This window comes from Paenibacillus sp. JT22N15 (assembly GCF_059383755.1).
The window spans coordinates 288356-403698 of the sequence record NZ_JBXENV010000006.1; the positions used below are offsets into that span (position 1 = coordinate 288356).

A 115343-nucleotide genomic window follows, 5' to 3' on the forward strand; every position below is an offset into this window, starting at 1 on the left:
CGGAACGGCAGATTTAGAAGGTAACTACGAAGCAGCGAGGAGAGTGAGCAGGATGATCAAGCTGAATGGCGTGGAGCTTGTGTTCAAAACGTTCCCCAACGGGGAAACGCTTGTCGATGGTGATGCGATTACGGCATTGATAGCCGAGCAGAATACGCTTGCTTTTAAATATGACAATGACAGCGACTTGATTAAGCTGATGTTCGTGAAGCAATATTTGGACAGCCGGAAGGTGCAGGCGGGCTTGACGATTGCTTATATGCCCTACAGCCGGATGGACCGGATTGAGGGAACCTCTGTTTTTACCTTGAAATACGTAAGCGGCCTGATCAACTCCTTGGCATTTGAGCATGTGACGGTGCTGGAGCCGCATTCCGATGTGACGCTAGCGCTGCTGAACAATTGCTCGGCACGGTATCCGACGATTGAGCTGCTGGACCTTGTCGTTGAGGCAACGGGCTTTGACCGTGCGTCCGACTATTTATTTTTCCCGGATGCGGGGGCGCAGAAGCGCTACAGCAAAGTTCGCGGCTATAACGAGCTGGTCGGCTTTAAGGCGCGGAATTTTCAGACGGGCGAAATAGAACGGCTTGATGTAGTTGGACAGGTGGCAAGCGTTGGCTTTAAGGCGATTATCGTCGATGATCTTTGCTCCTACGGGGGAACGTTTATGCGCAGTGCGGAGAAGCTTAAAGGCTTGGGCGCGGCGGAAATTTATTTGCTTGTAGGGCACTGCGAGCCTTCGATTCATAAGGGCAAGCTGCTCGAATCGCCGCTCGTCGATAAAGTGTTTACGACCAATACGATGCTAAATGAAGCGGGACATGAGAAAATAAAACTTTTTGAATGGGGAGAGGTTTAAAATGACGACGAAGACAGCTTACCCTGCGACACTGCTATGCGATTTTTATAAAATCAGCCACAAAAACCAGTATCCAAAAGGGACGGAACTCGTCTACTCGACCTGGACCGCCCGTACAAGTCGGCTGGAAGGCGTGGAGGAAGTGGTCGCCTTTGGTTTTCAAGCCTTCATTAAGGAATATTTGATCGACTATTTCAATGAGTATTTTTTCGCAAGAACGAAGGAAGACGTTGTGGAGGAGTATCGCAGAGTGCTGAAATTTGCGCTGGGCGATGCTGATCCGGATGCTTCGCACATCGCTGCGCTGCATGAACTCGGCTACTTGCCGATTCGCGTTAAGGCGATTGAGGAAGGCTTAATCGTTCCGGTTAAAGTGCCGATGCTGACGATTGAAAATACGCATCCTGACTTTTTCTGGGTAACCAATTATTTGGAGACGCTCATGTCGTGCCAGCTTTGGATGCCGACGACGAGTGCGACGATAGCTTTCGAGTACCGCAAAATATTGGAGCAATACGCTTTGCAGACGAACGGCGATACGTCGGGCGTGCCTTTTCAGGGGCATGATTTTTCGATGCGGGGCATGAGCTCGCTGGAAGCGGCGAAAGGCAGCGGCGCCGGGCATTTGCTGTCGTTCACAGGAACGGATACGGTTCCGGCGATTTTGTATTTGGAGCAATTTTATGGCGCGAATATGGAAAAAGAGCTGGTAGGCACCTCGATTCCAGCGACCGAGCACAGCGTGATGTGCGCCCATGGCACCGATGAAATGGCATCGTACCGCTATTTGATCAATGAGGTGTATCCGAATGGCTTCGTCTCGATCGTCTCGGATACATGGGATTTGTGGAGCGTGCTCGATGTGGTGGTCAGAGGGCTTAAAGAGGATATTCTAGCCCGTGACGGCAAGGTTGTCATTCGCCCGGACAGTGGAGATCCGGTCAAAATCATTTGCGGCGATCCCGATTCGCAGCATCCATTTGAGCGCAAAGGCGTTATTGAAATTTTGTGGGATATTTTCGGCGGCACAGTGACGGAGAAGGGCTTTAAGCAGCTCGACAGCCACATTGGCGCAATTTATGGAGATGCGATTACGATCAGCCGCTGCCGGGAAATTTGCGAGAAGCTGGCGGCGAAGGGTTTTGCTTCGACGAATATGGTGTTTGGCATCGGCTCGTTCACGTACCAGTACAATACGAGAGATACGTTCGGATTTGCGCTGAAATCGACGTTTACGATCATTAATGGCGAAGAGCGCAAAATTTTCAAAGACCCAGCAACCGACATCGGCAAAGTGAAAAAATCGCAAACCGGACTCGTGCTCGTAACCGAGCAGGACGGCGTGCTAACGCTCACTGACGATTTGAGCGTGCAGGAATATGAGGCAAGGAAGCACGAAGACGTGCTGAAGACGATTTTTGAAAATGGCAAGCTGGTGCGTGAGCAGGGGCTGGCGGAAATACGCGCGAATTTGCTGGGGAAGCTGTAGTATGCCTCGCCAATGAGTGAATGAAACGGAATGAAACGGAATGAAACTGAATGAAACTGAATGAAACTTATCATTCGAGGGCTTGAGTTCAAATATGAAACGATGCAAATGTTATTGGAAATGCGAGCAGACCGCCCGAAGGGGGCGGTCTGCTCATTTGGATATGGATTAGAGGTAAGGAGATCACCTTAACAAACCATTTCTCTCTATTCGAGCTATAGGGCAGCTTAATAATCCAGGAGGCGCCCATTATCATGCCATTGACCGTACATTTTATTTTCTTTCGTGTTGGCTATAAATTTGTCTAATCTGCTTTCAAATAAGGATGGCTGATTTTTATAGCTTTGTATCGTATCGATTCGAACTCTTTGATAAAGAGCTGGAAATGCGCTGAAATTTTCATATCCTTGCGGGTCTTCTTTCAGCCTTTGATCTATAACGCGATCTATTTTAAAGGAATGGGGCTCCATATCAGGAAGCACCTTTCTTCCTTCGTCGCTCATTAATCCCAGCTTTTCGAGGCGGCGGACGCGTTCTTTATTCAATTCAGTCCATGAGCTTTTTTTGCTTCTAGGAGATAGTCTCTGCGCCAGCTGGGATTCAGAAATTTTCTTTTTTACCCCATCAATCCATCCAAAGCACAAACATTCCTCGACTGCATCCAAATACAGCAACGAATCCGGGTTTGGCGCCATGCTTACGACTACCCAACAAAATTTTTCGGTCTGTCCGTTTTCCTGCAGCCAAATTCTCAAAGCTTCTCGCGATGTTATTGCCAATAAATTTTCAATTTCCATAGACAAAGTAAGTTCTCCTTTCTAGGTATGGAGAGTCATTATTATCATTATAATGCCTGTGACCCTAGTCGATGTTGAAGTAATAAGCAAGACGATGTAAGGATACTGGTCTCCATACTAGAAAAGGCGATTTATTTTTCGCAGAAATTATTTCATAGCTACAATAATTACACTAATAATCAAACCTGAAAGTAAAAAATAGCTTCCGCTAATTAGTCCGTATAACAGCGGGCGAGGCATATTTGGGTTGATCGCCGTATTGACGGTCGTTGAAGCCAACAATCCAACACCAACAATGCCGCCAAAGATTAGCGCATTAACCAAGGATTCGATATCGAAAGCATAGATCAAAATGGCCATAGTAACTGTAGTTGCTAAACCACAGACAAAGGGTCCCGCGATAAAAAGGGGAGCTGGTTTTTCAGTGGGTGTTCCTTCTTTTCCTAATGCTCGAGCATAAGCCTTCCCAAAAATAATAGTAAACCAAACGCCTCCCAAAATAGAGGTTGCTAATGCAGCTAGCAGAACGGCAATCCAATTAATCTCCTGTAAGACATTGAACATGATTATTTCTCCTATTCGAAAAATCGTTTTTTTTGTATAAGGGTGCGTGTTTGTAAAAGTAAGCGAGCCAGCTGCTGATCGATTGTAGCTTCTCGCGTATTCCTGCTACTGGCGGGAATGCTTCTCCACATGAATGTAAACCTACAGGACATACCGCAAGGCAGCTTCAAGCTTCGGGCTTCGGAATTTTCCGTATCAGGGGCTTGATCCCTGCACAAAGATAGATTTGGCGGACACAGCAGACGCTATTTTAAAATAACAATGGGTAAGGCACAAGTGGCGGACTCAGGAGCCGCTAATGCGCTGCCAAAAGCCATTTTGACAGGATAATGAGGGCAATAACGGATTTCCTGTCCGCGTACGGTCCGAAATCGGATCAAAAGCCAGAATAGCGGAATCTCAGTCCGTGAAAAAAGGAATGATCTTCCAGAGCTGCGGAGCAACTCTATTTTTCATACACATTTACTGATACCAAAAAGGGAGTAGTCGTTCATGGCAAATGCATAGTCGAGCAGACGCAGCATTGTAGAAATATTGCCCATGTGGTAGGTTCCGTCGTTGATCCTATACAGTACCATTTGCGATATGGGAGTTCCTTGATTCTCCCGAAAATAGTTTGATTGGCCATGTGTGATATTCAAACATTTGTACCGGATGTTTTGACATTCGTCACGTCTCCTTTTGACTTCTCATAAATTTTGATTTTGTTTCTGTTGTTATAATAAAAAAAGAAGTATGACAATAGTTCGTCATACTTCTTCATACAGTTGGAGTGTTTTTTGCAGCTGTATTTTTAAAATCCCTCGCAGTGCATAGGGCTCAAGGACTTCGGCGCCACTCCCAAAACCCAGCAGAATCGACCAAAGCCAACGGGCTTCTAATGGTTTATAAACAGGAATTCGCATCGTCAAGCTTCCATCGGCGTGAAATTGTTTATCAGCCTGGTGAAATTGATCCATCACTTCGGCCAAAGCCTCCGGCCCCACTCGAATTACCACATCTTGCAGCTGATCGTGCCATTCTTTAGTTGAGATAGCAGCTTCTTTAGGTGCCACTTGATGTGGCTGAAAGCTTTCCTCGGTCAAAAATAAATTCATCATCCGGGATAGTCGAAACTCCCGATAATCCCGCCGTGTTCGGCAGAATCCATAAACGTACCAATTGCTATATTTGAAATGCAGCCACATCGGCTCCATATCCCGGGTCGTACGTTCATTATTTGCATTGATATAGTCAAAGCGGACGCTTTTTCGCTTCGTAATGCCTGTGCGCAAATGGCGAAGTGCGTCAGGTTCCGTCCGGCGCGTTTCAAGATCGACAGATAGGCTCGGGGTCTGATGCTCGGGCCCGATTGTTTGCAGCCGTTCAATGGTTCCCTGCGCACGCTCATCGTCAAACACGGTGGCGAGGCTGCTGAGCACGGTGATCAGCGAATCGACATCGTAAGAACCGAGCAAGCTTTTATCCATTTTGTAACCATCCATTATGCCATATCCGCCATGCATTCCCTGATAGGATACGACCGGGAACCCCGCAGCACAAATCACATCGATATCCCGATAGATGGTTCTTTGGGAAACTTGAAACTCTTCAGCCAGCATCGAGGCAGACAAAACTTTGTTATTCAGCAGCTTGTAGATTATGGAGATCAATCGCTCCAATTTCATTTGCATCCCCGCCTGTTAATTCATTTCGTACTCATGTTCGTTATTATATCATAGGTGTTTTCATGATCGTTGTGGGAATGGCATACTGCTATTTAAGAAGTAGCCCTAACAACAGGTAGTGAAGTTTTTTCAAGATTTCTATATGGTTTGACGATTGATGAATAATTGCTCATATGTTAAGGTGAGTTGAGATTTCTTCTTTAAATTGGATGTAAAAGCTTTTGTACGAAGCGCTGCAATTTTATGAATAGTACAGGGGGCAGAAGCAGGATGAAAAAGAAAAATGTGAAATCAAGGACATTAGTTTGGTACACCTTAGTCATTGTCGTTGTTTTTATTGCGCTGTTCGCCATTAACGAGATTTCCAAAAGCCGGACGGGCATCGAGCAGGAAACAGCAGAGGCTCCGCCCATTTCCAGCCAACCTACATGGGGGGACAAGGCCGCCAAGGTTTCTATCGTAGAGTTCGGAGATTACAAGTGTCCGTCCTGCAAAGCATGGAGCTCGCAGATTTGGCCGCAATTAAAGAAAGATTATGTAGATACGAAACAAGCCTCGTTCTCGTATGTGAACGTTCTATTTCATGGGGCAGAATCAGCATTAGGCGCTTTGGCTGGGGAAGCGGTGCTTGAATCGAATCCGGACGATTTCTGGCATTTCCATGAAGCTTTGTTTGCGGAGCAGCCGGATGCAGACCATGACGGACTTTGGGTTACAGTAGAGAAGCTGATGCAGGTTGCAGAGGCGTCCGTTCCGGATTTGGACAAGGACCAGTTCAAAGCCCTGCTGAGCTCGGAAGAAATACAGGCACGGGTCGATCAAGATCAGCAGCTCGTGAAGGAATTTAACATTTTGCAGACTCCGACCATTATGATTAACAACAAGAGAATAGGGGATCCGTTCGATTACGAGGCCATCCAAGCTGTGATTGAACAGGAGTTGAACGAGGCGGCAACGGAATAAGATTAGTTGCTTTCGGGGGATATGGGGAACTAGTCGCGAGCTATACGATATGCGACAATGATGTATGGAAATATGGATTGGTGAAGGCTTGGTTCCATTCACGCACTCCTTACATGTGGAGTGCTGTGTGTCGGTTGTAAGGATGCACTATTTAAGTAGCTCATTTACCTGATTTATTATTAAGCTTAAGCAGAAAAAGTGCTTAAGCTTGTTCTAATTTTTGCAGCTCCACTGACTCCGCAGATGATAGCTGTGGGGGCATAGTGAATCAGCTTAACTGATTGTTGGGTTTTTACAAGTATGAATCGCTTGCGTTCAATCGGATAGGAGATGATACGTGCCGCTCTCAGGCTGCGAATCTGATTTTATTTAACCGGCTTACGAATGGGCAGGGAAATGTACCTCTATTTTTCGGGATGTATACACCTATCGTATCATGTACTCATTATTGTTTAAACTAAAATTAAACTTTATCATCGATGGCTACATTTTATAATAGAGAAAACGGATTATTAGGGGGAAAGAAGAAAATGGAGCTTATAAAAGATGAACGACGATGGTATGGAAAAAGCTGGTGTGCACTGGGTGATAGTATTACAGCAGCTAATGGCTATCAACCCTTGGTAGGTGCGGCATTAGGCTTCTCCGTTATTACGAATGCAGGACAAAACGGATGCCCGCTTACTGCAGGCGGTGACAAGGATTATGGTGCAACCGTGCATATAGGACGCAAGATGGAGCTTGGTTATGATTGTGTCACTATCTTTGCGGGTACCAATGATTTTCGATTGGACAAACCTATAGGACGGAAGGAAGATCGAAATATTCATACGTTCTATGGGGCATATATCGAATTAGTCGAGGATATTCTTGCGAAAAATCCCGCATGCCGTCTGAGCTTATGGACGCCTCTGCAGCGTGATAAGGACGGCTTTGACATACACTCCATCAACCAGGCTGGCCATCGACTGATTGATTATGTCGAGGTCATTCAGGAAATAGGCCTTGAATATGCTTTGCCTGTGCTGAACTTATATGCCGAGAGTGGGTTCAACCGCTTCACACTTTCCGTTCTCACTTCAGATCGTTTGCACCCTAATGAACAGGGCCATGCGCGTATTGCCTCGATGGCAAGCAGCTTTTTGGCGCGACTCTAAAAATCACTAAAATCTCAGAACCTACGCGGCGTTGTCTGGATTCAAGAATACAAGGGGAGAAAAAATAGTTGGGTCATAGATAGTAACAGAAAGGGACAGATACAAATATGTAATGAGGAAGCCTCCAAAACCTCAGTGAGAGTTGTGATGGAGGCTATATTTTCTTATGATTCGTATTCCATAGTGCAAAGATCAAAAAATGTCTCTACAATAAACGACATGAGGCAGGCTAAAAGATCCGATGGCTCCAGCCGTTAAGCTTGGCGAAGGCCTCCACAAAGTAGTAGTCTCCGTATATAAGCGATACATTGATGTTGGCGTTCTGAGGCTTATGCCCGGTGCCTTGGAGAAGAATCGCTTCATGGTCCGGATTGTCCCAGGTCGCATAATTCTCGCTAAGTGAATACAGGATTTTCTCGGCAGCCGCGTTATAGATCCTGCGTTCCGCGGATGGAACCAGCTCAGCAAGTTCGAGCAGACCTGATGCTGCGATTGCGGCAGCGGAAGTATCGCGCGGCTCGTTTTCTATGTTTTCTACGCGGAAATCCCAATACGGCACATAGTCTTCCGGCAGGGCAGCGACAAAGTAATGTGCTACCCGCTTCGCCGCGTGCAAATAACGCTCAAGTCCGGTACATCGGTAAGCAATCGCGAGGCCATAAAGGGCCCAGGCATTGCCTCGGCTCCACGCTGAGGAGCCGGAAAAGCCTTGACCGCCCAGCGGTTCTATAAACGCGCCCGTCTCCGGATCAAAAGATAAAATATGACATACCGAGCCGTCCTCGCGAATGGCGTAACGGAGGAAGGTGTCCGCGTGACGTATCGCGATATGCTTGTAACGCGGGTCGCCGGTCGTGCGGCTTGCCCAGAACAACAGGGGGATATTCATCATGCAATCAACAATGGCCCAGCCGAGCGCCTCTTGCTCGTTCCACGCACGAATAAACTCTCCATTCACGTTGAAGCGGCCCGCGAGGAAGTTTGCCGCCTCCAAGCCGTTTCGCAGACCTTCCTGATTGCCCGTTAATTCGTATTTAATGACAGCAGTCGGCAGAAACTGAAAGCCGACATCGTGATGCAATTGTACGGGATGCTCGCAGAAGCAGCGCTCCAGCTTAGCGTCCCATTCCCAAGCGGCTGCCTTGAATGACTCTTTCCCTGTTGCATCATGCATAACCCAAAGCAGGCCGGGCCAGAAGCCGGACGTCCACCAATTATCGTCTGTGCTGTCATAGATGCCGTTGGCTTTTGCCACATGAGGCGTTTTATCTCCAATTTGGTTTATCATGCGCTCTACCTTTTCGGTTAATTGCGCCAATGTTTTCTCTTTGTATGCCTGATTCATTTAGTAGTAAGCCCCCTCGTTACCCATTATTGTGGTTAAGCTGCTTGCTATCATTATAGTCTCTGACAAATGGACAAAGTTACGCTACAATGGTTAAAAATGTTGTTCTGTTGACTTGTTGAAATGAAGGGGTGCAGTCAATGAAGGGGACGCTGTTTCAGGAAATGGACTACGGGGGACTATCTTTTCTTTGGTCATACCGCAACTGGTCGCAGCAAGATTTCGAAGGGTATTATCATTGGCATCGGGGCTTCGAGGTGTTGGCTGTGCATCAGGGACACGGCTCGGTTACCGTCAATCAGAAGACGTACGAGCTTAAGCCGGGCATGCTGTTTTATTTTCAACCCTATCAGCTGCATAATGTCTATGCGGAAGTGGATGAAAGCCGGCCGTATGAACGCAGCGTTTTTCATTTCGACCCTATATTTATGAAGGGCTACTTAAAGCCGTTTCCGGCTCTTTATGACGTCTATAAACGAATGCTTCAAGGGCTTATCGCTTTGCAGGGCATAGATATGATCGATTGCAATGAAGAGTTGAATGCCGCTTGCTCCGCATTCCAGAATAGCCAGCTCGCTTCCTCCGCCAGCAGCAAGGATGAGCAGAGCGCGCTCTATTTGTTGAAGGTGCTGTCGTTAATTATACGAAAGGTTATTCCGGGGCCCAGGCAGGAGGAACATATGAAGCCGATTCGCCAATCGGAACGTGTTATGGCATGGATTGAAAATCATTACGGGGAGCCCTTTCAGCTGGAGCTGCTTGCGGACGAGCTCCACATGTCAAAATCTTATTTGTCCCGGCTGTTTCGGCAAGAGACGGGTAGCAATATTACGGGCTATTTGACAGCCCGCAGAATGCAGCAGGCTTGCAGTCTGCTTCAAACGACGAACAAATCCGTAGAAGTGATCGGCGAGCAGGTAGGGTTTACGAGCACCTCTTATTTTATTAGCCTGTTCAAACGGATTATGGGCGTGTCTCCGCATCAATACCGCCTGAGGCTGTAGCGGGGAGCAGCGGCAATATATAGCTGCTTCGTTCCAATTAAGGATTCTCTGCCTTGTGAAGCTGATTCCGAACACGGTATTTGCTGGGACTGGCGTGAAAATGAGCCCGGAAGGCGCGGCAGAAATAAGGATAGCTGCGAAACCCGGAGGCTTCGGCGATATCTTCCAGTTTCATGTCACTGTATAGAATTCTCTCTGAGGCAATAGACAGCCTGATCTCAATGACATAACGCATTGGAGATTGCCCGAACGCTTGCTTGAACAAGTGGGAGGCTGTCGATACGCTGATGCCATAACGTTCTGCGATATGGGTCAGCGTCAGCGGCTCGGTAGCATGCTTCTCCAAATACTGCTTCATTTTGTAAGGAATGTTGAGCTCCGGCCTGGAGGCCGTCGCCGTCTGCTTCCGTATTACATATCTCTCGATAGTTAGACATAAAACTTTGATTAAAGCGTCTAACATTTCCGCATTATCCCCATGAATATTCCGCTTCTCATAGATCAGTTTTCTCCACAATGCCAAGAAGTCTTCTGCCGTATCCAGATGAACCTTGCTTGGAAAATCGTTCCGGCTGCACCACTGCTGAACCCATGCTTGGCTGCAGGTTAAGTAGTAATCGGCGCTCTCAATTGGCTGAGAGGCGTCAGCGTCTTTATCGGCCTCAACCACTAGCCGGTAGTATTCCCCTGGCTTGCGGATGATCAGATCGCCGGGCTGCACAACATATGTCTCATCGTTAATCTCGACACGGCATGTTCCTTTTACCTGGAACCGCAGGAGCAAGCGATTGTCAGCTGTGCCCTTTTGCAAGGAGCCGGTGAATGGTGATGTATGATGAGAATAACCGGTCAACAGGCAATCGATCCACGATGAATCTATCATTTGCTGCCACCTCCAAGTGAGTAAATTATTACTACTATCATAAATGTTGCAAAATAAGTCAACAAGCAGAGAATCGGATATTCACATCTAAATCAATTGTCACTATACTGGGGATTAATTAAGTAAAGGAGATGGTAGTTTGTTAAAAGATAAGATTGCGGTTCAATTGTATACGCTTCGCGAGGAATGCCATGTGGATTTCCCTGGAGTTCTTCGTAAAATAAGTAAAATTGGCTATGGCGGTGTACAGTTTGCGGGCTTTCAAGGCTATGACCCGCAGGAACTCAAAGCGGTTTTGGACGAAGTTGGATTGAAGACCGCGGGCATGCATGTTGGTTTCCATGACATTGTTACGAACACAGGCAAAGTGGTCTCGCACGCCAGGCTGTTCGGCACGCGGGATATTATTTGCCCAAGTATTCCCGCTGAGCTGCGAAATGAAGGCGGATACAAACAACTGAAGAAAGATTTGAATGGTATTGCGAAGCATTTGAAGGGCGAAGGCTTCCGAATTAGCTATCACAATCATGCTTTTGAATTTGAAACGGTGATAGAGGGGCAGGACGCGCTTTCATACTTACTTGAGGCTGCTGTAGACAATGAAATCCTCGCAGAGTTGGATGTATATTGGCTTCAAAAGTGCGGTTTTGAGCCAGCATCATTCTTCAAACCATATGCGGGCAGGATGCCGATTGTCCATATGAAGGATATGACCGCAGACGGTGAGCAGGCATTTGCGGAAATCGGTACAGGATTGATTGAATTTGAACCGATTATTCGCTGGGGAGAGGAGAACGGAGTCGAGTGGTACGTAGTAGAACAGGATGTTTGCAGAACAACACCGATGGGCTGCGTGCAAACTAGCTTTAGCAATCTATATCAATTAATGTCCAATTTGCAACCGAATCAGTTCGGTGAAGACTGAGAACGCGACTGCCGAAAAGGCGAACCTCAGTGAGCTGCGAATCGAACAACCGGAACAGCTTTGCTTGCTTTTTTTGTAGAGAGAGCTCAGTTCTTCCGAACATCAAACCATCCGGCGCTTCTCAGCTGAAGCGCCGGATGGTTTGCCCGTTGTGGAAAGGGCCGGCAATGCGGATATGCTCATAGGGCTCGCCCTGGTTGGCGAGGCGCCACAGCATTTTCTCAGCCGCTTTATATCCGGTCTCCCTGATCAGAAGCTGGGGGCGGCTTAAATGCGGCAGCGCCGCCACCGGTCCATTGGCCAAGCCGACTAGGGAGATATCCTCCGGGATGCGATAGCCGAGGGAGGTAAGACTGTCGTACAGCCTTACGATATCTTCATCGATGGCGGCAATGATTGATGTTGGTTGGCTGCTGCGCAGCTTGTCAATCAGCATGCACTCGTCCCAAACGTCCGTTATATGCAGTTCTGCGTCATGATCCAACTGAAGCTCACCCATCATTTCCTCAAACGCCTGCCATCTTCTTGTATACCCTCGCTGGCTGTGAATATCTCCTACGTACATAATACGGGTATGGCCAAGCTGCGCGAGCCGGTCCACGGCCAAGCAGACGGCTTCGAACACATCCCAGATTACGCTGTCGATTCGGGAAAGCGGTCTCGGATAATTAATCAGCACCTTGGGTAAAGGCAGCTCGAACAGCATGCGCTCTGTGGAGTTCGAGAGCAGTCGGGGTGCGATGAACAGACCGTCGGCCGTCGGCAAATTGCGCTGCTCCATCCAGTCCGAGAATGCGTGATCCGGCACATCCTCATCCAGCACATAGCTTTCCAGTCGATGCTCCAATTGATCGAGCCTCTCTCTTATCCCCTCTGTCAACAATACGTTGTAATTCATAGATTGCCGAGACTGTATCAATACAAATCGAAATTGGAAGGTTGGATAGGGCGTGATGCCGCGGCTGACCATCGCACGTGCCTGAGATACAGTCAAATAGCCGCGTACGAAGGCTGTTCGGATAATGCGGCTTCGCGTTTCCTCTGACATGCCGGCTCGTCCGCTCAGCGCTTTGGATATGGTCTGAATCGAAATACCAAGTTCTTTGGAAAGATCGTGCAGAGTAATCGATTTACGAGTTCCCAATTTCAAAACCGCCTTCCTCTTTTCTCCGTGTGGTTAGGGGATGCGATCGTAAAGCCATTGTCCACGCTAACGCTTGACAGCTCTATTTTAAACTAAAGTTGAACTACTTTAGAAGTCCCCCGACTCCTATAATGAAAATACTTTCAGAGGAGGGGTTAAGTGTGAGAAAAATAGAGACGGATATTGTGGTATGCGGCGGAGGGCCGGCGGGGATTAATGCGGCGCTGGCAGCTGGAAGGAGCGGGGCGCGAACACTTCTAGTTGAACGATACGGTTTTCTTGGGGGCATGTCGACTACAGCTTTGGTCTATCCATGGATGACCTTTCACACGATGGATGGCAAGCAGGTCATTGCCGGAACGGCGCAGGAAATTGTAGACCGCTTGATGGTCGAGGGGGCTTCGCCCGGTCATGTTCGCGATACGGTAGGCTTTGTAAAGACGATCACCCCTTATGATCCTGAAGTGTATAAGGTGTTAATCATTGATATGCTGCGCGAGGCGGGTGTGAAGGTGCTGCTGCACAGCTTCATGGACGAAGTGCAGACCAGGGACGGCCTCATTGAAACGGTACGATTGGCTACCAAGTCCGGGAAGTACGAAATTTCGGCATCGCAGTTCATCGATGCGACAGGGGATGCCGATCTTGCCTATCTGTCAGGTGCGCCGTGCTTGCAGGGACGCGACAGCGACAATTTGACGCAGCCGATGACGATGAAGTTCCGAATGAGAGGCGTTGACCTGGCGAGAGTTAAACGGTATATGATCGACCATCCGGACGAGTTTTACAAGAAGACGCCTTTCGATGAGCTGGAGGAACTGCCATTGACCGGCGTATTGGGTTACTTCAAGCATTGGAAGGAGGCTGACCTGCCCATTAACAGAGACCAGGTCCTTTTCTTCACAGGTCCGGGACCGGACGAAGTGCTTGTCAATACGACTCGTGTTCAAGGGCTGGATGGAACTGAATTGGAGGATTTGACGGAAGGAGAGGTGCAGGGCAGGAAGCAGGTGCGCATGGTCGCGGATTTCATGACCCGCTGCTTGCCAGGCTTCGAGAACGCTTCCATCTCTTCGGTCGGAGCGCAAATCGGCATACGAGAGAGCCGCAGAATAGACGGCTGCTATTCACTCCAAGTACAGGATGTTGTAGATGGACGCGCGTTTGATGATTGCATTGCACGAAGCGGCTATCCCATCGACATTCACGATCCGTCCGGCAAGGGCGTACAGGCCGCATGGGTCAAGGGAGACGGGGCATACGATATTCCTTACCGCTGTTTGCTGCCAAAGCGGATTGACAATCTGCTCGTGGCAGGCCGCTGCATTTCGACGACGCATGAGGCGCTGGCAACGACGCGTCTGACACCTAGCTGCATGGCGACGGGACAGGCTGCCGGTACGGCGGCAGCAATTGGATGGGAGCAGGGTATATCACCGGGAAAAATCGACATTGGACAGCTGCAGGAGCGTCTAATTCAAAATGGCGCGCTGCTGCGCAGTGGGCAGACTGTATAGCTCGCATCCGCCAGCGAGATAACGGCCAAATTCAATTGAAGAAATAAATGGAACATGGTAGACTTTTTCATAAGGTCGCCTCGTATCGGAAGTTTGTTGGAAAACAAACATTCTACCGGATGAGCGGCCTTTTTTTTTACCGTGTGATAGTATATGTTTGCGCTTATAATCTGTCAGGAGGAGTCGGTGAAATGAAGCGGTATATTTCGATACGAGCCAAATTTATAACCATGTTCGTTCTGCTCATCACCATTCCATTCCTGATTAGCGGAATCAGCACTTACAATAACTTTGCGGAGGAAACCGAAAAAAACTCCAGAGCGTACTCCATGCAAATTATGAATCAAGTGAAAATTAATTTGGAAAATACGATAAAAGGTGCGGACAGAATAACGGTGGCTCCCTTGTATAACGAAGATGTGCTGCGTATTTTGGAGAAGCACAGTTATGAAGAACCAGGCGAGGAGAAGCTTATTCCGTCGGCGGAAATTACCAAAATGGCAAGAGTAGCAGCTTCGCTCACATTGGATCAGCCTGGAATTGAACGAATGATTTTTTTTACCCGCGACGGTATTATGTACAGCGTTCAAGAAAAACTGACACAGCGTTATTGGAACGAGAAAGGAAATGGCTGGATGCAGGAGGTGTTGGATGCTGAAGGAAGGCTTGTCATCATCGAACCTCACGAGACGACTTATTACAAACGATCGGAGCGGGTAATTTCCGCTGCCAGAGCATTAAATCACCCTGCAACGGGGCAAAGCATCGGGGTCGTCAAAATTGATTTTAACATGAAAGAGCTCGAAGCGTTATTGTCAGAAGTATGGCTCAGCGACAACAGCCAGTTTTACTTGACAAAGGATAACGGCGAGCTGTTATTTCCGGATGGACTGGTTAATTTCCCGGATACCGGTCCGGGGGACGGAACGATAGATTGGAATGACCAGACTTATATGTACACAACCATGCACTCCAAATCAACGAAAGTGAATATTCACGGACTTATCCCGATGGCCGATTTGCAACGGGGAGGCAAGGAAATCGTCGGATTTACGATCCTCATTTCAGTAATATCGCTTATCATTGCCTATTTGCTTGCGATCTTTACGTCAGAGCGGCTGGTCAGGCCGATTCGTTATCTTCAATCGCGCATGCGGCGGGTAAAGGACGGGGCTTTCAGCGAACGGGCAGATTTGAGCTTGATGAATCGCGATGAAATTGGGCAATTGGCCCAGGGTTTTAATCTGATGGTGACGGAAGTGGAGCGGCTGGTCAAGGAAGTATATGAAACGAAGCTGCGCGAACGCGAAGCCGAGCTGTCGGCTCTGCAAAGCCAGATTAATCCGCATTTTCTGTACAACACGTTGGAATTGGTAAGCATGCAGGCGCTGAAGGAGAGAAATCTCGAAATCAGCGACATTGTTGCCAGCTTGGGGAAAATGCTGAGATACACGGTTGACAAGCAGGAACGGCCGGTGCAATTGAAGGAGGAGATACGGTTCGTTCACGCCTATTTGCAAATTCAGTTATCCAGACATGGCGAGAAGCTGTGTTCGGAAATGTATGTGGATCCGTCCTTCGAATCTTGTCTTGTACCAAAGCTGCTGCTTCAGCCGCTGGTTGAGAATGCATTGGAGCACGGAATGGGGAATAGAGGATTAACGATAACGATTAGGGCATCCGTGCTGGATCAGGATTTGCTCCTGACTGTACAGGATAATGGGGTGGGGATGCCGACGCAACGTTTATTGGAGGTTCGCGAGCAGATGTTGTGCAAGCCGGAGCGGGACGGCAGCCGTCCAAAGTTTGGAGACACACTTAAAGGCTATGCCATCAAAAATATTCACCATCGCATTCAACTGCTTTATGGCGTGGAATACGGCTTAAGCGTGGAGAGCGATGAGGCTTCCGGAACACTATGGAGAATCCGGCTGCCATTACGTTGGGGGGAATTAGAATGTACAATGTGATGCTGGTAGAAGACGAGAAGAAAATTCAAGAAGGGTTAAAGATAATGATAGAGGAAGTGATCGGCAGTTACAGGGTAACCGCAGAAGCGGAGCACGGTTTCGCTGCGCTGGAGCTTCTCAGAATGCAGTCGGTGGATTTGCTGATCACGGATATCCGTATGCCCCAGATGAACGGAATCGAGTTATTGCGGCATGTCCGGGGGGGGTATCCCAACCTTCCTGTATTAATCATCAGCGGGCATGAAGATTTTACTTATGCCAAGGCGGCGATGCGTCACAATGCGTCGGATTACATCCTGAAGCCGGTGGACCGGATTGAGCTTTCCTATTTTCTATTGAATTTGAAAGCGCGGCTGGACCGCGAGCGGGCGGTAGAGATGCCTAACGCCGAAGCAGCCCATGAAGATCTGACGATTCGAAGAGTGAAGGAACTGGTCGCCTCTTGTCTGGATCAGGATGTTTCACTTCCATTCATCGCGGAGCAGGTGCATTTGAATCACCAATATTTATCCACATTGTTTAAAGTGAAAACCGGGCAAAACTATTCTGATTATGTGACGGCCTGCCGGATGAGTAAAGCCAAGGAGCTGCTGACCCATACACATCTGAAAATATACGAGGTCGCAAACCTTTGCGGCTATGCCAGCGCCAATCACTTTATGGCCGTGTTTCGGCAGCATTGCGGAGCGAAGCCTACCGAATATAGAAAAAGGCCGCTGAACTAAGGCTGGTTAGATCATTGAGCACAAAACAAAACAGATGCTATAAATATCGTAGCTTTTCTCGAAATTGCGTTGTTTTTCACTGACAGGCTGACTTGTATACTTGTTATTAAGCGCTTCCAATTGGTGCAGAGACTTCATGTATTGCGACAGAATGATTGCATTCGGATATTCGGGAGGTGTAAGAGGAAATCTGGTCTGGGTTTTATTGGAAGCGCTTACAGTGAGACTGCAAGAGAAGAGCAAATGAAATGACATGAAAGAAAGGATGTGGTGGATAATGACTATTCGTACAAAAAGATCTACAGCGTTATTATTAATCCTAAGTATGCTGTTCACGGGTTTAATGGGCTCGAGCCGTGTGCAGGCCGAAGCCGAGGCGGAGTCTGCTAACCGGATCGTATTCGAGGATTTCGAGAACGTCGCTCCGGACGATTACAATGTTGAGGCGGAACCGCCATTCGCTGTTCACGTCATGGAGACGACGAGCACAACTGTCAAGCTGCAGTGGAATCCGTTGCCAAGCTCTGATGTTAGCCAATATGTGATCTACAACGGCGACAGTCCTGCGGTTTCCGTAAGTTTTTCCACCTATGATGCGAATGGCGGTCTATATAGCGCGCTTGTGTTCAATCTGGAGCCTAGCACCGAATACGCCTTTACCATAAGAGCGCATACGACGACTGAGTTGACCTCTGTGCCGAGCAATGAGGTGATCGTATCCACACCGGCACTTAGCGGTGCTTCAGCAACCCCGCTGACGGTCGCGGGTTATCGGGCCAGCGGCAGTGATTCCAATATTCCGGAGTATGCCATTGACGGCGATATTCAGACAAGGTGGTCGGCGTATGATGACGGGCAATGGATCGAACTGGATCTGGGCTCGGAACAGCTGGTTTCTTATCTGGGAGTTGCTTTCTACCGGGGAGACAATCGCCGTAAGACCATTGATATTGAGGTTTCGAACGACCAGACCAACTGGACCCGCTTATACAGCGGCGACAGCAGCGGCACGACGACGCAGGTTGAAGCCTTTGGTTTTGAAGCCTCCACTGCCCGTTATGTGCGGGTTGTCGGGCGCGGAGCAAGCGAATGGACAAGCATAACGGAAATTCAGGTTTACCCTCCCCATGTGGACGGGGTTATATTAAGGGATGTGGAGATTCCACCAACAGGACCGGATCCGGATTCCCCAATTCCGACAAAAGCTGGTCTCTATTATGCGGATGGCACACCGCATGTGCCGCATGAGGCTCAGGCAGTGACTGGTTCTACGTATAATGTCTTGGACTTCGGCGCCGATCCTGCCGACAACGGAATTGATGACGCTCAAGCTATCCGGGCTGCACTGGCTGCAGCGACGCTTGGGGACGAAGTTTATCTTCCGAACGGACACTATCAATTAACGAGCACAGATATGGACGGAGTTACCCATTTCATTATGAAATCCGGCGTGCAGATGCGCGGCGAGAGTCAGGATGGCGTTCTGCTGGTCTCCGACCATGCTAATGAACAGGAAGAATATGCTACGGTTGAAGGCATCGTATTTCGCATGGCTGGACAAAACAATATTAAGATCAGCAACATGACAGTTACATCCAGCTGGGACTTGAATTATTCAACGAATACGTCGGTTGCGAATCCGGATCGGGGCGGACCTAAGCAGGTGATCATGATTACCGCCGCTTCCGGCAAACCGTCATATAACATTACGCTGGACAGTCTAACGATCGAGAAGTTTCAACGGATCGGCGTTGTCATTACGAACAGTCATGATGTCATTGTGGAAAATTCGCTTTTTCGCAACGCGACGAACTTAGCCGAGGGCGGAAATGGATATGGCGTGTCCATCGAAGGCAAGTCCAAGGAAAGTCGGCTCGGCAGAGAGGACGATTCTCGGTTCAATGTCGTTCGCAACAACGAGTTTATCGGTCCCTATCTGCGTCACGGAACGATGGCGCATTCTTACACGCATAACAATCTCATTGAAAACAACTACTACTTGAACTCGGCATTAGACGCTATTGATTTCCATGGAGAAGACGAGTATATGAATGAAGTAAGCGGCAACCATATCGTTGGCGGCGGCGAAGCGGCTGTCGGCGTTGGCAATCCGGGCGCTACACATGATGCCGCGGGACCAGGCAATTATATTCATAACAATTTAATCGAGAATGTGAAACGGTATGGGGTACAGGTGTATTTGGGATCTCCGGATACGATTATCGAGAATAATACCATTACCGGATTTACGAACGCGGGGAGCCAGGGAATACGTCTGAAAAATGCGCCCGGAACGATAGTGAAGGGCAATCAGATCGTGAACAATACGGCTCCCGACTTCTGGGGCATAATTGCCATGAAAGACGATGGCGATCCGACCAACGCCGGGAATGGCGCAGGAATACCCGAGAATATTGTCATTCAGGACAATCATGTTACGGGGAATACGAATGGCGTTATGATCTCGCACGGTACGAATATTCGTCTCTTTGGCAATGAGATCAGCGGAAATAATGGGACGGATTATGAGAATCAAGTGGCGGTTTCCGAGCTGCTGTCGGCAACCAAGGCGGCAAGTGTACAGAAAAATGCTCAGAACGCCCCGGTTACGGATCTCTTACAGATTAAGGGTGGAGAAGATAGCGAATCGGCGAGGAGCTATCTGCAATTCGATCTGAATCCCATTGAAGGCAAGCTGGCTACCGCCTGGCTCTATGTTTATGGACAGGCGCTGGAGAGCCCTGCTGGAGAGACGGGAGCTGCAACTTCTCTCTATGCAGTGGACAGCAATGACTGGGACAGCGATACAATGCAATGGAATTCGTACCAGTCTCCGCCAGAGCTGGGCGAGAAGCTCTCGACTGTGCAGCTGAATAATAACGGCGAGAATGTCTGGTATGTATTCGATGCGACTGTGCTCTTGCAAGAACGGCTGGATGGAGATCGGACGATATCGCTTGCTTTTGCCCAGGATGCCGATCAAATCGGTTACTTGACGCAGCTATATAATGGAACCGACTCCAGCTATAGGCCTTACCTGCGGGTTGAAACTTACCCTCCCGTCGAACTTGCGGCCGTAGCGGTAAAGGCGGATCGTTCGCAGCTGGTGCCGGGCATGACTACCCAACTGCATGTGACCGGCACATACAATACAGGATCGGAGGCTTCGTTGGAAAATGCGGACATATCTTTCATAAGTCTGACGCCGGATCTAGTGACTGTTGATCATACGGGCGTGGTTACCGCGCTTCAAGCTGGAGAAGCTACATTGCAGGCAGCTGTCGTCTTGGATGGCGTTGCTCGCACTGGAACGTTCGTTCTTAATGTAACCAATAATCTAGCGATTACTGCGCAGTTGTCGGTCGACTCCACGTTGGGTACAAATACAAAAGATAGAGTACTTGACGGAAGCTTGGAAACCCGCTGGATATCAAACGGCTCCCAAGCGCCTTATCTGATGCTGGACTGGACAACGGAGCAAACGATCAACCAAGTGAAGCTGTGGAGCGGACATGTGCCGGTTATAGGCTCGGCCAACTGGCATGTCAGAGATTTTGATCTGCAGTTCTTGGAAGACGGAGAATGGAAGACGATAGCCGAAGTCCGAGATAATGATCAGGACGCTTTTTGGGGTCAGTATACGATGTTGAATTTGGAAAATCCCATCGTGACGACTGCCGTGCGCTTCCATTTTGTCCGTCCGTCATGGGGCAATGGCAATTCGAATGATATGATGGCCAGAATCAATGAGGTGTTTGTCGGCTTCGTCAACGATTAGGAACCATCTCGGCCTAAGTCCTTGTCACGCGGGCTTAGGCCGAATTTCTGTTATATACCTGATTCTATTAAAGTACTCGAATTTACATAGTTTTTCTCGATTTCGTGTTATTTTTTCTGGGAGCCATCAAATTTATACTAGTAATAGAAAGCGATTACAAACATTGAGAGGGGCATAAAGATGAAGAAATACGGGTTAATCTTGCTGTCTGTTATATTGCTGCTCGGCTTGCTGAGCGCATGCGGAGTAAATGGAAAGAACAATAATGGCGCCGCAAAGGCAAACAAGGAAAATGCGAACAATACGCCGAGTGCGGAAGTGGCTGCTGAATCAAAAGATCCTGTGGAGCTTGAGATGTCCGTTTGGGGCAGCGATGCCCAGGTGGCATTGTATGACGAGCTTGCTGAGGAATACAATAAGCTCCATCCGAATGTGACAGTCAAAACTACCGTGATTCCGTGGGCGGACTACCAGCAGAAACTGGCGATCATGGCAGCGACCAAAACTTCGCCTGATATCGTATGGATCTCAGAGCGCATGATTCCGCAATTTATGAATGGGGGCCAGCTGCTGGATATTTCGTCCGTGAAAGAGGATGCGGCTTATGCGTTCGATGATATACTGCCATCCACGCTCACTGCATTTGAAAAGGAGGGCAAGCTCTACGGCATTCCATTTTCTACGCCGCCTCAGGTCGTTTTCTACAATAAAAAGCTGTTTGAAGCGAATGGATTGAAGTCGCCAATGCAGCTTTATGAAGAGGGCAACTGGACTTACGATGAGATGGTCAAAGCGTCCGAAGCGATATCCAAACCGCAAGAAGGGGTATACGGCGTGAAGTTCATACAAAGTTCCTCCAACTGGTCCGATAATCTGATTCCATTGATTTGGGCGATGGGCGGCGAAATCTTCAACGAAGACACAACGCAATTCGCTATGAACACGCCGGAGACGGCCAAAGCGATCAATCTCTTTAAAGGGCTGATCGATAAGAAAGCGCATCCAAGCATCGGCGAGCAGTTAACTTTCGATACAGGTAAGCTTGGTATGGCGTTTGAGAACGTTACCCGTACAAGCGCTTACCGTGACAAAGTCGATTTCGAGTGGGATATTGCTCCGCTTCCGAAAGGCGACCATGGCGTCACGGTGCCTATCGGCTTTGGAGGCTATTCGATCTTCAAAGATGCAGAGTATCCGGAAGAAGCATTGGAATATTTAAAATTTATTAGTAATAAGGAAAATGCAGCAAAAGTAGCCCAGTTTTTTGTGCCGCAGAGAAAGTCTGTCCTTTACTCCGATGAGTATCTTAACAAGTTCTCGTTCCCGACTGTTGAAACGATGAAAGTGGCTGCATACGATCGGTTGGCCGAAGGTGAAATCCGGCCTTCCCATCCGAACTGGGTCAAGATTGACGAGCAGGTGACATTAAACCTGGACGCGATTTTGCTCGGTTCCAAGACAACCGAGCAAGCGTTGAAAATTATGGAAGACAGCATTAATCCTCTATTGAAGTAACCCTCCTGAACGGTGGAGTATTGCGAGATCGCCATATGAACAATAGGGCGATCTCGTATATTAAAGAGAGGGTTTCGTCATATTCACAACAGGAGGTAGGCGCAAATGGCCGGAGGTAAGCCAGCAGGTTTAGCAACTATGAAATCAAAAGAAATGTGGGCGGGATATTTGTTTATACTGCCTATTGTGGCGGGATATTTAATCTTCCTGTTTGGCCCGATCGTTTACGCTTTCGTGATGAGCTTTACGAATTGGTCGTTATTTGGGAATAAGGCGTATATTGGTTTGGATAACTATATTTACGCCATGCGCGATGATCCCGTCTTTTGGGATACGGTCGTTAATACTATATATTTCTCTGCGGGTTTGGTCCCGCTGAACATTGTATTATCGCTTTTGCTGGCCATGCTGTTGAAACGGAAAATATGGGGCATTGGTTTGTTTCGGACTGCGATCTTTACGCCGGTAGTCGTTTCCCTCGTGGTTTGGGGGATCGTATGGAAGTTTATTTTCTCTACGGACGGCGGCTTAGTCAATCTGCTGATCCGAACGTTTGGCGGAACGGAGATTCCCTGGCTTTTCTCGGAAACTTGGACGATGCCTACCGTTATAGTGGTCAGTGCGCTTAAAGGTGTGGGCATGAACATGGTCATCTTCCTGGCCGCTTTGCACGATGTGCCAAAGGATTATTACGAGGCTTCCAAAATTGACGGCGCTTCGCGCTGGGAAACCTTTAAATCCATTACACTGCCAATGATTACGCCAGCCGTATTCATGGTAACGATAATTACCGTTATCGGTTCTCTTAAAGTGTTCGGACAAATCTATGTGATGACAGGCGGAGGTCCGGGAACAAGCACGTACGTGATGGTCTTCTACATTTTCAAACAAGCGTTCCGCGCCTACGAATTCGGTTATGCATCGGCACTGGCATTTATTTTGTTCAGCATTATCCTGATTCTGACTTTGATACAGTGGAAACTAAGAAAGAGATGGGTACATTATGAACAATAAAAAGATAACATCCAACCTTGCATCCTATCTGGTTCTAACAATCGTATCCCTCATCGTGTTGTTCCCTTTTTTTTGGATGGTCAGCACATCCTTGAAGACGGAATCAGAGGTGTTTCTATTTCCCCCCCAGTGGATACCCGCAGCTTGGGAGTGGATCAATTATATTCGCGTGTTTACGGAGATGCCGTTTCATCTCTACTTTTTTAATAGTATGTATATCGCGGTGCTCGTCACGGCAGGCACTTGTTTATTGTCCGCATTGGCAGGCTATGCGTTTGCCAGATTGCACTTTCCATTCAAAAACGCGATCTTTCTGTTCCTGCTCAGCGGGATGATGATTCCCACCGAAGTTACGGCCATTCCTTTATTCAGCTGGATGTCAAACCTCGGATTCATCGATACGCATATTCCTCTGATTTTTCCGCCAATGCTTGGATCGGGAGGGATGTTTGGAGTATTTCTCGTACGTCAGTTTCTAATTACTGTTCCTATTGAACTGGATGAAGCAGCCAAAATGGATGGGTGTTCGCCGTGGCGCACGTTCAGGTCGATTATGCTCCCGATCGCCACACCCGCATTGGCAACCGTAAGCATCTTTACATTTATGAATAGCTGGAACGAGTTTTTTGAACCGCTTATTTATTTAAATACGAAGGAATTGTTCACGCTGCCGATCGGCTTATCCATGCTGACTACGGATGCCGGAGTGGACTGGCCGCTGCTGCTTGCCGCTTCGACCATAGCAACAGTCCCGATTCTGCTCGTTTTCTTCCTGGCTCAAAACAAGTTTATTGAAGGCATTGCCAATACGGGCTTGAAATAATGCGTTTTCTCCAAAAAGGACTGATACCTAATATACATGCAGTAATTTTCACATGCGAACGTCAGCCTAATAATGGACTGACGTTTGTATTTTGCACATAAAATGCCTACGGTTAACACAACTCTGATCCTCAAGATGATAAGTTCTTTAATTCTAGCAAGTTGATTCTCCCCTTAATTGATGACGAAACACAATCCCCGTGTCATACCGATCAATACAGCGTTATAATTAATATCCCGTACATGCTCATAGCTAAGGATGCGATGACATCAGGCACAGCATAATGAATAGACAGTTTTGAAATTTCGACTATAAACCCCCATGTTACATTAGAGTCAACTAGGTGGAGTACACCTAATGAAACGATACTATTCGATTGGCGAGATGGCTAAGTTGGGCCATATAACGATTGCAACACTCCGACCGACATTATGATCAAATCGGCTTACTCACCCCAGCTAAAGTCGACCATGACATCGGATATCGATAATACTATGCGGGTAATGAATTAATTGTATTTACTAATGAAGTTTTTCCGGGAATGAACGATAAAGCGGTTTCCCTTTTTTCCGAAGGTGATACCGCGCTCTTTAACAATGTTGTAATCAAGCACTTGAGTAAGACTAAAATGCTAGATAGCGTTGTTCGCAGCGAAATATCCCATCATCATTGTCATCACGACTCCATGAGTACCAATAGCAGACAACGAATTTTGAATCAGAACACATCTTTTTTACTAATGGGACACTTCCTTATCAGGCATTATTTTATCATGAAAGTAGTTGAATTTATTTTGTGTGCATAACGAAAGTTTTTTTCGTAAACCACTTACAAAAATAAAGCAAATATATTATAATTACAAACATAGAAGAAAGCTTGTAGGCCGCTTTACATAAAAATGATTTTCAAAGGGAGCGTTTGAACATGGGAGAACTTAAAACGATTATCGAAAAACGTCGTTCGGCAGTGAATTTTGTGGAAAATGTAGCGATATCGGAGGAGGAGCTTCAGCAGCTTTTTTCACTAAACCGCTTCGTTCCTTCGGCCTTTAATTTGCAGCACAGCCACTACATCGTGGCGACATCCGAGGAAAGCAAAGAAAAAATCTATGAAGCTTCCAAACAATATAAAGTAAAAAATGCTTCTGCGGCCATCATCGTGCTTGGTGATACGAAGGCGCACCTTAATGTTGGAGAGCTGAACGCAGGGATGCTCGCGCTGGGCATGATGAGCAAGCTTGATTATGATCAGGAAAATGAAAATGTGATTCAGTTTTACGAATCGCGCGGCGAGCTGTTCCAGCGGGACGATGCGATTCGCAATGCGAGCCTGTCTGCGATGCAGCTGATGCTGATCGCCAAAGACCAGGGCTGGGATACATGCCCGATGATTGGTTTTGACGCGGATAAAGTGCAGGAGCTGTTTGAAATCCCCGAGCGTTATGTGCCGGTTATGCTCATAACACTGGGCAAAAGCGATCCGAACAAAGAGCGCCCGCGCGGCTACCGCAAGCCCGTTAATCAATATGTGAATATGAATGCTTTTCATTCTCCTGATACTCACTGAAATCAATAATCTCAACCCTTCCTGTTCATGCGAAAAAGCTGCCTCCACTAAGGATGCAGCTTTTTTGCGTGCAGTTATACTAGGTGGGTATGCAGACCAGAGCTATTCTGCTGTACCATGCTTAGCGTTTATTCAAGGCCAATCTCATTTTGCGATTCAGATTCAAGGGTGGAGGAACGGCAGCGTGCGAATGTTGCAGAGAACACCGTTGCTGAGAACACCGTTGCTAATACCACTGTTACTGAGAACACTTTTGTTTAAATCACCCTTGATTAGACCGCGCAGCAGCTTGGGAACGCTCACACTATTTTGGCGGACTGAGTTTCCGCTATTCTGGCTTTTGACCCGGTTTCAGGCCGTACGCGGACAGGAAAGCCGCTATCACCGTCATTATCCCGTCAAAATGGTCATTTGCATCACAATAGCGGCTCCTGAGTCCGCCACTTGTGCCTTAACCCATGATTCGGTTGAAATAGCGGCTGCTGTGTCCGCCAAATCTGTCATTGTGCAGGGAGTTACCTTTGCCTAAGCTTCGATCTCCTTCTCCTGAGGCTGCTTCGTATAATACAGGCGGAACACCAGGTCCTGATTATGGTTGCCGAAGCCGGAGCCGAACAGCGTGACGCCGCCAATATGCTCGGCATTTTCCTCTACGGCGATGCGGAACGTCCACTGGTTGCTGCGGATATCAATATCGTCAATCGTCACATCGGACAGTTTAATGCCATCCATGAAGGTGCCTTCCTTCTTCACGATCAAATGCTTGAGCAGCCCATGCTGATTGACGCTTTCGAACCACCATGGCGGATTAAGCTTGCCTTTGCCCCCAAAGTCGCCGGGGCTCGTCCACATGCCAACCTTCATGCCGTTGAAAAAGAAGCTGATATCCGAAGGCCAATTGTTGTTCGTGAAAGGGGCCTCCGAGGAAATTTCCATTGAAATTTCGAGCTGCTCCGGATTTTCGCTCCCAAGCATGTAATTAGGCATCTTGTATTCAATATACCCTTGCCCAAACCACAAAATTTTCGCATTCAGCCGCTCTGGATCAAGAAAATGCCTCGGATCGTCGAATATGCCGATGATGGAATCCCTCGTACAAATGCCGCAGGTTGGCGAAATGTCCAAATCGGTAAAATGGCCAATCGAAATATCGGTTCGCCGCACCTCGCGAGGAATCACATCCTTGATTGGAAACATGATTTCCAAATTATCGATGCTGAGCGAGCAAACCTTCTGCGCTGCCCCGCCTTTGCCGGGCGTCATCTCCGAGTGAATAATGTTTGCTTTCTCCAGCTTCTTGACATGCATCGTCATAATGGCGCTGCTAAGCCCGAGCGCTTCGGCAAGCTCGCGAATATTCATCGATTTGTGCGATAGAAGGTGAATGATTTGGATGCGGACGTTGCTGGATATAGCCTCGAATACAGGCAAATATTGTTCGGAAAGTTCTATTTTCAACGTGGCGTCCTCCGGAAATTGAAATATTAATGAATATGTGAATAACACTGATTGTGACTAATGATACATGATTTGGCCAAAACAGACAAGGAAACGCCTTCAAACAGGCATAATCTGGTTGACAGCGGCGTAAAGCTGTTGATATATTAACATCGAAGGAAGTAAGTAATATATTTATGAATAATTAACAAAGGGGTTTTGATTATGATGGAGCAGCAGATCCAAGCCGAGCAATCTTTCGTCAATCCTATTATACCGCAGCGTGCGGATCCATGGGTATATCTCCATTCCGACGGCTACTACTATTTCACGGGTTCCGTTCCGGAATACGACCGCATTGAGCTTAGAAGAGCGCGCACAATCCAGCAGCTGGGGGAAGCAGAGCCAGTTGTCGTCTGGCGAAAATATGCCGAGGGACCGATGAGCGCGAACATTTGGGCGCCGGAGCTGCATTTTGTTCAGGGCAAATGGTATATCTACTTCGCTGCGGCACGGACGACGGAGACAGTTGAGGGGCTGTTCGACCATCGCATGTTCGTATTGGAAAATGAATCACCCAATCCGCTCGAAGGCCAGTGGGTTGAAAAAGGGCAGCTTGTCGCCAATTGGGAATCGTTTGCGCTGGATGCGACAAGCTTCGAGCATAAGGGCACGCAATATCTCGTCTGGGCGCAGAAGGATTTGGCGATCGCAGGCAACTCTAATTTATATATTGCGGCGATGAGCAATCCTTGGACGATGAGCGGCAAGCAGGTTATGATTGCTCAGCCCGAATACGAATGGGAGAAAATCGGCTTTTACGTCAATGAAGGAGCTGCGGTGCTGAAGCGTGGCGGGACGATATTTATTAGCTATTCGGCCAGCGCAACCGATCACCATTATTGCATGGGACTGCTGAGCGCTTCCGAGGACAGCGATTTGCTCGACCCGGCTTCATGGAGCAAGGCGCCGGAGCCTGTATTTGTAACGAGTGAAGAGAACGGGCAATATGGACCTGGACATAACAGCTTTACGGTGTCGCCGGATGGCAAGCAGGATATTTTGATTTACCATGCCCGCAATTATAAGGAGATTACAGGGGATCCGCTTTACGATCCGAATCGCCACACGAGGGCGCAAGTATTCGGCTGGACAGCGGATGGTAAGCCTAGCTTTGGCGTCCCGGTGCGGGACGGCAAGTAAGAAGCTGGCTGAGCGCAAAGGAATTCCAAAAATCAAACAAATATAGTTGACAATGTAAGCGCTTTGAACTATTATCGTAAATAATAAAAACATTAATGATTAATACATATATTATTAATGTTTGTGAAGCAATAGGATTAATAAGGCGCGATACAACGGTTGAAAGGCGATTTTGACTTGCAAACGGATGTGTCGCGTGAGTCAGCACTGTACTTATACCATCATGATGCAAGGCAACTTTTCGAAATTGTGAATACGTTTTCATTTTATGGAGGAGGGTTTGAGGATGAAAAAAAGTTTACTTGCAACAATGGCAGCGACGATTGTGCTGGGGGGTGTTATCGCGGGCTGCAGCAGCAATTCGCAAACAGAAGGAAGCACCGAGACTGGGCAGGGCGGCACGAAGCAAATCAGCTTCATGTTCCGCGGCGGACCGGAGGAGCAGAAGGCGTATGAGGCGACGGTCAAGAAGTTTGAGGCCGATCATCCTGATGTAAAGGTGAAAATCATTACGACAACGGGTGACCAATACGCGACGAAGCTGAAAGCAGCCATTACGGGCAAAAGCGTGCCGGACGTCTTTTATTTTGACCCAGGCGATTTAAGAGCTTATGTGAATGCGGGAGTATTGAAAGATATTACGGAATACGTGAAGGATGTCGACTTCGATAACCTATGGAAGCGTGGCGTAGATATTTACCGCTATGATGGCAATAACGTAGGCCAGGGCAGCATCTATGGCTTGCCGAAGGACGTGGGCCCGTTTGCGCTCGGCTACAATAAAGACATGTTCACAGCGGCTGGAATCCCGTTGCCGGATAAGGAAAAGCCGTATACATGGGACGAATTCATCAAGGTCAATCAGCAATTGGTGAAGGATACGAATGGCGATGGCAAAATCGATCAGTACGGAACGGGCTTTAATGTCAACTGGGCGCTGCAGGCCTTCGTCTGGAGCAATGGGGCAGACTGGCTGGACGCAACGAATACGAAGGTGACGATTGACGATCCGAAGTTCGCGGAGGCGCTGCAATATTTTGCCGATATGCAAAATGTTTATAAAATTACGCCATCCATTGAAGATGCGGCGACGCTTGATACGTATCAGCGCTGGATGAAGGGCGAGCTTGCCTTTTTCCCGGTAGGTCCATGGGATCTTGCGACGTATGAGACGCTGCCTTTCGATTATGATTTGATCCCTTACCCTGCTGGCTCGACCGGCAAATCCGCGACCTTCCTTGGCTCGCTTGGCATCGGCGTATCCAGCGGCTCGAAAAATCCGGAAGAAGCGGCACAGCTCGTAACGTATCTGACCGCATCGCCGGAAGGCATGCAGCAGCTCGTTGATGCGAAGGTGCAAATTCCGAACCTGATTGATATGGCGGAAAAATGGGCCGCAGACACGACGACGAAGCCTGAAAACAAAGCTGAATTCCTCCGTATCGTAGAGGATTACGGCAAGCCAATGCCTAACACGCTGACATACAACTCCGAATGGTATCAGCTGTTTTTCACCGATATTCAGCCTGTGCTTGATGGCAAGGTGACAGCAGCGGACTACGTGAAGGCGGAGCAGCCGAAGATGCAGAAGCTGCTTGATAAAGCGGTTGAGCAGGAAGCGAAATCCAAGAAATAATGGTTGCAAGCAGAAGCTAATCTCAGTACCGGAAGGACGGAGGACAAGCGAAGCACGGTCCTTGGTTTTCAAGGGGCAGCTGCAAAGAGTGCCTGTTCCTCTGGCTTCCGGTCATTTTGAGGGGTGAAACATGAAAGTAAGGTCGAATCTTTACCGGAAGGAAGGCTATTACGGGTATTTATTCGTGCTGGCGCCCGTTATCGGCTATCTTTTGTTTACGCTGTACCCGCTGCTGTACTCCCTATATGGTTCTTTTACCGATTGGGATGGGCTCGGGCAGATGACGTTTATTGGGCTGGACAATTTTAAAGATATTCTCGCCGATGAGCTTTTTTATAAAGCGAGCTTTAATACGATTTTTATGATGATTGGTATTCCAATTGAAATTACATTAGCGCTGCTGCTGGCGATGGGCCTGAATCGGAAAATGTTCGGCACGACAACGTTCCGGGTCATTTATTATGTGCCGGTTATTTCTTCGCTTGCAGCGGTATCGATACTGTGGCAGTGGGCTTATAACGGCGATTATGGTCTGGTGAACCAGTTTCTAGCGCTGTTTGGCTTTGAGGGCCCGAACTGGCTCACGGATAAGTATACGGTAAAGCCTGCTCTTATATTGATGATGATCTGGAAAAATATTGGGTATTCCATGCTGCTTTATTTGGCTGCGCTGCAAAGCGTACCGAAGGATTATTATGAAGCGGCGCAATTGGACGGCGCGAATAGCTGGAAAATTTTCTGGAACATTACGTTCCCGATGGTGAAGCCTGTCACGTTCTTTATCGTCGTAACGAAAATTATTGGGGGAGCGCAAATTTTCACTGAGGTTAACATTATGACGCCGACGGGCGGGCCGGAATACAGCTCCGCAACGGTCGTTTTCTATGTATGGAAGAAAGCGTTCGAGAACCTGCAGATGGGCTATGCCTCGGGGATGGCGATGCTGCTGGGACTGTTTATTTTCGTCATTACGCTCGTGCAGTTCCGCATGAATGAACGTTCCTCGAAGGATATGGAATAAACTTGCCGGCAGGAAAGGAGTGAAGCCTGACTTATGCTATCGTTAAAAAGATTCAATCTGACCGATTTGCTCGCTTTTATCGTCATCAGTATCGGTGCCGTCTTTATGGTTGCCCCGCTGCTGTGGACGTTGTCGACCTCCTTCAAGTCGAAGGCGGAGGTTTTTGCGCTGCCTCCGGTATGGATACCGGAAACGTTCCATTTTGAGAAGTATATCGAAATTTGGGAAAAGGGCCCGCTGCTGAGCGGTATTCAGAACAGCCTGATTATTACGGTGTGCGTGACGATTATCGGCACATTCACCTCAAGTCTGGCGGCGTTCGCCTTCGCCAAGCTGCGTTTTCCTTTCAAAAATATGATTTTTCTGCTGCTGTTATCCGCCTTAATGATTCCTTACCCGGCGGTCATGATTCCGCAGTTTATTCTGTTCTCTGAATTTGGCTGGGTCGATACGCTCAAGCCGCTAATCGTGCCGGGATTATTCGGCAACATTATGATGATCTTTTTTCTGCGGCAGTATTTGACGAGCGTGCCAGGGGCGATTATCGAAGCGGCAAAAATAGATGGCAGCTCGTATTTCGGCATTTTCTCCAAAATCATTTTTCCGCTTATCCGTCCAGCTGTGGCGGCACAGCTTATTTTATGGTTTATGGCGGTATGGAATGATTATTTGGCGCCGATTATTTATTTGAATTCGCCGGAGAAGCAGACGCTCCAGCTCGTCATTGGAATTTTAACGCGACTTATGCGATTCAGACCGATTATGCGCTTATTATGGCGGCTTCGTTCATTGCGCTGCTGCCGATGCTTATTATTTTTCTCGTATTCCAGAAGCAAATTATTGAATCGGTTGCCATTTCTGGCGTGAAAGGTTAGAGCCGCCTATGAAACGATATTTTTTAACGATAACGGCAGTTGCTACGGTTTGGCTGACCGGCTGCTCGGGCGAGGAAGTGGTTTATCCGCAGGCGCCGCCTAGCTACCCGATGTATGATACAGCGAATATAGACAATGAGCAGGGCTGGAATATAAGCAATGTGCATGATCCTTCTATTATTAAGGAAGGGGATACGTATTATATTTTCTCCACGGATGTTAAGGTCGGAGGAGCGGCAAAACCAGGACTTATGGTCAGAAAATCGAAGGATCTCATGAACTGGGAATGGGCCGGCTATGCGCTTGATGGTGTTCCAGCGGAAGCAGAGGCGTGGACGGGGGCAACGGGCATGTGGGCGCCAGAGGTGGCGAAGCTTGGCGACCACTTCTATTTATATTATTCCGCGTCGACCTTTGGCTCAAATCGCTCGTTTATTGGGGTTGCAACAAGCGATTCACTGGAAGGGCCGTGGACGGATCAGGGAGAAGTCATAAAGACGGGGCCTGGCGACGAGCCGAATGCCATTGATCCTAATATTGTGAAGGATGCCGAAGGCAAGCCTTGGTTCGTGTATGGTTCTTTTTTCGGAGGCATCTATGTATCTCCACTTGATCCGGCTACGGGCAAGCTTAAGGAGCAGGGCTACGGGACGAAAATCGCGGCTCGCGCTGCCTCGGAATCGGGAGCAGTGGAAGGTCCCTATATGATTTATAATGCTGAGCTCAAGCAATATTATTTGTTCGTTTCCTATGACTCGCTCAGTCAGGATTATAATGTGCGGGTAGGACGCTCGGCGTCGATAACAGGGCCTTTTCTCGATTCCCTCGGCAGAGATATGCTGGATACCGCTTATGATCCGACCTTCGATGTCGGCAACAAGGTGATGGGCGGCTACCGGTTTGCGGAAGGAGAAGGCTGGATTGCTCCCGGCCACAATTCGATACTGCAGGACGGCGATAGCGATTATATCGTTCATCATGCTCGCCCAGAGCAGGATTCGAACTGGATGTACTTGCATGTGCGCAAGCTGCTTTGGACTGGCGATGGGTGGCCGGTGGTGTCGCCTGAGCGATATGCGGGGGAACAACTGCAAACGATACCTAAGAGCGCGCTTACGGGCACATGGGAGCGCATTGTGCACGAGAAATATATAGATGGGCCGCTTGATTCAGAAGCGATTGAGCTGAGAAAAGACGGCAAGATCGGCGCTGAAGAATCAGCAAATTATTGGGAGTTTGATGGCGAGCATACGGTGCGCCTGTATTTTCAAGATGAGGATCAGACGAAGGCGGGGATTGAAACGGTGCTGGTGCTGCCAGCATGGGACTCAGAGCTGAACAAGCCTACGCTAGTATTTACCGGAATGGATGACAAAGGGCTCGCAGTCTGGGGAAAACAGATCAGATAGCAGCCACTCGCGCTGTGCAGCCTGCGTTTAATTGCGGAAATATCACTATAAAATTGGATAGCGGCACCCATCAAATGGGTGCCGCTGTTTGTGTATCGTATATTTAACCGGGCCTTCAGCAACATGAATGGCCGTTATATCCCTTGTTAATCTTGCAAGACAGCATAATCTTGCCTCGTAACCTAACTCCAAAACAACGGAAGCCCTACCTCTCTTCCATCCTTGCGGCTCCTAGACCGCGCCAGTGTGAATCAAAGCTCGTACAGCACGAACGTGAGAATTCAGAAATGAACAGAAAAGAAAATCCAGAAAAGAAGATCAAAACTGTGGAAAACATTGAATCTCTAGGAGGGATATTTGGGGGTTAAATATAACACATCAAAGATCATTATAGCCTATATGAAGAACAATTGCAAGAGGGGCGAAAAGATACCTATATATGTATGACTTTTGCCTATCTGGTTACGCTACTTTAAATACAAAATTCACAAAGTTTGTTCCACTCCCCGGGTAAGAACAAACAAATGCAGGAGGCGAAACCTTTTATGCAAGATTGGTTGGAAATTACGCTGCGAACGTTGTCCTCGGTCGTTATTTTGTTTGTCATGACCAAGCTATTGGGCAAACGGCAAATTTCGCAGCTGTCGTTATTCGAGTATATTACGGGGATTACGATGGGGAACATTGCTTCGTACATTTCACTGGATCTCGATAATGAATGGTATTTGGGTATTGTAGCCTTGCTCGTATGGGTCATTGTGTCCGTAGGCTTCGAGTTTGCTACCATGAAGAGCAAGACGCTTCGCAACTTTATCGACGGGCAGGGAACCGTGCTTATCCGAAGAGGAAAGCTGCTGCGAAAAAATTTGCAAAAGGAGCGTATGACGCTCGATGAGTTTCTAGAGCAGCTGCGTAAAAAGGATGTCTATCGGATGGCGGATGTGGAATTTGCTATTATGGAGCAAAGCGGTGAAATTAATGTGCTGCTGAAAAAGGAACAACAGCCGCTGACCGCTGATATTCTCGGCCTTCAAGTAGAGCCGGAGGCGGAAGCGACTACGATTATTATGGATGGCAAGGTGCTCAAGAAGTCGCTCCGAGAGTCAGGACTTGATGACAACTGGCTGAACAAAAAGCTGCGCGATCAGCGAATCGAGCTAACGGACATCTTTCTGGGTCAAGTCGATGATCAGGGTGAGCTGATGATTCAGACGGGCACCAAATCCATTGAGCCAGCTAAACCGACGAACCCCAAATCACAGCTGCTAAGTATAATGAAGCAATTTGAGGTGCAATTGCAGCTTCAGGATCAGCTGTCCTTAAATGAAAAGGATAAATCTGATTATCAAAGTGCGGTAAACAAGCTGCAAGCGCTTATCGATAAGAAATAAGCCGGACAGCAGCTGACGCAAAGGCATACATTGAAGCAAAAACGGCTGTTCAATGCAGGCGATGTATTTTAAAATGTACGGAGGTGTATATACATAACGATAAGGGGCGGGCTATGAGACAGGTTTTATTTTTGCGCGCATACAATTACTTCTATTTCTCGCTGTTTGCATTATTTCTCTCCTTTCTGCCTATTTATTTGGCTGAGCGCGATATTAGCGCCACGAATATTGGGTTGATGCTGGGGCTGGGCAGCCTCATTGGGGTCGTATCCCAGCCGCTCTGGGGAATGATTAGCGACAAATACAAGGTAATCAAAAAGGTTTTGCTGCTGCTAATTACGGTATCTGTCGTTATCGGCGGACTGCTCTATCGTTCCACGGAGCTGGTGCCGTTGTTTGTAGGCATTAGCTTGATGTATTTCTTCTTCATGCCGACGGACCCTTTGGTTGAAAGCTTCAATTATCGTGTGTCCCTTCAATATAAGGTCAATTTCGGCTCGATCCGAATGTTTGGCGCGCTTGGCTTTGCGATGGCCTCTTCCATCATCGGCTATGCAGGCAAGCACTATGGCATCGGCAGCTTGGCGGTATTATTTCTCGTGTACGGGGTCATCACCTTGCTGCTGTGCAGCCTGCTTGCTGAAGTGCCGGCAGCCGCCAAACCGATTGCGCTTAGGGAAATCGGCTTGTTTTTCAGAAGCAAGCAGACGCTATGGTTTCTCGGACTTGTCCTGTTTCTAGCAGTGCCGCACCGGATGAATGATAATTATATCGGCCTATATATTAAAAGCTTGGGCGGCGATGTCCAGTTAGTCGGGCAAGCCTGGACCGTTATGACGATTATAGAAGTTGTTTTTTTCGCCATTAGCCATTATTTCATTAAACCGGGAAAAGAGCTTGCTGTTATCGCGGTTGCCGCTAGTTGCTATGCCTTGCGCTTTGCACTGTCTGCTGTCGTCACTGATCCTGCTGCTCTTATGTGGCTGCAACTGCTGCAAGGGGTCTCCTTTGTGCTTTTTTACGCGGCGTCGATTCAATATTTGTATAAGCTTGTTCCTGAGGAATGGAAGGCAACGGGCCAGACGGTGCTAGCGGTGCTGCTTTTTGGAGTATCGAGCATCATATCGGCAACCGCCGGAGGGTGGTTCATTGATCAGTATGGCGGGGCGAAGCTTTATGGGGCAATGGCTGTTTGGTCGTTTGCTGCCATGCTGCTATGTCTGTTAATTATGCTAAAACAGAGAAAAGGGGACCCTGCTTAAAGGTCCCCATTCATCATTGTTGCGTTGCATCAGCATATATAATAGAAGAGTTTTTTTGATATACAAATGCGAGGCTCATCTTTATGGTGTTTTTTTGGAATTAATTGGCTTAGGCATTTCCTGGCCCCCGACGAATTGATATTTCACCAAAGTGTTGAAAGCATCCACATGTGGGGTCAGTGATCGTCCTCCCCACGACTCCACAGCATAATCATTCAGCTTATTCACGAAATCCATATTGGCGGATATGTGCACCTCCTGCACCATCGGGGCAAGCTCGCGAATACGCGTGGCGATCGTTTGCTTAAGCTCCGGGGACAGCTCATTGTGGTCGTTGACCGAGAAATACGACTGATAAGGCTTGACGAGCAGCCGATTGTCCTCAAGCGGGCTGACACGGCTCGTGTTGTAGGCGTCCTCCGGCTGCCCGCCGTTCAACTGCTCCCGATTGCCGCCAGCACCTCTTGTACCGACAGCGGTCCAATCAAGCACGATGCCGACATAAGCGTTTTTGTCCGTCAGCATGACGTTCGCCGCAGCTACGCCATTTAAGTTGGTCACCTTCTTAGACAACGTATTGCTGTATTCGAAAAAAGCATTGTCATGCTGATGCGGATTGTTCGTCGTCGTTCCATACATTTTGCTGCTCAGCATTTTCGGATCGCCGGCTTGCCTGCTGCCATAATCGTAGTCGCTGTCCTGTACCCGCTGCTCGTAGTTGCAGGCAGCCGATGAGCATACGAGGAGGGCGCTGCATAATAACGCATAAAACATTCGTTTTTTTGGCATTTAGATGTCCTCCATTCCTGCTGTAATAAGAATAGGGTTTGTAGGGAACGATTAAATATACGCAGGAAAAGCTATACAGATTTGACTTTGTGAACGGAAAGCCCACGATTCTCGAAAAAAGCGCTTTAAAATAACGAATTTGACAGCTTTGCGAACAATTTGTGAACTCTCTGTGGAACATTGACAAATAAGGGCTTCAACTTTATATTTAATAAGGTATTAAGGTCGCAGAAGTTGTCATTTTTTATTAGCTTAAAAACAAGCAGTTTGCCACAATTTCGGGGTGTTTACAGCTGCAAAAACGTCAAAAGTGGGGTTGATTATTGATGAATCGGTGGCAGTTTTTTAAACGGCTTGCGCCGCTTCTGGCCTTGATGGTATTGGTGCTGTCAGCATGCGGACGAGCAGATCTATCCGCGCTGAATCCCCAGGGGCCCGTAGCGCAAGAGCAATTCGGATTGATGAAGCTCGCATTTTCAATCATGATCGGTGTAGTAGTGATTGTATTTGCACTTTGTTTGTTTGTCATTGTCCGTTTTCGCAGACGTAAGGGAGATAAGTCGATTCCCAAGCAGGTCGAAGGTAGCCACAAGCTAGAGATTATTTGGACCGTAATTCCTATTATTCTCTTGATTATTTTGGGTGTTCCTACCGTTCAGACCGTATTTAACCTGTCAAAGGATCATTCAAACGATCCAGATGCGGTTAAAGTAATAGTAACTTCACATCAATATTGGTGGGAATTCGAGTATCCGGATCTGGGCGTCAAGACGGCGCAGGAGCTGGTTATTCCAAAAGGCAAGACCATTACAATTGAAGCGAAGACAGCAGATGTGCTTCACTCGTTCTGGGTTCCTTCCCTTGCAGGTAAAATCGATACTAATCCTGGTGGTTCAACAAATAAAATGTTCTTCTCGGCACCAAAAGAAGGCGTTTACTTGGGCAAATGTGCCGAGCTTTGCGGACCTTCCCACGGCTTGATGGACTTTAAGGTGAAATCGGTTGATGATGCATCGTTCGACCGATGGGTAGCAGCGCTTCAAGCGCCAGTAGCAATGCCAAGCGATCCGGCAATTGCCGCTGCTTTCGAAAGCAAATGTCTCGTTTGCCACGCTGTTGGCGACAAAGGCGGACCATTGTACCCGAACCTTACAGGTATCGGAAGCCGTGATTCCGTTGGTGGTATCCTGATTAATACAGATGATCCTCAGTACTCCAATGAAGGTTCCACTTATGACAATCTTCATCGTTGGATCGAAAATCCAGATGACATTAAACCTGGCAATCTGATGGGCAAGATCGATCTGACGCAGCAAGAGCTTGATGGTATTGCGAAATACTTATCGGAATTAACATTGGACTACGAAAAATAGATCATCGGTGATGAAAAGGAGGTACCAACTTGGCTCAAGGACACGCGGTTAAGCGTTACTCTGGTCTGATGGACTGGTTAACAACGGTTGACCACAAAAAAATCGGTATTTTATATTTGATCGCCGGCGGTTTTTTCTTTCTGGTCGGTGGTTTGGAAGCACTTCTTATTCGGATTCAGCTTTGGAAGCCGCTAAATGATTTCGTTAGTGCGGATACATACAATGAGCTGATTACTATGCACGGTACAACAATGATCTTCTTGGCTGCGATGCCGATGCTATTTGCTTTAATGAACGCGGTCGTGCCGCTGCAAATCGGCGCACGCGACGTTGCGTTTCCTTTTGTAAATGCACTTGGCTTCTGGACGTTTTTCTTCGGAGCCGTATTATTGAATGTCAGCTGGTTTACAAGCACAGGTGCGCCAGCCGCCGGCTGGACGGCTTACGCACCACTTTCGGGGCCGGCGTTCAGTACTGGCCATGGGATGGATTATTATGTCTTAGGTCTCCAGATAGCGGGTATTGGTACGCTTATCGGGGGGATTAACTTCCTGGTAACGATTATTAATATGCGTGCACCTGGCATGACCTTCATGCGGATGCCGATGTTTACATGGGCTTCGTTCATTACGTCGGCGCTTATCTTGTTCGCTTTCCCTGCACTTGCTGTAGGTTTGGCGGCACTGATGTTCGACAGGGTATTCGATGCCAACTTCTTCGACCCTAACAATGGCGGTAACGCTGTACTATGGGAGCATATTTTCTGGATTTTCGGACACCCTGAAGTGTATATTCTCATCCTGCCTGCCTTCGGTGTTATTTCCGAGGTAATCAGTACATTCTCGCGTAAACGCCTGTTCGGTTACAGCTCGATGGTGTTCGCGACAATTCTGATCGGCTTTTTGGGCTTCATGGTATGGGCGCATCACATGTTTACGACGGGTCTGGGGCCTGTAGCTAACGCATTGTTCTCAATAGCAACGATGCTGATTGCAGTGCCAACAGGTATTAAAATCTTCAACTGGATCTTTACAATGTGGGGCGGATCGATCAAGTTTACGAGCGCTAATTTGTATGCCGTTGGATTTATTCCGACCTTCGTAATGGGCGGCGTTACAGGCGTTATGCTTGCAGCTGCGCCAGCGGATTTCCAGTATCACGATACGTATTTCGTAGTTGCGCATTTCCACTACGTTATCGTCGGCGGTCTGATTTTAGGTATTTTCTCCGGTCTTCACTACTGGTGGCCTAAAATGTTCGGTCGCGTGTTGAATGAAACGCTTGGCAAATGGACGTTCTGGATGTTCTACATCGGTTTCCATCTGACATTCTTTATTCAGCATTTCCTCGGTTTGCTTGGTATGCCTCGTCGTATTTGGACGTACCTCGACGGCCTTGGATTTAATGAAATGAACTTGATTAGTACAATTGGTGCAATCATGATGGGTATTGGTACGATTATGTTCTTCCTGAACGTAGTTATCACTAATGCAAAACCACAAAATGCAGCGGATGATCCTTGGGAGGATGGCCGTACGCTGGAATGGACCATTCCATCGCCGCCTCCAGAATATAACTTTAAGCAAACTCCGCTTGTTCGCGGCTACGATGCTTATTGGAAAGAAAAAATGGATGGACACAAAGGCATGACGCCTGCTGAGCCAATTGGCTCGATCCATATGCCATCTCCTTCTATTCTGCCGTTCACAATGTCGCTTGGCTTGTTCATTACAGGCTTTGGCCTGATGTATTCGAGGGATTGGACGTTTATTACAGAACATATCGGTTTCTATGTTGCCGGTCTTGGCCTGTTAATAACGTTCGGAAGCATGTTCCTTCGCTCGGTATATGATGATCATGGTTTCCACATTGAGCCGGAAGAGTTGGAAGACAAGGGGGTTAAAGCATGAGTACACATTCACATGCAGAGGGGCATCTCCCTCATGAGCCCGAGAAAGCCACTCTTGAGGGCCGCAATAAAGTATTAGGCTTCTGGCTATTTCTTGGCGGTGAAACAGTTTTGTTCGGAACGCTGTTCTCGGCGTTCCTTGCCCTTCGCCATCAAGTGCTGGATGGACCGCAGCCAAGCGAGCTGTTCAAGCTTTCGCTCGTTGCAGCAGCAACTGCTATTTTGCTTACATCAAGCTTGACTAGCGTATTTGCTATCCAAGCGCTGCATAATCATAATGTAAAAGCTTTGATCAACTGGTTAATCGTAACCGTTGTGCTCGGACTTGGATTCCTAGGACTTGAAATTTATGAGTTTTACCACTATGTGCATGAAGGGCATGGCTTTACGACAAGTGCGTTCAGTTCTTCCTTCTATACGTTAGTCGGATTCCACGGTGCCCACGTTGCGTTCGGTATTTTCTGGATTTCCAGCATTATCGGACAGTTGATGAAAAAAGGCCTTACGGTTGTTACAGCTCCTAAAGTGTATGTTGCAGGTATGTACTGGCACTTTATCGACGTAGTTTGGGTATTTATCTTCACCGTCGTTTATTTGATGGGAAAGGTGGTCTAGCCAAATGGCAAGCAATCACTCGACAGCTGAAGAGCAGCGTCCAGTTCGCCACAACTCAGAAGGACCGAAGAAGCACATTATTGCCTTCATTTTCTCCATATTGCTGACACTCGTAGCATTTGCTGCGGTAGCGGCTGGCGAAATCAATAAAAGCTTTATCTACATCATTATTATGGGTTGCGCTATGCTCCAAGTGTTCGTGCAAATGGCATTCTGGATGCATATGAAAGACCGCGGCCACGTTTTTGCTACGGTCGGCATTCTTATGGGTGTATTTATTGCATTTACTTGTATCGTTATGGCGGAATATTGGGTTTGGTGGTAATAGAGATTTACAATTGCACAGAGGAGGGTTCCCGGGTGGGTTCCCTCCTCTTTTGCAGAAGATAAAGGGAGGTTGCAGCCATGCTTGGCCTGGAATATTTCAGTTTTGAAGAGTTGTGGACCCCATGGTATATGTTCGGTACAATTGCTGTAATCATTTTGTATTTTTATTTGAACGGACCATGGCGGGAGAAGCACGCACCGCAAGAGGTGTCCGCAACAGGCAAGCAGCGGTTTATGTTTGTTGTTTCGGCTATTCTCTATTATTTGTGCAATGGCGGGCCGCTTAATTTCCTGGGACATTTAATGTTTACCTTCCATATGTTCAATATGTCGATTTCTTATCTCATTGTGCCGCCGATGCTTATATTATCGATACCCGCATTTATGTGGCGCAAGCTGTTTGCTTCGAAAAAATGGCGTTCACTCAACTTTCTAATGAATCCTATTTTATCGCTGCTGCTGTTTAATCTATTATTTTCTTTTTACCATGTACCAGTCATACATGACTTTGTCATGACCCACTATACGATTCACCGTATCTATTATTTTGTTATGCTAATTGCTGCGATCATGATGTGGTGGCAGATTGCATGTCCTGTGCCGGAATGGAATCGCCTGACGGATTTGAAGAAGATGGCGTATGTTTTCGCGAATGGCATTTTGCTGACTCCCGCGTGCGCCTTAATTATATTTGCAAGCTCTCCCTTATATGCGGTATATAATGATCCAAACGTCTGGGTTCAGGCGATGGGGTATTGTGTGTCGGGCGATCCGACGCGGCTGCTTACGATGTTCGACGGTCCTCAATTTTTCAATTTAATGGAAGTGGTAGAAGACCAGCAGCTAGGCGGCATCGTCATGAAGCTATTGCAAGAGTTGATGTACGGGATTATACTGGCGTATATATTCTCACAATGGTACAAGCGTGAGCATAAAGAAGACGATTTGCCCAATAGCAACACAGGTACGGCATAATATACAGGCGGATTTACTATTTTACCGATATAGGTGGGATCGACATTGGATTGGTATTTTATTCTCCCTACAATAAGCACATCATTTATCGTTATTAGTGCGATTCTGGTTGCGATTGGTTGGGGACTGATTATTAAGCGTAAAGTTGAGGCGCATAAGAAAGTGATGATCGCAGCTGCAATTGCAGCCATCATCTTCTTTATTATTTACTCCTCGCGAACAATAGTTGTCGGCAATACGACATGGGGCGGACCCGACAGCATGCATCTCTATTATGTTGTCTTTCTGATTTTCCACATTACGCTTGCGACGGTAGCAGCGGTATTTGGCATTACGACGCTCGTGCTGGGCTTCAAGAGCAAATATGCCAAGCATCGCAAATGGGGCCGCGTAACGTCGATTATCTGGTTTTTCACAGCGATTACGGGCGTTATCGTTTATGTCCTGCTGTATTTATTATATCCAGGCGGCCATACGAAGCCGATGATTGATGCTATATTTGGTCTATAAAGTTCATATTACAAGGAAGCCGCGAAGCTGATTCGCGGCTTTGCTGTATTAAAGGGGGATTTGCCTTGTCCAGAGAGATTCGTTCAGATGAGCTGGCGGCGCTCAAGGAAATTGCGGAGATGCTCAATTCGATGAATGATATGAAGGTTATGCTGAATGCGGTACTGGTGAAGCTTCTTGAGGTTACCAGCTTTACGACGGGCTGGATCTTCTTGCTTGATGAGCATTCAGACAGCATATGTGCGGCCGCGCAAAATCTCCCCTCAACCCTTGCAGCCAACGATAATGCAGCAATGTGCGGAGAAGGCTGCTGGTGCACCGAAAGCTATCGCCAAAACAAGCTGAATCGTGCGGTCAACATTATTGAATGCTCCCGAATTGTATATGCTGCGGAATACAATGCTGGCGATAAAGGCGGCTTGACGCATCATGCGACGGTGCCACTGAAGGCAGGCGCGGAGAGCTTTGGATTGCTGAATGCTGCGCAGGCGGGCAAAGAATTTTTTTCAAATGAGGAGCTTGCCCTGCTGCAGGCAGTTGCGTACCAGATAGGCACAGCGATTAAGCGTATCCGCCTATATCAGGCACAGGAGCGAAATGCGCTGCTCTATGCGAAGCTTGGCGAGGTCATTACGCGCATCCATGCGGTGCAGGACATTAGCCAGCTGCCCTTGAAAGCGGTTGAACATATAAGCGCTGCTTTCGACTGGCCGCAAATTGCATTATTCGTCTATGAGCAGGACAAGCTTTCGCTTCGAGCTTATTACGACGGGCAGCAGACGAGGGAAGGCTGGCAGCAGCTCGATTGTGGAAACGGGGGAGTTGTGGCTGACGCTTTTCACCAAAATCGTCTTGTCGTTGTTGCAGATAGCAAGGAGGAAGCAGTCGTCCCGCTAACAGCGAAAGGTCTAAAGGCATTCACATCGGCTGCAGCGATTCCGCTGCGAAGAGGCAACTGTCCCTATGGTGTTTTGTTCATTAGCAGTAACGATAGTGGGCAATTCGATCATTATCATGAAGAATTTATGTATGCGCTCGGTGAGCATTTGACGCTCAGCATTGATAATTTGAGAGTAAATGAACAGCGCCGGGAGCTTGCCCGTATGGAGGAACGAATCCGAATGGCACGGGATTTGCATGATTCGGTGATGCAAAAAATATTTTCGCTGTCTTTTATCGCCAAAGGGGCAGAAAAGATTCTCGGCGGAAAAGAGCCGATCGTGGAACGCTCGCTTCAGGAAATGGCCAGCTTGTCGCAGGAAACGCTGGGGGAGATGCGGACGCTTATTTGGCAGCTGCATCCCGCTGGTCTTGAGAATGGTCTGCTTCCTGCGCTTAAGCAGTATGGAGAAAGGATGGAGCTTGTCGTACTTGCAGAGGCGGAAGGGCTGAAGGAGCTGCCCCGTGCGCTTGAAGAAGGCTTATGGCGGATTGGCCAAGAAGGGCTTAACAACATTCGAAAGCACTCAGGTGCAGAAGCTGCCTATATTCGGCTTGTGAAATCAGAGCGGGAAGTAACGCTGGAAATTGAGGATCATGGCCGAGGCTTTTCTCCTAAACAACTGCAGGGACAGACGATGGGGATGCTGTCTATGCGCGAAAGAGCAGAGGCGCTCGGCGGTGAGTTTATCATTCATAGCGAAATGGGGCAGCGAACCGTCATTCGGGCGAGCATACCGCTGGCAGCAGAGGAGGGAGGATGAACGGTGAAAATTAAGCTTTTACTCGTTGACGATCATCAAATTGTTTTGAAGGGCATCGCTTTCTTTCTAAATTTGCAGCCGGATTTTGAAATTGTCGGAGAGGCAGCCAACGGGAAGGAAGCAGTGGAGAAAGCGGCCGAGCTCCAGCCGGATATGATCTTGATGGACCTGCAAATGCCTGTCATGGATGGGATTGAGGCAAGCCGAATCATTGCCGAGCAGCATCCAGCGATTAAAGTGCTGGTGCTGACCAGCTTCGCAGACCGCGGTCATATTGTTCCTGCTCTTCAGACGGGGGCGATTGGGTATATGCTGAAGGATGTCGCACCGGATCAGCTGGCGGAGGCGATACGCAGCGCTTATAAAGGCAATATTCAGCTGCATCCCGATATTTCCAGCGTGCTGATCGGGGGTGGGACGCCAGCTGGACGGTTTGAAAGAACAGAGGATCGTTTATTGCATCCTCCGCTCCAATTACAGGCGGAACCCGATTCAACACGCGCTAAGTCCGATCAATTAGCCTTTACATCGCTAACGCCTCGTGAAATAGAGGTGCTTAGGCAGCTGATGAAAGGGAAAAGCAATAAAGAAATTGCCCGGGAATTAGTCGTTGCCGAAAAAACAGTCAAAACCCATGTCAGCAGCATTCTTAGCAAGCTGGATGTAACCGATCGAACACAAGCCGCGCTGCGCGGCATTCATTATTTGGGCCCAGAGTCGTAAGACTAGACCTAAGCCCTCTGAGACTCAAAACGGGCGACTTTCATGCTATTGGCCGATGATTTGTAAGAAAAAGGCTTGTAAAATAAAGCTTATTACAAATACACAATAGAGAAGCTGCCCGCATTGAGCGCTTTTTTACGGAGGGAATAATTATTATGAGCACTGTACTTTTTGTGAAAGCAAATGATCGTGGTTTGGACCAAGCAGTGAGCGTGAAGCTCTATCAAGCGTTCCTAGATACTTACAAAGAGACACATCCAAATGATAGCGTTACGGAACTGGATTTGTTCCAAGAAGAGCTTCCGTATTTGAATGCCAATATGATTAACGGTAAATTTAAAGCGGCGCGCGGTTATGAGCTGACACCTGAGGAGCAAGCGGCGGTTAATGTTTCCAGCAAATATATTGATCAATTTCTTGCTGCGGACAAGGTCGTTTTCGGTTTTCCACTGTGGAACCTGACGATTCCAGCTGTGCTGCATACGTATATTGACTACATTTACGAAGCAGGCAAAACGTTCAAATATACCGAGCAAGGTCCGGTTGGCCTTATTCCTGATAAAAAGGTAGCTTTGCTGAATGCAAGAGGCGGCGTATACTCCGAAGGTCCAGCAGCGGCAGCTGAAATGTCCCTCAATTATGTCCGCAATATTATGCAATTTTTCGGCGTAACGAATTTCGAAATCGTCATTGCAGAAGGCCACAACCAAATGCCTAATGAAGCGGAAGCTATTGTTGCGCATGCAATCGAAGAAGCGAAAGCAGCAGCAGCACGCTTCTAAAACAGCAGCACATCCTACATTTTAAAAGCTATAAAGCCTTGGCCAGAGCCTAATAAGCTCATGTCCAAGGCTTTTTTTGATTTGCCGCTTAACAAACATGGCTAGGCAGAGCCCTTTTTCAAAAAAAATGCTGGGATGGATTGACAACCGATTTAGGTGTGATTATACTGTGTATAAAGATATATACAGTATATAGAGTGACTGGAGGAAAACTTGTGAGTATGTGGCAAGGGGCATGGCATATTTTAGTTTATGAATTGCGGAAAACACGATGGGGTTTTCTAGCTTCGTTTTTACTAGCTATATATATGGCAATTGTGTTGGGGATGTTGTACCAAATTAACGAATTGGATGTTTCGGCAGGTGAATATTGGGCGATCGATTTTGTTTTTCTTACGACGCTGCCTTGCCTCGGTTTTGGGCTAAGCCGCTCTAATATGTTCTGGTTCAATGATACCTATAGTGGCAAGCTGGCAGAATGGCGTACGATGCCGATTACAGTACCGCAGATTATATGGGGGAGAATACTGCAGCTGGCGGTTATGCTTTTCCCGATGCAAATCATTTTCTTCCTGATTCAATATTTTTTAGTGGATGGCTTAAGTGAGGCAATTTCTCCGGGTGCTTATCTTTTATATGGACTATTCTGGTTTTTCTATTCGCTTGGCTTTGCTGCTACGTATGCCATTTGGGAATATGGCTTCACGGGAAAGACGTACATGCTCGTGTGTGTGCTGTACTGCATTGTGTTTTTGATCATCAGCGCTCTGCTCAGCTTTAATGGCATTTCGATCGTCAACTATTCGCTGATAGGAATTGGAAATGGGGAGTGGTGGTATTTGCTAGTTGGGATGCTAGTCAGTATGATTGGAATCACCATTAGTTATAGAGGTCTAAAACATCGGCTGGAGACGCGCAGCTTTAAATAGGCAATTGAGTAAATAAGCAAAGAAGGTGAAGCCGTGTGGCTGCCGATTCAAATTAATGAGCAGAGCGCCGAGCCGCTTTATTATCAAATAGAAGTCCAGCTGAGAGCGCTGATTGTCAGTGGGCAATTGTCAGAAGGAACGCTGCTCCCCTCAATCCGGGAGCTTGCACAATCGCTCAAATGCAGCGTCATCACGGTACGCCGGGTTTATCAGGACCTGGAGTCGGAAGGGCTGCTGCGAACGAGGCAAGGAACGGGCACCTACGTTGCGGCGGTTGAGCAGGATGATCGTGACCGATACCGTTTAGTGGCTGTCGTCGAAGCATTCGAGGCGGCGATAACAGCGGGACAGCGGGTGAAGTGCTCACGCGAGGAGCTGGAACAGATTTTTCGCGAGCAGCTGGAGAAGCATTTTAAAGATCAAGCCTAGAGGGAGGACAAGAGATGAGCAACGAGACGGCTATTCATATAAAAAAAGTTGAGCTGCGGCGTGATCGGTTTCAGCTAGGGCCGCTTTCATTGGAAGTGCCGAAGGGATACGTTACTGCAATTGTCGGCCCGAATGGTTCAGGCAAAAGCTCGACCTTTCGGATGCTGCTGGACTTGATCAAGCCTGATAAAGGCGAGCTGAGCGTACTTGGCCATTCCATTGCAGACCAGAAGGATATCGACTGGAAAAATAAAATCGGTTATGTGCCCGAGCTGTTTGGCAGTCATGAGAATAAGCTGAGGGCTTCGGATAAGACCGATTTTGTGCAAAAATGGTACCCGAATTGGGACGTGAATTTGTATCGTGAAATTTTGCGAATGTTCGAGGTCGATGACAGCATCAGGCTTGGCAAAATGTCCAAAGGGACGCGGCGCAAGTATGAGTTTGCACTTGTACTCGCCCATCATCCCGAGCTGCTGCTGCTTGATGAGCCTTCCTCTGGCTTCGATCCGCTGGCTTGGCGCAGCATGATGAGCTTTTTGCACAATTATATGAATGCTGGAGAGCGAACGATTCTTATGGCCTCTCACATTGTGGATGAAGTAAAGCGTCTCGCGGATTACATCGTCTTTATGTCGCAAGGCCGCATACTGGGCATGTACGAGAAGGATGAGCTGCTCAGCAGCTGGCATATGTTTTATGTGAATGGCAGAGAGCTTGAAGGCAGGGATGTGAGGAGTATTCCCGGCCAATGCGTGGTGGAAGATGCAGGCTGCGGCAATCTGCGAATCATTACGCGGCAGGCACTGGAAACCGAGCGCTGGCTTGAGCAGGCGAGCATCGAGATCATGGGGCGGCAGGCGCTCGACCTTGATGATATTTTGGCCGTATTAATTGAACAGGACAGACAGCATATTAGAGCTTGATATCAAGGAGGAGACGACAATGAAGCCACTAAAAATTGAACAAATCTATAAGCAGTATGGCGATAAAACAGCAGTAAATGGCATTAGCCTGGAAGTAGGAGAAGGCGAAATTTACGGCCTGCTAGGTGCGAACGGCGCGGGCAAAACGACGACGATGCGAATGGTGCTGGGACTTATTTTTCCCGATGGGGGCCAAATTTTATATAACGGCAAGCCTTACAGCCATAATCAGCTGCAAATGCTCGGTTATTTGCCGGAGGAGCGGGGGATGTATCCGCGTGTTCGCGTAAGCGACCAGCTGCTGTATTTGGCGAAGCTGCGGGGGATGTCGAAGCGGGATGCCGATCAAAGCTTGAAGTATTGGCTGGAAAAATTCGGCGTGCCGGAATATTACAACAAGAAGCTGGAGGAGCTGTCGAAGGGCAACCAGCAAAAAATCCAGTTCATTGCCTCGGTCATCCATAAGCCGAAAATCGTCATTTTGGATGAAGCCTTTAGCGGGCTTGACCCGGTGAACGTGGAGCTGCTGAAGGCAGCGGTGAAGGAGCTGCGTGAAGAAGGTACGACGATGCTGTTCTCGACACACCGCATGGAGCATGTGGAGGAGCTGTGCCGCAATATTACGATCATGCACCGCTCGAACGCGGTACTGCAGGGCAACCTTAAGGAGCTTAAGGGCCAATATCCTCGCGAGCGCGTCATGCTAGGCACCGAGCGCACCGTGAAGGGGCTTGAGACGCTGGAAGGCGTAACGAATGTGCAGCGCAATGAATCGGGTTACGAGCTCCGTATTGAGAACGAAGCGGCGGGCGGGCTTATTTTACGCCATGCGATGGAGCAAACGGAAATTAAGCGGTTTGAAATTATGGAGCCAACCCTAAACGAAATCTTTATAAAATTGGTGGGTGAAAAGCATGAGTAATTTTTGGACAGTCGTCAGCTTCACCGTTCGCAATAAGTTTCGGACAAAATCCTTTTTGGTTATGACATTGATTTTTGCAATTATTATTACGATTGGTGCTAATCTGCCTTATCTCATCTCCCAGTTTAACAATGACGAAGTAAAAACCACTTCTATTGGTTATATTCAGGCGGAAGCGGGCAGTGGGGCAGAGGGGACTAAGCTTGCGGAGCAGCTCAAAGTCTATTATTCGCAGCAGGAGCAGCCAAATGTTGAGCTGGTTGATTTTGCGGATACGGGTGCCGATGCGGGTAATGAGCAAGCACTTAAGCAGGGCATTATCGATCAGAAAATTAAAGGATATTTGACCTTTGGCGACGTTCAGGCAAACGGGCTTCCAGCTGTAACTTATAAATCCGAGAAGCTGCTGGATGAATCTACAACCCGTTCCCTGCAAGGGGCGCTGCAAAACATACGCACCGAAATGATTTTCAAGGAAGCCGGACTGAGCGAGGAACAAAAGGGACAGCTGTTCGCGCCGGTAACGATTGATACCATGCAAATTGCTGCTGAAGCGGGAGCAGGTTCCAATGCAGAGGGGCTGTCCCCAGAGCAGCAAGCGGTCAATATGGGACTCGTATCGATTATTGTCATTATGCTGTTCTTTGTTATTATGGTGACGGGGCAGCTGATTGCGACAGAAATTACATCGGAAAAAGGCTCGCGGGTTATGGAAATTCTCATTACCAGCGTATCGCCGCTGACGCAAATGTTCGGAAAGGTGTTCGGGATGTTCCTCGTCGGCTTGTTCCAGCTGGTGCTGTATGGAGCCGTTATGATCATCAATTTATCGATGCCGCAAAATAAAGATGCGTTCACGAATTTGAATATTCATTTCGACCAAATTGATCCGTCGCTGATTGTGTATGCGGTCATCTACTACTTGGCAGGCTATTTCCTGTATGCGATGCTGTATGCGGCAATCGGTTCCATTGTGAGCCGGACGGAGGATCTGGCACAGGCAGTCATGCCGATTACGATTTTATCGCTGGCAGGCTTCTACATTAGCACATTCAGTATTTCGAATCCGGACACGATGCTCGTGAAAGTCGCTTCCTATGTGCCGTTTTTCTCGCCATTCGTCATGATGCTGCGAATTGGGCTGACGAACCCGCCAGTGTGGCAGGTGCTGCTGTCCTTAGGCATTTTGTTCGTATCGATCTACATCTTCGGCTGGCTGGGAGCGAAAATTTATCGCACCGGCGTCCTAATGTATGGCAAGCGCCCGACGTTTAAGGAGCTGCGCAAGGCGATGCGGGCTTATAAGGTTTAGATTGTTTTGATCATGTGTGTAGACTTTATTTAATAATGACGCTAATTTTATAGTGTTTTGTCGTTACAAAAGCCAGTAGCTAAAAAAGCCTGATTCTACTGGCTTTTGTTAATCAACGGTTCAGATAGTTAAAATGAAGAAAAGTGAGGATTGACGAGAACGGCCTCAATGCTCTGAGTAGAGAGCCAACGTGCCAGAGGCGCTCATTTTTGTTCAAACTCCAAATTATTCGTATTACAGGAATTCTAACGGTCAGGTTATTTCTAATGGCTAAAACATTAGAGGAACTTGAAGGGGGAGTCTGGTGGGAACCTCAAATGAATACAGCTGAATAAAAACATGACGGCAGTTGGCCACAATGTCCTATGTGAGTAATAATTTAAAGTTCAAAATTGAAAATATAAACAGAACAGACCTGCCGATATTTTCATCCGGCAGGTTTGTTTTCCGTTAAGCGATATTTCACTAAATTAGTGGTTCTTGAATCAATGTTGCGAATTTAAATTGGTGAACATGACCATCATTTAATGTCGTTTGACCTGTTACAAAATGTACGTGTTTACCATTTCCTACTGGAATTGCAGGCCCTGTTTTAATCTTTTTCAGTTTATGAAAATGGTTAAAGAAATCCGTTTTCGTCAGATCGATTTCATGGATATGGCTTTTTCCTACTCGAATCGCTTGGCCTGTAACTCCAGCGAAGCGATGGTTATGTCGATCATCGCCTTCTTCAGCCAATTTAGTACTACCTTCAAATTCGTGTACGTGCCGCTGTACCTTTTTACAATTTTTTGTTTTCTTCCTTACAGGTCCCTTTTTCTGCATTTGTGGCATGCCTCCTCATGTTGATGTGCTACACCACATTCTATTAATGAAAACAAATATGAGTGCTAGGCAACTATCAATGGTTAGGAATTCAGCCGATTAAGCTCATTGACATGACGTCAAAGAGGGCCAGTTCGACGTTATATGGGATACGTATCAGAAAGATTTGATCGATGCGGGCGTAGAGAAGTTGGAAGACAGCTACGGGGCTCTAGTGAAAGATCGCCTATCATTATGGAATGATTAATCGCATTATATGACATGGAAGAGCCTGTTAACGCAGGCTCTTTTGCCGTCTTCATAGCTGAGTTAGGAGCTAATATGGGTTTTTGACTAAGTACAATGTGGATTGAAGTGTATGAGTCTTTTATTTATGCCTATATTTTTTATAATTTGATATATAACGACTTTTAACGACAGTTAATGACATTCTGTTTCTGATACAATATTACTAAATTCGATCTTGGGGGTTCTCTAGATGAAAATATCTATGCCTACAGAAGTTCAGATGCAAGCATTATTATCAGGTAGATCTTCCAGCATAAACGTTAAATTGGAATTACAATCCCAGACCATTCGACTTCAAAAAGGATTTGATCGTTTAATATGTCTTTCCGAAATAGAAATTGAACCACGTCCATGGCAAACGGAGGCAGCAATGAAAGTATTGCGTGATATGCAAGGAAGCGCGATATTAGCCGACGAGGTCGGGCTGGGCAAAACAATAGAAGCAGGGCTGATAATTAAGGAACTTTATACTAGAGGGCTCATCAAGTCTGTACTTGTTCTTGTACCCGCTCCACTTGTGGAACAATGGAAAGAAGAATTAAATGAGAAATTTCATATTGAGCTTAAGGATAGTAAAGAGTCAGGCTGGGAGACGTCTGATTTTATTATTTCATCCATTCCTGGACTCGTGCGTTCTGATGAGAGAAAACAAAGAATCAGTGAACGTACATTTGATCTCCTTGTAGTAGACGAAGCGCACTGCCTTAAAAATCACACCACAGCTACATACAAGTTTATCTACAGTATAAGTAAGATAAACACATTACTTATGTCTGCTACACCTATCCAAAATGATATTAGAGAACTTTATAATCTCGTGAACATATTAAAACCAGGATACTTACGTAGTCGAAAACTATTCAGAGAAAAGTATATGGTTAACCGTTATACACCCAAAAATATTCAAAACCTTAAAGAACTTCTTAATAACGTAATGGTCAGAAATCGAAGGGCTAATACATTAGTGGAGCTGCCAAGACGGCAAGTTTATAGCATTGAGATAGAGTTGTCTGATATCGAGAGGAAATTCCATAATCAAGTTATAGATTTCTGTAGAAATATTTATCGTAAGTATGTAGATGGCCAAATTCCTATTGGATGGGATAAGACAGAGATCAATTTAATTGTTCTTATTCTAATGATGCTTCTGAAGCAAAATTGCAGCAGCCCACAATCAACCTTGAGGACTCTCAAGAATCGAATGCTGCCTCGATTATCAGGACTAGATGACCAAAAAATATGTGAAGATCTTATTGGTTTTGGTGAAAGTATTGAAGTACCGACTAAGACAGCAGAATTACTGAAAATCATTAAAGCTAATCGCAATCAAGTCATCGTATATTCTGAATATCTTGCAACCATTGAAATGCTAAAGTCTGTGTTTACCGATCATGACGTGACTTTTACTACTTTTCAAGGGGGCCTCTCTTCTAGCGAAAAGCAAATGTCTATCGAACGATTTCGAAATGGAGATTGCCAAGTTTTGATATCAACAGAATCAGGCGGTCAAGGTCTCAATCTACAATTTTGTCATCGATTAATCAATTATGACCTACCTTGGAACCCGATGAAAATAGAACAACGGATTGGTCGAGTACATCGTTTTGGACAAGTAAATGATGTTGAGATATTTACTATGCCGACTAAAGGAACAATTGATGAGTACCTACTTTATATTCTAACCTCGAAAGTTAATTTATTCGAGATTGTCATTGGGGAACTAGATACCATTCTGTCCTATATGAAAGTTGAAGATGATTCACTTGAGGTTAGAATAGGCACAATTATATTAGAGTCTGCCCATGCATCCGAAATTGAACAAAAACTAAGAGCGATAGGTGAAGATATGCTTAAAGCCAAACAAGAGTTGGAAGGGGATATTGATCAGACAACAAAAATATTGGATCATATCGGAGTAGGTGCCTAAATTGGAAATCTTCAATCTTAAGGATTATATAAAAGAAAGCTGTTCGTTTTTGGGAATAGATGTAGTAACGATTTCCGAGAATTTGATGGTTGTTACGATTCCTCAACATCTTAAAAAGGAGTTTTCAGGTGTCGGTGAATATCAGATTAGTTTTATCAAAACCTCAAACCCAAAGCAAACTTATATTACGTTTGAATCGTTCTTCACACAGAAGTTAGCAAAATTGGTTGCTGAGCAAAATCATGGTGTCGGACATACCCTATTGTTGCACCCAATTGAGCGATTAGTGGATGAAATTACAACAAAGTTCTCGAACTGTGTTCTTGAATTAATAAATGAGCAAAGTACCATATTGGACAAGCTATATGTTTGGTGTAAATCAACTGTCCACGGGCATCTAATAGAGGAGTATCTTAAAGGATTTCAAGTTGATGTCGAGTCAGGAGAAGTAATCCCTCTACTTGAAAGTTTGGAACAGATATTAATTGAAAGTACAGCAACGTTACCGGTGGAGGGGCTATCCAGAGAAAGGTTAGAGGTGGCTCTTTCAAATGCATTAACTGAAGCCTCGAAAGACGCTGAACGCTTTGTTGAAACAATTAAAAAACAAACAAATGACCAACTACAAAATGAGATCAGCCGGATAAATGACTATTATGATACCCTCATTGCTGATAATCAAACTGGAGAAACGTCAAAAGGTAATGATCCCAAGACGGAAATTGATTTACTGTTCAAAGAGCGTGAGGCACTAATTCACCAGCAAGAAATAAAATTTTCGATGTCAGAAAATGAAGTATTGATCGAACCAGTAGCTATATTGGTCGTAAGAAATATGGTTGAACATGCGACTGTACGAATCGAGAATGCAGCTGGCTATACTCAATTAAAGGTACATGGTGACAAGCCAGTAAACGTTCAGTGTCTGATTAGTAGCTCTACAGAAGGCCCTTTTACAATCACTAATGATCATATTGTTGTTGCTGAAAAACATACCTTTGTATGTACGGCATGCAATAAGCTTTTTGATGATAGAAAGTTGAATAATTGCAAGGTATGTGCAAATTCTATTTGTCCTTCATGCATGACTGAATCAAGTGTAACAAAGCTGCCTTTATGTAACATTCATCGTATCAATTGCCATACATGCTTACAGTCTTGTGCTAAAGAAGAACAGCATCTTTGCACAAATTGCGACCAATTCTATTGCCGCAATTGCAATCCTGGAAACTTGTGTTCTTTATGTAGCTCGATAGCTCCCATTAGTGCCAAAACGCCTACCGTACAGCATATCTTAATGACTCTACCTAATTCAATCAAATCAAAAAAATTTGAGTATGCCGAGAAGGGGAACCGAATTGTTCTATTAGGAAAAGGTATCTTATTTAAAGAGTTTTTTCTCATTTATGATAAAAAAGAAGATCGCATTGTGGAGATTCAAGAATTCGGATTATTTAATAAAAAGAAATAGTATTTTGTACATGAAAAGTCATTAATAATGGGAGGTAGTAAAGATGAGCAAAGCCATGCAATCTGCATTAGATAGGGAAATTCAATCAATTGATTCGGATGAATTTGGTCATCGACATTACTCATGGCGGTGAAAACGTAAAGAGAGCACTGCTACGACATGTTTATCTTGAGCTAGGAGGGAATGAAGAGGAACTTAAAGATAAACTATATCATCAATTGTCAGTACCTACTCAAAAGAAAAAAACAATGAGAGAATTATTTTCTGATTTATTCGATCGAGGGTTATTCATGCCTCTTCAGATCGTAATACGCTTTGCAATTATTTTTATTATGGTATGGCTTTTTACTTATAGTATTAATGAGAGTTGGGGGATTTTAAATTACTTTTCGTATTACTGTCAATAGAGTAACCACATGAGACCGAGGGGATCAAGTTGCATTTCAGTACGTACGCATTTGTACCTCTATCCGTAGCGATGTAGGTGATGTCGGTCACCCAAGCTTGATTGGGTGCCTTGGGCCTGAATTGGCGGTTGAGTACATTCTCAGCAACGGGCAGGTTATGTTTGGAGTTCGTTGTCGCTTTATATTTTTTAACGGTTCGGGATTTCAGCCCCTGCTCCTTCATCATTCGATCGACGGTCTTCTCCGAAACGTTCCTGCCTTGTCTATGAAGCATCTGTGTAACCTTCGGGCTTCCATAAAAAACATTGAGAATTAGGTAACGAAGATCGTAGAAATTTCACGCAACACGTAGCTCCAAAAAACAAGTAATCGGTTAAAACTCTGTATTGAATCAATATTAGATAGTTGCTCTTGGTTGAATCAAAGCAATAGCTTTTTTTCTTGGTTAAGAAAGCGGATTTAGAAGTGAAACTAAAATGATGTATAATAACGCTGTAACAATTTAATAAAAATGAAGCAGTATTTTTTATATTAAATATAGCATGATCTGAGGTGCAAGATGAATCGGTTATTACTCGTAGAAGATGATGAAAACTTGGTATTTGGTATACAATATACGCTATCCAGTGAAGGATATACTGTCGTTCTGGCAGGCAGCTTGGAAGAAGCAAGGAATAAGCTTCAGGCAGACCCCATCGATTTAATTTTGTTGGATGTCAACCTGCCTGATGGGTCAGGATATCAATTGTGCAGTGAGATCCGGGCAGTCTCCCAGGTGCCCATTATTTTTTTGACAGCTTTGGATGAGGAAGCGAATGTGGTTGTCGGACTTGACCTAGGAGCGGACGACTATGTAACCAAGCCTGTCCGAACCAAAGAGCTTATTTCACGAATCAAAGCGGTATTGCGACGGAAAAACCAGAGCAAACAAGAAGTGAGCATATGGAAATCCGACAACATTCAACTGCGTATTTTAGAAGGAACTGTACTCAAAAATAATACTGAAATTACACTGACGGCGCTTGAATATCGACTATTACTGATGTTAATCTCCCACCCTAAGCAGATATGCAGCAGGAGTTCAATTTTGAACCATCTATGGGATCTTTCGGGCGAGTTCATTGATGATAATACGCTCTCAGTCCATATCCGGAGGTTAAGAGAAAAAGTGGAAGACATTCCCGCTGCACCACAATATATCGTAACCATTCGTGGGATCGGATATAAATGGAACGTGGAAGTCACAGGGAAATGAACATGATCGAAGTACTGCGTAATCCAGAGTGGAAATCCATCGCCGTTAAAGTGCTTGCACTGCAGGTTCTTTTGTCGTTATTAATGTTCTTTTACATGCACCACCAAGTCGAGAGTATCAATACAACCATTGTGAATCAAAATACCGCCCTGATCGGACATCTGTTGATGAAAGAGCCAGGGTTGGAAAATGAGGTGATTCACTTTATCACCCAAGGAGCTAAAGCAGATGAACTCGCTGAGGGCAAACGCATCCTCGCGCAATACGGTTATCAGGGAGATATCCCCATAGAAAATCAGCCAGTACTTTCGGGAAGATCATTACCCTTGAAAACAGCGGCTCAGGTATTGCTACTCCTAATCCCGCTCATGTTATTGCTGCTATGGGAATATCGCAAATTGTTTGACAAAATCAGAACGATTTCCTACGCAGCAGAGCAGGTTGTGGAAAATCAGTTTGACAACCTACTTCCCGAGAATGAGGAGGGAGAGTTCGGCTCGTTAGGCCGAAGCTTCAATGCGATGGCCGGAAGGCTAACCAACAGCCTGGAGCAACTCCGACAGGAAAAAGCCTTTCTGCGAAACCTGTTATCCGATATTTCACACCAGCTCAAAACGCCTCTTGCTTCCCTCATAGTGTTCAATGAAAATTTGCTCAGCGATCCCGGGATGGAAAAAGAAATGAGAATGACGTTTCTGGAGCGAAGCCGGCAGCAGCTTGACCGAATGGAATGGCTTATCGTGAGCCTGCTGAAGCTGGCGAGGGTCGAAGCTGGGGCCATCGGGTTTTGCAAAGAAAGAATCAGGCTACGGGAGTTAATGGAGAGTGCTGTCTATTCACTCCGAACAGTAGCAGAGCAAAAGCGACAGACCATCACAATTCGCGGCGGGGAGAATGCGTTTTTGCAAGCGGATGAAGAATGGCTGAAGGAAGCCTTTATGAATTTGATTAAAAATGCACTGGAGCACACCCCACAAGAAGGGGAGGTCCGTATTAAACTGGAAGAAAACGCACTATTTAATACGATCGTTATCCGAGACACAGGCGAAGGCATCCATCCCGATGATCTGCCTCATATTTTCAAGCGATTTTATAGAGGAAAGAACCATAACAAGCCCCATAGTTTAGGCATCGGTCTGGCTTTGACAAAATCGATCATCGAGGAACAAAACGGGATTATTACGGTGGAGAGCGTGCCTAGAGAGGGTGCTACATTCAGAATTTCGTTTTTCAAAAGATAATGAAGTGAAGAAGAAGCTTACGAAAATGTAAGCTTCTTCTTCACTTCATCGTAAGCTTCCACACCTATAATAACAATCAAGCAATGTTAATCACACAACGGAGGTACAACAAGGTGGAAATTTTGAAGACCGATAATTTATGTAAATCATATGGAAGTGCTGAGGCCAGAGTGGAGGCGCTGAAAAACGTTAATCTGTCCGTCAACCAAGGAGAATTCGTTGCAATCGTGGGCGCCAGCGGGTCTGGAAAAAGTTCCTTGCTGCATCTGCTCGGGGGCGTCGATCAACCGACAAGTGGTCAAGTCTTTATTGATCGTATGGATTTGTATTCACAAAGCGAGAAAGAACTCGCCATATTCAGAAGACGTAAAATCGGTTTTATTTTTCAATCTTACAATCTGATACCGGTCCTATCCACGGAAGAAAACATTAAGCTGCCAATGCTGCTGGAGAACAAAAAAGTGGACGAGGGCTATCTCGAAGAATTATTGAGCGTGTTGGGACTCAGCGATCGAAGGCAGCACCTTCCGTCCCAATTATCAGGCGGGCAACAGCAGCGAACTGCAATTGGGCGCGCATTGATTAACAAACCATCGATTATACTGGCCGATGAACCCACAGGCAATCTGGATAGCAAAAACAGTAAGGAAATCGTTGATCTGCTCACCTTCTCTGTCAAAAAATACAATCAAACCTTGATTATGATTACGCATGATTTGAATGTAGCCCAAAGAGCGGACCGCGTTGTAAATATAAAAGATGGCACACTCATGCAGCAACCCGGGGTGAGCGATCGTGAATAAGTATACCAGTCTTACCCAGAAGTATTTGCTCGGGCAAAAAAGAAGGTCACTGCTCACCGTCGTTGGTATTATTTTGTCTGTGACACTACTTACAGCCATCGGAACCATTGGCCTTAGCTTTAGGGACAAGGTAGTTCGGCAAACCGTTCAAGAGTATGGGAATTACCATGTTTCTTTTAACGGAATACCCGGAGAAGCCATCTCTAAAGTTGTCAATCATGCATCGGTGGAGAGTGCCGGAATTGTTAGTAGGGAAGGATATTCGGTCCTTAGTAAAACGAGTGAGAAAGAGAAGCGAGAAAATCCATTTGCTGCGCCTTATCGGTATTTGAATCTCAAAGGTTATAACACCGATGCGATGAGCAAACTCCAGATCCAGTTGGATGCGGGCAGACTGCCCAAGAATTCGCATGAAGTTATCCTACCGACGTTGAGTCTGGATAGCTTTCCGACGAAACCGAAACTGGGTGATTCGATTAAGCTAACTCTGGGAGAACGGATTGTCGCATCAACAGGGGAGATCAAACCAATCAATGGTTTGGGAGATCTCGGCTGGGATCAGGATGAAGGTTTTCGACCCCAAACAGAGAGGGAATTTACCGTCGTAGGGTTTAGTAACCCAGGCATTAAGGGTTCCTGGTCGGCCAACTTCATATTATCGGCGATCACTTACGAAGATAACCAAGCGATCGAACCAGATAAAAAATATTTCATTTACGTCAAAATGAAATCGATGGATCAAATCGAAGCAAAGACAAAAGCTATCCTTTCATCACTGAATATTGAGAAAGTGGATCAAGGTTCTGCCATAAAACTAGATAGGGCTATCGACATTAAAAATGTTCGGATTGAGTACAATAATGAACTGCTCAAGTTATATGGCAAAAGCATCTACGAAGGTGTAAACCATAGCTTACTATACGCATTCGCTGCGATCATACTTATTATTATGGGTTGTACGAGTGCGGTAATTTATAACACGTTTCATATTTCTGTCTTGGAGCGCACTTCCCAATTCGGTATGCTGCGTTGCATAGGAGCTACCCCATCACAAATACGCAAATTAGTTCTCAAAGAGGCGACAATTCTCAGTCTGATTGGCATTCCCATAGGACTATTCACGGGAACTGTCTTTATGAAGCTACTGTTTTACAACATTAGCTTTTTGGCACTAGGTTTTCTGAATGATATGCAAATGGTCATTTCCCTACCGATCCTGATGATTGCTGGTGCACTTGGACTGCTGACTGTGTATCTTTCTGCGATCGGACCGGCTAGACTGGCAGCCAATGTGTCCCCACTTGAAGCGATAAATGGCTTGGGCAGCACAAAGGTGGACAATGTAACATCCATCCGTAAATCGATGCTGGTGAAAAAGCTGTTTGGTATGGAAGGCCAATTTGCTAGTCGAAACATACGACGGAATAAAAAACGTTTCCGCATCACAGCCTTTTCCATGGTTGTCAGTATGCTTTTATTTATTGTCTTTAGCGGCTTGACAGAATTCTTAGGACAGACGTCTCAATCGGGGATCGAATATTCCTACTCAGTTCAATATGAAGGGAATTCCAAGCGGATCGATGATTCCGTATATTCAGATATTGTCAAAACTGACGCAGTTGAACATGCCTATAAGTTATACACCCATCAAGTGATGGCAATCCTTCCGAAGGATAAAGTGAATCCCAAATACTATGAACTCAGGAAGGGAATGTATTCTGTTGAAGAAGGAGAGGGGTATCGAACTGACAACAATTACCTCCAATCCTTCGGAGATAACGGACTCGATGCTCTGAAATCCAAACTAACGGCTGGCACGATCGACAAGGATAAGATGAACCAGGAGAATGGCGTCATTCTCAATCAGAAGTTACGAATCATAACGACGGAGGAAGGCAAACAGATTATCATCGACCAAACCCAGTTTAAGGTTGGGGATCATATCCAAGTACGTACTTTAGAGGGGGGGGATCAAAAATACAAGACACTGACGGTGACTGGAATCGTTGATCAAGGGGTGTTATCGAAAGATTATAATGAGAGTGCTATGCTTGAATTCATTACGACACCTGAAGTCATAGAGAAAGTTACAGGTAACGATGCTTATTCAAGGATCTTTATTCTTGCGAAAACCGATACTTCCAACAAACCGATCACGGATTACCTCAAGTCCCTAACCGAAAAAGACGCAGGTTACAGCTATATGGATAATGTGATGGCGCGTGCAAAGGCCAAAAACGATGCCACCACAGCAAGCATCTTTTTGTATGGTTTTATCGGTGTAATTGTCCTTATTGCATTCCTGAACATATTGAATACCGTCAGCACAAATCTCATTCTGCGAACCAAAGAATTCGCGGTTCTCAAGGCCATTGGCATGACACATAGAAATGTAGGCAAAATGATCTTGCTGGAAGGATTATTTTACGGCATGTACGCTGCAATTTACGGCAGCACCCTCGGAACGGTTCTGAGTTATGGTTTGCATCGGCTCTTAAGAGGTGTATTGGATATAGACTGGACAATTCCATGGGGTAGCATTGTCCTTGCTTGTGCAGGTGCCATAGCAACAACGCTGATTGCCACAGTTTGGCCAATGTATCGATTAAATCAAACGAGTATCGTGGAGGCTTTGAGGAAGGAAACATAGAAAAATATAAAACACAGATCGCTTAGAAAGTCGCATAAGTAGCGGCTTTTTTTGTTTTAAAGATAGATTTTTTTGTCTTTGGATGAGCGCAAAAACTTGATGTGAAAAAGTAAAAATAGTCAGCAAAATGATCAATGCTTTTCCAGCATCTCAGAGAAGATCAAACAAGCAAACTTTTCATTTGTAGCTAGTTGCAATAGATAGTAAATGAAATCTCTCTCAATTTTACTCAAAAAAAAATAAATGGGGTTGACTTTTTCTTTAGTTGAGGGGGGGACTTGACACGCGTGTGTTATGATCGAAAAGTTGGAAGTTCTCCTCTACTTTATTTGGAAGTTCTGGGCTATAACGTTCGCTTCCGAGTTTACTTTTAGAAAGATTTTAGAGAGAGAATGAGATAAAGATGCAAGAGGAGGTTCAGATATGGAAATAACTCAATGCACTGCCTGTTACCGTGGTTCTGCTGCACGAGCTTTCTAATAAAGGTAATCTGTGCTGCGTAGTGTCATGCGGTGAAAATTAGAAAGTCTTAGAGGAGTGAAGGTTTTGCAATCAGGAACTATTTCAGAAAAGCAAAAGGTCCCAAATGTTAAAGTTTTACCCATAATGTTTGCATTAATGCTTGCAGGTATCATAGGTACGTTTAATGAAACGGCAATTAATATCGCTATCAGTGATTTAATTAATCAGTTTGCGATTACGGAATCCACAGTCCAGTGGTTAACAAGTGGTTATTTACTTACACTTGGAATTTTAGTTCCACTTTCAGGATTATTAAATCAGTGGTTTACAACGAGGCAACTTTTCCTGACATCCGTCATTATTTCAATTGTAGGATCAGCTATTGGTGCTATGGCAGGAAGTTTCGATATATTGCTGTTTGGAAGGATACTTCAAGCTGCTGGAGCAGCTCTACTCTTTCCATTGATGTTTAATACTGCTCTCATTATATTCCCAGCTGAGAAACGTGGAAAAGCGATGGGACTGGTTACTCTTGTGTTTACAGCAGGACCTGCTTTAGGTCCAACCACCTCAGGTCTATTGATTGATAATCTGAGCTGGCACTGGATATTCTGGGTATCGTTAATGACACTGGTGGTTGCTTTGGTAGTTGGCGTTATATTTATAAAGAATGTAGCACCAATAACTAAACCACGTATTGATATATACTCTCTGGTCTTGTCGACAATTGGTTTTGGCGGACTTGTTTACGGTATTAGTACTGCTGGAGAGGGAGACCATGGCTGGAGTAACCCTGTGACCATTATATCTCTAATAGCTGGTGTTATTGCATTGATACTATTTGTCATTCGCCAAATGAACATGAAAGAACCACTTATGAACTTAAGAACGCTTAAAAATCCGATGTTTGCTATCGGTACGTTGCTAGTATTCATTTGTATGAGTGTTGATCTCGCAGCCATGTTTATTCTTCCTATGTTTTTGATTCGTGTTCTTGAATTAAGTGCTTTGACAGCTGGGCTGACTCTTCTTCCAGGCAGTATCATTTCAGCTGTGCTTTCTCCAGTTGTAGGGTCACTCTTTGACAAATTCGGACCTAAATTTTTGGTGGTTCCTGGTCTAATCTTAACTGGGGCCACCCTATGGTTCTATTCTGATATTACGGTTGCATCGTCAATCACTTTAATTGTCATCCTGCATACCTGCCTGATGGTTGGAATTATTATGGTGTGGATGCCTGCTCAGACGAATGGGCTTAACCAGCTGCCCTCCGAGATGTACCCGGATGGTACGGCTATTATGAATACGTTGCAGCAAATTGCAGGAGCGATCGGTATTGCTATGGCGGTTAGTGTCATGACAACCGGAATAGCAGACTTTATGAAGAATGTTGCTGATCCTTCAAACCCAGCTAATGCAACAATGGCATTGACTGCAGGTATGCAAAACGCATTATTCTTCACGATGTTTGTAGCCCTTGCCGGCCTTGTTCTTGGCGTATTTGTTAGACGAGTGAAGGTTCATAAGTGGTCAGGAGACTCCGATTGGTCATAATGCTTGTCTTGAAGCATTATTGACCTAACCATAGGATTAATAAAAGATGTAAAAGCGAATAGATGATTTACGAATATCTATTCGCTCCTCTTTATCATTCCATTGTATGTTGAATTAGAATAGTTTGAGAGTCTTTTAACTCATGATCCATATTAAAACCTAATACGTGTAAAGAGGAGAGTGTTCGTAATGTCAAACCTTAGTAAAGTAATTTCACTTACCGATGAAGAGCAAAAACTTCTCCAGAATGCTGCGGAATTAGTCCCATTTTTAAAGGAATATGGTACGAAAATTGATAAAGACATGCACATACCGGAAGAAGTTATCGAAAAGCTTTCAAGTGCGGGACTCTTTAAACTTAGAACACCGAAGAAATATGGTGGATTTGAAGTTAGCATAAGAGCAATGATTGAAATTGTCTCCGAAGTGGCGAAAGGCAATGGTTCTGTTGGATGGGTGATTCAAAATATAAACGGAAATAACTATAGTGCCTCCCAACTACTGCCCTCAGAAGTGGTGGACAGAATATTCAGAGAAGCCAATGAGGTGAAATTTTGCTCGGTACTACTGGCGATTAAATCGGTTGTGAAGAAGGTGGATGGAGGCTATTTGGTTGAGTATGGCCGTTGGGCATTCGGTTCTGGTTCAAAGCATGCCACACACGCGTTGTTAAATCTAAAAGATGCTAGTACAATGCAACAAGATCCAAAAATGCAGCTCGCTGTTGTTCCCATGGATGAAATTAAAATTGTTGATGATTGGCACACGATGAGCTTAAAAGGATCGGCAAGTAATAGTTTAGAAATGAATTGCGTATTTATTCCTAATGAATGTGTTGCTGACGAAGATTTTGAGCAAGTGAATGAGGCTATATTACAACATTTAAAGGGCGAAGATCGATATAAGCATTATTTATTTCTGATTACCAGCCTTACAACAGGAATAAGCACCATTCTTGGACTTGGTAGAGGGGCACTGGAGTATTTTATTGAAAGAGCACCTAAAAAAGGAATTGCTATGACCATTCACAAATCCCAGGCAGAAGTTGGACATATCCAGTACAAAGTAGGTCTAGCAGCCATGAAGATAGAATCTGCTCATCTTCAGATCAATCGATCCATTGAAATTCTAGAGAATCATATACGAAATAATGAACTATTAGATCAAGAAGACTTTGTACGAATCCAAACGGATATTGGGTACGCAGCTATGCTATGTTCGGAGGCTGTTGAAATGCTGATGGTAGAAAGCGGTGGTAGTGCAATCCTGAATTCGAATCATTTATCTCAAATATATCGTGATATTAGAGGAGCAGCTAACCATGCGTTTACAACAGCCTCTACCTGCCTAGAGCTATACGGGAGAGTGCTTTTAGGATTACAGCCACAGCATATTGTAACGATTAGCAGCGCTCATGTAGTAAAAGATCTGTTAGTTAAGCAGGAACATGTATACTAAACAGAGAAGATGAAAGTTAAATTCGTCCAATGACTAAATAGGACGTCACTGATATAAGCAATGGGGTTCATTGTAGAAACTTAATAAATGAGAATTAAATATGCCCTGATAGGATCAAGAACGTTGATCTATCAGGGTTTTTCGCGTGTATACTCAAAAAATAATTACCTTAGCCACATATGATAAACCAATGTGAAACATACAAGAGGATAGAATTGTTCATGCATAAGTTAATTTTCTACATTCTTTGTTTAAGAAGCTTAACTTAGAATGAAAGAGTCATTTTAATGGAGGCTATAGCAGACTCATTTAAGGATTGAAAAGGCTGTACACTTCCTGAAAAGAGAGGTTTATACACGGTAACAAGTGTAAATTACAAGCTTATTTCTATCCCGTTTATTTATATAATGTCTATATACATAATCGGAGACAACCATATTTACAAGGGAGGGATTTTGTTGAATAACGAACAAAGGAAAAAATTATGGTATAAAGAGCCTGCCTCAGAGTGGAATGAGGCACTTCCTATTGGTAATGGTCGATTGGGTGCGATGATCTTTGGTGGAATATCTGAAGAGAAGCTTCAGCTAAATGAGGATACAGTATGGTACGGCGGACCACGGGATAGAAATAATGAAGACGCGCTGCCTCATTTGCCGCAGCTGCGGGAGCTGCTGATGCAAGGACGGCTGAAGGAAGCCGAGGAGCTTGCAGCACTGACAATGCCGGGGCTGCCGGAAGCCCAGCGGCATTATTTGCCGCTCGGTGATTTGCTCCTCACTATGGGTGGACATGACCAGGATACTGCGGATTACAGCCGGGAGCTGGATCTGTCTGACGGAGTGGCCCGGGTTAGTTATCGTTTAGGCGATGCAAACTGCTCTCGGGAGCTGTTCGCGAGCCATCCCGACCAGACGATTGTGCTGCGGTTTACTGCCGATAAACCAGGTGCTATCTCACTGAAGGCTCGATTCAACCGCAATCGGTGGAAGTATATGGAGAAGACAGAAAAATGGGGTCATGACGGACTGGTCATGAGAGGCGAATGCGGAGGTGAAGGGGGAAGTCAGTTCCGGGTGGTGCTTAAGGCTGTCCTTGAAGGGGGAAGCTGCCGGACTGTTGGTGAACATCTCCTTATTGATAAGGCGGACAGTGTAACTCTATTGCTTATGGCAGCCACTACCTTTCGATACAGCGACCCCGAGACACACTGCAAATCACATTTGGGCACACTAGAGAAGCTGTCCTATAATGAATTACTCGTAAAGCATACTCAGGATTACAGAGCACTATATGATCGGGTGGAGCTGGGGCTCGCGGGAATTGATGGGGTAATGGAGCAACTGCCAACTGATGAAAGGCTAAGCAGGGTCAAAGAAGGGAAGGTGGATAATGGTTTAGTCGCCCTGTACTTTCAGTATGGACGCTATCTGCTCATTTCCTCCAGCCGTCCCGGTTCTTTGCCGGCCAATTTGCAGGGAATTTGGAATGACAGCTTTCTTCCGCCATGGGACAGTAAATTTACGATCAACATTAACACTCAGATGAACTACTGGCTGGCGGAAAATTGTAATTTAGCGGATTGTCACGAGCCTTTATTTGAGCTGATAGAGCGGATGAGAGAACCTGGCCGCCGCACAGCTAGAGTCATGTATGGCTGCCGTGGCTTTACAGCCCATCATAATACAGACATCTGGGCGGATACCGCCCCGCAGGATACTTATTTGCCGGCTTCCTTCTGGCCGATGGGCGCAGCATGGCTCTGCCTGCATCTTTGGGAGCATTATCGTTTTGGAAGGGACCGTCTCTTTCTGGAACAGGCTTATGAAACCATGAAGGAGGCGGCAGAGTTTTTACTGGATTATTTAATAGAAGATACAGAAGGAAGGCTGGTCACTTGTCCTTCTGTATCTCCCGAGAACCGCTATACCCTTCCCGGAGGGGAGAGTGGTGTACTCTGTGTAGGAGCCTCTATGGATTTTCAAATCATTAGAGCGTTGTTCGGCGCTTGTATAAGAAGTTGTGAAATTCTGAACCGCGATCAGCCGTTTGCTGTAGAACTTGCCGCCACACTGGAACAGCTGCCGAGGCCACAGATTGGCAAATATGGACAGGTTCAGGAATGGATGGAGGATTATGAGGAGCCGGAACCGGGTCACCGTCATATTTCCCATCTGTTTGCCCTCTATCCTGGCGACGAGTTTAACCAGAAGCAGTCGCCAGAATTTGCAGCTGCATCACGTGTAACATTGGAGCGTAGGCTGAGCGCAGGCGGCGGGCATACGGGATGGAGCCGTGCCTGGATCATTAATTTCTGGGCGCGACTTCAGGATGGGGAGAAAGCCTTCTCCAATGTGTTAGCGTTATTAAATCATTCGACACTGCCTAATTTGTTCGACAATCATCCGCCGTTTCAAATAGACGGCAACTTTGGTGGAACGGCAGGTATCGCCGAGATGCTGTTGCAGAGTCATACGGAAGAAATCCTGCTCCTGCCAGCACTGCCGGCAGCTTGGGATAGTGGATTCGTCCGCGGTCTTAGAGCGCGTGGAGGATTTACTGTAAGCATGCAGTGGTCGGAAATGAAGGTAGTAGAGGCTAGGATAGAGTGTACAGCAGCGGGCCTATGCAGAATAAGCGGGCCCGGCCTGGCGAAGGTAGAATTTATGGCTGAAGCAGGACAGACTTATTCCTTCTCCTCGAATGAGGAAATTCATTTTTAGCCTTATATATAACCTCAAACTTCTATATTCAGTAAGCCAAACGGCGATTTCTCAAATATAGAGAAAGGATGTGATTTTTCGATCCTTTCTCTATATTTCTACGCGAAACGGTAGCTTTGCCGCCAGAGGGCGGCTTCAGCCGTTTACGCTTGTGTAGGAGGGAATCGTTGTTTGGCTTTTTTGTATGCATGGGATCTTTGTGGGATAAGAAATTATACACGACAAAAAGGTGTAAATTACAAGCAGTCACCCTCCCTATATATTCCTATAATGATCCTATGCGAATAACAACAATCAGGAGGTAGGATCAAGATGTCCATGGCGATCAAACGAAGTACAGATCGACCTCAGAGGAAATGGTGGAATCAACGCCGGAAAGAGGGCGTTATCGGGTGGATCTTTCTAGCACCGGAAGCGATAGGCATTATTATATTGGCTATCTTCCCGCTTATCTTTTCGTTATTTCTAAGCTTTACCGACTGGAATCTGGTGAACGGGTTTGAGGGGATGAAATGGGTCGGGTTTGACAATTTCACACGATTGGCAGAGGATTCAAAATTTCTAAAGGCGCTTCAGAATAATATCTTTTTTACGGCTATAACGGTTCCCGTTGGTCTAATAGCAGCAATGATTATGGCTGTTATTATTCATACCAAGGCCTATGCCAAGGATTTGTTTAAAGTGTTGTTTTTTATTCCTTATATTTGCTCTACCGTAGCGGTTGCTGCCGTGTGGGCAGCCTTGTACCATCCGTCAAGCGGGCCGATCAATCGCTTTTTGATGCAAATAGGTCTGGAGCATCCGCCGAAATGGCTTGTGGACTCCCATTACGCGATTATAGCCATTATGGTCATTGCGATCTGGCAGGCACTCGGATACCAGATGATTATTTTTATGGCGGGCTTGACTCAAATTTCGGAGGATCTATATGAAGCAGCCGACATAGACGGAGCAAACGGAATCCAGAAATTTTGGTTTATTACGATGCCTCTACTAGCTCCAACCACGTTATTCCTGACCATTACAACGATAATAAGCTCCTTTAAAGTGTTTGATTTGATTAAGTTTTTAACCGATGGCGGACCAAACGATGCTTCAACGGTTATTGTTTACCGGATCTATGAAGAAGGCTTCATTAATTTTAATATGGGATATGCTTCAGCGATGTCATGGATTCTTTTCCTGCTTGTTATTTTGGTGACTTCAGTCACATGGATTTTTCAAGCGAAAGAAAAAAGGGCATAGAAGAGGGGGTGAACGAATGAAGGCTAGAAAATGGGATTGGAGCCGTATAATCGTATCTGTTGTGCTTGGCGGTTTGTCTATCTTCTTTATTATTCCACTGGTATGGATGCTCTCTGCCTCCGCCAAATTTGAACGTGATGTCATGGTATACCCTATTCAATGGATTCCAACGGACTGGAATTGGATTAGTAATTTTCACAAGGTGTGGCTTGAGAATGTCCCATTTGGTCTATTTTATTGGAATTCCCTGAAGCTTTCTGTTATTGCTACCGTATTTACCCTTCTTTTTTCGTCTATGGCCGCGTTCTCTTTTGCCAAATTGAGAGCACCCGGGAAAGGCCTGATGTTTGGAATGATGATGTCCTTTATGATTATTCCTGAACAAGCGACACTGGTTCCCAGATTTATTATGATAAAATGGATGGGTTTATATAATACGCATACTGGCATTATCGTCATGCTGATGTTTTCCATGTACTTTACGTTCTTAATGCGTCAGTTTATGGTAGGGATTCACAATGAATTTATTGAATCGGCCAAAATTGACGGTGCAGGCTATGTTCGGATTTATGCCCAAATTTTATTGCCTCTTAGCAAACCTATATTGGCCACAGCAGGGATTATTAAGTTTATCTGGACATGGAATGATTACCAGAACCCGCTTATCTTTCTGTTTACGAAGGAGCTATATCCGCTGCCACTCGGGATACAGTTCTTCCGTCAGGAATATTCAAACAACGTTTCACTAATGATGATGGCCGCAGTTTCGGCGATTATTCCGCTGATTATTGTGTTTATTGCCCTGCAAAAACAAGTGATTAACGGTATTACAGTCGGCGGTGTAAAAGGATAGCAGAACAGGATGTAATGGAATTACACACGAAAAAGAGCGCATCAGGTTACACGGTAAAACGCTTACAAATGAGTATGATAAAGATGCAGCACATTCTATATAAGAAAAAGGGGATACAGCGCATGAAGAAGGCATCTATCTTTCTATTCCTGAGCTTAATGTTGATTTTGGCCGCTTGCGGCAATAATGCCGGGAAAAACGAAAGCGGTACCAGTAAGCCGGAAAATCAAGCCGGAGAAAATTCGTCAGCTGAAAAGGTTACGATAAAATTGTATACCAATGCTAAAGGCGACCCGGGAGAACCGATGATGAAGCTGGTGGCCGCTTTTAATGAGCAGAATGATCATATTAATGTAGAGCATGTGGCACTTGTACAAAATAATGACTCCAGAGAAATGCTTCAAAAGCTTGATGTTCTCTCAGCATCAGGTGAAGAGGTGGATGTCGTTCTGCTTAACAACGAAGGCTTTGTGCTAGAGCGTGCGGGTAATGGGATGTTATATCCTTTAGATGAATTCTTTACAGCAAGCAATATCAATCCTGACAATGAATATTACCGCAATCCGATTTTTGAAGGCAAGCACTATGCTGCGATGACAGATGCCAGCTTCTGGTTTGTTGCCTTAAATGAAACACATCTGAAGGAAGCCGGTCTTAAGGTTCCCGGTTTTGACTGGACATGGGATGACTTCAGAGAATATTCCAAAAAGCTTGCAGCGAGCGGTGAAAACCGCTACGGTACTTACTTTCATACCTTTGGAGAATACGCTAATCTAATTGCTTACACGGATTTCAAAAATCCTCAGCTAAAAGAAGATGGTACCCTGCTCTTCGATGATCCTTCCTTTGAATATTGGTTTAATTTACGCCGGGCGATGGAGGTACAAGACAAATCGGTAAAACCGCTCGCTGATGTACTTGCTGCTAAGCAGCACTGGGCTACAGATTTTATGAACGGTACTACCAGCATGCTTCCTATTGCAGGCTACGCATTGGATGAAGCTTTTTTAAACACAGAAAGCTATCCTAGAGATTTTAAGATCACCTTTGCACCATTGCCTCGTTCCTCTGAGGCTGCAGAACCTGGGTTGACAAGCATAAGCGGTAGCTTTCTGACCATGCATAAAAACTCCAAGCAGAAAGAAGCTGCATTTGAGTTCATCAAATTCGCAACGATGGAAGGAGCCGAACTGTCGGGAAGAATCCCTGGCTGGAAGAAGGCAGATGGAAAAGCGGTTCTGGCGAAGATTATTGGTGATAAATCAGATTTGGTGGATAATCAAGTGCTCTCAAGTGTACTGTTCGATGAACGTGTGCATACGGCAGGCTCTTCAACTGTGAGTGTAGCTTACCAGCAGCAATTGAAGAAAGTGGCTGAAGCAGGAATCAATAAATATTTACTCGATAACTCCACTTATGAGCAAGCAGAGAAATACATGATGGATGAAGGTCAAAAAATAATTGCCGCTAATCCATAACCATAACGAAAGGGGAGATCGAATTTATTTCGATTCCCCTATTTTTCTTTAGATAGTCCTCGTGTAGTATCAGAAGAAAGCAGACTTTGGGGGAATACAGCATGAGGTGGTTGTATCGGATATCGTTTTACCGGAGGATTCAGGCAGCATTGCTGCTGTTTTTGATTATTCCGTTGCTGTTCATTTCAGGGTTCTCCTATTTTGCTAACAAACAGTCCAGCGAAGTTAATGCACATGCAAATATGAAGGGGATCACTGGCATAATGGCAAATGATCTATCTAAAACCGCAAATGATATTTTGTATACGGTAAATCAATTTACGACACCTCAGGCTAACGGTATATTTTACGATTTAAGAAAGCTAAATCAATTGCAGCACTTTGATCATTTTGAGGATTATCAAAATTATACGGATTTAAATGAGAGCATGACCATTCTGGTGGGTAAACTCTCGCTGCTGCATGTTGATACTTTTTTTATTAATGAAGCGGGCTATCCTCTTGTCGGTTCTCTAACAACTGAAGATATTAAGCTGCTAAAAATGGATAGGCAGTTCGAGCACATGACTACAGCCGAGGCAGCTTCCGGAGTTGTGCAATGGTTCCGGTCAGAATGGCCTGAGATTATGCAGAAAAGGGTAGCGGAACAATACTATTATTATTGCAAAAAATCCGTTTACGATCCTGTACAAGACCGAATACTGGGCACTTTGTTTATTGGGATTCCCGAGTCTTATTTTATCCAATTATTTAAAAATACAACAAATGGAAAATTTTCGCTGTATAGCGAGGAGAATTTGCTCATAGCCGGGATGGATGGGAGTGCCCCGCTTCTGCCGGCAGTTGCGCAAAAAGGCTGGATGCTGGAGAAGACAGAGGTAGCAGGAACTCCATGGAAGCTGACCTTTGAAGTGGATATAAAAGAGGTTACAGGCGAGATTACACAGCGCTTTTCCTTTTTACTGATGGGCATATTAATTGTTTTATTTATATTTCTCTTTATATCTTTTGTGATTGCCAGGGGGCTTAATCGTCCGATAGGAAAGCTGATGCGCGTGGTTAAGCAATATGGAGAAGGGAATACTTCGGTCCGCTACAGTGTGAAGGGGCAAGATGAAATCGCTCAGCTCGGCAGCGCGGTTAATCATATGCTCAATAATATTCATTCCTTAATGAGAAAAATTGAGGAGGAACAAGAAGAGAAGCGAACGATCGAATTGTATGCTCTTTTTTCGCAGATTCAACCGCATTTCTTGCTTAACACATTAAATTCGATTAAATGCAATCTGGCCTTGGAGGGAGATTTCTCTAATAGTGAGAACATTGATTCCTTAATGATTTTATTGCGGGCCCATTTGCGGGTAAATGAACCTTTGTTTTTATATGAGGAATGTAATCTGTTAACAGAATATATGTCCATCATGCGGCTGCGAAACCGGATAAACATTAAGCTCGATATCGTGCTGCCTGAACAATACCGTCAATTAATTGTACCGAGACTGCTGCTTCAGCCCCTGGTAGAGAACAGTATCATTCATGGAATAAAACGAAATCATTCAAATCCCTGCATTCGTGTGGCCGTCGAATCGGCGGCTAATCAAACGATAGAAATCCGGGTGGAGGACAACGGCAGCGGGATCAGTGAAGAGGAATTACAGCAGCTGAGTGGAAAGCTGATTTCAGGAGAACAATCGACAGATGAAAAAGGCGTAGGTCTTCACAATGTGAAAAGGCGTTTATTTCTCAGTTATGGTGAGGGAACATCTTTTACAGTTACGCCAAATTACCCTAAGGGTTTTGTATGTATTTTACGGATACCCGGAATGAATAGTTGGAAAGGAAATGTAACATGGCCAAAGTGATGCTAATTGACGATGATGTGCCGGTTGTTGAATATTTGCAAAGGCTTGTTCCCTGGGACAATCATGGTCTGTCGGTCTGTGCTGCAGCTTTTTCAGTTAGTGAAGCCAAGGAATTATTTATGAAAGAGTATCCGGACATCCTGCTTACGGATATTGGATTGCCTGATGGAAACGGTATAGAGCTCGCTCAATATTTCCGGTCTGTATATCCCGAGCTGCGGATTATTTTTTTAACTTGCCATGAGGATTTTCATTATCTTAAAGAAGCAATGAGTATTGAAGCGGATGATTATATCGTCAAAGACGAATTAAGCCCTGATAAAATTATTCAAAGTGTCGAAAAAGCGGTTGTAAAAATGAAATCTGCCCAAACCGAACTGGAGAAGATAGCCTATAAAAGCGATGTTGAGCGGAATAAGGATCTATTAATCCAGCGTTTCTTTCTTGAAATTCTTAAGGCTTCTGAGCCCGAGTCATTATTAAAGCAAGGAGAAAGACTCGGGATCGAGTGGGTATTTCCTAATTATATGGTTATTTTATGCCATCTTGATATAGGCTCTATGCTGAACGTTTATCATCGAAACAACCTGGAGCTGGTCAAATATGCAGCGTACAACATAGCCAAAGAACTAACGGAAGGAACCGGGATTACTCCGATTCAAGCCGAAGGGCTGCAGTTATGGTTTATTGCTAACCTCTCCGGCAACTCAGATGAACAATTAGCTGTCAGCGGGCATCTCAACCACATTCATGAGAAAATTTTGGAATTTCTAAAAATTAATTGCTGTTTCTTAATCTCCCTTCAGCCCGTTGGACTGGCTCAACTGAAGTCGAAGGTTGAAGAGATTATCAGGAAACAGCAAAGCTCGTATTACGAATCTGCGTGGTTGATTACAATTGACGGGCCTGAAAGCCAATCTGCAACAAGAAATGATATAGATTTAACTGCTATTGAACCCTATTGTCAGAAATGGGCAGCCGCATTAAGCGAGTTTAACAGATCCCTTGTCCTCATATATGCAAGCACCATCGAAAAGCTTATTCGTGAAAAAAAACCGGAAGCTAAACAAGTTCAGGATTTGCTGATCCGCATGCTGCAACAGGCGGTATATCAATTAAAGGGGACAATGGATGAGCGGCTTCAACAGGAAATAAAGCAAGCGTTGAATTTAGGAGAGGCACTTGTGATTATTAGTGTTTTTTCAGACGACTTTATGGAGAAGAAGCGCTCGGCTTACACAGACAATCAGAACACAAATCCTGATCTTAAGGTAATAAACGCTTTTATTTATCAGTATATCTACAAAAATGTTACTTCTATTGATATTGCGCAATATCTGCATCTTAACCCAAACTACTTCTCACGATATTTCAAGAAACTGGCCGGTTTGAATTTTACGGATCATGTGCATCTTCTGAAAATGGAGGAAGCCAAACGATTGCTTGGCGGGCAAAATGAAACGGCAGAGAATGTAGCTTATATGCTGGGATACTCAGACCGTGCGTATTTTTCTAAAGTATTTAAAAAGTACACGGGCATGAGCCCAAGCGAGTTCAAACAAAAATAGCTGAACAAGGGGAGGAAACGAAAATGATGAAGGAACTTATCAAACCGAAATATGGGTTGGAACCTTGGACTGCTGACCTGGGAGACGGGACTTACAGAAACCCTGTTCTGCACGCCGACTATTCTGATCCTGATGTCATTCGGGTAGGTGAAGATTTCTACATGACGGCTTCCAGCTTTGGACATATTCCAGGACTTCCGATTCTGCATTCAAAGGATCTGGTAAATTGGCGTCTTATCAATCATGCCCTGCAGCGTATGCCACTGGAAGGTTACGACAGACCTCAGCATGGGAATGGCGTATGGGCGCCGAGCCTTCGGTATCATGACAACCGGTATTGGATTTTTTATGGTGACCCTGATGTAGGTATATTTATGACGACCGCTGACGACCCAGCAGGAGAATGGTCGGAGCTGCATCTTGTACACGCCGGCAAAGGCCTCATTGATACTTGCCCTTTCTGGGATGAAGATGGACAAGCCTATTTAATTCATGCATTTGCCAAAAGCCGCAGCGGCCTTAAGCATCGGTTGTGTCTGCGTCCTATGTCCACTGATGGAACAAGACTGTTGGGCGAAGGCCGAATTATCTTCCATGATTCTGAGCGGCATCCCACACTGGAAGGTCCAAAAATGTACAAAAGACAAGGATACTATTATGTGTTTGCTCCTGCAGGTGGTGTGGAGAACGGCTGGCAAGCCGTATTTCGGGCTACCAGCCCTTATGGTCCTTATGAAGAGCGTGTTGTGCTTATTCAGGGAGCATCAAAGGTAAATGGCCCTCATCAGGGGGGATGGGTAGAATTAGAATCCGGGGAATCATGGTTTCTGCATTTTCAGGATAAAGATGCCTACGGCAGAATTGTGCATATGCAGCCCGTTGCATGGGTCGATGGCTGGCCGGTTATGGGGAATGCTGTGGATGGTAATGGTGTGGGAGAACCGCTCGAACGCTACCGTAAACCTGATGTAGGTAGTCAGCATTCGTGTGAAGTTCCGGCCACATCTGATCATTTTGCAGCCTCTACTCTTGGCGTGCAATGGCAGTGGCAGGCCAATCCGTCTGACAACTGGTACTCCCTGTCGGAGCGGCCAGGTTGGCTAAGATTGGTTGCCCAGCCACGACTGAATGCGGAGGATACGTTGTTTCATGCTCCTCATCTGTTGTTACAGAAGTTTCCGGCGCCTTCGTTCAGAGTCTCTACCTTACTGGACATTTCAGCTGCTCCAGCTGGAATGGAGGCTGGATTAATTGTGTTTGGATACCAGTATGCTGCTTTTCGTGTTTGCTGCAGCAAATCTATGAATACAAGAAAATTGCAACTGGTACACGGTAACGAGGATCAGGAAACGGTGATTTGGGAAGCTCCCATTGAAGCAAATCATGTTGTATTGCGGGCAGACGTCTACCCTGAAGCCCGCTGCTCCTTTGGATATAGTTTAGATGGGGAGCACTTCGAAGCTCTGAACGCACCGTTATTTCAAGCAACAGTCAGCAAATGGGTAGGAGCTAAAATAGGGGTGTATGCTAAATCGGATGTTGTCAAAGATCAGACGGCAAGCGCCATTAAGGAACAGGCATCACCTGGGTGGGCTGAATTTGGCTGGTTTACAGTTAGCGCACTGGACAATGGCTGACAGGCCTATATGTCTGTTAAATCCGATTCCTCGATTCGCATCTGTAACAAGGGCTACTTGCTTATCTTGTAACTTTGGGAAATGAAGTCGTGCCATGAGGAGCATGACTTCAAGATGATTAATTGATGACTTGATTCCGTTTCAACAAACCCCATAACTGATCAGCTACCTCAATAGGAGATTGTGGCATGTTATTGAGAATCCACCATTCGATTACCCCTACAAATGCCGAGCCCATAAATTGAGTCACTAGCTCCTTGCTGTAATTTTGATTATTGCCACTCATATCAATGTGGAGTTTGATGTGACTCGTAACGAGCTCTAGCATCCGTTCACGAAATATAGGTATTCCTTTATTCGCAAGCATAGATGCATAAAATCGATGGTTCTCTGCAAAATAATTCATAACGGGCAAAAAGGAGGATTTTATCAAATCGACAGTCTCCCCGCTTGCATTTGTTTCAGTCGTAACCGAAATCATTTTATTTAGGTTTTCGTCTATGCATTTGTTCAGAAGGTCGTATTTATCATCAAAATGAAAATAAACGGTGCCTCTATTGATATTAGCCCGATCTGCAATATCGTTGATCGTAATGCTTTCAAAGTCCTTCTCAGAGACCAAAGTAATAAAGGATTGAAAAATTGCCTCTTTTGTTCTTGTAATTCTTCTGTCAACTTTACCTTCCAATTGCATAACCTCCCTGAAAAAATACAACAAAACACGATCTTCTGTTGAATATCGAACAAAAACCGAATGATTAACAATTGAACGAATCGATATACCTTATATAATAAGCAATAAGAATAAGTTGTTCAACAAGTGTTGGATTACTTACTCTAATCTAAATTACCAGGAGGATAACATCATGTCACTAGAAACGCTCCAAGCAAAACTTGAATTAAGAGAACTTGTGGATGCTTATGCAACTTTAACCGATGAGAAAAGAATTTCAGATCAAATGCTATTATTTACACCAGATACCCAATTTAAAATATATATGAGTGACCAATTGGTGTCTAATGTTTCTGGCACCGCACAACTGGAGGAGGAGTTCAACGGTCACGTTTCACTTGTGAAACGATACTTCTCCCTGAACGGGCAGCATGTTGTAAACGTGGATGGAGATACTGCAACGGGAGTCGTATTTTCTCATATAAAAATGTTGCGTGACGGTGAGGAGGGCACAGAAGTCCTCACTGATTATAGTGTTCAATATCATGATGTATATGTACGTCAAAATGAAAAGTGGCTCATTAAGGAGCGCACATCAAAATACATTTTTGTTGATGCAAAGGTTTTACAAAGCTAAGCAAAATATTACCAAAAGACGGGAATGCCTTGTTGAATCCCGTCTTTTATTATTCATTTTTTCAAGGAGAGAATGATTTGTCAATGATTTTGATTATTTTGCAAAGTGCTTTAGTCCTTATGTTTCTTATGGCGGGCATTGAGAAATTCTGACTGGTGGACAGAGAGCAGAGGCCGTCGCTAAGGCTAGCGGTAAAGCGTTAGTTTATCTTACATTACCACTTGAGTCACTCCAAAGTCAGCTAATCCATTCGGATTGCCGAGTGAATTGTTCCCAAGCGTTGTGAGTATACAGCAAAAAGGTTCTAGTAGGAGAAGCGAAAATGTTGAAAAAGAGAGGAGTGCAAAATTATGATTGTAAATACAACACTTAACTCTGATTTCGAGTTTGATAATGCGATTTTTATGGGTTATTTCGTTATTGTTTTTAATCAGGATAAAATGGTTGGTTGGGGTCTCATTGAAAGCTTCAATGAGCTTGAAGTTCAGGTAAATGGGAAAGCCTACTTGAGGAAACAATCCATTTTCAAACAAACGCCCGTACCGGATGTTTACTATGAGCTTAAGTAAGAACATTTATTAGCTATATTTGATTAGATGTCCCCCGAACATCACTGAGACCATTTGAAAATGGCAGCCACGTATAAAAACGACAAGAATGACTTGACCAACTTTGAAGTGCACCCCTTAGAATAGACATTGGAATAAACCCCTGGTTTATCCAATGAAATTCTAGGGGGTGCATTTTTTATGCCGGCAAGCAGGGTCAAATTGATTATGAACATTAGCATGAGCTGTGCAATATGGACTTTAAAGTTTAAGTGTTTGTTAAGTGCTTGCTGTTACACTATTCGACAAATACCATCATAACTGATGACTTAAGGAGGAGGACAGTTTCAGATGCTAACGAGAAAAACAAACTGGGTGAAGGAATGGAAAAGAAGGTCTGTTGCGGTAATGGTCTTTATTCTATTGGCCGCATTGGCGCTGCCGTCCCGCGAGGCAAATGCAGCGGTTGGTCCCTTGTACCTCAACTCACCGCAAGATATCAAATTCTACACTTACAACGGCATAACGGAGATGTACATCGCCGACACCGGCAATAACCGGGTCATTCGGGCGGATCAGGACGGGCTGGCGAATTTAATTCTTCCCGTCAATAATCCGACGGCAGTCGCTGTCGACCAAGGCGGCAATATTTACGTCGCCGAATCGGGCTTGACCGCGGGACTGCATGCGTTTAACCGGGAAGGAGGACTGCTTTCGCTAGTAAAGCATAACGGGCAGGCGATGGACAATCCCATTGATTTGATCACCCCGATGGTCACCGCTGTCCAAAACTATCCGAAGCTTATGAACATCAAAAGTCTTTTCGTTAGACAGAAAATCAACCCGATCAACCAGCAAGTGTACACAGAAGCCAACTTCTATTATGAAAGCTACGGAACAATCAGTTATTTTCCTGCGACATATGGCATGGTTAATACAAAAGCTAGTCTTCGACTGGATCTGAGCGGCTCGGGCCGCGGCAGCTCCGGTCAAGGAGAGCTGGGCTTCGCGCTTCACTTTGACGGTAAACTCTGGGATTCTGGCGGCTACTACGTCGACTTGGAATCTGTCTTTAACACGTTTCCAGGGGATGGCTACTCGACGGGGGAAATCGCGGTCGATTTCATCGGAGAGATGTTTTACGTGGTTATGAACAAGACGAAAATCTATCGTACTTCCTATAACGGCGCTTCCTACTACAATCGCCCAACACTTCAGCCCTGGCTCAACCTGACCGACGATTACGGCATCAGCGAGCCGCATGCCCTTGCCGTCGGTCCGGACAATAAACTGTATGTGACGGATGCGCCTCAAAATCGCATTGTCGTTCTTAATTTGGATGATACCGGCACCTTTAATCGGGTGCTTAGCTTGACCTCCGAGCTGAACGATCCCCCGATCGCCGGCTCTTTCATGAAACGAGGCAAGAAAGGCCATGCGATTGCCTTGAACGGCTCGGATTTCCTGAACCATTATTCCGATCCGAACGGCCATGTGATGAAGGGGATTCGCATCGTTACGCTGCCGGCTCACGGCACGCTCAGCCTCGCAGGAGTTCCTGTTCAGGCCGAACAAGCGATTACTGAGGCCTCGTTGAACGGCTTGATATTCACGCCCGATGCAGCTTGGGGAGGTACGACCTTCTTCGAATGGCTGGCCATGGATTCTGGCGGAGCGTATTCCGAAACGGCCGGCAAGGTGGAGCTTATCATAGGGCTGAAGGGAGACGCCAACGGGGACGGAGCCGTAACGCCTGCGGACGCGCTGCTCATCACCAAGTATCTAAAAGGGAAAATCACGCTGACGGCAGATCAGCTTGAAGCGCTCGACATGGATGATAACGGTGAAGTGACCGAAGCTGATGCTACCTTGATTATGAATATCTATATGGGCAATGCAACCTAAGAAACCTTGAGGTGAATATATTGAACTACTTTTATGCTAACCGATCTGGATTGCGCGGCAGGTTCAGCGCTTTCCTTGCTTTGTTGCTGGTGTTGGCGCTGCTGCTGCCGGCACTCCCGAAAGCGTCTGCTGCCCCGTCGAACACGCCATCCGTGCGTGTCGGCACGGTGGCCGGAGCGCCGGGTGCTTATATTGATGTGCCGGTTTTCTTCGACTCGAATAGCTCCGATCTGTATGTCTACCGGTCGGACACTACGATTAATTACGATCCGAACGTGCTTGAGCCGGTGGCAGGAGAGGAAGCAGCCATTAGCGGGCTGGTCAAAGCAATCGATTCCAACGCGCTTTTGCTTGTAGACAAAGCAACAACCGGAAGTCTGAAGCTTAAGTTGACGCTTACCGGTTTTATAGAGGACTCCAGCGAGCTGTTCACGCTGCGGTTCAAGATCAAGGAAGGCGTGCCGGCAGGCGACTCCGCCCTTACGGTCGTTCAGGGCCAGCTTTACGAGGACGTCAATCCAGTATCTGCCGATCTCGTGAGAGGGAGGGTGACCGTGTCTCCATCAGGAAATGCGGCCATTGAAATCGGCTCGGCGTCCATCAAGGCAGGGGAGGACGGCATCGTCTCCGTGCCGGTGAAGGCGAAGCTTGATAAGGAGGTTGCCTCCTATGGCATACGGATCAAGTTCGATCCGGACGCGATAAGCTACGATGGGATCGTGGAACAAGGCTTCATGTCGAACTATAACAATACTGACGGCTGGTTGATTGTTTCTTGGCTGGATCTGACGGGCGGAGATAGCCCGATTCCGGCTTCTCAGGATGCTCAGACCCTCTTCACGATCAAGTTCGCAGTTGAAGATGACACGCCGATCGGCGATCACGCGCTGACTATCGAGACGCCAAATGACGTGCGGGAGCTGACGTTTACCGACGTGCATGCCGTGGAGATGAACAAGACTGTCTCAAACGGCAAAGTTTCCGTCGTCGTTCCGCCCGCAGCTCCGGCATTGGTCACTGCGACTCCGGGTGATGGCAAGATCGGGCTGACTTGGCCGGCCGTGCCGATGGCTGAGACGTATAAAGTATACCTTTATGAGGGAGAAGCTGGGCCTCACGACGTCACCGATTGGGTAGAGATCGCTAGTGGGGTTAGTACCAATGCGTATACTGCAGAGGGACTGGCTAACGGTACATCCTACGTATTTGCGGTTAAGTCGGTCAATCTTTCCGGCGCATCCGGTCTGAGCCCGGCTTCGGAGGCAGTCGCTCCTGTTTCGGTTCCTGGAGCACCGACGAATTTTAACGCCACGCCAGGCAGCGGGACGGCGGTCATCTCCTTTGTGAAGCCGGTCAGAGCGGTCGGCGAGCCAATTTTGAAGTACCGCATCGAAGCGCTGCTAGATAACGGCATCGTTTCAGCGAAGGAAGTGCCGGAAAGCGGCGAGGGTTTGTACAGCGCGAGCTTCGATGGCTTGTTTAATGGAAAGACGTACACGATTCGCATCTACGCAGTGAATGTTGCTGGAGATTCGGCGCCGCTCATCGGCACGGTTCGTCCGGTGGCGAAGCCGCTGACTCCAGCTATCCTGTCGGTTGTGCCAGGCAATGGGCAAGTACAAGTTACCCTGGGCGCGCCAGCCAATGTGAACGAGGCTCCGGTAGATCGTTATATTGTGACGTCTAATCCTGGCGACATCTCTGTCACAGTTGGCGGAGAGCAATTGTCGGTCGTCATCTCCGGGCTGACGAACGGCACGTCCTATACCTTCAACGCTGTCGCCCAGAATGCTGCGGGGATGTCCGATCCGTCCGCAGCATCACAAGCTGCGATACCGACGGCACCGGTAAGTGGAGGCGGCGGCGGAGCTTCGACTTCGACTTCGACGGAGCAAATTAAAGTCGAAGTCAGCGATGGCAGCGGCAAGGGCGGTGTAGTCGCCAGCACGACTATTGCAAGAACGACCCTTGCAGATGGCAGCAAGAAAGACGAAGTGACATTGACGTGGGCACAGGCGGAGCAGGCGCTTAAGCAATTGAAGGAAGCCGGCTCGTCTACGGCCAGAATCGTCATTCCTGACAAGAAGGACGAAGTATCCGATTTGATTATTAAGCTGCCGGCAGAGGCTGCGAAGCAGTTTGCCGCACAAGGCGTTGATTTGCAAATCTGGACCAACAACGGCGGCATCCTCATCCCAAGCCGCTCCTTGCAAGGCTTGCAGGAGGAAGTGTATTTCCATATCGTACCGATTAAGGCAGCTGTCGAACGCAAGAAGGTAGAAGAGCGCCTCAAAGAGGAGCCAACGCTTCTCCGACTAGCGACGGCGGACGGCTTGCAGCTGATTGGTCGGCCGATGACGATCGAGACGAACATGAGCAGCCGCGAGGTAACCCTTGAGCTGCCGGTAGGGGAGGATTTGCCAAAGGCGGAGCTGGAGAAGCTGGGCGTTTTCATCGAGCATAGCGACGATACGAAGGAATGGGTGAAGGGTGAACAGGTCGGCTACAACGGAACGAACAAGCCGGGCATCCGATTTACCATTACGAAGTTCAGCACCTTTTCCATCGTGAAGTTGAGTGTAGATAGCTCGTCTCATACGGCTTATATTCAAGGATACAGCGACGGTACATTCCGTCCGAATCAAGCAGTTCGGCGTGTGGAGATGGCGGCGCTGCTATCCAGAGCGATGCCGGGTACTACTGCAGGAGCAGCGGATGCTGCTTACTCCGATCTGCCGTCCGCCGTTTGGGCGAAGCAAGCGATTGCGCAAGCGACGGCGCAGGGCTATATGCAGGGCTCCGACGGTCGCTTCATGCCGGACAAGTTGATTACCCGTGCGGAAATGGCAGTGATTGTCGATCGCTTGCTGAAAAACGGAATGGCAGCGGGCGATGCTAAAGCATCGTTCAAGGATAATGACAGCCACTGGGCGGCTGAAGCGATCGGACGAGTAAGCGCAGCTGGCATCATGTCCGGCTCTGGCAACGGTCTGTTCCGACCGAACGACTCGCTGACGCGCGCAGAAGCGGTCGTCATTCTGAACCGCGTGCTGGAGCGCGGTCCACTCACGGGCGAGAAAGCCGCCTGGAAGGATGTTCCGGCAAGTCATTGGGCGTTCGGACACATTCAGGAGGCGTCCACGGATCACCGTTATACCCGGAGCTCGGATGGCGGAGAGCAGTCTCTCGCCAATTAATAAAGCAATCTACTTATCATTTAGTGAAGCTAGTAGCTTTAAATGACTTCTAAGATAAAAAAACAAGACGCGATTGTTTAGCGTCTTGTTTTTTTATGTACCTGAAAAGGATTAAAATTTGGTTATTTTTAGTTAGCAGGCGCTACGAGATCTTAGTGTGAATTTAGAAATTCGTGAGACTGGATACAAGACAAATAAAACCGAGAGGTAAAAAGTCCAAGGCCAAGCAAATATCAAAGGAACGAGGAAATAAAGAGGAAATGATGAAGCTTATTTTCAATTAATGACTGATTATATTGATGGTATACACGACTTGACATCATTTGTTTTTTACGCTAAATTAAATGCATGCGCATGCTTTTATTCGATTTGGCGTACGGATCATGTTGTTATCTGATCATAGATCGTTTGCGCACAAAAGCGTCCTTTACCCACAATACTCAAGCATTGCTGGTATCCGTAGGGCTATCGCAATAGACTGGCAATATTTCATAACGAGGAGGGTTTGAATATGAAGGTGTTAGTAGTCGGATCGAATGGACAAATTGGACAGCGCCTTATTCAACTGTTGAGAGCAAGCCAAGAGCACACCGTCCGGGCGATGGTGCGAAAAAAAGAACAAGCCGATGCCTATGAGAAGCAGGGCGTCGAAACGGTGCTTGCAGATTTGGAAGGAACGGTCGATTCCATTGCCGCAGCCGCTGAGGGCTGTGACGCCATTGTGTTTACCGCGGGCTCAGGAGGCAAAACAGGTCATGATAAAACACTGTTGATTGACTTAGATGGTGCTGTGAAAACGATTGAAGCGGCTGAAAAAGCAGGCATTGGCAGATTTATTATGATCAGTGCCATTCAGGCGAATAACCGTGAGAACTGGCACACTGAGATTGTTCCGTATTACGCAGCAAAGCATTATGCAGACAGACTGCTGGAAAGCAGCAAGTTGACATACACGATTATACGGCCAGGCATTCTTTTGAATGAACCGGGTACAGGAAAAGTATTTGCTGCTGAGAATATCACTTCTGGCAGTATTCCTCGTGAAGATGTAGCTCATGCTATTTTGGCCGCATTGGATGAGAAGCATACCTACAAGCGTGCGTTTGACTTAATTGCTGGTGACGATTTAATTGCCGATGCATTGAAAAAAGTCTAAAAAGCAGCTGCAGTATAAATCCGAATGAAATGAGAGAGGGCTTCGGAATGTTCTGGTTGATTTTTTTAGCCGTTATAATCGCAATGTTCGTTGTTATACGTCAGTTATGGCCCTTGCCAAACCTTAAACATATCGATTATCAAGATTTTATGAAACGGCGGGATGAATTTCGTGAATATAAAGTAATTGATATCCGAGATTCTCTCGAGTATTTGGCTGATCCTACAGCTGGGACGATCAATATCTCGCTAGGCCGCCTTCCTTACGTATGGAAAAAGCATCTTATCCGTGAGGATAATGTCATCATATTGTCTACTAGGGCATTTAAATCAAAAAAAGCTGCGCGAATTTTGCGAAAGCGCGGATTTGAATTTCTCTATGTAGTTAAATAAAGAGAGGAGTCTTTCTCATGAAAGATTTATTTAGTCCGTATACATTTAAAGGTTTGGAATTGAAAAATCGAATCGTAATGCCGCCAATGTGTCAGTACTCGGTTGGTAAAAAAGATGGTATCGCTACAGATTGGCATTACATGCACTATGTTAGCCGTGCAGTAGGCGGAGCTGGTTTTATTATGCTTGAAATGACGGATGTAGAGCCGGATGGGCGTATTTCCGATTTTGATCTAGGGTTATGGTCTGACGAGCAGATTCCGGCGCTGAAACGAATCGTAGATGCATGCCATAGTTACGGTGCCAAAGTCGGGATTCAGATTGCCCACGCTGGACGCAAGGCAGAAGATGCCGAAGTTCCTGTGGCGCCATCTGCGATTGCGTTTGATGAAAATTCAAAACAGCCGCGCGCGCTTGCAACCGAAGAGGTTAAAGGATTGGTAGAGAAATTCCGGGCTGCTGTTGCTCGCGCGGTGAAGGCGGGTTTCGATACGATTGAGCTTCATGGGGCACATGGCTATTTGATTCATCAGTTCCACTCGCCACTTACGAACAAACGGGATGATGAATATGGCAAAGACCTTAACCGCTTTGGTCGGGAAATTATTCAGGCGGCGAAGGCCGAGATGCCAGAAGATATGCCGCTCATAATGCGTATTTCAGCCAAGGAATACGTGGAGGGCGGATACGGTATTCAGGAAAGCATTGCGTTTGCCAAGGAATATCAAAAAGCAGGGGTGGACATGTTTGATATTTCATCCGGTGGTGAGGGGCCAATTGCTGCATGGGGCAGACCGGGAACTCATGCTGCTTATCAAGTGCCATTGGCTAGAGATATTAAACAAGCTCTTGATATTCCAGTGATCGCTGTAGGAAGACTCGATGATCCAACGTTGGCTAACGCCGTCATTGGCAATGAAGATGCTGATTTAGTTGCCGTTGGCAGAGGAATGCTGAGAAACCCTTATTGGGCATTGGAAGCCGCATCAAAGCTGAGCAAAGAAACCGATATCCCTAAACAGTATTCTTCTGGATTCTAAGAGCTGAACGAATAGAAGAAAAATGACGACAGCTCTAGCTTGAACGTACAATGTGCGTTATCGGTTTGTCATTTCCCACCCTCTATAAATAGTAAAATGCATAGTGACAACTTATATCCCCAGCATATAAAGCTATAAAATGAAGGCTCTGGTACGGATACAAGGTTAAGGTTATAATAACGATATGCCGCTGAACAAATGTTCAAGTTGATCGGCCTATGGACTAAATACTATGAAATAGAACAGGTGAAAACTTGATGAATACCAACACCGATAACAAACTTTTAGATAATTGGCTGAGTTTTAGTGACATTCAGGCAAAGATTAATAATAAGCTGGAGAGTGCTTTAGAGGAGAAATACAGCTTGTCCTTAAAGGAATTTTATGTCCTGTATTTTCTGTCTCAAACAAGCGATAAACAGCTGAGATTGCAGCAATTGCAAGACATGGTCGGTTTGAGTCAAAGTGCCATATCCAGATTGGTAGTTAGAATGGAAGCCAAAAATTGCGGCGCTTTACAACGTCATGTTTGTGAAGATGATCGAAGAGGCGTTTATACTTGTTTAACAGAGCTTGGCGAGTCTAAACTCCAAAGAGCTTTGCTGACTTTTAATGAAATCATTCAAACGGCCTGTCTGGCAGACGAATTTCAAAAAGAACTTCACACTTTGATTCAGCAACGCCCAACAAATGATTAAACCATTTTAATGCGTGCAGCCCGAACAATTTCTATAAGGGGGGAAGGTTCTGGAGAAATCACATAAAGGCCGCCACATGGTATTTTTTTGCCGATAAGGGCGGAACTTCCGGCAGTCTCTGGAGCCAAAAATGGAAGCGGTTCGGTTGGTAAACGAGAGCCTGAAAAATCTATTAAATCAAAGAGGCCAACCTATTAGTTTTGTATAATAGGTTGGCCTCTTGTGCGCTTGGTAGCTCAACTGGCTAAAGAAAGAAAATCTCTAGTGTGCCATAAGGTGGCGGAAGAAACTCAAAAATCGCATTAAGATGCCCGGTACTTCGAATTTTGAGGGCTGATACATTATTGCGTCACTCCAAATACATTAAGTTCAGCCACACTTGTCCATGGGTTATTGTTTACCTCACTTAAGGCACGCAGTCTAATATATCGACCTGTCTTGGCTGCAAAGCTGACTTCTTTCAAAGTGGTATCATTTGTAAAGGCACCTGAGGCTACAGATGTTCCCCAGTTTACCCCATCAGTGCTGACGTAGAACTCATAGTCCTTGATCGTTCCGTTCACTTGGCCATCTTGTCTTGGCAGATAGCTGAATTTGGAGAGAGTATAGGATGCACCCAGATCAATTTGAATCTCGTGCGGCATTGGAGCTACTGGGGACCATTTCGTGTGCCATAACGTGCTGTTGTTTCCATCAAAGGCTTTCAGGGCTTCATTGTACAATTCATCGCTGTCTACATATTTTAGCGTCCAATTCGTTTGCGGAATCAGATTGGCTCCTCCTACTGTTACTGTCGTATTCATAGCGGAATTACTTGTACTTGTCGTCGTAATTGTAACTCCTGAATTATTTCCAGTGTAGGTATTACTGTTTGGATTGGTGCCTGGACCAAAGGAAGCAGCATGATTATTATTCGTATAATAGAACGAGTCCTGGTATTCGCTGACGGATTGCTCAATATCGATGAAAGGGTGAGGATCATTTTGGATATTATTCATGGATTCATCAATATGCCAAATCGCGATGCCGCCAGAAACGGTTGGCAAGCTTGCATCATATCCAACTTTTTGGCGATTCTCAACTAAAAAATAAGAATTATCCGCTAAAGGAATCTTTATAACATTATAGTTATTAAGGATGCTATGCAGAGTAACATTGTTTGTTGTATTTACTACAACAGGTGTTACAAATCCTAATTTTACTTTTGACCAGGCATCCATATGAGTGGGTGTAGCTCCATAATCTTCTCCTTGAAGACTATTCCAGGATCCATTAGCCATTATACTTAGCTCACCCACATGATTATTAGAACCATAGAGATCTGGAAGACCAAAGGAATGGCCTAATTCATGAGCAAGGAGACCAATCGTTGCCATATGACCATATTGTTTTTCGCCCTGTGCCGTATACATACCTGATACTGTAACACCATCGTGATTGGTGTCGGGAGCAAACGACTGATGTGCCCAAACATTTGGTGCTGGACCACCACTAGCCTCTTCATTACCAGCAAGAATAGTTACAATGTAGAAACCATCTTTAGAATCGATGACCTGATCATTATTGGTATCGAAACTAGCATAATTCACCGCAAGATCAGCTTTAGTCAGTGCCTCTGTTATAACTGTTCCCATGCTTTTTCCCGATGTGTCCGGATGATCGTAGTCTAGTTTTACCTTTACTACCCCATCATTTTGCGTGCCATATAATTCGGACGCTGGAGTGAGCTGCACTTTTCCATTACTCACTTCATTATAGTAATCTTTAATTGACTTTTGATTTGCTGAAAAGAATTTGTTGCTCCAATCGTTGTCGCTATATGCGATATCAATATTTGTAAACTCAATTAACAAAACTAGTAATTTTTTGGTTCCTGAAACTGAAGTGACAGTTCCATCAATATTTTGTAGAGATCCCGTAAACTCTTTCGATTCTGAACGTTCAAGAGAAGATGAGGATTCCTTTTGCAGCTCATTTATCAGCTCCTGTTTTTTCTGAGCTTGAGGATTGTATTTGTTTACCCATGTAATTAAATTGTTCTCATTTACCGCTTTTGCAGGCTTCATGTCAATTTTATATTTTTTTTCCGTCGATTTCAGATCGTCTGATGTAAGTTCAGCGTAATTCCAATACCCCTGCTGATCTTGTAAAAGTACGTCGCCATCGTTTGTACTTGCCCAATGGAACCATTCATCTCCATGCATCGTAGCTTGAAACGACTCGCCTGACGGTTGCTCTATTTCGACAACTCCGTCGTATGCAGGTGCGGCAAAAACGTTCGTATGAAAGTACAAAACACAAATTAAAGAAAAAACAGACGTGAACAGGAATTTAAAACTACTTTTCATAAATATTCCTCCTTTAGAATTTTCTTAATAATGATAGAATCATTTTCTCTATAGATTCATGAAGATCGCCCCCTTTTCAATAATGAGGAATAATCTGTTGATAACCGCACCAGATTCATAGATAGAATGAATCGACAGATACATCTATACGGAAGTACCAGAATACTCTCAATCACAATATAAGTAAATTTTGACAGTATGTCTAGTTTTTTCTATTTACTCTTTTTATATAATCACCTTAGTCTGGGGTAAATGAATAGCCGGATTCCTATTAGATTCCATCAAAGAAAGTCTAAGTGGAAAGCCGAATGTACGATTTTTGATATGATGTTAAAAACGGAATATATAAACAGCTGCACTATGACCCTATAATTAGCTATGAGACTGCGACGAAATAAAGGACCGCTAAACTCCTCGCAGCTCCTATGTACCATCAATATATAGAAATGGGGTAAAACATGGGTCATTATGTTAAGTTTGCAAAGTTGTTAGCGCTTTCTATTGCGATCGGAGTATTGCCGACTTTAGCCGCATGTTCGAGCAATAATAATCAAGAGCCGTCTGGCAGCCCGGCAAGCACAGCTGAAAGCGCTTCGGCTGGGGCGGGTACGTGGGAACAGAAGTTTGACCCACCGGTTACGATTACGACTGCCATTGTCGATGATGGCGCTTCGAGGGGCAATGCGTTCAAGCCTGGCGAGTCGATGGAAGACAACATGAATCTTCGCTGGATGAAAGAAAATATGGGCATCAACGTGAAATTCGATTTTATTGTAACGAAACCGGAAGATTACGATACGAAGCTTCGCCTCCTGCTTTCCAGTGGCGCCAAGCTTCCTGATGCTTTCAGAGCCCAGGGGGAGCCGCTTCAAAGCTTGCTTGCAGCTAATAAACTAATGTCTCTGGACGAAGCTATAGAGAAATATGCGCATCCAGGCTATAAGGAATTATTGAAAAATTATGGATACACACTAGGTGAAGTCAAAAAAGACGGCAAAATTTATGGTTTGCCATCCTTCTTCATGGGTGATGAAGGCACCGTTATGTGGATTCGCAAAGACTGGCTTGATAATCTAGGTCTTCAGCCGCCTAAGACGCTGGCCGAGTTCGAAAACGTGCTCAAGCAATTTACGGAAAATGACCCCGATAAAAACGGAAAGAACGATACGATCGGTCTGGCCGTTCCGCTTAAAGAAGGACCGTGGACTTGGATGGGGCAGACGGACGCCATTGTTGCAGCCCTTACCACCCAAATGATCAATACCTCTGACATCCGCAGTTTCTGGAACAAGGGGGAAGATGGCAAGCTGACCTATGGCGCGATTAATCCAGACGCCAAATTGTATTTGCAGACGATGAAAGATTGGATGAGCAAAGGTTATATGGACAAAGAAGCTGGAATCAAGGATCCGTCAAAATCCTCCGAATTGGTTGCCAGCGGCAAAGCCGGCATTATGTTCGGTCCGGCCTGGATGGGTGACTGGCCGCTGAGCGACGCGACCAAGAACGATCCAAAAGCCGACTTTGAGCCATATCCGCTTCCAGCTGGTCCGGATGGCTTGGTAGGTCGTGCGGAGAAAATGTTGGTTTCGGGCTTCACCGTATTTAATAAAGACTTCAAGGATATCGAAGTATGGTTCGCTTATTTCAACAAAATGTTCGCGAAGCAATTGGAGCAAGAAGGCGATCCGTTCTTCGATCCACGTTGGAAAGACGGTTACTATGAAGGATACGATTATGTGAAATACAACGGCAAGCTCATCAAGGGCGATTACGAAGCAGCGGGCGTTCCGGCAGACCAATGGCCGCTTAAAGACGGAAGAAGTATGGATATGAGATTCATGATGACGAATATTCTCGGCTCAAGCGTGACGATTCCTTACTCCAACGAGGCTCCAGTCAAGAAGTTTTTGGCCGACCCTAACGCTGAGCCCGTAAGCTCCAAAGAATTTGACGTTAAACAAATGAAGAAGAAACAAATCGATGGTCAGGGCGTCCGTATTAACCAAGGCATCACGGAGGGGAAAAACTATTTTACCGGCCCAATGACGCCAACGATGAAATCCAAAGGCGAATTGCTGAAGAAGCTTGCTACTGAAAGCTACCTCAAAATTATTTATGGCGATCAACCGATCGAATATTTCGATGAATTCGTCAAAGAATGGCTGGATAATGGCGGCCAGAAAATTACGGATGAAGTTAACGCGTGGTATGCGGAAAACCAGTAACGCGCGCTGACAACAGGAATGGAGGACGGAGGAGAGGGCAGCATTTGCTGCCGGTCTCCTTTCCGTTTTTCCGATGAAAGGATGGGTACGAAGTGGCAATGTACTGGAGAAAAACATGGCCGTTCCACATGCTATTGTTGCCGGCCTTAATATTATGCATCGTGTTTCAATATATCCCGTTGTTTGGAGTTGTCATTGCCTTCCAAGATTATCAACCATGGCTTGGCATCAAGGGGTCGACTTGGGTGGGCTTGGATCATTTCCGGTATCTGTTCACGTATCCGGACGGCAAGCAGGTCATATGGAATACGTTAATTATCGCCGCATTTAAGGTAATTATGAATTTATTCATTCCCATTGTATTCGCTCTGCTGCTCAATGAAGTCAGGAAGATTTTTTTTAAGAGAGTCGTGCAGACGCTTGTGTATTTGCCGCACTTTTTGTCATGGGTCATCTTGGGTGGCATTATGCTCGATATTTTATCGACGGAGGGCGGAATCGTCAATCGCGTCCTTAATTCGTTCGGCATAGACAGCATCTTTTTCTTAGGCAACGGCCCATGGTTCCGGTTTACGGTCATCCTTAGCGACGTGTGGAAGGAATTTGGTTTCTCTGCCATTATTTTCTTAGCTACCCTAATAGGCATCAATCCGGCTTTATACGAAGCGGCCGAAATCGACGGGGCTACCCGTTGGCAGCAAGTCAAATCCATATCCATTCCGCTCATTTTGCCAATCGTAATCGTGGTAGCGACGCTATCGCTCGGCCGGATTTTGGATGCCGGCTTCGATCAAATTTTGAACTTGTACAATCCGCTCGTGTATTCGCACGGAGATATCATTGATACATTCGTATACCGGGAAGGACTGAACAACGGACAATTCAGCTTCGGAACGGCGGTTGGACTATTCAAGTCTTTAATCGGCTTCATTTTAATCGTCATCAGCTACAGATTGGCATATAAACTAGCTAACTACCGGATTTTTTAAAATATAAGAATTTATAAGCTTCACACTTATAAATAGACTTATATTTCATCGCGAAACGGTTGCTTTGCCGCCAAAGGACAGCTTCAGCCGTTTACGCTTGAGGAGGTCGACCATGCACTACCGCTCTAGAGGCTACACCGTATTTACGATACTGAACACCGTCTTTCTTTGCCTGCTGGCGCTCATTTGCATTCTTCCTCTTGTCCATGTGCTTGCGGTATCCTTCAGCTCACGGGCTGCGGCAACAGCGAATATCGTCAATTTTTGGCCGGTCGGCTTTACGACTGACGCCTATGTCAAAACGCTAGCCAACGGGAAATTTCTTAAAGCCATGTGGATTGGCGTAGAGCGGACCATGTTAGGCACGATCCTTTCAATGGTTGTGGTCACGATGGCTTCCTACAGCTTATCGAAATCCAGCTACAAATTCCCGGGGCGTCAAATTTACATCTGGATTTTCGTGTTCACGATGCTGTTCTCGGGTGGTCTGATTCCCTCGTATATATTGGTCAGCAAGCTGCATCTGATCGATACCATTTGGGCGTTGATCTTGCCTTCGGCTGTCAGCGTGTGGAATATGATTTTGATGCTCAATTTCTTCCGGACGATTCCTCAGGAGCTGGAAGAGGCTGCCCATATCGATGGAGCTGGTCATTTGAGAGTGCTTTGGAGCGTTTATTTGCCCGTATCGATGCCGTCCATTGCGACATTATCTTTATTTTCAATGGTATCTCATTGGAATTCATGGTTTGACGGCGTAATCTATATGACCAATCCGGATGGGTATCCGCTCGCCACTTATTTGCATTCCATGATTGTTAGTGACAATATGTCACGGATTGGTGTAACATCGGAAAGTATAGCCAATTTCTCCAACCGTACGGTTAAAACAGCACAAATTTTTATCGGCGCGTTGCCGATTTTACTCGTGTATCCATTTTTGCAAAAGTATTTTGTTAAAGGAATTGTGCTTGGCTCGGTGAAATCCTAGGGTAATTCTAGCAGGCCGAGAAGATGCAACTGAATTGGAGGAGACCTATGTTATACAGCAGAAGCGTTATGGGAGGCAGAATGAATATATTCACGAAAGTCATGATCGTGATCGTTCTCATGCTCATCCCTGTCGTTATGATGTATAATTCGTCGAATAAGATTAGTACCGGCGTTGTTGAGCAGGAGCTGCTTCAAGTCAACATGAATCGGATTCGTTTTTTTGTGGAGCAGATGGACGTTGAAGCAGACCGTTTATGGAGAGCGGCCTTCGTCGTTGCATCCGACCCGGATGCGCTGCAACTGCAGCTGCGTTCTTCTTCCGAACCCTCCTATTCCATGCTGGCATCGAAGACGCTTCTGCTGCAGAAGCTGGATATGCAGTCTACCACTTTCCAATGGGTAAATGATTTCACCGTATATTCCCCGGTTTCGGACGTAATGGTTTCTACGAATTATTTGCAGCAGCACGATGCGGATTACTTCAGAAATTCGAGCCAGCAGCGCTGGGATTATCGCATGATTGTTACGGAGCGTGGACCGGAAAACGCATTTGTGCGGGATTTAATAACTCCTTTCGAATCGAACGCCAAGCCAGAAAATCCGAATTTGTATGTCGAAGTCTCGTTCTCGTCGGAAAATCTAGTCAAAATGCTGGATCGTTTTAAGCAAGGCAGCGTCGGAGAGCCGTTTCTCTATTGTCCGGGCTTCGAGCCGATTATGCCGCGGGAGTCGGAGCCCGATCTGATCAATGCCATGGCCAAGCAATTTGATAAAATCAAAGCACAGAACCCGACCGAAGGGTCGGTCAAATTGACTTTTCGCAATGAACCGTATCTTGTCAATTATGTGGCATCCGCCTCGTTGGGATGGTATTTAATCGATTTCCAACCGATGCAAAAAGTGCTGGAGCCCATTGATCATAGCAAGAAAATGTTTTATGCCGCAGGCTTGCTTTTGCTGGTTCTTGGTGTTGCCGCCGCAGCGCTTTTGTATCGCAACGTGCAGAAGCCGATCTATGATTTAATTCGGGCAGTGAAGTCGCTCCGGCGGGGCGAATACGGTCATCGGGTCAAGCATATATCGAACAATGAGTTTTATTATTTGATCGAGCAGTTTAACCTGATGTCCCACGATATTCAGACGCTAATCGATAAAGTGTACACGGAACAGCTTCAGGCTAAAGAGTCGTCCCTCAAGCATTTGCAGGCGCAAATCAATCCGCATTTTCTGTATAACAACTTCGCATATATCCAAAGCATGGCGCAGCTTGAACGGACGAAAGCGATTGTCGCCTTCACCCAGCACTTGAGCCAGTATTACCGTTATACGACCAGGACGGAGCAGCAATTGACTTCTTTGGCCGAAGAGATGGAATTGATTCGCAATTACTTGGAAATCCACCGGATGCAGTCCGAGCGCCTGCAATTTCATGAACAGATTGAATTAGGCATGCTTTCTTTGCTTATGCCCCGCTTGCTGTTTCAGCCGCTTGTCGAAAATGCGATCGTGCATGGAATGGAAGGCAAGAGGGGAAAATTTGAAATCGTCATAACCGGCAAGCAGACCGAGGAAGGCTGGGAACTCATCGTAGAAGACAACGGCGTCGGAATGCAGCAAGCTGAATTGAATGCTTTAAGGCATTCCTTGCAGTTGAAATCAAGCGCGGATCACAGCCTTGGGCTAAGGAACGTTCATCAACGTCTAAGGCATTACTTCGGACAATCCTCGGGGCTTTTGCTCGACCATTCCTCTTTAGGTGGGCTTCGCGTGGGATTGATGATTAAGAACGGAGGCGATTCCGATATTTGAAGTGCTGATCGTAGACGATATTCCCTCCCAGGTTGACAGCATAGCCGCTACCATTCCAAAGGATGAACTTAGAATCAGGCATATTCATAAAGCCCATACGGGTGAGGAGGCTTTAAAGCTTTATCGGGAACAAAACATACATATCATCATTACGGATATACGGATGCCTGAGATGAACGGAATTGAATTCATTCGAGAAATACGTAAAATGGGACGCAAAGTCAAAATTATCGTTATTTCGGGGTATGCCGATTTCGAATATGCGCAAGGTGTTGTACCGTATAATACGTCTGGCTACTTAATGAAGCCGGTAAATCCCGAACAGCTTCGGGAGATGCTGGGCAAATTATCCGAAGAAATTACCTGCGAGATGAGGCAGCAACAACAGCAGCAGCGCGACGTATACGCCTTCAGAGAAAATTTGCCTACGTTGCGCAACGAGCTGTTGAATCGTTTGCTGCACGATAACGGCATCCCGTTCGCGGAGCTGGAACGAAAGCTTTTCCTATTGGACTTGCCTTTCACCTTGGGTCAGGAAGTAGGCTTGTTCATCGTAAGGCTGGAGGGCAGGCTGCAAGAATATGAAAGCATGGATAGAGGGCTTATTGAATATGCGGTCACGAATATGGCGGAAGAATTGTTTAGGGACGTCTTTCACTTGTGGTTCTGCCGTGATCATAATGAATATCTCGTCTTTGTCGTTTCGGCCAAAGGGGAAGCCAGTGCGAACGGGCAGGCTCAACAAGCTATGACAATCGATCGGATTACGATGGACGTCCGGGTGGCTGCGCTGAAGAAAAAGGCGGAGTCCCTCTTGAATGGCCATGTGTCCATCGCGCTAGCCGTGAACGGGGTATCTTTTCCCGAAGGCCTTCCCGGCCTGTACCGCTCCGTAATTGATGGCATGAGGCGGATAGAAGAAGGGCGGCAAAGCCTATTTTTGCGGATCACGGGCCTACTCGATCAGGTTCGAATTGGAACGCTGACATCGCTATATCGCCCTCCTCTCCTCATTCATTTGCTCGATACGGGGAACTGGCTGCATGCGGAGGAAAAGCTAATCGAAATATTCAAGGAACTGAAAAGCGTAGATTATCCCCCCGAGTATGCCAATGAAGCGTATTTCGCCATTGCTAACGCCTACCAGTATATGGCGCACAAGAAAGGAAAGCTGCTAAGCGAGTTCGGGGCATCCTCCTTCGGTCTCATGCCAACTGCTCCTTCTCTTAAGCAGTTGGAGAAGTGGGCATTTTTCATATTCCGCTGCCTTAAAGAACAATTGGAAGATTCATGCGTCAAGCAGACCGGATTAGTGGACAAAGTCCATAAATTCATCGAGCAAAACATGAACGACAATTTATCGCTGCAGACGCTTGCGGCGCAAATCGGTCTTCATCCCGCCTATTTGTCGAGAGCGTACCGGGCAGAAACAGGAAACAATTTGAGCGAATATATTTTGCGATACCGGATGGAATTGGCCGCGTATTTGCTGCGCAGCAGCGACAAGAAAATTTATGAAATCGCCCGAATCATTGGGTATCAAGCCGTGCCGCATTTTATTAAGCTGTTCAGGACGTTTTCAAACATGACTCCCCAGGAATATCGCGATCGAACGGGGGTGTAGCCCGATTTTGGGTAAAAACGCCTTGGTTTGGACAATCGGAATTCGTCGTTCCACCATGTAAACTAAAAGATAGAATGAAAGCGAATACAAGGATTGAGCGATCAGGTCGGGCGAAGCCATAAGGAGGAGTATAACCATGGATAGAAAAATAAGATGGGGTTTATTAGGGTCAGGAAGTATTGTTGACAGATGGATTTGTGGTGCCAAACAGCTGAATGATGTGGAAATTGTGGCTGTATCGTCGAGAACAATAGAAAGTGCGCAGAAGATGGCTCGAAAGCACGATATTCCCTTAGCGCTAGAGTATGATGCTTTGCTAGAAAGACCGGATATTGATGTTGTCTATATTCCCGTCCCACATCCCGCACATAAAAAAATGGCGATCATGGCGATGGAGCACGGAAAATCAGTATTGGTAGAAAAGCCGGCATGTGTCAATGCAGGTGAATTAACTGAAGTATTAGAATGTGCCAAGAAAAATAATGTATTTTTCATGGAGGGCATGTGGACAAGATTTTTTCCGATGATGAACAAGATAAGGTCATTATTAAATGATGAGGGCATCGGTGAAGTTAGAGCGATGAATATTGCTTTTTCTTTTAGAATGCCTGGCGAATTCCGTGATCAACGATGGATGAATCCGGAGCTTGCTGGCGGCGGCTTGCTGGATACAGGTATTTATAATCTTCATTTTGCCGAAGCCGTATTAGGGAAAAATCCCGTTGCCCTTACAGGATTCGCTACTATTGATTCTGATGAATACCATATACAGGTTGACGAGCAAGCAAGCTATATTGCCAAGTATGATAAAGGCGAGCTTGTCGTCATGAGCAGTGGCGTGAGAACGAATATGGTCGATACTGCCATGATCTATGGTACTGGGGGCTATATTGAAGTGCCGTCCTTTTGGAAGCCTACTTTAATCCATGTGATGAAGGATGGCAATATTACAACCTATGAAGAAACAGCGCCTCAAAGTGTCGAAGGCATTCAAGATGATGGCTTTCAATATGAGATTGCGCATGTGAATGAATGCATAAGGGGAAATCTGAAGCAGTCGCCCATTATGACATGGGAACAAAGCCTGTCCATTATGAAGCAGTGCGATGAATTGCGGCGTCAATGGGGGCTTAAATATCCTTTTGAAGATTAAGGGAAGAGGCTAATATAACGCAACAGGATGGAGGAATTGACGATGAATATTGAGAGGATTGCCAAACAAGAAAGGTTATTGCAATTTGATACATTTAGTCATGACATGGGAATAGAAATTGGTTTATTGCTGCTAAACAAAGCCAGAAGTGAAGGAAAGTCTATTGCAGTGGATATTTCTAAATGCGGACAACAAATCTTCCACGCTGCATTGGAAGGGACGACCGTAGACAACGATGAATGGCTTCGGAAGAAGAAAAATACGGTTTATAGGCTCAATCAAAGCACATTGGGCATTCAATTGAAGCTGAAGGAGCAAGGTGTGACACTGGAGGAGGCTCTCCATTTAAGCCCTGTTGACTATGTAGCAGCAGGAGGCGGATTCCCAATCGTAGTAAGGGGAGTTGGCTTTATTGGGGCCATAGCAGTTACGGGCACCTCGGACGTTGATGAACATGAGCGTATCACAAGTTGTTTAAGTGCTTATTTGGGTATAAGCTGAAAAAAATAATGGAGCAAGCAGCAAATGCTCTAACTTAAAAAATAACGACAGGTCATCAATGATGATCGGTCGTTATTTTTTTGTTGGCTATAAATATGCGGTGTCTATTCTAATTTTCAAACCTCGGATAATGAATAATCGTATTTATTCAATTCAAATATTTCTTGCGAAAGTGGAGTGGAGTCATTCCAACGCTGCGCTTGAAACAGGTCGAGAAGTAAGGGGAATATCGGAAGCCGACCTCCTCAGCTATGCGATCGATGGACCATTCCGTTGAGACGAGAAGCTGCTTGGCCCGCTCCATCCGGAATTGCAGCAAATAATGAATGGGCGTGACCCCATATTTCATTTTCATGCAACGCACAATGTAGTTAGGGTGGAAGTGCAGCGCTAATGCCAGCGTTTCATTGGTAATTTCCTCTTGGTAGTTGCGCTGCAGGTAAGAAGCAGCTTTCTCAGCCAGACGCGTTGCTGGCGTGCTAGTCATCCCCGATCTTCCATTTTCCAGCAAAGCGAGTAGCTGGAACAGCAAGTGCTGCTTCTCCCAGAAGGCTTCGCCGATCGGCAGCTCCAGAAGCTGCCTCATCAGATCAAACGCGATCTGGGGGTTAGGCAGCGAGGCATGCTTAGGGATATGGATTAATTTTGGATTATCGAAGGGAGATGATGGGGCCGTTGCTTCTGCTTTAGCAATCGCAGGAGTTTGACGCCAAACCTTATGCTCGAAATGAACCCAATAAAAAATCGTTTCCTGTTCGCATGGCTTGACCGAATAATGCTCCCCTTCCGGCAGCAGCAATAACGTATCCCCTGCGCCAAGCGACCATTCTTTCCCGTCTTCACCAATGTGCAGTGCTCCATTAACTACAAGCAGCAGGTCGAACAGACCGAAATGTTTTCGATTCGGGTGGCGATCTCCTGCGCGAAAGTCCGCGCGGCCAGCTTCCCAATAATAAGGAAGGGGCGGGGTCTGCAGCGAAACCATTAACTCGTCCTTCAAGTGATTACCCTCATTTTTCTGTGTTATATTTTATAGAAAAAAGGTCAATCCGTTTCTATTATGACAGCTATAAAAAGCATATACTCGATGCTATAGAGAGTCAAATTTTATAGCTTCGAGGTGGATATTTATGCGAAAAAATCAGATTTTTATCCAAGACGATTTTTGGAACCAATATTCCGAGCTTGTTCGCCAAACCGTCATCCCTTATCAGTGGGAAGCACTGAACGATAGGATAGAAGGTGCTGAGCCGAGCTACGCCATTCGAAATTTCAAAATAGCTGCAGGACTTGCGAAAGGGGAATTTGGCGGCTGGGTTTTTCAAGATAGCGATCTGTACAAATGGCTGGAGGCTGTTGCCTACTCGCTGCATCGCCACCCCGATCCTGAGCTGGAGCAAACGGCTGATGAAGCCATTGATCTGATCGGCAAAGCCCAGCAAACCAACGGCTATTTGAATACCTATTTTACGATTAAAGAGCCTGGAAAACAGTGGACGAATCTTTACGAGGCCCATGAGCTTTATTGTGCAGGCCATTTGATTGAAGCAGCAGTTGCTTATTACGAAGCGACAGGAAAGCGTAAATTGCTCGACCTCTCTTGCCGTTTCGCTGACCTGATTGCAAGCTTGTTTGGAACTGAACCGGGCCAGATCCGGGCTTACTGCGGGCATCAGGAAATTGAATTGGCCTTGGTCAAGCTGTACGGAGTTACGGGGGAGGAGCGTTATTTGAACCTTAGCCGCTACTTCATTGATGAGCGTGGAAACGAGCCAAACTATTTTGTAGAGGAATGGAAACGCGGCGGCAGGACGAACATTTGGTCACAAGGCATGCCTAATTTGGAAGTATACCAATCCCATCTTCCTGTACGTGAGCAAACGGTCGCTGTCGGCCACTCCGTTCGAGCCGTCTACATGTACACGGCGATGGCTGACCTCGCCCGTTTGACGGAAGACGCGGGGCTGCGCGAAGCTTGCGAGCGCCTTTGGTCCAATACGACAGGCAAGCAAATGTACATTACTGGAGGCATTGGTTCAACGCATCACGGAGAAGCCTTCACGTTTGACTACGATCTTCCTAACGATACGGTTTATGCAGAAACCTGTGCCTCTATCGGTTTGATTTTCTGGGCACGGCGCATGCTGCAGCTTGAAGCAAGGAGCGAATATGCGGATGTGATGGAGAGAGCGCTGTACAACAATGTGCTGGGCAGCATGTCCAACGACGGCAAGCATTTTTTCTATGTCAACCCGCTAGAGGTATGGCCAGAAGCAAGCTGCAAAAGTCCAGACCGGCAGCACGTAAAGCCAGTTCGGCAAAAATGGTTCGGCTGCTCCTGCTGTCCGCCTAACGTCGCACGGCTGCTATCTTCACTAAACGATTATATTTACGACGTGTCTGAGGATGGCAGAACGGTGTACACTCATTTGTTTATTGGAAGCAAAGCTTCCTTTGAGCTTGGCGGCGTCAACGTAACGCTGCATCAACGCTCTGAGCTTCCTTGGAGCGGACATGTTGAATGGTCGGTTTCCCTTCCGGAGGGCACTGCAAGTGCTGCTTTTGAAATGGCCTTACGCATACCTGATTGGTTCCAGCACGAGCAGCCAGCGTTGAAGGTGAATGGCGAAACGCAGCTTTATCGTGTTGAAAATGGCTATGCGAAAGTAGCGCGAAATTGGTCAGATGGCGATACATTGGAGTGGCTGCTTCCGATGGAGGCGAAGTTCATTGCAGCCCACCCGTCTATTCGGGCTGATGCTGGCAAAGTGGCTATTCAGCGCGGGCCGCTCGTTTATTGCTTGGAGGAAGCGGACAATGGAGCTCCGATTGCCTCGCTCTCATTGGCGGAGGAGCCAAATTTGACGGAGTATACCGCTCCAAATCTTCTTGGCGGCTGCGTTATTGTAGAAGGAGACGGAGTAGTGACAGACTCTGCTTCGTGGTCAGATGGCAAGCCCTACCGTCCTTTTACGAAGCAGAAGACAGCTGTGCGCTTCAAGTCCATCCCTTATTATTTATGGGGCAATCGCCAGCCTGGCGAAATGAGCGTCTGGCTGCGGAGCTGAAAGATGTGAGTGTCTAAGACTGCGGGATTGATGCAACGGATGGCATAGATACAGCTTGCGGCAGAAATACAAGGTAGCGAAGGACAGGAGAACGTATCCTGTTCTTTTTTTGTATTCGGGTCGGATAAAGTGGAATTTGAAAATTTAAACATTGACTTTCGGTAAAATGGTAGCTAATATAGCTATTGTGTCTAATTATGATAATCATTATCAATATAATGATAAATATTATCACATTGGAACAGCTTTGATTTTTGAAAAAATAGGGGGATATATAAAATGAACAAAAGGCTAATGGGTTTAATTATGGTCATCATGGTTATGCTGGTCGCGGCAGGCTGTGGATCTAACACAACGAATAATTCAGCAGCAGAAGGAACGGCAACTGACAATTCAGCTGCTGCAAATACAAATGGGGAGTCCGCTGCGGCTGGTCCTATTGTACTTAAGGATGCTAAAGGCGAGGTTAAGCTGGATAAGCCCGCGCAAAAGGTTGTCGTACTAGAGTGGACGTTTACGGAAGACGTGATTGCGCTTGGCATGCAGCCAGTGGGGAATACCGATAACGCACAATATAAGCAGTATGTGACATCAGAGGCGCCACTGGATGCAAACGTGACGGATGTTGGTTTGCGTGAAGAGCCGAATCTGGAGACGATTGCGGCTTTGAAGCCGGATTTGATTATTGCGAATACGGATAGCCACGAAGCGATCTATGATCAATTGAAAGGCATTGCGCCAACGTTGATTTTTAGTCTGTACCCGCTTGAAGGGGAAACCAATCAATATGATCAGATGGAAGAAGTGTTCAAAACGATTGCAGCTGCTGTTGGCAAAACAGAGGAAGGCACGAAGGTTCTAGCTGACCTGGATGCGCATTATGCGGATGCAAAGGCGAAGCTGGAGGCGGCAGGCAAGGGCGGCTTCAACTATGTACTGACACAAGCGTACAGCTACCAAAATGCAGCAACGTTGCGTCTTTTTACTGATAACTCTCTTGCCGTACAAACGTTGAATCGGATTGGCCTGAAAAACGATTGGAAATCGGAAAATTTTGAGGTTTATGGATTTAGCACTTCGACGGTTGAAGCGCTGCCTGCGGTTCAAGACACCAATCTAATCTACATCGTCCAAAAGGATGATGATATTTTTTCGAAAGAACTAAAGGATAACTCTGTTTGGAACGGTCTTACCTTCGTTAAGGAAAAACGTTTCTTCGGATTAGATAGCGCGACCTGGGTGTTCGGCGGTCCAATCTCCTCTAAAGTGATCGTTGATGAAGTTGTAAATACATTAACGAAATGAGTGGCACGATGAACGAAAATGTTAACAACGAAGCCTCAATCGGAATGGCCTGGCGGGTAATTGGAATATTTGGGGGCGGCATTGCCGCCCTTTTCGTATTATCGATTTTAAGTCTTTGCTTCGGGGAGGCCAAAATCCCGGCAGCTACCGTATTAGATGGGTTGCTCGGCCGCCAAGATATAATGGAGCATAATCTGCTCTGGGATATCCGTATGCCGCGCACGGTTATTGGTATTTTGGCTGGTGCTGCGCTCGCTGCGGCTGGTGCTTTACTGCAAACGATAACGAAAAATCCGCTCGCTGCCTCCGATACATTAGGTATCAATGCCGGGGCTTATTTTATGGTTGTCCTTGGCGTGGTAGCTTTTCCTGCTCTGCAGCAGCAGTTCCCATTTTTGCTGGCGGCGGCGGGGGGATTGCTGGCGGCGTTAATTGCCTATTTCCTGAGCGGCGGCCGGAAGGCCACACCTATCAGACTTGCCTTATCAGGCATGATCGTATCTATGGTGCTTGGGGCGTTTACAACGGCCATTCAAATTTTTAAGCAAACGGAAACGCAAAATTTATTTTTATGGGGCTCAGGCTCCTTGATTCAGCTGAACTGGAGCGGCGTCTTGTATGCATGGCCTTTCGTCATTGCCCTGCTTGGGATCGCGATGCTCGCAGGAAGGCAATTTGATGCCTTGGAGCTCGACGAATCTACTGCTCGCTCGCTTGGGCAGCGTGTAGGATTAACACGGGCAATGGGGCTTGGCCTCTCGGTACTGCTGGCTGCCATTGTAGTCAGTGTAGTTGGTCCGATTGGCTTCGTTGGTTTGGTCGCTCCCCATCTTGTCCGGCTTAGCGGTATTCGCAAGCATCGCCTGCTCATTCCCGCCAGCGCATTGTGGGGAGCGCTGCTCATTACGGCGGCGGATTTGCTTGCTCGTATGGTACGGAGCAATTTAGGGGAAATGCCGGTTGGCGCGGTCATGGCGATTATTGGAGCGCCTTGGCTCATTTGGCTCGTACTCACCAAGATGAAAAATATATCCGGAGCAGGCTCTGGGCAGTCATCTATGAACATCGGCGGGGTAGCGCTGCGTATGCGCTTCGCTCCGACTGTGATATCCATGACAGCGCTGCTCATCGTTATCATCCTTGTAAGCTTGTCGCTTGGGGGAACGAGAATACCGATTGCCGATTTGCTGGGCAGCCTTGTCGGTGGAGGAGACTCATCGTATTCTGTGCTGCTGAATTTAAGGCTCCCGCGTACACTTGTTGCGGCTGGAGGCGGTATTGCGCTTGCAATTAGCGGCGTCTTAATTCAAAGCGCCGTCCGAAATCCGTTGGCCGACGCCTCAATTATTGGCGTAACGTCGGGAGCGGGGTTTGGCGCGCTAATCGTATTGGTTGCACTGCCGAATTTAACAATCTTCGCCCTTCCGTTTGCTGCAATTGCAGGTGGGATTCTTGCCGCGGCCTTTGTATTTTTGTTAGCATGGCGCAAATCCTTAAATTCGTCTGTTCTTATTTTGCTTGGCATCGCAGTATCGGCAATCGGCGCTGCGGGCATACAGGCGATGATCGTCAAGGCGAGCCTGTGGAACAGTACAGCGCTAATATGGTTAACGGGCACGACCTATGGGCGAGGCTGGAACCAATTTTATAGCATTATGCTGTTTCTGGTTATCCTTTTACCGGTTGCCTACTATTTGGGACGGAAATTTGATTTGCTGGCGTTTGGCGACGAAAGTTCGGTAGGCCTTGGCCTGCCGGTTCGAGGAACGCGGCTCTGGGCGATGATTATCGGCGTTTTGCTGGCAGCGGGAGCTGTTGCGAGCGTAGGTACGATAGGTTTTCTCGGACTTATGGCGCCGCATGTCGTGCGCATGATGATTGGGCATCACACGAGACGCTCCATTATTTTGTCAGGCCTGCTCGGCGGCTTGCTGCTCGTCATTGCTGATACGCTCGGAAGAACGATCATGGCGCCGAAAGAAATTCCGTCAGGCCTAATTATTATGCTGATTGGCAGTCCGTATTTCCTGTTCCTCATGTATCGCTCGCTGGTTAGGAAATTTTAGAAAGTTTCAGGAGCTTTCAGGAGGTTTGACGGACACAGCAGCCGCTATTTCGGCAAAAACACGGATATGGCACAGGCTGCGGACTCAGGGGCAGCTAATGCACGGCCATAAGCCATTTTGACGGGATATTGAGGGCAATAACGGATTTCCTGTCCGCTTATGGCCTGAAATCGAATCAAAAGCCCAAATAGCGGAACCTCAGTCCTTCAACATTTAAAGGTATCAAAGTTAGTTGCATGAAACAGTTCGATTATGGTTAGATATTACCATGATTGGCCTGTTTTTTGCTTTTTTATCCGTTTTTTCAAATATAGACGAGTGGAGCGTTAGAGCAAGGAGTGAAGATAGAGTGGAAGTCATGAACGACACGATAAACATCGACGAGCAGCTTTTTTGGTTCACGCATAGCGCCATTAAAGTGATGGACGTTCGGCATATAAAAATGAAGCTAGGGGAAGCGCTTAGCGCCTATCGGCTTCCGGCCAATGCGTTTTTGTTTGCATTGCGAGGCAGTGCGGCGGTCGCATTGGACAACCGGGAGTATGCATTCAAAAAATTTCAAATGCTGCATGGCGGAAAAGGCTTTTATTTGGATATTCGCTCGACGGAGGAGCTTTTTGAATATTATCTCATCCTCTACAAAGCGGTTCAGCCGCTTCTGAATATGCCGGAGAAACAGCGGCTGCTGGAGAAAAATCCTTTTCGCATGCAATATGGCGTTACGCCTGCTTTTCCAATATCTCTTTATGAGAAGCTGAAGCAGCTGGACGAGGAATTTCACAAGGGCGGCAAGCTTGCCGAGCTGCATGTGAAAACATTGTTTTATGATTTTATATATGAATGGATGCGGCAGCTCAGTGAGCAGGAGGTTCCCGTTATAAAAGCAGATCTGGTCGCCCAGGCGGTCAGGTTCATCCATGAGCATTATGCCGAAGCCATTACACTGGAGCGGCTGGCGAAGGTGCTGGAGTGCACGCCAAGGCATTTAACACGCCTGTTCAAAAATCAAATCCAGCATAGTCCGATTGATTATCTCATCCAACTTCGTATCGAGAAGGCGAAGGAGCTGCTGACGAGCACGGAGGGGACTTTACAGGAAATCGCTGCCGGTGTCGGCTATCCGGACGTCTATTTTTTCAGTCGTATTTTTAAAAAGCACACGGGCATTTCGCCGATCCATTATAAAACGGAAGCGAGCGCTCCGCGAAAACGCCCTTATAATCCATTATTAATGTCCCGATACCCTATTGTGTCGAGAAGACGCAGCGGGCATACTGTTATTGGTGATAATCATTATCAAAACAGTAGTGAAGGGGTATTAAAAATGAACAGAGGTTCGAAACAATCCATTGCCATTATGATGCTGCTTGCGATGACTTTATTGGTCAGTGCATGCGCAAGTTCGGCAAATTCTCCAGCGACAAATGGCACTGCACCAGCCGCAAGCAGCAATGCAGCAGAACAGACAGCGAGTGAGCGGATACTGAAGGACGGTTTGGGCAATGAAGTTAAGGTTCCAGCTAATCCTAAACGGGTTATAGCCTCTTATTTGGAAGATCATTTGGTGGCGCTAGGCGTCATTCCGGTTGCTCAGTGGTCGGTCAGTGATGGGAAGGTGCAAAATTATTTGCAGAAGGAGCTGGCTAATATCCCTGCTATTCCATCCGAGCTTCCCTATGAAGTCGTGATGAGCTACCAGCCGGATCTCATTATTATCGACAATGCGGAAATGGTGATGGGGGACAAGTACGCACAATATGCTAAAATTGCCCCAACCTATACGGTAGGCAGCGATGTCAACAATGATTGGCGGCAGGAGCTGCTGACGGTAGGCGAAGTGCTGAATAAGAGCGAGGAAGCGAAGCAGGTGCTGGCTGATTATGAAGCGAAAGCAGCAGATGCCAAGGAAAAGCTGCATCAGGCGATCGGAGATAAGTCAGCTGCTGTTCTCTGGGTTACGGCTAAAAATGTGTACGTCGTCAACCAAAACTTATCCAGCGGCGATTTGCTTTATCGGGATCTGGAGTTGACCGTTCCGAATGTTGTTGCGGAAATATCGTCGACAGCGAAGGCGAATTGGAGTGCGATTTCCAAGGAGAAGCTGGCCGAGCTGGACGCCGATTACCTGTTCATTGTGAATAGCAGGGAAGCGACGAAAGAGGAAATTTTGAGCGATCCAATCTGGCAGGGCATTCCTGCGGTTAAAAATAACAATGTCTACGCGTATGACAACAATGCCAGCTGGCTGTATACGGGAACGATTGCGAACTCGCAGATGATTGATGATGTGCTTGAGAGTATTGTGAAATAAATAAATCATTATAACCCGTAAAGTGGATGCTCTAACAACCTCCACTTTACGGGTTGTTTTCTTGTAATGCTTAAATAAGTGCAGAAAATAGTGATTTTATTGCCATATCAAATTCCCCGCCCGTATTGTAGAATGATGCACATAAGCGGTGCATGATACGAAAGGAGACGACAGATGAAGAGCTTCCAGCTGAGCAAGCTGTATATACCATTTACGTATAAAATGATGATTCCCTATATGGCGCTTGTACTGCTGACGGATGTGCTGGTCGGCTATATATCGTATACGATGCTCATCCAATCGCGAACGGAGATGGCGGAGACGAATATTCGCACCGCGCTGGAGCAGACGCGCAATAATATTGAATACCAAATGGATGAAATTGAGCGCATATCGAGCACGCTTTTCAGCAGCTTAACTTTTCAGAATGCGCTGCAAAACACGGGAGAGCCGCTGGAAATGATGCTGAAAATGAAGGATGACATCATACCGCAGATGAGAGCGCCGCTCCAACTGTATGGCAACAATATCAGGCTTGCCGTCTACACGGTAGACGAGAAATTGTACGAGGTGCCGGGCGATGATATGGACAAGCCGATTCAGCGCAGAGACTATTATGTGCTCTCGGTGCGTCAGATCGAGCATACAGACTGGTTCAAGTCACTTCAAGCATCCAATCAGGATAATCTTTGGATACAGCTGGGTTCCGACCGCAAGCTGGAAAACGTTTCGCATTTTCGCAAGCTGGTGTCCTCCAGCGGGATGGCTCCCATTATCGGCTATGTGCGCGTGACGGCCCGCTTCGATGAGCTGCTTGGCAACTTCGATACGTTCCCGATCGATCAAGGCATCAGCTTGCGGCTGCTAAACACTCAATCAGGCGAGGTCATGTATACGCGCGGCATAACAAGCGATCATTCTGATTCGGCCTCCTACCTGAGTGTGAAAGAGGACATACCCGGAACGCCATTCGTCATTGAAACGATAGTGCCGCATGCTTATTTAAACAAGGACGCCAGCCGCATGCAAAAGGTTATTTTCGCCGTGTGCTTGATCAGCTTTCTGGTCATGGTGTTTATTGGCTACATCGTCGCCCGGCTTTCCGGCAAGAAGATGAAGCGAATCGTCACCTTGGTCCGCTCTTTCCAAGAGGGGAACTTTCATAAGCGGATCGGTTTTACCGGCAATGACGAGTTTGTCCACATCGCCAATTCCTTTAATCAGATGGCGACCAGCATTCAAGAGCTGATTAAAAACGTTTACGTGCAGGGCATTCAGAAAAAACAGGCGGAGCTGGACGTGCTGCAAGCGCAGATCAGCCCTCATTTTTTGTATAATACGCTCTCGACGATTGGCAGCTTGGCTAATTTGGGCGAGACGGACAAGGTGACCGCGATGGTTCAGGGGCTTTCGAAGTTTTACCGTTTAACGCTGAATGGCGGCAATGTGTACATTACGCTGGAGAAGGAGCTTGAGCAGGTAAAGACGTATTTGGACATTCAGCGGGTCAAATATGCGGACACGTTCGAGGTTTATTACGATGTTGAGCCGGATATTTTGCAAACGCCGATTATTAAGCTTATTTTACAGCCATTTGTCGAAAATATATTTAAGCATGCCTGGTTTGGCAAAACGATAGCGATTCGCATAACGGGCAGGCGGCTGGGCGACCGCATTGAGCTGAAAATTATTGATACTGGCATAGGAATGCGGCCGGATACGCTGAGGAAAATGCTCTCGAATACGCCTTTGCCTTTGCCAGCTCTTGCCGACCAAACGGATAGCGTGGAAAATGGCCAATCGGATAAATATGGGCTGAAAAACGTCGAAGAGCGGATCAAGCTGCGCTACGGCACAGATTTTGGGATTCGAATTGGCAGCCATTATGGTGCAGGCACAACGGTGCAAATTATTCTTCCAGTGGAAAATGCCGAGATTCGGGAGGATGCGGAAGGGATTTGATCCATAAGCAGCTAAGAGGGGAGAGTGCGGGGATGGACATTAGTTTATTATTGGTGGATGATGAGGCGATCGACTTGGAATGGCTTCGCCGAAGGGTAGTCGGCAACGAGCGCCTGCATTTGCAGGATGTGTCCGTGGCCACTAGCGGGTTTGAGGCGCTGGAAATGATGGAGCAGAAGCGCATCGATCTGATTCTCTCGGATATTCGCATGCCGATTATGTCGGGGATGGAATTTGCGCGCAGGGCGAAGGCGATTAACCCGCAGGCCCATCTTGTTTTTATAAGCGGACATCAGGATTTCAGCTATGCGAAGGAAGCGATCCAACTGAACGCCTCCGGATATTTGCTTAAGCCGGTTGATGATAACGAGCTTCATGATATGCTGCTGGAGCTGTGCAACAAAATCGAGCAGGAGCGGATGCAAAACCAATCGCTGACCGAGACTCTGACGCTTGTGCATCAGGAGCTGCTGCTGCGCTGGTTTAACGAGCCGACATCGGGGCGGGTAGAGCAGCATCTCCACAGCTTCCTCATGCCTCTGCTGCAGGGCGGAGCAGCCGTTGCCATTATTGAAATCGACGATTTGGAGTGGAAGCTGGGTAAAATGGCAGCTGACGAGCGCCGTTCCTTAACAGCGGAAATGGCGTTGTTCATTCGGACCTTTGTAGATCGGCATCAAGTTGGAACCGTGCTGACCAGCTATGACTATCATTTTGTGCTGCTGGCGACGGTGCAGGAGGCGGAATGCAAAGCTCTGCTTGAAAAGCTGGTGCAAGCATTTAATGAAGCTTTTCCGTATTCGATTACGATTGGCGCTGGCATGCATACAACGGTTATCGCCAAGCTGCATGATGCCTATCAGCAGGCACAGGCAGCGCTCAGCATCAAATGGATTGTCGGGAAAAACAGGCTTATTCACGATGCAGCGGCTTGGTCGCCGAAAGAAGCGATGGCCTACAGCCTCGAAGAGACGGTAGACCGTATGCTGCGCGCGATGCTGGAATATGATCTGACGACGGTTGATGATTGCTTGCGGGAGCTGTTCAGCGGCGACCAGCCGTTAACCGGGAAAAACGACATCTACGACCTCATCATTCGCATTACGTCCAAGCTGCATGCGGATCTCCAGCAAATGAACGAGCATTTATATGAAATTTTAAAATGGGACTCCCATCAGCCGTTTGTTTTGTTCCAATTTGAGACGGTGCATGACATTCTCTCCTGGCTGAGAAGGCGGTTTTTCGAGCTGTCCGAGCTGCTGTATTTGAAGAAGCAGCGGCAGAAGCGGAAGCTGATTGAAGAAATTGCGCTATATGTTGAGCAGCGGCTCGATCAGAAAATTACGCTCAATGAGGTAGCGGCCCACTTTGACTTTACGCCAAACTACTTGGGCCAGCTGTTCAAAGCCGAGACGAATACGCTGTTCAGTGATTTTTTAAGCGAGCTGCGTATGAAGCATGTGTGCAAGCTGCTGGAGGACCCGACCAAGAAGATATATGAAATTGCCGAGCTGGCCGGCTATAAAAATATTATTTATTTTAATCGTCAATTCAAGCAGCAGATTGGCATGTCGCCGGGGGAATATCGGAAAAAACATAACATTTAATCGTTTTTCTGAGTTTATCTCATGGTAACAGCCCGGGGTCCTGTGGATTCCGGGTTATTTTTTAACCGCCATTTTATGCAATCGTTGAATTAGTATAAGTTTTAGTTGTTCCCCTTAATTATGCGGACGCCCTGCTTTTCTTATAATGAAAGCAGACAAGAGAAGAGAGGGGAGCACAGATGAAGCGACACGGATTTATACAGGATGTCATCAAATATCGGGCTATTTTGCTCATGCTGCTGCCAGCCGTTTTGTTTTTTCTACTGTTTGCTTATATACCGATGGCGGGCATTATTATTGCTTTCAAGCATTATGATTATGCCGGCGGGATCTTTGGCAGCGCGTGGAACGGGCTGGACAACTTTCGGTTTTTCTTTGAATCGGGGGATGCGTGGCGCATAACCAGAAACACGGCGCTCTATAATATCGCTTTTATTGTGGTCAACAATGTGCTGCAAATTTTTACGGCGATATTGCTGTTCGAGGTTGGGGGCAAATGGTTCCGCAAAATCGCTCAGTCAATTTTGTTCCTGCCTTACTTTATTTCTTGGGTTGTCGTGGGCGCGATTGCCTACAACCTGCTCAGCTTTGACATCGGAACGGTTAATTCCCTGCTGAGAAATATTGGGATGGAGCCGATTGATATTTATAATACGCCTGCCTATTGGCCGGTTATTCTCGTACTGGTCGCGGCGTGGAAAACGCTCGGTTACGGTACGATCATGTATTTGGCGGCGATCACGAGCATTGATACCGAAATGTATGAGGCCGCGGAAATCGATGGCGCGAATATTTTTCAGCGTATCTTCAAGGTAACGATTCCTAATTTATATCCAACCGTCATTATATTGGTACTGCTGGCAGTCGGTAATATTTTCAAAGGTGATTTTGGAATGTTTTACAATATGGTCGGCAATAATGGTGTGTTGTTCTCGTCTACTGATGTTATTGATACGTTCGTATTCAGATCGCTCATCACTTCGAATGACATTGGCATGTCAGCCGCTGCGGGTGTTTACCAATCCGTTCTCGGATTCACCACCATTATGCTGTTTAACTATGCCGTTCGCAAGTATGACAAAGATCGCGCCTTATTCTAGTGGGAGGTCATGAAAATGAGTGTATCTGATGCTAATATCGGCAATAAAGCCGTCAAGTCTGTGAAGAGCGGTCAGCTCGACCGCCAACTTCTTGCCATTATCGGCTATACTTCCTTAACCGTACTGTCGGTTCTGTGCATATTGCCTTTTATTCTGATCGTATCCTCTTCGTTTACGGAGGAAAGCACGATTGTGCGTGAGGGTTATCAATTTTTCCCAACGGCCTTCTCTGTGGAGCCTTATAAAATCCTGTTCAAATATCCCGAACAAATGATTCGGGCGTATGGGGTAACCATCTCCGTTACCGTTATCGGTACAGCGATCGGCCTATTCCTGACCGCTATGACCGCCTATTGCCTATCACGCAAAGATTTCAAATGGCGCAATTTTTTCTCCTTCTTCTTTTTCTTTACGACGCTGTTCAGCGGCGGGCTTGTGCCTTGGTACCTGCTCATCGTCAACTATCTCCATATGAAGGATACGGCGCTGGCGCTGATTGTGCCGCTGCTGCTGAACGTGTTTTATATTATCGTTATGAAATCGTTTATGAGCAACATTCCAGAAGCGATTGTTGAATCGGCCAAAATCGATGGCGCAGGCGATTTCCTCATTTTCATGAAACTTATTCTTCCGCTGTCCAAGCCTGCTCTCGCAACGATCGGTCTCTTCCTTGCCCTCGGCTATTGGAATGATTGGTATAACGCCCTGCTGTTCGTTGCCGACGACAAGCTGATGCCGCTGCAATATTACTTGTACAAAATGTTGGGCAACATGGATGGTATGCGCAAGGCGATGATGGGCTCAGGCGCTGTTGTGACGACAAGCCTGCCGACAGAGGGTCTTAAGATGGCAATGACGGTTGTAGCCAGCGGTCCGATCCTGCTTGCCTATCCCTTCATCCAGAAGTACTTTGTAAAAGGCTTGACGATTGGCGCAGTGAAAGGATAATCCCAAGGGAACTTGGTTTATCAAGATAGATGGGCATATCAACAGTTACATTTAAGGGGGAAATTCAATATGCAAAAGAAGAAAAAAGTCGTTATACCGGCGGTAGCCTTAACTTTAGCCATGGTTCTTGGTGCATGCGGCAACGGTGGCAATACAGGAACAGAAGCGAGCACAGCGCCAGCATCAGGTACTAATTCTTCCGCAACGCAGTCGCCTACAAAGGACGGCTTAGATATTTCCAAAGAGGTCAAGCTGAAAATGGTGTTTGTCGGCCCGAAGCCGGTTGATTATGATGCCGTATTCGCAGAAATTAATAAAAAGCTCAAGGAAAAAATCAATGCGACCGTCGATGCCGAGTTTTTGGATTGGTCCGATTGGGCGCAAAAATATCCGCTGAAGCTGGCGGCGAATGAAGATTTTGACCTTATCTATTCTGCGAACTGGGCGGGCTATAACGATCAGGCACTCAAAGGCGGTTTTCTGGAGCTGACCGACGATATGCTGTCCAAATATATGCCAGAAACGTGGAAAGCGATGGACAAGGTTGGCTGGGATCAGGCGAAAGTAAACGGCAAGCTGTACATGGTTCCGCAAAACAGAGGCGAATCGGTAGAGAAGCTGATTTTGTACCGGGAGGACCTGCGTAAAAAATACAACCTTCCTGCTATCGACAGCCCGGAAGCCTATGCTAACTATTTGAAAGCGGTCGCTCAAAATGAGAAAGGCGTTACGCCATTCACACCGGAAACCGGCGACTGGAAGCTGCATAATTTAGACCGCATCCTGCTCAAGCAGCAAAATGACTGGAACATGCTCGATTTCGACCTGCCGATCGGCTTTAAGCTGACGGATGAAGCGGGCAAAGTGTTTAACGTCTATGAAACACAGGAATTCAAGGATTTGCTGTATTATTACAAAGATCTTGCCGACAATAATGCCTGGTCGAAAAACGTATTGAATAATAAAAATGATCATCAGCAGGATTTCAAGGAAGGCAAAACAGCGTCCATTACGCATAATATGGGAACGCTCGGCTCACTCATGGCATTGATGCGCATGGAAAAATCGCCTTATGAGCTTGCGCTTGCCGACATTACGCCGAATACGAAGAAATCGAATGCCGTATCGACGCAAAACGGCGTTTCTATCCATGCAACGTCCAAAAATCCGGAGCGTTCGCTGATGTTCGTCGACTTGATGCAAAATGACAGAGAGCTTCATGACTTGGTGCAATACGGTATCCCAGGCGTACATTTCACAGCAGTTGGCGACGATAAATACGATACGACCGATAAAAGCGTGAACTTCACAGGCTTCTCCAGCTGGGGCTTCAATTCGCCGCTTAACCGTGACAACGCATCCTTCCCAGAGGAAGCAACTGCGCTTACGAACGATTGGGAAGGAAAGGTTTACCACTATCCGCTCGAAACGTTCGTCTTTGACAACAGCAAGGTGAAGACGGAAGTCGCTAACGTCGGCAATGTGATGCTCCGCTTTGCGATTCCGCTGGAATACGGCGCGATCAAGGATGTAGATAAAGGCCTCGAGGATTTGAACAAGCAGGTGAAAGCGGCCGGCATTGATAAAATTATTGCAGAAGTGCAAAGCCAAATCGATGCTTTTCTAGCAGCCAAAAAATAATAGCAGCTCATGCAATAAGCTGCCCGCAGGCAGGACATCTGGCAACAGATGCTCCAGCTGCGGGTTTTTGCTTTTTCAGCAGAGCAATTTGAATAGGATGGGCTAAACCAATTGCGTATCGTTATTGATGGAAATGAGCACAATGGCTGTATCCTCGCCAATATTTTTCGCATAGTGGGGCATGCAGGCTTTCCAGCTAAAGGAATCGCCTGCGTAGATGGTCGCCGATTCGTCTCCCTGCTCTACATAGATCGTGCCGGAGAGGAGGAAGTGGATTTCCTCGCCCGCATGGGCGTGCGCCTCTGCCGTCGATGCGCCGGGCTCAAGCTCGACGAGCATCATTTTGACAGAGCCGCGCTCGCTGAGCTGCTCTACCTTCATCTTTCCGCCGCCATACAAGGTGTGCCGACGCTCATCCTTGCGCAATATCTGCATTCGCTCGTCCTTCTTGAGCAGCAGGAAGGCGAGCGGAACGTTCAGCGCACCCGCAATGTGATCCAGCGTAGAAATAGATGGCGATGTTTTATTATTTTCGACTTGGCTCAGGAAGCCTTGCGATAGTCCAGTAGCCTCCGCAATCTGCTGGATGGAGAGCTGCTTCTTCTTGCGAATTGTGCGAATTGTATTGCCAATATCCATGAGTACCTCCTGAAACCTAGTTTGCCTCTTAACCGATGTCGTTAGGCTGTGATGGCTTTGTAGGCTGATTTGTGAATGTGGCATTAAGCTTCATCCATAGTAGCAAATGTTTTATTGACTTGCCACCATGAGCATGATAATATTTCTCATATAAAACATATATTCTTATAACAAATATATCAGATAAAGAGGCGATGGACAATGACTATTTCCATTCATCCGGCTGCACATATTGGATATGTGAAGCTTAAAGTAAGTAATATGGAGCGCTCGCTCCTTTTTTATAAAGCGGTTGTTGGTTTTAAGGAGCTTTCACGCAGCGGAAACGAAGTGCAGCTGACGGCTGATGGCAAGCGTCCGCTGCTCATACTGCAGGAGCAGCAGGGTGCGGTTGTTTTGCCGGAGCGTGCAGCTGCGGGACTGTATCATTTTGCAATTTTATTGCCGAGCCGCGAAGCGCTAGGGCTTGCTTTGCGGAATTTGGCAAACCATAATGTAGCCGTCGGACAGGGCGACCATTTGGTTAGCGAAGCTTTATATTTCAATGATCCAGACAACAATGGCATTGAGATTTACCGCGATCGCCCGCGTGAGCAATGGGAGAAGCTGGAGGGCGGCGGCTATAAGATGGCGACTGATCCCGTTGACATTAAAGGGCTTCTGGATGCTTCTGAAGGCAAAGTATGGAACGGACTGCCCGAGGACACGGTCATCGGGCATGTGCATTTGCATGTAAGCCATCTGCCGCAAGCCCAGCAGTTTTATTGCGACACATTAGGCTTTGATATTATTTTCAATATGGGCGGCTCCGCATTGTTCATTTCGGCGGGCGGTTATCATCATCATCTAGGCCTGAATACATGGGCAGGCGTCGGTGTTCCGGCGGCTCCAGCGAATGCAGCAGGTCTGGACTACTACACGGTTGTGCTTCC

At 46.3% G+C, this 115343-nt stretch carries 89 protein-coding genes and 2 pseudogenes (1 of these 91 cut by a window edge); 76 read left to right on the forward strand and 15 right to left on the reverse strand.

Going from position 1 to position 115343, the window contains the following annotated elements; translation table 11 throughout:
- The first annotated feature begins 52 nt into the window (after nt 1-52).
- Both AC50X8_RS14070 and AC50X8_RS14075 read left to right on the forward strand, forming a co-directional pair.
- The gene (locus tag AC50X8_RS14070) at nt 53-862 is read left to right on the forward strand and encodes a ribose-phosphate pyrophosphokinase (RefSeq protein WP_494880140.1); all 810 of its coding nucleotides are present in this window, start codon (nt 53-55) and stop codon (nt 860-862) included.
- 1 nt (nt 863) lies between these two features.
- Nucleotides 864-2351: a nicotinate phosphoribosyltransferase gene (locus AC50X8_RS14075; protein WP_494880141.1), complete on the forward strand. Its 1488-nt coding sequence runs from the start codon at nt 864-866 to the stop codon at nt 2349-2351.
- Nucleotides 2352-2578: 227 nt separating this feature from the next.
- On the opposite strand, the gene AC50X8_RS14080 is transcribed toward AC50X8_RS14075, so the two are convergent.
- The 4 genes from AC50X8_RS14080 to AC50X8_RS14095 form a co-directional block, all read right to left on the reverse strand.
- Nucleotides 2579-3148 (reverse strand): YdeI/OmpD-associated family protein, encoded by a 570-nt coding sequence (locus AC50X8_RS14080; RefSeq protein WP_056035852.1) that lies wholly within the window; start codon nt 3146-3148, stop codon nt 2579-2581.
- Between the two features lie 147 nt (nt 3149-3295).
- A complete protein-coding gene (locus AC50X8_RS14085; protein WP_056035850.1) occupies nt 3296-3712 on the reverse strand; it encodes a DUF1761 domain-containing protein in 417 nt (138 codons plus the stop codon).
- A 452-nt stretch (nt 3713-4164) separates the two neighbouring features.
- The gene (locus tag AC50X8_RS14090) at nt 4165-4290 is read right to left on the reverse strand and encodes a hypothetical protein (RefSeq protein ID WP_494880217.1); all 126 of its coding nucleotides are present in this window, start codon (nt 4288-4290) and stop codon (nt 4165-4167) included.
- A gap of 171 nt (nt 4291-4461) precedes the next feature.
- The gene (locus AC50X8_RS14095; protein WP_494880142.1) at nt 4462-5379 is read right to left on the reverse strand and encodes a helix-turn-helix transcriptional regulator; all 918 of its coding nucleotides are present in this window, start codon (nt 5377-5379) and stop codon (nt 4462-4464) included.
- A gap of 270 nt (nt 5380-5649) precedes the next feature.
- Between AC50X8_RS14095 and AC50X8_RS14100 the strand changes: the two genes are divergently transcribed.
- Together AC50X8_RS14100 and AC50X8_RS14105 are read left to right on the forward strand one after the other, a co-directional pair.
- Nucleotides 5650-6342, forward strand: coding sequence for a DsbA family protein (locus AC50X8_RS14100; protein WP_494880143.1), 693 nt, complete (start codon nt 5650-5652; stop codon nt 6340-6342).
- A gap of 530 nt (nt 6343-6872) precedes the next feature.
- Nucleotides 6873-7499 carry an SGNH/GDSL hydrolase family protein gene (locus AC50X8_RS14105; RefSeq protein ID WP_056042967.1) on the forward strand — a complete coding sequence of 209 codons (627 nt, stop codon included), beginning with the start codon at nt 6873-6875 and terminating at the stop codon, nt 7497-7499.
- A 229-nt stretch (nt 7500-7728) separates the two neighbouring features.
- On the opposite strand, the gene AC50X8_RS14110 is transcribed toward AC50X8_RS14105, so the two are convergent.
- The gene (locus tag AC50X8_RS14110) at nt 7729-8844 is read right to left on the reverse strand and encodes a glycoside hydrolase family 88 protein (protein WP_056042965.1); all 1116 of its coding nucleotides are present in this window, start codon (nt 8842-8844) and stop codon (nt 7729-7731) included.
- Nucleotides 8845-8984: 140 nt separating this feature from the next.
- Here AC50X8_RS14110 and AC50X8_RS14115 point away from each other — a divergent pair, with 140 nt between their 5' ends.
- A complete protein-coding gene (locus tag AC50X8_RS14115; protein ID WP_494880144.1) occupies nt 8985-9848 on the forward strand; it encodes a helix-turn-helix domain-containing protein in 864 nt (287 codons plus the stop codon).
- 37 nt (nt 9849-9885) lie between these two features.
- On the opposite strand, the gene AC50X8_RS14120 is transcribed toward AC50X8_RS14115, so the two are convergent.
- Nucleotides 9886-10731 (reverse strand): helix-turn-helix domain-containing protein, encoded by an 846-nt coding sequence (locus tag AC50X8_RS14120; protein ID WP_494880145.1) that lies wholly within the window; start codon nt 10729-10731, stop codon nt 9886-9888.
- Nucleotides 10732-10870: 139 nt separating this feature from the next.
- Between AC50X8_RS14120 and AC50X8_RS14125 the strand changes: the two genes are divergently transcribed.
- Complete coding sequence (locus tag AC50X8_RS14125; RefSeq protein WP_494880146.1) at nt 10871-11656, forward strand: sugar phosphate isomerase/epimerase family protein; 786 nt, start codon at nt 10871-10873, stop codon at nt 11654-11656.
- A 121-nt stretch (nt 11657-11777) separates the two neighbouring features.
- Here the strand turns inward: AC50X8_RS14125 and AC50X8_RS14130 are convergent, their stop codons facing one another.
- Entirely contained in the window at nt 11778-12806 is a 1029-nt protein-coding gene (locus tag AC50X8_RS14130) for a LacI family DNA-binding transcriptional regulator (RefSeq protein WP_494880147.1), read from the reverse strand.
- A gap of 125 nt (nt 12807-12931) precedes the next feature.
- Between AC50X8_RS14130 and AC50X8_RS14135 the strand changes: the two genes are divergently transcribed.
- The 8 genes from AC50X8_RS14135 to AC50X8_RS14170 all read left to right on the forward strand — a co-directional run bounded on the left by AC50X8_RS14135 (nt 12932) and on the right by AC50X8_RS14170 (nt 25708).
- Entirely contained in the window at nt 12932-14317 is a 1386-nt protein-coding gene (locus AC50X8_RS14135) for an FAD-dependent oxidoreductase (RefSeq protein ID WP_056042953.1), read from the forward strand.
- Nucleotides 14318-14508: 191 nt separating this feature from the next.
- Nucleotides 14509-16287, forward strand: coding sequence for a cache domain-containing sensor histidine kinase (locus AC50X8_RS14140; protein WP_056042951.1), 1779 nt, complete (start codon nt 14509-14511; stop codon nt 16285-16287).
- Nucleotides 16275-17012, forward strand: a complete 738-nt coding sequence (locus tag AC50X8_RS14145; protein WP_056042948.1) for a response regulator transcription factor — start codon at nt 16275-16277, stop codon at nt 17010-17012. The genes AC50X8_RS14140 and AC50X8_RS14145 overlap by 13 nt, the downstream gene beginning before the upstream one ends.
- A 277-nt stretch (nt 17013-17289) precedes the next feature.
- Nucleotides 17290-20790 carry a galactose-binding domain-containing protein gene (locus tag AC50X8_RS14150; protein ID WP_494880148.1) on the forward strand — a complete coding sequence of 1167 codons (3501 nt, stop codon included), beginning with the start codon at nt 17290-17292 and terminating at the stop codon, nt 20788-20790.
- Nucleotides 20791-20970: 180 nt separating this feature from the next.
- Nucleotides 20971-22305 (forward strand): ABC transporter substrate-binding protein, encoded by a 1335-nt coding sequence (locus AC50X8_RS14155; RefSeq protein ID WP_494880149.1) that lies wholly within the window; start codon nt 20971-20973, stop codon nt 22303-22305.
- A gap of 105 nt (nt 22306-22410) precedes the next feature.
- Nucleotides 22411-23319, forward strand: a complete 909-nt coding sequence (locus AC50X8_RS14160; RefSeq protein WP_235533329.1) for a carbohydrate ABC transporter permease — start codon at nt 22411-22413, stop codon at nt 23317-23319.
- The gene (locus AC50X8_RS14165; RefSeq protein WP_056042941.1) at nt 23309-24142 is read left to right on the forward strand and encodes a carbohydrate ABC transporter permease; all 834 of its coding nucleotides are present in this window, start codon (nt 23309-23311) and stop codon (nt 24140-24142) included. The genes AC50X8_RS14160 and AC50X8_RS14165 overlap by 11 nt, the downstream gene beginning before the upstream one ends.
- Before the next feature lie 924 nt (nt 24143-25066).
- Complete coding sequence (locus tag AC50X8_RS14170; protein WP_056042939.1) at nt 25067-25708, forward strand: nitroreductase family protein; 642 nt, start codon at nt 25067-25069, stop codon at nt 25706-25708.
- A 525-nt stretch (nt 25709-26233) separates the two neighbouring features.
- Here AC50X8_RS14170 and AC50X8_RS14175 read toward each other — a convergent pair.
- The gene (locus AC50X8_RS14175; RefSeq protein WP_494880150.1) at nt 26234-27166 is read right to left on the reverse strand and encodes an ArsR/SmtB family transcription factor; all 933 of its coding nucleotides are present in this window, start codon (nt 27164-27166) and stop codon (nt 26234-26236) included.
- A gap of 207 nt (nt 27167-27373) precedes the next feature.
- On the opposite strand from AC50X8_RS14175, the gene AC50X8_RS14180 reads away from it, so the two are divergent.
- From AC50X8_RS14180 to AC50X8_RS14210, 7 genes and pseudogenes are all read left to right on the forward strand, one after another.
- Complete coding sequence (locus AC50X8_RS14180; protein ID WP_494880218.1) at nt 27374-28348, forward strand: glycoside hydrolase family 43 protein; 975 nt, start codon at nt 27374-27376, stop codon at nt 28346-28348.
- Nucleotides 28349-28634: 286 nt separating this feature from the next.
- Nucleotides 28635-29984: an ABC transporter substrate-binding protein gene (locus AC50X8_RS14185; RefSeq protein WP_494859242.1), complete on the forward strand. Its 1350-nt coding sequence runs from the start codon at nt 28635-28637 to the stop codon at nt 29982-29984.
- A 130-nt stretch (nt 29985-30114) separates the two neighbouring features.
- The gene (locus AC50X8_RS14190) at nt 30115-31005 is read left to right on the forward strand and encodes a carbohydrate ABC transporter permease (protein ID WP_056042933.1); all 891 of its coding nucleotides are present in this window, start codon (nt 30115-30117) and stop codon (nt 31003-31005) included.
- Nucleotides 31006-31038: 33 nt separating this feature from the next.
- A pseudogene (locus tag AC50X8_RS14195) lies at nt 31039-31880 on the forward strand (carbohydrate ABC transporter permease).
- A gap of 29 nt (nt 31881-31909) precedes the next feature.
- Nucleotides 31910-33289, forward strand: a complete 1380-nt coding sequence (locus AC50X8_RS14200) for an arabinan endo-1,5-alpha-L-arabinosidase (RefSeq protein WP_494880219.1) — start codon at nt 31910-31912, stop codon at nt 33287-33289.
- Between the two features lie 545 nt (nt 33290-33834).
- Nucleotides 33835-34680, forward strand: a complete 846-nt coding sequence (locus tag AC50X8_RS14205) for a DUF421 domain-containing protein (RefSeq protein WP_056042929.1) — start codon at nt 33835-33837, stop codon at nt 34678-34680.
- 113 nt (nt 34681-34793) lie between these two features.
- Nucleotides 34794-35942 (forward strand): MFS transporter, encoded by a 1149-nt coding sequence (locus AC50X8_RS14210; protein ID WP_494880151.1) that lies wholly within the window; start codon nt 34794-34796, stop codon nt 35940-35942.
- 81 nt (nt 35943-36023) lie between these two features.
- On the opposite strand, the gene AC50X8_RS14215 is transcribed toward AC50X8_RS14210, so the two are convergent.
- Complete coding sequence (locus AC50X8_RS14215) at nt 36024-36731, reverse strand: YhcN/YlaJ family sporulation lipoprotein (protein ID WP_494880152.1); 708 nt, start codon at nt 36729-36731, stop codon at nt 36024-36026.
- A 323-nt stretch (nt 36732-37054) separates the two neighbouring features.
- Here AC50X8_RS14215 and coxB point away from each other — a divergent pair, with 323 nt between their 5' ends.
- The 14 genes from coxB to AC50X8_RS14285 all read left to right on the forward strand — a co-directional run bounded on the left by coxB (nt 37055) and on the right by AC50X8_RS14285 (nt 50166).
- Complete coding sequence (gene coxB / locus AC50X8_RS14220) at nt 37055-38104, forward strand: cytochrome c oxidase subunit II (RefSeq protein WP_056042924.1); 1050 nt, start codon at nt 37055-37057, stop codon at nt 38102-38104.
- Between the two features lie 68 nt (nt 38105-38172).
- Nucleotides 38173-40014, forward strand: a complete 1842-nt coding sequence (ctaD, locus tag AC50X8_RS14225; protein ID WP_099521416.1) for a cytochrome c oxidase subunit I — start codon at nt 38173-38175, stop codon at nt 40012-40014.
- Nucleotides 40011-40628, forward strand: coding sequence for a cytochrome (ubi)quinol oxidase subunit III (locus AC50X8_RS14230; protein ID WP_046234813.1), 618 nt, complete (start codon nt 40011-40013; stop codon nt 40626-40628). The genes ctaD and AC50X8_RS14230 overlap by 4 nt, the downstream gene beginning before the upstream one ends.
- Before the next feature lie 4 nt (nt 40629-40632).
- Nucleotides 40633-40953, forward strand: coding sequence for a cytochrome C oxidase subunit IV family protein (locus tag AC50X8_RS14235; protein ID WP_494859249.1), 321 nt, complete (start codon nt 40633-40635; stop codon nt 40951-40953).
- Nucleotides 40954-41033: 80 nt separating this feature from the next.
- Nucleotides 41034-41930, forward strand: coding sequence for a cytochrome c oxidase assembly factor CtaG (gene ctaG / locus AC50X8_RS14240; protein WP_494859251.1), 897 nt, complete (start codon nt 41034-41036; stop codon nt 41928-41930).
- Between the two features lie 45 nt (nt 41931-41975).
- Nucleotides 41976-42440 carry a DUF420 domain-containing protein gene (locus AC50X8_RS14245; RefSeq protein WP_056042917.1) on the forward strand — a complete coding sequence of 155 codons (465 nt, stop codon included), beginning with the start codon at nt 41976-41978 and terminating at the stop codon, nt 42438-42440.
- Nucleotides 42441-42505: 65 nt separating this feature from the next.
- Nucleotides 42506-44143 (forward strand): GAF domain-containing sensor histidine kinase, encoded by a 1638-nt coding sequence (locus tag AC50X8_RS14250; protein WP_494880153.1) that lies wholly within the window; start codon nt 42506-42508, stop codon nt 44141-44143.
- Nucleotides 44144-44146: 3 nt separating this feature from the next.
- Nucleotides 44147-44866, forward strand: a complete 720-nt coding sequence (locus AC50X8_RS14255; protein WP_494859255.1) for a response regulator — start codon at nt 44147-44149, stop codon at nt 44864-44866.
- A 155-nt stretch (nt 44867-45021) separates the two neighbouring features.
- Nucleotides 45022-45648 carry an FMN-dependent NADH-azoreductase gene (locus AC50X8_RS14260; RefSeq protein ID WP_056042914.1) on the forward strand — a complete coding sequence of 209 codons (627 nt, stop codon included), beginning with the start codon at nt 45022-45024 and terminating at the stop codon, nt 45646-45648.
- Between the two features lie 308 nt (nt 45649-45956).
- Nucleotides 45957-46577 (forward strand): hypothetical protein, encoded by a 621-nt coding sequence (locus tag AC50X8_RS14265; protein ID WP_494880154.1) that lies wholly within the window; start codon nt 45957-45959, stop codon nt 46575-46577.
- 33 nt (nt 46578-46610) lie between these two features.
- Nucleotides 46611-47006: a GntR family transcriptional regulator gene (locus AC50X8_RS14270; protein WP_494859259.1), complete on the forward strand. Its 396-nt coding sequence runs from the start codon at nt 46611-46613 to the stop codon at nt 47004-47006.
- Nucleotides 47007-47020: 14 nt separating this feature from the next.
- Nucleotides 47021-47932, forward strand: coding sequence for an ABC transporter ATP-binding protein (locus AC50X8_RS14275; RefSeq protein WP_494859261.1), 912 nt, complete (start codon nt 47021-47023; stop codon nt 47930-47932).
- Between the two features lie 19 nt (nt 47933-47951).
- The gene (locus AC50X8_RS14280) at nt 47952-48854 is read left to right on the forward strand and encodes an ABC transporter ATP-binding protein (protein WP_056042907.1); all 903 of its coding nucleotides are present in this window, start codon (nt 47952-47954) and stop codon (nt 48852-48854) included.
- Nucleotides 48847-50166 (forward strand): ABC transporter permease, encoded by a 1320-nt coding sequence (locus AC50X8_RS14285; protein ID WP_494880155.1) that lies wholly within the window; start codon nt 48847-48849, stop codon nt 50164-50166. Before AC50X8_RS14280 ends, AC50X8_RS14285 begins: the two co-directional genes overlap by 8 nt.
- 465 nt (nt 50167-50631) lie before the next feature.
- On the opposite strand, the gene AC50X8_RS14290 is transcribed toward AC50X8_RS14285, so the two are convergent.
- Nucleotides 50632-50991 (reverse strand): YmaF family protein, encoded by a 360-nt coding sequence (locus AC50X8_RS14290; RefSeq protein ID WP_056042903.1) that lies wholly within the window; start codon nt 50989-50991, stop codon nt 50632-50634.
- A 478-nt stretch (nt 50992-51469) separates the two neighbouring features.
- Between AC50X8_RS14290 and AC50X8_RS14295 the strand changes: the two genes are divergently transcribed.
- The 3 genes from AC50X8_RS14295 (at nt 51470) to AC50X8_RS14305 (ending at nt 55084) form a co-directional block, all read left to right on the forward strand.
- The gene (locus AC50X8_RS14295) at nt 51470-53206 is read left to right on the forward strand and encodes a DEAD/DEAH box helicase (RefSeq protein ID WP_494880156.1); all 1737 of its coding nucleotides are present in this window, start codon (nt 51470-51472) and stop codon (nt 53204-53206) included.
- The gene (locus tag AC50X8_RS14300) at nt 53199-54677 is read left to right on the forward strand and encodes a hypothetical protein (RefSeq protein ID WP_494880157.1); all 1479 of its coding nucleotides are present in this window, start codon (nt 53199-53201) and stop codon (nt 54675-54677) included. The genes AC50X8_RS14295 and AC50X8_RS14300 overlap by 8 nt, the downstream gene beginning before the upstream one ends.
- Nucleotides 54678-54775: 98 nt before the next feature.
- Nucleotides 54776-55084, forward strand: a complete 309-nt coding sequence (locus AC50X8_RS14305) for a hypothetical protein (RefSeq protein WP_494880158.1) — start codon at nt 54776-54778, stop codon at nt 55082-55084.
- A 54-nt stretch (nt 55085-55138) separates the two neighbouring features.
- Here AC50X8_RS14305 and AC50X8_RS14310 read toward each other — a convergent pair.
- Nucleotides 55139-55382 (reverse strand): annotated as a pseudogene (locus tag AC50X8_RS14310) (IS3 family transposase); the annotation flags it as partial.
- Nucleotides 55383-55643: 261 nt separating this feature from the next.
- On the opposite strand from AC50X8_RS14310, the gene AC50X8_RS14315 reads away from it, so the two are divergent.
- The 13 genes from AC50X8_RS14315 (at nt 55644) to AC50X8_RS14375 (ending at nt 75873) form a co-directional block, all read left to right on the forward strand.
- Nucleotides 55644-56339: a response regulator transcription factor gene (locus AC50X8_RS14315; RefSeq protein ID WP_494859272.1), complete on the forward strand. Its 696-nt coding sequence runs from the start codon at nt 55644-55646 to the stop codon at nt 56337-56339.
- A complete protein-coding gene (locus tag AC50X8_RS14320) occupies nt 56336-57580 on the forward strand; it encodes a HAMP domain-containing sensor histidine kinase (protein ID WP_056042896.1) in 1245 nt (414 codons plus the stop codon). Before AC50X8_RS14315 ends, AC50X8_RS14320 begins: the two co-directional genes overlap by 4 nt.
- Nucleotides 57581-57693: 113 nt before the next feature.
- Entirely contained in the window at nt 57694-58383 is a 690-nt protein-coding gene (locus AC50X8_RS14325; RefSeq protein WP_056042894.1) for an ABC transporter ATP-binding protein, read from the forward strand.
- Nucleotides 58376-61033, forward strand: a complete 2658-nt coding sequence (locus AC50X8_RS14330) for an ABC transporter permease (protein ID WP_494880159.1) — start codon at nt 58376-58378, stop codon at nt 61031-61033. The genes AC50X8_RS14325 and AC50X8_RS14330 overlap by 8 nt, the downstream gene beginning before the upstream one ends.
- Before the next feature lie 606 nt (nt 61034-61639).
- Entirely contained in the window at nt 61640-63049 is a 1410-nt protein-coding gene (locus tag AC50X8_RS14335; protein WP_494880220.1) for a DHA2 family efflux MFS transporter permease subunit, read from the forward strand.
- Nucleotides 63050-63238: 189 nt separating this feature from the next.
- Complete coding sequence (locus tag AC50X8_RS14340) at nt 63239-64507, forward strand: acyl-CoA dehydrogenase family protein (protein ID WP_494880160.1); 1269 nt, start codon at nt 63239-63241, stop codon at nt 64505-64507.
- Nucleotides 64508-64914: 407 nt separating this feature from the next.
- The gene (locus tag AC50X8_RS14345; RefSeq protein WP_494880161.1) at nt 64915-67230 is read left to right on the forward strand and encodes a glycoside hydrolase family 95 protein; all 2316 of its coding nucleotides are present in this window, start codon (nt 64915-64917) and stop codon (nt 67228-67230) included.
- A 312-nt stretch (nt 67231-67542) separates the two neighbouring features.
- Nucleotides 67543-68475: a carbohydrate ABC transporter permease gene (locus AC50X8_RS14350; protein ID WP_494880162.1), complete on the forward strand. Its 933-nt coding sequence runs from the start codon at nt 67543-67545 to the stop codon at nt 68473-68475.
- 16 nt (nt 68476-68491) lie between these two features.
- Entirely contained in the window at nt 68492-69328 is an 837-nt protein-coding gene (locus AC50X8_RS14355; protein ID WP_494880163.1) for a carbohydrate ABC transporter permease, read from the forward strand.
- A 122-nt stretch (nt 69329-69450) separates the two neighbouring features.
- Complete coding sequence (locus tag AC50X8_RS14360) at nt 69451-70806, forward strand: ABC transporter substrate-binding protein (RefSeq protein WP_494859286.1); 1356 nt, start codon at nt 69451-69453, stop codon at nt 70804-70806.
- Between the two features lie 149 nt (nt 70807-70955).
- Nucleotides 70956-72668, forward strand: a complete 1713-nt coding sequence (locus AC50X8_RS14365; protein ID WP_494880164.1) for a sensor histidine kinase — start codon at nt 70956-70958, stop codon at nt 72666-72668.
- Entirely contained in the window at nt 72656-74236 is a 1581-nt protein-coding gene (locus AC50X8_RS14370; protein WP_494880165.1) for a response regulator transcription factor, read from the forward strand. Before AC50X8_RS14365 ends, AC50X8_RS14370 begins: the two co-directional genes overlap by 13 nt.
- 23 nt (nt 74237-74259) lie before the next feature.
- Nucleotides 74260-75873, forward strand: a complete 1614-nt coding sequence (locus AC50X8_RS14375; protein WP_494880166.1) for a glycoside hydrolase family 43 protein — start codon at nt 74260-74262, stop codon at nt 75871-75873.
- 118 nt (nt 75874-75991) lie between these two features.
- On the opposite strand, the gene AC50X8_RS14380 is transcribed toward AC50X8_RS14375, so the two are convergent.
- Entirely contained in the window at nt 75992-76561 is a 570-nt protein-coding gene (locus AC50X8_RS14380; protein ID WP_494880167.1) for a TetR/AcrR family transcriptional regulator, read from the reverse strand.
- A 178-nt stretch (nt 76562-76739) separates the two neighbouring features.
- Here AC50X8_RS14380 and AC50X8_RS14385 point away from each other — a divergent pair, with 178 nt between their 5' ends.
- From AC50X8_RS14385 to AC50X8_RS14420, 8 genes are all read left to right on the forward strand, one after another.
- Nucleotides 76740-77183, forward strand: a complete 444-nt coding sequence (locus AC50X8_RS14385; RefSeq protein ID WP_494859303.1) for a nuclear transport factor 2 family protein — start codon at nt 76740-76742, stop codon at nt 77181-77183.
- Nucleotides 77184-77533: 350 nt separating this feature from the next.
- Nucleotides 77534-77752, forward strand: a complete 219-nt coding sequence (locus AC50X8_RS14390) for a hypothetical protein (RefSeq protein WP_056042875.1) — start codon at nt 77534-77536, stop codon at nt 77750-77752.
- A 330-nt stretch (nt 77753-78082) separates the two neighbouring features.
- Nucleotides 78083-79636 carry a dockerin type I repeat-containing protein gene (locus AC50X8_RS14395; RefSeq protein WP_494880168.1) on the forward strand — a complete coding sequence of 518 codons (1554 nt, stop codon included), beginning with the start codon at nt 78083-78085 and terminating at the stop codon, nt 79634-79636.
- A gap of 89 nt (nt 79637-79725) precedes the next feature.
- Entirely contained in the window at nt 79726-82833 is a 3108-nt protein-coding gene (locus AC50X8_RS14400; RefSeq protein WP_494880221.1) for an S-layer homology domain-containing protein, read from the forward strand.
- 511 nt (nt 82834-83344) lie between these two features.
- On the forward strand, nt 83345-83989 hold the full coding sequence (locus AC50X8_RS14405; protein WP_494880169.1) for an SDR family oxidoreductase: 645 nt from the start codon (nt 83345-83347) through the stop codon (nt 83987-83989).
- Between the two features lie 47 nt (nt 83990-84036).
- A complete protein-coding gene (locus tag AC50X8_RS14410) occupies nt 84037-84381 on the forward strand; it encodes a rhodanese-like domain-containing protein (RefSeq protein WP_081419144.1) in 345 nt (114 codons plus the stop codon).
- A 17-nt stretch (nt 84382-84398) separates the two neighbouring features.
- Nucleotides 84399-85421, forward strand: a complete 1023-nt coding sequence (locus tag AC50X8_RS14415) for an NADH:flavin oxidoreductase/NADH oxidase (RefSeq protein WP_056042868.1) — start codon at nt 84399-84401, stop codon at nt 85419-85421.
- A 257-nt stretch (nt 85422-85678) separates the two neighbouring features.
- Complete coding sequence (locus tag AC50X8_RS14420; protein ID WP_056042866.1) at nt 85679-86119, forward strand: MarR family winged helix-turn-helix transcriptional regulator; 441 nt, start codon at nt 85679-85681, stop codon at nt 86117-86119.
- 341 nt (nt 86120-86460) lie between these two features.
- Here the strand turns inward: AC50X8_RS14420 and AC50X8_RS14425 are convergent, their stop codons facing one another.
- On the reverse strand, nt 86461-88467 hold the full coding sequence (locus tag AC50X8_RS14425) for a M6 family metalloprotease domain-containing protein (protein WP_494880170.1): 2007 nt from the start codon (nt 88465-88467) through the stop codon (nt 86461-86463).
- 458 nt (nt 88468-88925) lie between these two features.
- On the opposite strand from AC50X8_RS14425, the gene AC50X8_RS14430 reads away from it, so the two are divergent.
- The 7 genes from AC50X8_RS14430 to AC50X8_RS14460 all read left to right on the forward strand — a co-directional run bounded on the left by AC50X8_RS14430 (nt 88926) and on the right by AC50X8_RS14460 (nt 97764).
- A complete protein-coding gene (locus AC50X8_RS14430; RefSeq protein WP_056042862.1) occupies nt 88926-90695 on the forward strand; it encodes an extracellular solute-binding protein in 1770 nt (589 codons plus the stop codon).
- Nucleotides 90696-90793: 98 nt separating this feature from the next.
- Entirely contained in the window at nt 90794-91684 is an 891-nt protein-coding gene (locus AC50X8_RS14435; RefSeq protein ID WP_056043031.1) for an ABC transporter permease, read from the forward strand.
- 112 nt (nt 91685-91796) lie between these two features.
- Nucleotides 91797-92675, forward strand: coding sequence for a carbohydrate ABC transporter permease (locus tag AC50X8_RS14440; protein WP_494880171.1), 879 nt, complete (start codon nt 91797-91799; stop codon nt 92673-92675).
- An 80-nt stretch (nt 92676-92755) separates the two neighbouring features.
- Nucleotides 92756-94486: a sensor histidine kinase gene (locus AC50X8_RS14445; protein WP_494880172.1), complete on the forward strand. Its 1731-nt coding sequence runs from the start codon at nt 92756-92758 to the stop codon at nt 94484-94486.
- Between the two features lies 1 nt (nt 94487).
- Nucleotides 94488-96110: a response regulator transcription factor gene (locus AC50X8_RS14450; protein WP_494880173.1), complete on the forward strand. Its 1623-nt coding sequence runs from the start codon at nt 94488-94490 to the stop codon at nt 96108-96110.
- A 136-nt stretch (nt 96111-96246) separates the two neighbouring features.
- A complete protein-coding gene (locus tag AC50X8_RS14455; RefSeq protein ID WP_494880174.1) occupies nt 96247-97263 on the forward strand; it encodes a Gfo/Idh/MocA family protein in 1017 nt (338 codons plus the stop codon).
- Between the two features lie 27 nt (nt 97264-97290).
- Complete coding sequence (locus AC50X8_RS14460; RefSeq protein WP_494880175.1) at nt 97291-97764, forward strand: heme-degrading domain-containing protein; 474 nt, start codon at nt 97291-97293, stop codon at nt 97762-97764.
- Nucleotides 97765-97912: 148 nt separating this feature from the next.
- Here the strand turns inward: AC50X8_RS14460 and AC50X8_RS14465 are convergent, their stop codons facing one another.
- Nucleotides 97913-98764, reverse strand: coding sequence for a helix-turn-helix transcriptional regulator (locus tag AC50X8_RS14465; RefSeq protein WP_494880176.1), 852 nt, complete (start codon nt 98762-98764; stop codon nt 97913-97915).
- A 130-nt stretch (nt 98765-98894) separates the two neighbouring features.
- Here AC50X8_RS14465 and AC50X8_RS14470 point away from each other — a divergent pair, with 130 nt between their 5' ends.
- The 9 genes from AC50X8_RS14470 (at nt 98895) to AC50X8_RS14510 (ending at nt 113772) form a co-directional block, all read left to right on the forward strand.
- On the forward strand, nt 98895-100832 hold the full coding sequence (locus AC50X8_RS14470) for a glycoside hydrolase family 127 protein (protein WP_494880177.1): 1938 nt from the start codon (nt 98895-98897) through the stop codon (nt 100830-100832).
- A 279-nt stretch (nt 100833-101111) separates the two neighbouring features.
- Nucleotides 101112-102137 carry an ABC transporter substrate-binding protein gene (locus AC50X8_RS14475; RefSeq protein WP_056042847.1) on the forward strand — a complete coding sequence of 342 codons (1026 nt, stop codon included), beginning with the start codon at nt 101112-101114 and terminating at the stop codon, nt 102135-102137.
- Between the two features lie 8 nt (nt 102138-102145).
- The gene (locus AC50X8_RS14480; RefSeq protein ID WP_494880178.1) at nt 102146-104203 is read left to right on the forward strand and encodes an iron ABC transporter permease; all 2058 of its coding nucleotides are present in this window, start codon (nt 102146-102148) and stop codon (nt 104201-104203) included.
- A 358-nt stretch (nt 104204-104561) separates the two neighbouring features.
- Nucleotides 104562-106514: an AraC family transcriptional regulator gene (locus tag AC50X8_RS14485; protein WP_494880179.1), complete on the forward strand. Its 1953-nt coding sequence runs from the start codon at nt 104562-104564 to the stop codon at nt 106512-106514.
- 174 nt (nt 106515-106688) lie between these two features.
- Nucleotides 106689-108476 (forward strand): sensor histidine kinase, encoded by a 1788-nt coding sequence (locus AC50X8_RS14490; protein WP_494880180.1) that lies wholly within the window; start codon nt 106689-106691, stop codon nt 108474-108476.
- Nucleotides 108477-108508: 32 nt separating this feature from the next.
- Nucleotides 108509-110083 carry a response regulator gene (locus AC50X8_RS14495; RefSeq protein ID WP_494880181.1) on the forward strand — a complete coding sequence of 525 codons (1575 nt, stop codon included), beginning with the start codon at nt 108509-108511 and terminating at the stop codon, nt 110081-110083.
- A gap of 179 nt (nt 110084-110262) precedes the next feature.
- Entirely contained in the window at nt 110263-111183 is a 921-nt protein-coding gene (locus tag AC50X8_RS14500) for an ABC transporter permease (RefSeq protein ID WP_494880182.1), read from the forward strand.
- A 15-nt stretch (nt 111184-111198) separates the two neighbouring features.
- Nucleotides 111199-112131: a carbohydrate ABC transporter permease gene (locus AC50X8_RS14505; RefSeq protein WP_494880183.1), complete on the forward strand. Its 933-nt coding sequence runs from the start codon at nt 111199-111201 to the stop codon at nt 112129-112131.
- Nucleotides 112132-112200: 69 nt separating this feature from the next.
- Nucleotides 112201-113772, forward strand: a complete 1572-nt coding sequence (locus tag AC50X8_RS14510) for an ABC transporter substrate-binding protein (RefSeq protein ID WP_494859333.1) — start codon at nt 112201-112203, stop codon at nt 113770-113772.
- Between the two features lie 102 nt (nt 113773-113874).
- On the opposite strand, the gene AC50X8_RS14515 is transcribed toward AC50X8_RS14510, so the two are convergent.
- Complete coding sequence (locus AC50X8_RS14515) at nt 113875-114411, reverse strand: helix-turn-helix domain-containing protein (RefSeq protein ID WP_056042834.1); 537 nt, start codon at nt 114409-114411, stop codon at nt 113875-113877.
- A 201-nt stretch (nt 114412-114612) separates the two neighbouring features.
- Here AC50X8_RS14515 and AC50X8_RS14520 point away from each other — a divergent pair, with 201 nt between their 5' ends.
- On the forward strand, nt 114613-115343 hold the 5' portion of the coding sequence (locus AC50X8_RS14520) for a VOC family protein (RefSeq protein WP_494859336.1). It continues 130 nt past the right edge of the window; the window shows 731 of its 861 coding nt (coding positions 1-731); it begins with the start codon at nt 114613-114615; its stop codon lies beyond the right edge, outside the window.

What these genes read in the sequence shown, in the direction of transcription:
- AC50X8_RS14070 (WP_494880140.1), top strand. Translation starts at nt 53, where the DNA reads ATGATCAAGCTGAATGGCGTGGAGCTTGTGTTCAAAACGTTCCCCAAC.
- AC50X8_RS14075 (WP_494880141.1), top strand. Translation starts at nt 864, where the DNA reads ATGACGACGAAGACAGCTTACCCTGCGACACTGCTATGCGATTTTTAT.
- AC50X8_RS14080 (WP_056035852.1), bottom strand. Translation starts at nt 3,148, where the DNA reads ATGGAAATTGAAAATTTATTGGCAATAACATCGCGAGAAGCTTTGAGA.
- AC50X8_RS14085 (WP_056035850.1), bottom strand. Translation starts at nt 3,712, where the DNA reads ATGTTCAATGTCTTACAGGAGATTAATTGGATTGCCGTTCTGCTAGCT.
- AC50X8_RS14090 (WP_494880217.1), bottom strand. Translation starts at nt 4,290, where the DNA reads ATGGTACTGTATAGGATCAACGACGGAACCTACCACATGGGCAATATT.
- AC50X8_RS14095 (WP_494880142.1), bottom strand. Translation starts at nt 5,379, where the DNA reads ATGAAATTGGAGCGATTGATCTCCATAATCTACAAGCTGCTGAATAAC.
- AC50X8_RS14100 (WP_494880143.1), top strand. Translation starts at nt 5,650, where the DNA reads ATGAAAAAGAAAAATGTGAAATCAAGGACATTAGTTTGGTACACCTTA.
- AC50X8_RS14105 (WP_056042967.1), top strand. Translation starts at nt 6,873, where the DNA reads ATGGAGCTTATAAAAGATGAACGACGATGGTATGGAAAAAGCTGGTGT.
- AC50X8_RS14110 (WP_056042965.1), bottom strand. Translation starts at nt 8,844, where the DNA reads ATGAATCAGGCATACAAAGAGAAAACATTGGCGCAATTAACCGAAAAG.
- AC50X8_RS14115 (WP_494880144.1), top strand. Translation starts at nt 8,985, where the DNA reads ATGAAGGGGACGCTGTTTCAGGAAATGGACTACGGGGGACTATCTTTT.
- AC50X8_RS14120 (WP_494880145.1), bottom strand. Translation starts at nt 10,731, where the DNA reads ATGATAGATTCATCGTGGATCGATTGCCTGTTGACCGGTTATTCTCAT.
- AC50X8_RS14135 (WP_056042953.1), top strand. Translation starts at nt 12,932, where the DNA reads ATGAAAATACTTTCAGAGGAGGGGTTAAGTGTGAGAAAAATAGAGACG.
- AC50X8_RS14140 (WP_056042951.1), top strand. Translation starts at nt 14,509, where the DNA reads ATGAAGCGGTATATTTCGATACGAGCCAAATTTATAACCATGTTCGTT.
- AC50X8_RS14145 (WP_056042948.1), top strand. Translation starts at nt 16,275, where the DNA reads ATGTACAATGTGATGCTGGTAGAAGACGAGAAGAAAATTCAAGAAGGG.
- AC50X8_RS14150 (WP_494880148.1), top strand. Translation starts at nt 17,290, where the DNA reads ATGACTATTCGTACAAAAAGATCTACAGCGTTATTATTAATCCTAAGT.
- AC50X8_RS14155 (WP_494880149.1), top strand. Translation starts at nt 20,971, where the DNA reads ATGAAGAAATACGGGTTAATCTTGCTGTCTGTTATATTGCTGCTCGGC.
- AC50X8_RS14160 (WP_235533329.1), top strand. Translation starts at nt 22,411, where the DNA reads ATGGCCGGAGGTAAGCCAGCAGGTTTAGCAACTATGAAATCAAAAGAA.
- AC50X8_RS14165 (WP_056042941.1), top strand. Translation starts at nt 23,309, where the DNA reads ATGAACAATAAAAAGATAACATCCAACCTTGCATCCTATCTGGTTCTA.
- AC50X8_RS14170 (WP_056042939.1), top strand. Translation starts at nt 25,067, where the DNA reads ATGGGAGAACTTAAAACGATTATCGAAAAACGTCGTTCGGCAGTGAAT.
- AC50X8_RS14180 (WP_494880218.1), top strand. Translation starts at nt 27,374, where the DNA reads ATGGAGCAGCAGATCCAAGCCGAGCAATCTTTCGTCAATCCTATTATA.
- AC50X8_RS14185 (WP_494859242.1), top strand. Translation starts at nt 28,635, where the DNA reads ATGAAAAAAAGTTTACTTGCAACAATGGCAGCGACGATTGTGCTGGGG.
- AC50X8_RS14190 (WP_056042933.1), top strand. Translation starts at nt 30,115, where the DNA reads ATGAAAGTAAGGTCGAATCTTTACCGGAAGGAAGGCTATTACGGGTAT.
- AC50X8_RS14205 (WP_056042929.1), top strand. Translation starts at nt 33,835, where the DNA reads ATGCAAGATTGGTTGGAAATTACGCTGCGAACGTTGTCCTCGGTCGTT.
- AC50X8_RS14210 (WP_494880151.1), top strand. Translation starts at nt 34,794, where the DNA reads ATGAGACAGGTTTTATTTTTGCGCGCATACAATTACTTCTATTTCTCG.
- AC50X8_RS14215 (WP_494880152.1), bottom strand. Translation starts at nt 36,731, where the DNA reads ATGCCAAAAAAACGAATGTTTTATGCGTTATTATGCAGCGCCCTCCTC.
- ctaD (WP_099521416.1), top strand. Translation starts at nt 38,173, where the DNA reads ATGGACTGGTTAACAACGGTTGACCACAAAAAAATCGGTATTTTATAT.
- AC50X8_RS14230 (WP_046234813.1), top strand. Translation starts at nt 40,011, where the DNA reads ATGAGTACACATTCACATGCAGAGGGGCATCTCCCTCATGAGCCCGAG.
- AC50X8_RS14235 (WP_494859249.1), top strand. Translation starts at nt 40,633, where the DNA reads ATGGCAAGCAATCACTCGACAGCTGAAGAGCAGCGTCCAGTTCGCCAC.
- ctaG (WP_494859251.1), top strand. Translation starts at nt 41,034, where the DNA reads ATGCTTGGCCTGGAATATTTCAGTTTTGAAGAGTTGTGGACCCCATGG.
- AC50X8_RS14260 (WP_056042914.1), top strand. Translation starts at nt 45,022, where the DNA reads ATGAGCACTGTACTTTTTGTGAAAGCAAATGATCGTGGTTTGGACCAA.
- AC50X8_RS14265 (WP_494880154.1), top strand. Translation starts at nt 45,957, where the DNA reads ATGGCAATTGTGTTGGGGATGTTGTACCAAATTAACGAATTGGATGTT.
- AC50X8_RS14275 (WP_494859261.1), top strand. Translation starts at nt 47,021, where the DNA reads ATGAGCAACGAGACGGCTATTCATATAAAAAAAGTTGAGCTGCGGCGT.
- AC50X8_RS14280 (WP_056042907.1), top strand. Translation starts at nt 47,952, where the DNA reads ATGAAGCCACTAAAAATTGAACAAATCTATAAGCAGTATGGCGATAAA.
- AC50X8_RS14285 (WP_494880155.1), top strand. Translation starts at nt 48,847, where the DNA reads ATGAGTAATTTTTGGACAGTCGTCAGCTTCACCGTTCGCAATAAGTTT.
- AC50X8_RS14290 (WP_056042903.1), bottom strand. Translation starts at nt 50,991, where the DNA reads ATGCAGAAAAAGGGACCTGTAAGGAAGAAAACAAAAAATTGTAAAAAG.
- AC50X8_RS14295 (WP_494880156.1), top strand. Translation starts at nt 51,470, where the DNA reads ATGAAAATATCTATGCCTACAGAAGTTCAGATGCAAGCATTATTATCA.
- AC50X8_RS14305 (WP_494880158.1), top strand. Translation starts at nt 54,776, where the DNA reads ATGAATTTGGTCATCGACATTACTCATGGCGGTGAAAACGTAAAGAGA.
- AC50X8_RS14315 (WP_494859272.1), top strand. Translation starts at nt 55,644, where the DNA reads ATGAATCGGTTATTACTCGTAGAAGATGATGAAAACTTGGTATTTGGT.
- AC50X8_RS14320 (WP_056042896.1), top strand. Translation starts at nt 56,336, where the DNA reads ATGAACATGATCGAAGTACTGCGTAATCCAGAGTGGAAATCCATCGCC.
- AC50X8_RS14335 (WP_494880220.1), top strand. Translation starts at nt 61,640, where the DNA reads ATGTTTGCATTAATGCTTGCAGGTATCATAGGTACGTTTAATGAAACG.
- AC50X8_RS14340 (WP_494880160.1), top strand. Translation starts at nt 63,239, where the DNA reads ATGTCAAACCTTAGTAAAGTAATTTCACTTACCGATGAAGAGCAAAAA.
- AC50X8_RS14345 (WP_494880161.1), top strand. Translation starts at nt 64,915, where the DNA reads ATGTCTATATACATAATCGGAGACAACCATATTTACAAGGGAGGGATT.
- AC50X8_RS14350 (WP_494880162.1), top strand. Translation starts at nt 67,543, where the DNA reads ATGTCCATGGCGATCAAACGAAGTACAGATCGACCTCAGAGGAAATGG.
- AC50X8_RS14355 (WP_494880163.1), top strand. Translation starts at nt 68,492, where the DNA reads ATGAAGGCTAGAAAATGGGATTGGAGCCGTATAATCGTATCTGTTGTG.
- AC50X8_RS14360 (WP_494859286.1), top strand. Translation starts at nt 69,451, where the DNA reads ATGAAGAAGGCATCTATCTTTCTATTCCTGAGCTTAATGTTGATTTTG.
- AC50X8_RS14370 (WP_494880165.1), top strand. Translation starts at nt 72,656, where the DNA reads ATGGCCAAAGTGATGCTAATTGACGATGATGTGCCGGTTGTTGAATAT.
- AC50X8_RS14375 (WP_494880166.1), top strand. Translation starts at nt 74,260, where the DNA reads ATGATGAAGGAACTTATCAAACCGAAATATGGGTTGGAACCTTGGACT.
- AC50X8_RS14385 (WP_494859303.1), top strand. Translation starts at nt 76,740, where the DNA reads ATGTCACTAGAAACGCTCCAAGCAAAACTTGAATTAAGAGAACTTGTG.
- AC50X8_RS14390 (WP_056042875.1), top strand. Translation starts at nt 77,534, where the DNA reads ATGATTGTAAATACAACACTTAACTCTGATTTCGAGTTTGATAATGCG.
- AC50X8_RS14395 (WP_494880168.1), top strand. Translation starts at nt 78,083, where the DNA reads ATGCTAACGAGAAAAACAAACTGGGTGAAGGAATGGAAAAGAAGGTCT.
- AC50X8_RS14405 (WP_494880169.1), top strand. Translation starts at nt 83,345, where the DNA reads ATGAAGGTGTTAGTAGTCGGATCGAATGGACAAATTGGACAGCGCCTT.
- AC50X8_RS14410 (WP_081419144.1), top strand. Translation starts at nt 84,037, where the DNA reads ATGTTCTGGTTGATTTTTTTAGCCGTTATAATCGCAATGTTCGTTGTT.
- AC50X8_RS14415 (WP_056042868.1), top strand. Translation starts at nt 84,399, where the DNA reads ATGAAAGATTTATTTAGTCCGTATACATTTAAAGGTTTGGAATTGAAA.
- AC50X8_RS14420 (WP_056042866.1), top strand. Translation starts at nt 85,679, where the DNA reads ATGAATACCAACACCGATAACAAACTTTTAGATAATTGGCTGAGTTTT.
- AC50X8_RS14425 (WP_494880170.1), bottom strand. Translation starts at nt 88,467, where the DNA reads ATGAAAAGTAGTTTTAAATTCCTGTTCACGTCTGTTTTTTCTTTAATT.
- AC50X8_RS14430 (WP_056042862.1), top strand. Translation starts at nt 88,926, where the DNA reads ATGGGTCATTATGTTAAGTTTGCAAAGTTGTTAGCGCTTTCTATTGCG.
- AC50X8_RS14435 (WP_056043031.1), top strand. Translation starts at nt 90,794, where the DNA reads ATGTACTGGAGAAAAACATGGCCGTTCCACATGCTATTGTTGCCGGCC.
- AC50X8_RS14440 (WP_494880171.1), top strand. Translation starts at nt 91,797, where the DNA reads ATGCACTACCGCTCTAGAGGCTACACCGTATTTACGATACTGAACACC.
- AC50X8_RS14445 (WP_494880172.1), top strand. Translation starts at nt 92,756, where the DNA reads ATGAATATATTCACGAAAGTCATGATCGTGATCGTTCTCATGCTCATC.
- AC50X8_RS14455 (WP_494880174.1), top strand. Translation starts at nt 96,247, where the DNA reads ATGGATAGAAAAATAAGATGGGGTTTATTAGGGTCAGGAAGTATTGTT.
- AC50X8_RS14460 (WP_494880175.1), top strand. Translation starts at nt 97,291, where the DNA reads ATGGAGGAATTGACGATGAATATTGAGAGGATTGCCAAACAAGAAAGG.
- AC50X8_RS14470 (WP_494880177.1), top strand. Translation starts at nt 98,895, where the DNA reads ATGCGAAAAAATCAGATTTTTATCCAAGACGATTTTTGGAACCAATAT.
- AC50X8_RS14475 (WP_056042847.1), top strand. Translation starts at nt 101,112, where the DNA reads ATGAACAAAAGGCTAATGGGTTTAATTATGGTCATCATGGTTATGCTG.
- AC50X8_RS14480 (WP_494880178.1), top strand. Translation starts at nt 102,146, where the DNA reads ATGAACGAAAATGTTAACAACGAAGCCTCAATCGGAATGGCCTGGCGG.
- AC50X8_RS14485 (WP_494880179.1), top strand. Translation starts at nt 104,562, where the DNA reads ATGAACGACACGATAAACATCGACGAGCAGCTTTTTTGGTTCACGCAT.
- AC50X8_RS14490 (WP_494880180.1), top strand. Translation starts at nt 106,689, where the DNA reads ATGAAGAGCTTCCAGCTGAGCAAGCTGTATATACCATTTACGTATAAA.
- AC50X8_RS14495 (WP_494880181.1), top strand. Translation starts at nt 108,509, where the DNA reads ATGGACATTAGTTTATTATTGGTGGATGATGAGGCGATCGACTTGGAA.
- AC50X8_RS14500 (WP_494880182.1), top strand. Translation starts at nt 110,263, where the DNA reads ATGAAGCGACACGGATTTATACAGGATGTCATCAAATATCGGGCTATT.
- AC50X8_RS14505 (WP_494880183.1), top strand. Translation starts at nt 111,199, where the DNA reads ATGAGTGTATCTGATGCTAATATCGGCAATAAAGCCGTCAAGTCTGTG.
- AC50X8_RS14510 (WP_494859333.1), top strand. Translation starts at nt 112,201, where the DNA reads ATGCAAAAGAAGAAAAAAGTCGTTATACCGGCGGTAGCCTTAACTTTA.
- AC50X8_RS14515 (WP_056042834.1), bottom strand. Translation starts at nt 114,411, where the DNA reads ATGGATATTGGCAATACAATTCGCACAATTCGCAAGAAGAAGCAGCTC.